This is a genomic window from Pantoea sp. A4, from assembly GCF_000295955.2.
Classification (GTDB): Bacteria; Pseudomonadota; Gammaproteobacteria; order Enterobacterales; family Enterobacteriaceae; genus Pantoea; species Pantoea multigeneris.
This window is the reverse complement of record NZ_ALXE01000045.1, coordinates 1-113,858: the sequence shown is the minus strand read 5'-3', so window position 1 is coordinate 113,858 and position 113,858 is coordinate 1. Positions and strand designations below refer to the sequence as shown.

110 protein-coding genes, 3 tRNA genes, 1 other RNA gene and 1 other annotated feature are annotated in these 113,858 nt (G+C 53.3%); of the genes, 64 read left to right on the top strand and 50 right to left on the bottom strand.

The window, feature by feature from the left end:
- The first annotated feature begins 60 nt into the window (after window positions 1-60).
- The 15 genes from thrS (at window position 61) to B880_RS0118735 (ending at window position 13,230) form a co-directional block, all read left to right on the top strand.
- On the top strand, window positions 61-1,989 hold the full coding sequence (gene thrS, locus B880_RS0118800) for a threonine--tRNA ligase (RefSeq protein WP_017349002.1): 1,929 nt from the start codon (window positions 61-63) through the stop codon (window positions 1,987-1,989).
- 3 nt (window positions 1,990-1,992) lie between these two features.
- Entirely contained in the window at window positions 1,993-2,541 is a 549-nt protein-coding gene (gene infC, locus B880_RS0118795) for a translation initiation factor IF-3 (RefSeq protein WP_036646390.1), read from the top strand.
- Between the two features lie 99 nt (window positions 2,542-2,640).
- Entirely contained in the window at window positions 2,641-2,838 is a 198-nt protein-coding gene (gene rpmI, locus B880_RS0118790) for a 50S ribosomal protein L35 (RefSeq protein WP_017349000.1), read from the top strand.
- Between the two features lie 96 nt (window positions 2,839-2,934).
- Window positions 2,935-3,291, top strand: a complete 357-nt coding sequence (gene rplT, locus B880_RS0118785; protein WP_017348999.1) for a 50S ribosomal protein L20 — start codon at window positions 2,935-2,937, stop codon at window positions 3,289-3,291.
- Between the two features lie 116 nt (window positions 3,292-3,407).
- Window positions 3,408-3,531: a sequence feature (Phe leader region), on the top strand.
- Window positions 3,413-3,457, top strand: a complete 45-nt coding sequence (gene pheM, locus B880_RS26960; protein ID WP_181684249.1) for a pheST operon leader peptide PheM — start codon at window positions 3,413-3,415, stop codon at window positions 3,455-3,457. It overlaps the preceding feature by 45 nt.
- Window positions 3,532-3,601: 70 nt before the next feature.
- Window positions 3,602-4,585, top strand: coding sequence for a phenylalanine--tRNA ligase subunit alpha (gene pheS / locus B880_RS0118780; RefSeq protein ID WP_017348998.1), 984 nt, complete (start codon window positions 3,602-3,604; stop codon window positions 4,583-4,585).
- Window positions 4,586-4,599: 14 nt separating this feature from the next.
- Window positions 4,600-6,987, top strand: a complete 2,388-nt coding sequence (gene pheT / locus B880_RS0118775; RefSeq protein ID WP_017348997.1) for a phenylalanine--tRNA ligase subunit beta — start codon at window positions 4,600-4,602, stop codon at window positions 6,985-6,987.
- A gap of 4 nt (window positions 6,988-6,991) precedes the next feature.
- Complete coding sequence (gene ihfA, locus B880_RS0118770) at window positions 6,992-7,294, top strand: integration host factor subunit alpha (protein ID WP_003853259.1); 303 nt, start codon at window positions 6,992-6,994, stop codon at window positions 7,292-7,294.
- Between the two features lie 198 nt (window positions 7,295-7,492).
- Window positions 7,493-7,780: a DUF2502 domain-containing protein gene (locus B880_RS25240; RefSeq protein ID WP_017348996.1), complete on the top strand. Its 288-nt coding sequence runs from the start codon at window positions 7,493-7,495 to the stop codon at window positions 7,778-7,780.
- 97 nt (window positions 7,781-7,877) lie between these two features.
- The gene (gene btuC, locus B880_RS0118760; protein ID WP_017348995.1) at window positions 7,878-8,861 is read left to right on the top strand and encodes a vitamin B12 ABC transporter permease BtuC; all 984 of its coding nucleotides are present in this window, start codon (window positions 7,878-7,880) and stop codon (window positions 8,859-8,861) included.
- A 38-nt stretch (window positions 8,862-8,899) separates the two neighbouring features.
- Window positions 8,900-9,445 carry a glutathione peroxidase gene (locus tag B880_RS0118755; RefSeq protein ID WP_017348994.1) on the top strand — a complete coding sequence of 182 codons (546 nt, stop codon included), beginning with the start codon at window positions 8,900-8,902 and terminating at the stop codon, window positions 9,443-9,445.
- The gene (btuD, locus tag B880_RS0118750; RefSeq protein WP_017348993.1) at window positions 9,446-10,195 is read left to right on the top strand and encodes a vitamin B12 ABC transporter ATP-binding protein BtuD; all 750 of its coding nucleotides are present in this window, start codon (window positions 9,446-9,448) and stop codon (window positions 10,193-10,195) included.
- Window positions 10,196-10,272: 77 nt separating this feature from the next.
- Entirely contained in the window at window positions 10,273-10,731 is a 459-nt protein-coding gene (locus B880_RS0118745; RefSeq protein ID WP_017348992.1) for a C40 family peptidase, read from the top strand.
- A 248-nt stretch (window positions 10,732-10,979) separates the two neighbouring features.
- Entirely contained in the window at window positions 10,980-11,705 is a 726-nt protein-coding gene (locus B880_RS0118740) for an EAL domain-containing protein (RefSeq protein WP_017348991.1), read from the top strand.
- A 91-nt stretch (window positions 11,706-11,796) separates the two neighbouring features.
- Window positions 11,797-13,230 (top strand): protein adenylyltransferase SelO, encoded by a 1,434-nt coding sequence (locus tag B880_RS0118735; protein ID WP_017348990.1) that lies wholly within the window; start codon window positions 11,797-11,799, stop codon window positions 13,228-13,230.
- 9 nt (window positions 13,231-13,239) lie between these two features.
- Here the strand turns inward: B880_RS0118735 and B880_RS0118730 are convergent, their stop codons facing one another.
- Together B880_RS0118730 and ppsR are read right to left on the bottom strand one after the other, a co-directional pair.
- Window positions 13,240-14,286: a 3-deoxy-7-phosphoheptulonate synthase gene (locus tag B880_RS0118730; protein WP_017348989.1), complete on the bottom strand. Its 1,047-nt coding sequence runs from the start codon at window positions 14,284-14,286 to the stop codon at window positions 13,240-13,242.
- A 141-nt stretch (window positions 14,287-14,427) separates the two neighbouring features.
- Window positions 14,428-15,255, bottom strand: a complete 828-nt coding sequence (gene ppsR, locus B880_RS0118725; protein WP_017348988.1) for a posphoenolpyruvate synthetase regulatory kinase/phosphorylase PpsR — start codon at window positions 15,253-15,255, stop codon at window positions 14,428-14,430.
- Between the two features lie 427 nt (window positions 15,256-15,682).
- Between ppsR and ppsA the strand changes: the two genes are divergently transcribed.
- Window positions 15,683-18,058, top strand: coding sequence for a phosphoenolpyruvate synthase (gene ppsA, locus B880_RS0118720; protein ID WP_017348987.1), 2,376 nt, complete (start codon window positions 15,683-15,685; stop codon window positions 18,056-18,058).
- 207 nt (window positions 18,059-18,265) lie between these two features.
- Here the strand turns inward: ppsA and rprA are convergent.
- Both rprA and ydiK read right to left on the bottom strand, forming a co-directional pair.
- Window positions 18,266-18,372, bottom strand: an RNA gene (gene rprA, locus B880_RS26195) — antisense sRNA RprA.
- A 251-nt stretch (window positions 18,373-18,623) separates the two neighbouring features.
- Entirely contained in the window at window positions 18,624-19,727 is a 1,104-nt protein-coding gene (gene ydiK, locus B880_RS0118715) for an AI-2E family transporter YdiK (protein WP_017348986.1), read from the bottom strand.
- A 208-nt stretch (window positions 19,728-19,935) separates the two neighbouring features.
- Between ydiK and ydiJ the strand changes: the two genes are divergently transcribed.
- Window positions 19,936-22,989 (top strand): D-2-hydroxyglutarate dehydrogenase YdiJ, encoded by a 3,054-nt coding sequence (gene ydiJ / locus B880_RS0118710; RefSeq protein ID WP_017348985.1) that lies wholly within the window; start codon window positions 19,936-19,938, stop codon window positions 22,987-22,989.
- A 32-nt stretch (window positions 22,990-23,021) separates the two neighbouring features.
- On the opposite strand, the gene B880_RS0118705 is transcribed toward ydiJ, so the two are convergent.
- On the bottom strand, window positions 23,022-23,426 hold the full coding sequence (locus B880_RS0118705) for a hypothetical protein (RefSeq protein WP_017348984.1): 405 nt from the start codon (window positions 23,424-23,426) through the stop codon (window positions 23,022-23,024).
- Between the two features lie 390 nt (window positions 23,427-23,816).
- Here B880_RS0118705 and sufA point away from each other — a divergent pair, with 390 nt between their 5' ends.
- From sufA to B880_RS0118670, 7 genes are read left to right on the top strand one after another with little or no spacing between them, the layout of a single operon-like run.
- Window positions 23,817-24,191 (top strand): Fe-S cluster assembly scaffold SufA, encoded by a 375-nt coding sequence (sufA, locus tag B880_RS0118700; protein WP_017348983.1) that lies wholly within the window; start codon window positions 23,817-23,819, stop codon window positions 24,189-24,191.
- Window positions 24,192-24,198: 7 nt separating this feature from the next.
- A complete protein-coding gene (gene sufB, locus B880_RS0118695; RefSeq protein ID WP_026042769.1) occupies window positions 24,199-25,692 on the top strand; it encodes a Fe-S cluster assembly protein SufB in 1,494 nt (497 codons plus the stop codon).
- 42 nt (window positions 25,693-25,734) lie between these two features.
- The gene (gene sufC / locus B880_RS0118690; protein WP_017348981.1) at window positions 25,735-26,481 is read left to right on the top strand and encodes a Fe-S cluster assembly ATPase SufC; all 747 of its coding nucleotides are present in this window, start codon (window positions 25,735-25,737) and stop codon (window positions 26,479-26,481) included.
- A complete protein-coding gene (gene sufD / locus B880_RS0118685; protein WP_017348980.1) occupies window positions 26,456-27,736 on the top strand; it encodes a Fe-S cluster assembly protein SufD in 1,281 nt (426 codons plus the stop codon). Before sufC ends, sufD begins: the two co-directional genes overlap by 26 nt.
- Window positions 27,733-28,956: a cysteine desulfurase SufS gene (sufS, locus tag B880_RS0118680; protein ID WP_017348979.1), complete on the top strand. Its 1,224-nt coding sequence runs from the start codon at window positions 27,733-27,735 to the stop codon at window positions 28,954-28,956. The genes sufD and sufS overlap by 4 nt, the downstream gene beginning before the upstream one ends.
- Window positions 28,957-28,976: 20 nt before the next feature.
- On the top strand, window positions 28,977-29,393 hold the full coding sequence (gene sufE / locus B880_RS0118675; protein ID WP_017348978.1) for a cysteine desulfuration protein SufE: 417 nt from the start codon (window positions 28,977-28,979) through the stop codon (window positions 29,391-29,393).
- A gap of 55 nt (window positions 29,394-29,448) precedes the next feature.
- Window positions 29,449-30,372: a L,D-transpeptidase family protein gene (locus B880_RS0118670; RefSeq protein ID WP_017348977.1), complete on the top strand. Its 924-nt coding sequence runs from the start codon at window positions 29,449-29,451 to the stop codon at window positions 30,370-30,372.
- 79 nt (window positions 30,373-30,451) lie between these two features.
- On the opposite strand, the gene B880_RS0118665 is transcribed toward B880_RS0118670, so the two are convergent.
- From B880_RS0118665 to B880_RS0118640, 6 genes are all read right to left on the bottom strand, one after another.
- Window positions 30,452-30,688, bottom strand: coding sequence for a major outer membrane lipoprotein (locus B880_RS0118665; RefSeq protein WP_007374746.1), 237 nt, complete (start codon window positions 30,686-30,688; stop codon window positions 30,452-30,454).
- Between the two features lie 303 nt (window positions 30,689-30,991).
- Entirely contained in the window at window positions 30,992-32,404 is a 1,413-nt protein-coding gene (pykF, locus tag B880_RS0118660) for a pyruvate kinase PykF (protein WP_026042768.1), read from the bottom strand.
- A gap of 335 nt (window positions 32,405-32,739) precedes the next feature.
- Window positions 32,740-32,816 (bottom strand) — tRNA-Val (locus tag B880_RS0118655).
- A gap of 11 nt (window positions 32,817-32,827) precedes the next feature.
- Window positions 32,828-32,904 (bottom strand) — tRNA-Val (locus B880_RS0118650).
- A gap of 4 nt (window positions 32,905-32,908) precedes the next feature.
- A tRNA-Val gene (locus B880_RS0118645) sits at window positions 32,909-32,985 on the bottom strand.
- 153 nt (window positions 32,986-33,138) lie between these two features.
- On the bottom strand, window positions 33,139-34,512 hold the full coding sequence (locus B880_RS0118640) for an MATE family efflux transporter (RefSeq protein WP_017348975.1): 1,374 nt from the start codon (window positions 34,510-34,512) through the stop codon (window positions 33,139-33,141).
- A 187-nt stretch (window positions 34,513-34,699) separates the two neighbouring features.
- On the opposite strand from B880_RS0118640, the gene B880_RS0118635 reads away from it, so the two are divergent.
- Window positions 34,700-35,362 (top strand): riboflavin synthase, encoded by a 663-nt coding sequence (locus B880_RS0118635; RefSeq protein WP_017348974.1) that lies wholly within the window; start codon window positions 34,700-34,702, stop codon window positions 35,360-35,362.
- A gap of 40 nt (window positions 35,363-35,402) precedes the next feature.
- Here the strand turns inward: B880_RS0118635 and cfa are convergent, their stop codons facing one another.
- Window positions 35,403-36,551, bottom strand: coding sequence for a cyclopropane fatty acyl phospholipid synthase (cfa, locus tag B880_RS0118630; protein ID WP_017348973.1), 1,149 nt, complete (start codon window positions 36,549-36,551; stop codon window positions 35,403-35,405).
- 307 nt (window positions 36,552-36,858) lie between these two features.
- Window positions 36,859-38,061: a purine nucleoside transporter PunC gene (gene punC / locus B880_RS0118625; RefSeq protein WP_026042767.1), complete on the bottom strand. Its 1,203-nt coding sequence runs from the start codon at window positions 38,059-38,061 to the stop codon at window positions 36,859-36,861.
- 108 nt (window positions 38,062-38,169) lie between these two features.
- Between punC and punR the strand changes: the two genes are divergently transcribed.
- Window positions 38,170-39,084 carry a DNA-binding transcriptional activator PunR gene (gene punR, locus B880_RS0118620; RefSeq protein ID WP_017348971.1) on the top strand — a complete coding sequence of 305 codons (915 nt, stop codon included), beginning with the start codon at window positions 38,170-38,172 and terminating at the stop codon, window positions 39,082-39,084.
- Here punR and purR read toward each other — a convergent pair.
- Together purR and B880_RS0118610 are read right to left on the bottom strand one after the other, a co-directional pair.
- Window positions 39,081-40,106, bottom strand: coding sequence for an HTH-type transcriptional repressor PurR (gene purR / locus B880_RS0118615; protein WP_017348970.1), 1,026 nt, complete (start codon window positions 40,104-40,106; stop codon window positions 39,081-39,083). The two genes, punR and purR, sit on opposite strands and share 4 nt — an antisense overlap.
- Before the next feature lie 366 nt (window positions 40,107-40,472).
- Window positions 40,473-41,285: a C40 family peptidase gene (locus B880_RS0118610; protein WP_017348969.1), complete on the bottom strand. Its 813-nt coding sequence runs from the start codon at window positions 41,283-41,285 to the stop codon at window positions 40,473-40,475.
- Window positions 41,286-41,650: 365 nt separating this feature from the next.
- On the opposite strand from B880_RS0118610, the gene B880_RS0118605 reads away from it, so the two are divergent.
- Window positions 41,651-41,983, top strand: coding sequence for a Grx4 family monothiol glutaredoxin (locus B880_RS0118605; RefSeq protein ID WP_017348968.1), 333 nt, complete (start codon window positions 41,651-41,653; stop codon window positions 41,981-41,983).
- Between the two features lie 116 nt (window positions 41,984-42,099).
- On the opposite strand, the gene rnt is transcribed toward B880_RS0118605, so the two are convergent.
- The 4 genes from rnt to B880_RS0118585 form a co-directional block, all read right to left on the bottom strand.
- The gene (rnt, locus tag B880_RS0118600; RefSeq protein ID WP_017348967.1) at window positions 42,100-42,771 is read right to left on the bottom strand and encodes a ribonuclease T; all 672 of its coding nucleotides are present in this window, start codon (window positions 42,769-42,771) and stop codon (window positions 42,100-42,102) included.
- Window positions 42,772-42,877: 106 nt separating this feature from the next.
- Complete coding sequence (gene gloA / locus B880_RS0118595) at window positions 42,878-43,285, bottom strand: lactoylglutathione lyase (protein WP_017348966.1); 408 nt, start codon at window positions 43,283-43,285, stop codon at window positions 42,878-42,880.
- Window positions 43,286-43,377: 92 nt separating this feature from the next.
- Window positions 43,378-44,475 carry an alkene reductase gene (locus B880_RS0118590; RefSeq protein ID WP_017348965.1) on the bottom strand — a complete coding sequence of 366 codons (1,098 nt, stop codon included), beginning with the start codon at window positions 44,473-44,475 and terminating at the stop codon, window positions 43,378-43,380.
- 51 nt (window positions 44,476-44,526) lie between these two features.
- Entirely contained in the window at window positions 44,527-45,120 is a 594-nt protein-coding gene (locus B880_RS0118585) for a TetR/AcrR family transcriptional regulator (protein WP_017348964.1), read from the bottom strand.
- Between the two features lie 165 nt (window positions 45,121-45,285).
- On the opposite strand from B880_RS0118585, the gene B880_RS26190 reads away from it, so the two are divergent.
- The 3 genes from B880_RS26190 (at window position 45,286) to B880_RS0118575 (ending at window position 46,757) form a co-directional block, all read left to right on the top strand.
- On the top strand, window positions 45,286-45,525 hold the full coding sequence (locus B880_RS26190; RefSeq protein ID WP_071524418.1) for a DUF1289 domain-containing protein: 240 nt from the start codon (window positions 45,286-45,288) through the stop codon (window positions 45,523-45,525).
- A 118-nt stretch (window positions 45,526-45,643) separates the two neighbouring features.
- A complete protein-coding gene (gene sodC, locus B880_RS0118580) occupies window positions 45,644-46,165 on the top strand; it encodes a superoxide dismutase family protein (RefSeq protein WP_017348963.1) in 522 nt (173 codons plus the stop codon).
- Window positions 46,166-46,289: 124 nt separating this feature from the next.
- Window positions 46,290-46,757, top strand: coding sequence for a hypothetical protein (locus B880_RS0118575; RefSeq protein WP_017348962.1), 468 nt, complete (start codon window positions 46,290-46,292; stop codon window positions 46,755-46,757).
- Here the strand turns inward: B880_RS0118575 and B880_RS0118570 are convergent.
- Genes B880_RS0118570 through B880_RS0118560 form a run of 3 tightly spaced genes read right to left on the bottom strand, consistent with a single transcriptional unit; the run spans window position 46,751 to window position 49,863 of the window.
- Window positions 46,751-48,757: an FUSC family protein gene (locus B880_RS0118570; RefSeq protein ID WP_017348961.1), complete on the bottom strand. Its 2,007-nt coding sequence runs from the start codon at window positions 48,755-48,757 to the stop codon at window positions 46,751-46,753. The two genes, B880_RS0118575 and B880_RS0118570, sit on opposite strands and share 7 nt — an antisense overlap.
- Window positions 48,758-48,764: 7 nt before the next feature.
- Window positions 48,765-49,622 carry an efflux RND transporter periplasmic adaptor subunit gene (locus B880_RS0118565; protein ID WP_026042766.1) on the bottom strand — a complete coding sequence of 286 codons (858 nt, stop codon included), beginning with the start codon at window positions 49,620-49,622 and terminating at the stop codon, window positions 48,765-48,767.
- A 4-nt stretch (window positions 49,623-49,626) separates the two neighbouring features.
- Window positions 49,627-49,863 carry a DUF1656 domain-containing protein gene (locus B880_RS0118560; protein WP_017348959.1) on the bottom strand — a complete coding sequence of 79 codons (237 nt, stop codon included), beginning with the start codon at window positions 49,861-49,863 and terminating at the stop codon, window positions 49,627-49,629.
- 152 nt (window positions 49,864-50,015) lie between these two features.
- On the opposite strand from B880_RS0118560, the gene slyA reads away from it, so the two are divergent.
- A complete protein-coding gene (gene slyA / locus B880_RS0118555; RefSeq protein WP_017348958.1) occupies window positions 50,016-50,459 on the top strand; it encodes a transcriptional regulator SlyA in 444 nt (147 codons plus the stop codon).
- Window positions 50,460-50,512: 53 nt separating this feature from the next.
- On the opposite strand, the gene slyB is transcribed toward slyA, so the two are convergent.
- Complete coding sequence (gene slyB / locus B880_RS0118550; RefSeq protein WP_017348957.1) at window positions 50,513-50,980, bottom strand: outer membrane lipoprotein SlyB; 468 nt, start codon at window positions 50,978-50,980, stop codon at window positions 50,513-50,515.
- Window positions 50,981-51,254: 274 nt separating this feature from the next.
- Between slyB and anmK the strand changes: the two genes are divergently transcribed.
- The 5 genes from anmK to pdxY all read left to right on the top strand — a co-directional run bounded on the left by anmK (window position 51,255) and on the right by pdxY (window position 55,691).
- Entirely contained in the window at window positions 51,255-52,370 is a 1,116-nt protein-coding gene (gene anmK, locus B880_RS0118545; RefSeq protein ID WP_017348956.1) for an anhydro-N-acetylmuramic acid kinase, read from the top strand.
- A 15-nt stretch (window positions 52,371-52,385) separates the two neighbouring features.
- Window positions 52,386-52,709 (top strand): MliC family protein, encoded by a 324-nt coding sequence (locus tag B880_RS0118540; RefSeq protein WP_017348955.1) that lies wholly within the window; start codon window positions 52,386-52,388, stop codon window positions 52,707-52,709.
- Window positions 52,710-52,715: 6 nt separating this feature from the next.
- Window positions 52,716-53,372: a pyridoxamine 5'-phosphate oxidase gene (gene pdxH, locus B880_RS0118535; protein WP_017348954.1), complete on the top strand. Its 657-nt coding sequence runs from the start codon at window positions 52,716-52,718 to the stop codon at window positions 53,370-53,372.
- A 136-nt stretch (window positions 53,373-53,508) separates the two neighbouring features.
- Window positions 53,509-54,783 (top strand): tyrosine--tRNA ligase, encoded by a 1,275-nt coding sequence (gene tyrS, locus B880_RS0118530; RefSeq protein WP_017348953.1) that lies wholly within the window; start codon window positions 53,509-53,511, stop codon window positions 54,781-54,783.
- A gap of 47 nt (window positions 54,784-54,830) precedes the next feature.
- A complete protein-coding gene (pdxY, locus tag B880_RS0118525; protein WP_017348952.1) occupies window positions 54,831-55,691 on the top strand; it encodes a pyridoxal kinase PdxY in 861 nt (286 codons plus the stop codon).
- 29 nt (window positions 55,692-55,720) lie between these two features.
- Here pdxY and gstA read toward each other — a convergent pair whose 3' ends face one another.
- On the bottom strand, window positions 55,721-56,326 hold the full coding sequence (gene gstA, locus B880_RS0118520; RefSeq protein ID WP_017348951.1) for a glutathione transferase GstA: 606 nt from the start codon (window positions 56,324-56,326) through the stop codon (window positions 55,721-55,723).
- An 81-nt stretch (window positions 56,327-56,407) separates the two neighbouring features.
- A complete protein-coding gene (locus B880_RS0118515; RefSeq protein WP_017348950.1) occupies window positions 56,408-57,304 on the bottom strand; it encodes a LysR family transcriptional regulator in 897 nt (298 codons plus the stop codon).
- A 100-nt stretch (window positions 57,305-57,404) separates the two neighbouring features.
- Here B880_RS0118515 and B880_RS0118510 point away from each other — a divergent pair, with 100 nt between their 5' ends.
- The gene (locus B880_RS0118510; protein WP_017348949.1) at window positions 57,405-58,007 is read left to right on the top strand and encodes a glutathione S-transferase family protein; all 603 of its coding nucleotides are present in this window, start codon (window positions 57,405-57,407) and stop codon (window positions 58,005-58,007) included.
- Between the two features lie 4 nt (window positions 58,008-58,011).
- Complete coding sequence (locus B880_RS25235; RefSeq protein ID WP_017348948.1) at window positions 58,012-58,848, top strand: pyridoxamine 5'-phosphate oxidase family protein; 837 nt, start codon at window positions 58,012-58,014, stop codon at window positions 58,846-58,848.
- Window positions 58,849-58,902: 54 nt separating this feature from the next.
- On the opposite strand, the gene dtpA is transcribed toward B880_RS25235, so the two are convergent.
- The 3 genes from dtpA to B880_RS0118490 all read right to left on the bottom strand — a co-directional run bounded on the left by dtpA (window position 58,903) and on the right by B880_RS0118490 (window position 63,031).
- Window positions 58,903-60,384, bottom strand: a complete 1,482-nt coding sequence (gene dtpA, locus B880_RS0118500; protein ID WP_017348947.1) for a dipeptide/tripeptide permease DtpA — start codon at window positions 60,382-60,384, stop codon at window positions 58,903-58,905.
- Window positions 60,385-61,076: 692 nt separating this feature from the next.
- The gene (gene otnK, locus B880_RS0118495; protein WP_017348946.1) at window positions 61,077-62,369 is read right to left on the bottom strand and encodes a 3-oxo-tetronate kinase; all 1,293 of its coding nucleotides are present in this window, start codon (window positions 62,367-62,369) and stop codon (window positions 61,077-61,079) included.
- Window positions 62,363-63,031, bottom strand: a complete 669-nt coding sequence (locus B880_RS0118490; protein ID WP_017348945.1) for an aspartate/glutamate racemase family protein — start codon at window positions 63,029-63,031, stop codon at window positions 62,363-62,365. The genes otnK and B880_RS0118490 overlap by 7 nt, the downstream gene beginning before the upstream one ends.
- 195 nt (window positions 63,032-63,226) lie before the next feature.
- Here B880_RS0118490 and B880_RS0118485 point away from each other — a divergent pair, with 195 nt between their 5' ends.
- Window positions 63,227-64,480, top strand: coding sequence for an alpha-hydroxy acid oxidase (locus B880_RS0118485; protein WP_017348944.1), 1,254 nt, complete (start codon window positions 63,227-63,229; stop codon window positions 64,478-64,480).
- Window positions 64,477-65,169 (top strand): molybdate ABC transporter substrate-binding protein, encoded by a 693-nt coding sequence (locus B880_RS0118480; protein WP_017348943.1) that lies wholly within the window; start codon window positions 64,477-64,479, stop codon window positions 65,167-65,169. The genes B880_RS0118485 and B880_RS0118480 overlap by 4 nt, the downstream gene beginning before the upstream one ends.
- Before the next feature lie 892 nt (window positions 65,170-66,061).
- On the opposite strand, the gene B880_RS25230 is transcribed toward B880_RS0118480, so the two are convergent.
- Window positions 66,062-66,967 carry a hypothetical protein gene (locus B880_RS25230; RefSeq protein WP_017348942.1) on the bottom strand — a complete coding sequence of 302 codons (906 nt, stop codon included), beginning with the start codon at window positions 66,965-66,967 and terminating at the stop codon, window positions 66,062-66,064.
- 461 nt (window positions 66,968-67,428) lie between these two features.
- Entirely contained in the window at window positions 67,429-68,457 is a 1,029-nt protein-coding gene (locus B880_RS0118470) for a LacI family DNA-binding transcriptional regulator (protein WP_017348941.1), read from the bottom strand.
- A 268-nt stretch (window positions 68,458-68,725) separates the two neighbouring features.
- Here B880_RS0118470 and B880_RS0118465 point away from each other — a divergent pair, with 268 nt between their 5' ends.
- The 7 genes from B880_RS0118465 (at window position 68,726) to B880_RS0118435 (ending at window position 76,258) form a co-directional block, all read left to right on the top strand.
- A complete protein-coding gene (locus B880_RS0118465) occupies window positions 68,726-70,033 on the top strand; it encodes an MFS transporter (protein WP_017348940.1) in 1,308 nt (435 codons plus the stop codon).
- Between the two features lie 14 nt (window positions 70,034-70,047).
- Entirely contained in the window at window positions 70,048-70,686 is a 639-nt protein-coding gene (otnC, locus tag B880_RS0118460) for a 3-oxo-tetronate 4-phosphate decarboxylase (RefSeq protein ID WP_017348939.1), read from the top strand.
- A gap of 36 nt (window positions 70,687-70,722) precedes the next feature.
- Window positions 70,723-71,871 carry a lactonase family protein gene (locus tag B880_RS0118455; protein ID WP_017348938.1) on the top strand — a complete coding sequence of 383 codons (1,149 nt, stop codon included), beginning with the start codon at window positions 70,723-70,725 and terminating at the stop codon, window positions 71,869-71,871.
- A gap of 16 nt (window positions 71,872-71,887) precedes the next feature.
- Window positions 71,888-72,595, top strand: coding sequence for a hypothetical protein (locus tag B880_RS0118450; RefSeq protein ID WP_017348937.1), 708 nt, complete (start codon window positions 71,888-71,890; stop codon window positions 72,593-72,595).
- 105 nt (window positions 72,596-72,700) lie between these two features.
- Window positions 72,701-74,095, top strand: a complete 1,395-nt coding sequence (locus B880_RS0118445) for a c-type cytochrome (RefSeq protein ID WP_017348936.1) — start codon at window positions 72,701-72,703, stop codon at window positions 74,093-74,095.
- Window positions 74,082-74,621 (top strand): sugar dehydrogenase complex small subunit, encoded by a 540-nt coding sequence (locus tag B880_RS0118440; RefSeq protein WP_017348935.1) that lies wholly within the window; start codon window positions 74,082-74,084, stop codon window positions 74,619-74,621. Before B880_RS0118445 ends, B880_RS0118440 begins: the two co-directional genes overlap by 14 nt.
- The gene (locus tag B880_RS0118435) at window positions 74,618-76,258 is read left to right on the top strand and encodes a GMC family oxidoreductase (RefSeq protein WP_017348934.1); all 1,641 of its coding nucleotides are present in this window, start codon (window positions 74,618-74,620) and stop codon (window positions 76,256-76,258) included. The genes B880_RS0118440 and B880_RS0118435 overlap by 4 nt, the downstream gene beginning before the upstream one ends.
- A gap of 50 nt (window positions 76,259-76,308) precedes the next feature.
- Here the strand turns inward: B880_RS0118435 and B880_RS0118430 are convergent, their stop codons facing one another.
- The 7 genes from B880_RS0118430 to B880_RS0118400 form a co-directional block, all read right to left on the bottom strand.
- Complete coding sequence (locus B880_RS0118430) at window positions 76,309-77,583, bottom strand: Glu/Leu/Phe/Val family dehydrogenase (RefSeq protein WP_017348933.1); 1,275 nt, start codon at window positions 77,581-77,583, stop codon at window positions 76,309-76,311.
- A 138-nt stretch (window positions 77,584-77,721) separates the two neighbouring features.
- Window positions 77,722-78,843 carry a tyramine oxidase subunit B gene (locus B880_RS0118425; protein WP_017348932.1) on the bottom strand — a complete coding sequence of 374 codons (1,122 nt, stop codon included), beginning with the start codon at window positions 78,841-78,843 and terminating at the stop codon, window positions 77,722-77,724.
- A gap of 50 nt (window positions 78,844-78,893) precedes the next feature.
- Window positions 78,894-80,168, bottom strand: coding sequence for a phosphopyruvate hydratase (eno, locus tag B880_RS0118420; RefSeq protein ID WP_017348931.1), 1,275 nt, complete (start codon window positions 80,166-80,168; stop codon window positions 78,894-78,896).
- Between the two features lies 1 nt (window position 80,169).
- A complete protein-coding gene (locus tag B880_RS0118415) occupies window positions 80,170-81,579 on the bottom strand; it encodes a glycerate kinase type-2 family protein (protein ID WP_017348930.1) in 1,410 nt (469 codons plus the stop codon).
- Between the two features lie 233 nt (window positions 81,580-81,812).
- On the bottom strand, window positions 81,813-82,658 hold the full coding sequence (locus B880_RS0118410) for a sugar phosphate isomerase/epimerase family protein (protein ID WP_017348929.1): 846 nt from the start codon (window positions 82,656-82,658) through the stop codon (window positions 81,813-81,815).
- A gap of 2 nt (window positions 82,659-82,660) precedes the next feature.
- Window positions 82,661-84,388, bottom strand: coding sequence for a hydantoinase B/oxoprolinase family protein (locus B880_RS0118405; protein WP_017348928.1), 1,728 nt, complete (start codon window positions 84,386-84,388; stop codon window positions 82,661-82,663).
- Between the two features lie 21 nt (window positions 84,389-84,409).
- A complete protein-coding gene (locus B880_RS0118400; protein ID WP_017348927.1) occupies window positions 84,410-86,482 on the bottom strand; it encodes a hydantoinase/oxoprolinase family protein in 2,073 nt (690 codons plus the stop codon).
- 472 nt (window positions 86,483-86,954) lie between these two features.
- Between B880_RS0118400 and B880_RS0118395 the strand changes: the two genes are divergently transcribed.
- The 4 genes from B880_RS0118395 (at window position 86,955) to B880_RS0118380 (ending at window position 88,874) form a co-directional block, all read left to right on the top strand.
- A complete protein-coding gene (locus B880_RS0118395; protein ID WP_017348926.1) occupies window positions 86,955-87,644 on the top strand; it encodes a TetR/AcrR family transcriptional regulator in 690 nt (229 codons plus the stop codon).
- A gap of 214 nt (window positions 87,645-87,858) precedes the next feature.
- Window positions 87,859-88,104, top strand: a complete 246-nt coding sequence (gene ycgZ, locus B880_RS0118390; RefSeq protein WP_017348925.1) for a regulatory protein YcgZ — start codon at window positions 87,859-87,861, stop codon at window positions 88,102-88,104.
- A 149-nt stretch (window positions 88,105-88,253) separates the two neighbouring features.
- Window positions 88,254-88,550: a hypothetical protein gene (locus B880_RS25225; protein WP_017348924.1), complete on the top strand. Its 297-nt coding sequence runs from the start codon at window positions 88,254-88,256 to the stop codon at window positions 88,548-88,550.
- Window positions 88,551-88,610: 60 nt separating this feature from the next.
- Window positions 88,611-88,874: a biofilm development regulator YmgB/AriR family protein gene (locus B880_RS0118380; RefSeq protein WP_017348923.1), complete on the top strand. Its 264-nt coding sequence runs from the start codon at window positions 88,611-88,613 to the stop codon at window positions 88,872-88,874.
- A 223-nt stretch (window positions 88,875-89,097) separates the two neighbouring features.
- Here B880_RS0118380 and B880_RS0118375 read toward each other — a convergent pair whose 3' ends face one another.
- Entirely contained in the window at window positions 89,098-89,889 is a 792-nt protein-coding gene (locus B880_RS0118375) for an SDR family NAD(P)-dependent oxidoreductase (protein WP_017348922.1), read from the bottom strand.
- Between the two features lie 245 nt (window positions 89,890-90,134).
- Between B880_RS0118375 and B880_RS0118370 the strand changes: the two genes are divergently transcribed.
- A complete protein-coding gene (locus B880_RS0118370) occupies window positions 90,135-91,133 on the top strand; it encodes a 4-hydroxyproline epimerase (protein ID WP_017348921.1) in 999 nt (332 codons plus the stop codon).
- Window positions 91,134-91,270: 137 nt separating this feature from the next.
- Here B880_RS0118370 and B880_RS0118365 read toward each other — a convergent pair whose 3' ends face one another.
- Both B880_RS0118365 and B880_RS0118360 read right to left on the bottom strand, forming a co-directional pair.
- Window positions 91,271-92,101 (bottom strand): transporter substrate-binding domain-containing protein, encoded by an 831-nt coding sequence (locus B880_RS0118365; RefSeq protein ID WP_017348920.1) that lies wholly within the window; start codon window positions 92,099-92,101, stop codon window positions 91,271-91,273.
- A gap of 349 nt (window positions 92,102-92,450) precedes the next feature.
- Window positions 92,451-93,179: a GntR family transcriptional regulator gene (locus B880_RS0118360; protein ID WP_017348919.1), complete on the bottom strand. Its 729-nt coding sequence runs from the start codon at window positions 93,177-93,179 to the stop codon at window positions 92,451-92,453.
- A gap of 243 nt (window positions 93,180-93,422) precedes the next feature.
- Between B880_RS0118360 and B880_RS0118355 the strand changes: the two genes are divergently transcribed.
- Window positions 93,423-94,151, top strand: coding sequence for a GntR family transcriptional regulator (locus B880_RS0118355; protein ID WP_017348918.1), 729 nt, complete (start codon window positions 93,423-93,425; stop codon window positions 94,149-94,151).
- Window positions 94,152-94,199: 48 nt separating this feature from the next.
- Here the strand turns inward: B880_RS0118355 and B880_RS0118350 are convergent, their stop codons facing one another.
- On the bottom strand, window positions 94,200-94,457 hold the full coding sequence (locus tag B880_RS0118350) for a tautomerase family protein (protein ID WP_071524417.1): 258 nt from the start codon (window positions 94,455-94,457) through the stop codon (window positions 94,200-94,202).
- Between the two features lie 373 nt (window positions 94,458-94,830).
- Between B880_RS0118350 and B880_RS0118345 the strand changes: the two genes are divergently transcribed.
- The 7 genes from B880_RS0118345 (at window position 94,831) to B880_RS0118315 (ending at window position 101,229) form a co-directional block, all read left to right on the top strand.
- Complete coding sequence (locus tag B880_RS0118345) at window positions 94,831-95,592, top strand: transporter substrate-binding domain-containing protein (RefSeq protein WP_017348916.1); 762 nt, start codon at window positions 94,831-94,833, stop codon at window positions 95,590-95,592.
- Window positions 95,593-95,678: 86 nt separating this feature from the next.
- Window positions 95,679-96,506, top strand: a complete 828-nt coding sequence (locus B880_RS0118340; protein WP_017348915.1) for an amino acid ABC transporter ATP-binding protein — start codon at window positions 95,679-95,681, stop codon at window positions 96,504-96,506.
- 13 nt (window positions 96,507-96,519) lie between these two features.
- Entirely contained in the window at window positions 96,520-97,191 is a 672-nt protein-coding gene (locus B880_RS0118335) for an amino acid ABC transporter permease (RefSeq protein WP_017348914.1), read from the top strand.
- Between the two features lie 12 nt (window positions 97,192-97,203).
- Window positions 97,204-97,869 (top strand): amino acid ABC transporter permease, encoded by a 666-nt coding sequence (locus tag B880_RS0118330; RefSeq protein WP_017348913.1) that lies wholly within the window; start codon window positions 97,204-97,206, stop codon window positions 97,867-97,869.
- Between the two features lie 51 nt (window positions 97,870-97,920).
- Window positions 97,921-99,195 carry an NAD(P)/FAD-dependent oxidoreductase gene (locus B880_RS0118325; protein ID WP_017348912.1) on the top strand — a complete coding sequence of 425 codons (1,275 nt, stop codon included), beginning with the start codon at window positions 97,921-97,923 and terminating at the stop codon, window positions 99,193-99,195.
- 53 nt (window positions 99,196-99,248) lie between these two features.
- Window positions 99,249-100,271 carry a proline racemase family protein gene (locus B880_RS0118320; RefSeq protein WP_017348911.1) on the top strand — a complete coding sequence of 341 codons (1,023 nt, stop codon included), beginning with the start codon at window positions 99,249-99,251 and terminating at the stop codon, window positions 100,269-100,271.
- Window positions 100,272-100,356: 85 nt separating this feature from the next.
- The gene (locus tag B880_RS0118315; RefSeq protein WP_017348910.1) at window positions 100,357-101,229 is read left to right on the top strand and encodes a shikimate dehydrogenase family protein; all 873 of its coding nucleotides are present in this window, start codon (window positions 100,357-100,359) and stop codon (window positions 101,227-101,229) included.
- A gap of 38 nt (window positions 101,230-101,267) precedes the next feature.
- On the opposite strand, the gene nth is transcribed toward B880_RS0118315, so the two are convergent.
- From nth to ydgT, 9 genes are all read right to left on the bottom strand, one after another.
- On the bottom strand, window positions 101,268-101,903 hold the full coding sequence (gene nth / locus B880_RS0118310) for an endonuclease III (RefSeq protein WP_017348909.1): 636 nt from the start codon (window positions 101,901-101,903) through the stop codon (window positions 101,268-101,270).
- A 14-nt stretch (window positions 101,904-101,917) separates the two neighbouring features.
- The gene (locus tag B880_RS0118305) at window positions 101,918-102,622 is read right to left on the bottom strand and encodes an electron transport complex subunit E (RefSeq protein ID WP_017348908.1); all 705 of its coding nucleotides are present in this window, start codon (window positions 102,620-102,622) and stop codon (window positions 101,918-101,920) included.
- Window positions 102,615-103,247 (bottom strand): electron transport complex subunit RsxG, encoded by a 633-nt coding sequence (rsxG, locus tag B880_RS0118300; protein WP_017348907.1) that lies wholly within the window; start codon window positions 103,245-103,247, stop codon window positions 102,615-102,617. Before rsxG ends, B880_RS0118305 begins: the two co-directional genes overlap by 8 nt.
- Window positions 103,248-103,250: 3 nt before the next feature.
- Window positions 103,251-104,309, bottom strand: coding sequence for an electron transport complex subunit RsxD (gene rsxD / locus B880_RS0118295; RefSeq protein ID WP_017348906.1), 1,059 nt, complete (start codon window positions 104,307-104,309; stop codon window positions 103,251-103,253).
- Complete coding sequence (gene rsxC, locus B880_RS0118290) at window positions 104,310-106,622, bottom strand: electron transport complex subunit RsxC (RefSeq protein ID WP_017348905.1); 2,313 nt, start codon at window positions 106,620-106,622, stop codon at window positions 104,310-104,312.
- Entirely contained in the window at window positions 106,615-107,193 is a 579-nt protein-coding gene (gene rsxB / locus B880_RS0118285; protein WP_017348904.1) for an electron transport complex subunit RsxB, read from the bottom strand. The genes rsxC and rsxB overlap by 8 nt, the downstream gene beginning before the upstream one ends.
- Window positions 107,193-107,774, bottom strand: a complete 582-nt coding sequence (rsxA, locus tag B880_RS0118280) for an electron transport complex subunit RsxA (protein WP_017348903.1) — start codon at window positions 107,772-107,774, stop codon at window positions 107,193-107,195. The genes rsxB and rsxA overlap by 1 nt, the downstream gene beginning before the upstream one ends.
- Before the next feature lie 124 nt (window positions 107,775-107,898).
- Window positions 107,899-108,342, bottom strand: coding sequence for a DUF2569 domain-containing protein (locus tag B880_RS0118275; protein ID WP_017348902.1), 444 nt, complete (start codon window positions 108,340-108,342; stop codon window positions 107,899-107,901).
- A gap of 85 nt (window positions 108,343-108,427) precedes the next feature.
- Entirely contained in the window at window positions 108,428-108,643 is a 216-nt protein-coding gene (gene ydgT / locus B880_RS0118270) for a transcription modulator YdgT (protein ID WP_017348901.1), read from the bottom strand.
- A gap of 533 nt (window positions 108,644-109,176) precedes the next feature.
- Between ydgT and ytfQ the strand changes: the two genes are divergently transcribed.
- The 4 genes from ytfQ to yjfF are packed head-to-tail and all read left to right on the top strand — an operon-like array spanning window position 109,177 to window position 113,729.
- Window positions 109,177-110,133, top strand: coding sequence for a galactofuranose ABC transporter, galactofuranose-binding protein YtfQ (gene ytfQ, locus B880_RS0118265; protein ID WP_017348900.1), 957 nt, complete (start codon window positions 109,177-109,179; stop codon window positions 110,131-110,133).
- Between the two features lie 59 nt (window positions 110,134-110,192).
- The gene (gene ytfR, locus B880_RS0118260; RefSeq protein ID WP_036646398.1) at window positions 110,193-111,713 is read left to right on the top strand and encodes a galactofuranose ABC transporter, ATP-binding protein YtfR; all 1,521 of its coding nucleotides are present in this window, start codon (window positions 110,193-110,195) and stop codon (window positions 111,711-111,713) included.
- Entirely contained in the window at window positions 111,706-112,722 is a 1,017-nt protein-coding gene (gene ytfT, locus B880_RS0118255) for a galactofuranose ABC transporter, ATP-binding protein YtfT (protein WP_017348898.1), read from the top strand. Before ytfR ends, ytfT begins: the two co-directional genes overlap by 8 nt.
- Window positions 112,719-113,729 carry a galactofuranose ABC transporter, permease protein YjfF gene (gene yjfF, locus B880_RS0118250; RefSeq protein ID WP_017348897.1) on the top strand — a complete coding sequence of 337 codons (1,011 nt, stop codon included), beginning with the start codon at window positions 112,719-112,721 and terminating at the stop codon, window positions 113,727-113,729. Before ytfT ends, yjfF begins: the two co-directional genes overlap by 4 nt.
- Window positions 113,730-113,858: the final 129 nt, after the last annotated feature.

The following is a 113,858-nucleotide window of genomic DNA, read 5'->3' as shown; positions in this document are numbered from 1 at the left end:
TTATACTCAGTGTTGCATGTAGGCTTTCGTGTGGCTTACCACTGCAATTAAGGATATGAAATGCCTGTAATTACTCTTCCTGATGGCAGCCAGCGCAGCTTTGACCGTGCGGTTAGCGTTATGGACATTGCTCTGGACATCGGTCCTGGTCTGGCGAAGGCCTGTATCGCGGGTCGCGTTAATGGTGAACTGGTTGACGCGGTTGATCCCATCACTGAAGATGCCAACGTAGCGATTATCACCGCGAAAGACGAAGCGGGTCTGGAAATCATCCGTCACTCCTGCGCGCACCTGTTAGGTCATGCGATCAAGCAGTTGTGGCCGAACACTAAGATGGCGATTGGTCCGGTTATCGACAATGGCTTCTACTATGACGTTGACCTCGATCACACCCTGACCCAGGAAGATCTCGACCAACTGGAAAAGCGTATGCACCAGTTAGCTGAGACCAACTATGACGTCGTGAAAAAGAAAGTCAGCTGGCAGGAAGCGCGCGATGTGTTCGCAGCGCGTGGTGAGAACTATAAAACCACGATTCTGGACGAAAACATCAGCCATGATGACCGCCCTGGCTTGTATCACCATGAAGAATACATCGACATGTGCCGTGGTCCGCACGTGCCGAATATGCGCTTCTGCCACCATTTCAAACTGCAGAAGATTTCAGGCGCGTACTGGCGTGGCGATAGCAACAATAAAATGTTGCAGCGCGTTTACGGTACTGCCTGGGCAGATAAAAAGCAGCTGAGTGCTTACCTGCAACGTCTGGAAGAGGCTGCGAAGCGCGATCACCGTAAAATCGGTAAGCAGCTTGACCTCTACCACATGCAAGAAGAAGCACCGGGGATGGTTTTCTGGCATAATGACGGCTGGACCATCTTCCGCGAGCTGGAAGTGTTTGTTCGTACCAAGCTGAAAGAGTACGACTACCAGGAAGTAAAAGGTCCGTTTATGATGGACCGCGTGCTGTGGGAAAAAACCGGGCACTGGGAAAACTACAAAGAAGCGATGTTCACGACCTCTTCTGAGAACCGTGAATACTGCATCAAGCCAATGAACTGCCCAGGCCACGTTCAGATCTTTAACCAGGGTCTGAAATCCTACCGCGATCTGCCATTACGTATGGCGGAATTTGGTAGTTGTCACCGTAATGAGCCATCAGGTGCCTTGCATGGCTTGATGCGAGTACGTGGTTTCACCCAGGATGATGCCCACGTCTTCTGTACAGAAGAGCAGGTGCGTAGTGAAGTCAACAGCTGTATCCGCATGGTTTATGACATGTACAGCACCTTTGGCTTCGAAAAAATCGTGGTTAAGCTGTCTACTCGCCCAGAAAAACGTATCGGAACCGACGAAATGTGGGACCGTGCGGAGAAAGATCTGGAAGCAGCTTTGATAGAAAATGAAATTCCATTTGAATTTCAGTACGGAGAAGGTGCATTCTACGGGCCGAAAATTGAATTTACCCTGTATGATTGCCTCGACCGTGCCTGGCAGTGTGGGACAGTGCAGTTAGACTTCTCGCTGCCGAAGCGTCTTGACGCGACTTATGTCGGCGAAAACAACGATCGTCAGACCCCGGTGATGATTCACCGTGCGATTCTCGGTTCAATGGAGCGCTTTATTGGCATCCTGACCGAAGAGTTCGCCGGTTTCTTCCCAACCTGGCTGGCTCCGTTGCAGGCCGTGGTGATGAATATCACCGACGCGCAAGGTGAATATGTCGAAACTTTGACACGTAAATTGCAGAAAGCTGGCATTCGTGTGAAAGCGGACTTGAGAAACGAGAAGATTGGCTTTAAAATCCGCGAGCACACATTAAGACGTGTCCCCTATATGTTGGTCTGTGGTGATAAAGAGGTGGAAGCAGGCAAAGTTGCCGTTCGCACCCGCCGTGGAAAAGACCTTGGGACAATGGACATTGATGTGTTTGTTGAGAAGCTGCAACAAGAGATTCGCAGCCGAAATCTTCACCAACTGGAGGAATAAAGTATTAAAGGCGGAAAACGAGTACAACCGACGCGTCCTAATCGCATCAACGCTGAAATTCGTGCAACTGAAGTGCGCTTGAGTGGCATTGATGGCGAGCAAATTGGTATTGTCAGTCTACGTGAAGCTTTGGAAAAAGCTGAAGAGGCGGGCGTAGATTTAGTTGAAATCAGCCCGAACGCCGAACCGCCGGTTTGCCGCATCATGGACTACGGCAAGTTCCTCTACGAAAAAAGCAAATCTTCTAAGGAACAGAAGAAGAAGCAGAAAGTTATTCAGGTTAAGGAAATTAAATTCCGTCCTGGAACCGACGATGGCGACTACCAGGTAAAACTCCGCAGCCTGGTACGCTTTCTGGAAGAGGGCGATAAAGCTAAGATCACGCTGCGTTTCCGCGGTCGTGAGATGGCGCACCAGCAGATCGGTATGGAAGTGCTTAACCGCGTCCGTAAAGACCTGTGTGAAGATCAAGATCTGGCGATCGTCGAGTCCTTCCCTTCGAAGATTGAAGGCCGTCAGATGATCATGGTGCTCGCACCTAAGAAGAAGTAACAGGCCTACAAGTAACAGAACCGCAGCGCCTTCGGGTTAAGTGGTTCTGTTCGCCCGTTATTTCATTTTATTAACAATGCGAAGTGGATATTTGTAAAAATGCCAAAGATTAAAACTGTACGTGGTGCAGCTAAGCGCTTCAAAAAAACCGGTAAAGGTGGATTTAAGCACAAGCACGCCAACCTGCGTCACATTCTGACTAAAAAATCAACTAAGCGTAAACGTCACCTGCGTCCAAAAGGCATGGTGTCTAAAGGCGATCTGGGTCTGGTTATTGCCTGCCTGCCGTACGCATAAGTTAACTTTTTTATAAATCTGCCCTAAAACTTTGCGTACTGGCATTGCCGTAACAAAGCGTAAAGGCATCACAGAATCTGATACAGGAGAGCTCACATGGCTCGCGTAAAACGTGGTGTAATTGCTCGCGCACGTCACAAAAAAATCTTAAAACAAGCTAAAGGTTACTATGGTGCACGTTCACGTGTATACCGCGTTGCCTTCCAGGCTGTTATCAAAGCTGGTCAGTACGCTTACCGCGACCGTCGTCAACGTAAACGTCAGTTCCGTCAACTGTGGATTGCGCGTATCAACGCAGCAGCGCGTCAGAATGGCATCTCTTACAGCCGTTTCATCAATGGCCTGAAGAAAGCTGCTATTGAAATTGACCGTAAAATCCTGGCTGACATCGCTGTATTCGACAAAGTGACATTTACTGCACTTGTTGAAAAAGCAAAATCAGCTCTGGCGTAAGTCAGGTAAAAAAGGGAGCTTGCTCCCTTTTTTATTGCTGTAACTTCGCGTAAAGATTGACATTTTACCCGTGGCGCATTTCAATAGTGCACACTGTTCACCATCACAAGGTAATGCAAGCATGTATGCTGCTATTTTCCGTTTCTTTTTTTACTTTAGCACCTGACTTCGGGGGCTTTTGCGCAAAGAAAAGAAACGGAAAATCGCGCTAAAAGCCTCCCTCGTGGAGGCTTTTTTGTTTCCGGCGACAGCACATTGGACGTTAAGTCCCAACAAGAACTGACCAGACCGACTGTAAAAAGAGGAAAACATGTCCCAACTCGCAGAACTGGTGGCCCGTGCCACGGCCGCACTCGACGAGGCGACGGATATCGCCGCCCTTGACGCTGTACGCGTCGAATACCTGGGTAAGAAAGGGCATCTGACGCTGCAAATGACCACGCTGCGTGAACTGCCAGCGGAAGATCGTCCGGCAGCCGGTGCGGTGATCAACGACGCTAAGCAGCAGGTGCAGGCGCACCTTAACCAGCGCAAAGAAGCGCTGGAGTCCGCAGAGCTGAATGCACGTCTGGCTGCAGAGACCATTGATGTCTCACTGCCGGGCCGTCGGGTGGAAAACGGCGGATTGCATCCGGTTACGCGCACCATTGACCGCATCGAGACCTTCTTTGGCGAGTTGGGCTTTGAAGTGGTGACCGGTCCGGAAATTGAAGACGACTACCACAACTTTGATGCCCTGAACATTCCTGGCCATCACCCGGCGCGTGCCGATCACGACACCTTCTGGTTTGATGCAACGCGTCTGCTGCGTACTCAGACATCGGGCGTACAGATCCGCACCATGCAGAACCAGCAGCCACCTATTCGTATCATTGCGCCGGGCCGTGTGTATCGTAATGACTACGATCAGACCCACACCCCAATGTTCCACCAGATGGAAGGCCTGATTGTTGATAAAGACATCAGCTTCACCAACCTGAAAGGGACACTGCACGACTTCCTGCGCAACTTCTTTGAAGAAGATCTGCAGATCCGCTTCCGTCCTTCTTACTTCCCGTTCACCGAACCGTCCGCGGAAGTGGATGTGATGGGTAAAAACGGCAAGTGGCTGGAAGTGCTGGGCTGCGGCATGGTGCACCCTAATGTATTGCGCAATGTGGGTATCGATCCTGAAGTCTATTCTGGCTTTGCGTTTGGTATGGGCATGGAGCGTCTCACCATGCTGCGCTACGGCGTCAACGACTTGCGCGCTTTCTTCGAAAATGATTTACGTTTCCTCAAACAATTCAAATAAGGGCCGATTATCCAATGAAATTCAGTGAACTCTGGTTACGCGAATGGGTAAATCCAGCCCTGGACAGCGAAGCGCTGTCTGAACAAATTACGATGGCAGGCCTGGAAGTAGATGGCCTCGACCCGGTCGCGGGTGCTTTTCACGGTGTTGTGGTGGGTGAAGTGGTTGAGTGCGGCCAACATCCAAACGCGGATAAACTGCGCGTAACCAAAATCAACGTCGGTGGCGAGCGTCTGCTGGACATCGTGTGTGGTGCACCAAACTGTCGCCAGGGCCTGAAAGTGGCTGTAGCAACTGTGGGTGCTGTACTGCCGGGTGACTTCAAAATCAAAGCCGCCAAACTGCGTGGCGAGCCTTCTGAAGGGATGCTGTGCTCCTTCTCTGAGCTGGGTATTTCTGATGACCATGATGGCATCATCGAGCTGCCAGCAGACGCACCGATTGGCACCGATATTCGCAGCTACCTGCGTTTAGACGATAACACCATCGAAATCAGCGTCACGCCAAACCGCGCCGACTGCCTCGGTATTGCGGGCATTGCACGTGACGTAGCCGTACTGAATGGCCTGCCATTGACTGAACCGGCTATCGAAGCGGTACCCGCAACACTGACGGATACTTTGCCGATTCGTGTTGAAGCAAGCGCAGCCTGTCCGCGCTACCTTGGCCGTGTGGTTAAGGGCATCAACGTTAAAGCCGCCACGCCACTGTGGATGCGTGAAAAACTGCGTCGTTGCGGTATCCGCTCTATCGACCCGGTGGTAGATATCACCAACTATGTGTTGCTGGAGCTGGGCCAGCCGATGCACGCCTTTGACCTTGACCGCATTGAAGGTGGCATTGTGGTACGTCTGGCGGAAGAGGGCGAAGCGCTGACGCTGTTAGATGGCACAGAAGCAAAACTCAACCAGGACACCCTGGTGATTGCCGATGAGCAAAAAGCGTTAGCTATGGCCGGTATCTTTGGCGGTGAGCACTCAGGCGTCAACGAAGAGACACAAAACGTCCTGCTGGAGAGCGCATTCTTCGCGCCACTGGCGATTACTGGCCGTGCTCGTCGTCATGGCCTGCATACCGATGCTTCACACCGTTATGAGCGTGGTGTGGACCCGTCGCTGCAATACAAAGCCATTGAACGTGCAACCCAACTGCTGCTGGAAATCTGCGGTGGTCAGGCGGGTCCGGTTATCGATCAGACCGATGCTAAAGAACTGCCAGCGCGTGCCACCATCACTCTGCGTCGTGAGAAGCTGGACCGCCTGATTGGCCATGTAATCGCTGATGAGCAGGTCACGGATATTCTGACCCGTCTCGGCTGTGAAGTGACCGTGGGTGCGGGTGAGTGGCAGGCGGTAGCGCCAGGCTGGCGTTTCGATATGGCTATCGAAGAAGATCTGGTGGAAGAAGTGGCGCGTATTTATGGCTACAACAACATTCCAGATGTGCCGGTCAAGGCGAGCCTGATCATGACCGAACACCGTGAGGCTGCGCTGTCACTGAAACGTATCAAAACGCTGCTGGTGGATAAAGACTATCAGGAAGCGATTACCTACAGCTTTGTTGATCCAAAAGTACAGCAGTTGCTGCACCCTGGTGAAGAAGCTCTGATTCTGCCAAGCCCTATTTCAAGCGATATGTCAGCCATGCGTCTGTCGCTGTGGACCGGTTTGCTGGGCGCAGTGGTTTATAACCAAAACCGTCAACAGGGCCGCGTGCGTCTGTTTGAGAGCGGTTTACGCTTTGTGCCGGAACCTAAAGCGGATTTAGGCATTCAACAGGATCTTATGCTGGCGGGTGTCCTGAGTGGCCATCGTACTGAAGAACACTGGGACATGGCGCGCCAGGCCGTAGACTTCTATGATTTGAAAGGCGATTTAGAGTCGATCCTCGATCTGACGGGTAAATTAGAAGCGATTACTTTCCGTGCGGAAGCAAATCCAGCGCTACATCCAGGACAAAGCGCGGCAATTTATTTGCACGGCGAAAAAATCGGATTTATCGGGGTCATTCACCCAGACCTGGAACGCAAGCTGGATCTTAATGGTCGCACCTTAGTCTTTGAACTGCTGTGGAATAAGGTTGCAGACCGCGTCCTGCCTGCTGCGCAAGAGATTTCTCGCTTCCCGGCAAACCGTCGTGATATCGCTGTGGTCGTAGCTGAAAACGTCCCCGCAGCAGATATTATCGCGGAGTGTAAGAAAGTTGGCGCAAATCAGGTAGTTGGCGTAAACTTGTTTGACGTGTACCGTGGTAAGGGCGTGAACGAGGGTGAAAAGAGCCTCGCGATTAGCCTGACTTTGCAGGATACCAGTCGGACACTCGAAGAAGAGGAGATTGCTGCGACCGTTGCCAGATGCGTTGCGGCATTAAAAGAGCGATTCCAGGCAACCTTGAGGGATTGAACCTATGGCGCTTACAAAAGCTGAAATGTCTGAATACCTGTTTGAAAAGCTCGGGTTGAGTAAACGCGATGCGAAAGAGCTGGTTGAGCTGTTTTTTGAAGAAGTTCGTCGCGCGCTTGAGAACGGCGAACAGGTAAAATTGTCCGGGTTTGGTAATTTTGACCTGCGTGACAAGAATCAGCGGCCGGGAAGAAACCCGAAAACTGGGGAAGATATCCCGATCACTGCGCGTCGCGTGGTGACATTCCGACCTGGGCAGAAACTGAAAAGCCGTGTCGAAAATGCAACACCGAAAGAAACTGACTGATTTCAGTTGAATAGAAGGCCGCTTATGCGGCCTTTTTTTATGTCTAAAATTTATTGTATTCCGGCCTTTCACGATCTCTCCACAGTGTCAGTTTTCCGTAAGGCTCAGGAAAATAGCCCGCAAATCGTCAACCTCTGATAGTGACGAAGAACGGTGTTTGCTATAACCATTGCAACACAAAACAAGAGGTTAAAGCTGATGAAAAAGACAGCCCTATTTTTAAGCATTCTGTTAGGAATGCCGCTGCTGGCAAGTGCAAATCCGGGTCCTGCGGGTCACTTCCAGACCGGTGAACGTGATAAACACGGCAACTACTGGGATGGTTACCAGTGGCGTCAGCCAGCATGGTGGAAAAACCACCACGGCCGCAATGTGGGTCTGAAAGGCCCACACGGTTACTGGAACGGCAACGGCTGGCAGGCACAGCCTCCGGGCAAGCATGCGCCAGTAAAACCCCACGAAGATAAAGCCCCACCTCGCCACTAAGGTTTACTGCGGTGCCCCCTGGCACCGCAGATTGCTCCTTCCTTTTTCAGCCAATCGCACTACAATCAAACGTCTGTTTTCTCATCCGATCTTATCTATGGCTCTGCTGGAGCAATTTGCATATCAGGCCGCTCGAGGCCATCGTCGCAGGCTCTTCGCGCTAACGCTGTTGCTATTGCTGCTGTTTGCCATCAGTTTATGTGCAGGTGAAAGCTGGATTGGCCCTGAGCACTGGCTCTCTGCCGATGCCCGGCTCTTTGTCTGGCAACTCCGTCTGCCACGTAGCCTGGCGGTGGTGCTGGTCGGTGCGGCATTAGCCGTCAGCGGTGTGGTTATGCAGGCGCTTTTTACCAACCCTCTGGCGGAACCCGGCTTATTAGGTATTTCCAACGGCGCGGGTATCGGGCTGGTGCTGGCTGTGCTGCTTGGCAGCGGTGCGCTGTGGAGTCTGAGCCTGGCGGCGATTGCCGGGGCATTGGTCATGACGTTGATTTTGTTGCGTTTCGCTCATCAGCAGATGTCGACCAGCCGCTTATTACTGACCGGTGTTGCGTTAGGTATTATTTGCAGCGCGGCCATGACCTGGGCTGTCTATTTCAGCACCAGTCTCGATTTGCGTCAGTTGATGTACTGGATGATGGGGAGCTTTAGTGGCATTGACTGGCGCTACACTGGGTTAATGGCGGGATTACTCCCGGTTACCCTCGCACTGATAGCGACGGCACGGCCGCTCAATTTACTGGCCTTGGGCGAAACCAGTGCGCTTCAACTGGGGCTGTCGCTGCTACGCTGGCGCAATCTACTGGTACTGGCGATAGGCTGGCTGGTAGGCCTCAGCGTGGCCCTGGCGGGTGCCATTGGCTTTGTTGGCTTAGTTATCCCGCATCTGTTGCGCCTGAGCGGCATGAACGACCATCGGTATCTGCTGCCGGGGAGTGCCCTGGCGGGCGCTTGCGTCCTGCTGGCATCGGACATTCTGGCACGACTGGTATTAACCTCTGCGGAGCTACCCATCGGCGTGGTGACCGCCACCGTCGGTGCTCCGCTGTTTATCGCTTTATTGTTAAAAACGGCGCGTTGAAGCGCATCCTCACTGAATGAACCCAACGGGAAACTGACATGAGCATCTACCAAACCGAAGTGACTACCATTGAAGGCGAACACACCACACTGGGCCACTGGCAGGGCAAGGTCCTGTTGGTGGTTAACGTCGCCTCTAAATGTGGTCTCACGCCACAGTATGAACAACTGGAGAAGTTACAGCAGGAGTGGCAGTCCAGCGGCTTTAGCGTTTTAGGTTTCCCGTGCAACCAGTTCCTTGAGCAGGAACCAGGCAGCAACGAAGAGATTAAAACCTTCTGTAGCACCACCTATGGTGTCAGTTTCCCACTGCTGGCGAAAGGCGATGTTAATGGTGAGCATCGTCATCCGTTGTATCAACAGTTGATTGCTGCACAGCCAGAGGCTCAGACCCCGGCAGAGAGTGGTTTCCTGCAACGCAGGATTGATAAAGGGCAGGGACCAAAGCAGGTTGGCGATATCCTGTGGAATTTTGAAAAATTCCTGATTAATCGCCAGGGAGAGGTGATTCAGCGCTTCTCACCGGATATGACCCCGGACGATGCTGTTATCCGCAACAGCATTCAAGCCGAACTGGCAAAATAAATGCCGTTAGTCCTGCAAGATGCCCTGGTGCCAGGGCGTCTCTCTGCCACCTCCGCCTCCCTTTCTCGCGGTGTCCTGCTGCATTTATTGGGGCCTAACGGTGCCGGGAAAAGCACGTTGCTAGCGGCAATGGCCGGTCTTCAGCCGGTGCAGGGGGAGATCTGGCTGGAAGGGCGTCAGCTGAAACAGTGGTCAGGGGCAGAGCTGGCAAAAGTGCGCGCCTGGTTACCACAGCAGCAGCCGGCACCGAGCAGTATGCCGGTTTACCACTATTTGCAGCTGCACCAACAATCTTCCGGCGTGGCGCAATCCGCGCAGCTGGAAACGCTATTAAAACGGCTACATCTGCACGACAAGCTGTCTCGCAATATTACTCAGCTCTCTGGCGGAGAGTGGCAACGTGTGCGTCTGGCTGCGGTATTACTGCAGTGCGATCCGGTGTGTAATCCCGCAGGCAAGCTGTTGATTATGGATGAGCCGCTCACCGGGCTGGATATTGCGCAACAAAAAATGATGGACACTGTGGTCAAGGCGCTGTGTGAACAGGGTGTCACGGTGATTACCAGCGGTCATGACCTCAATCACAGCCTGCATCATGCTGATGAAGTCTGGCTGATGGGCGAGGGGAAAATTATTGCGCAGGGCACCCCGCAACAGGTGATGACACCGGCGCGGCTTTCACGGTTATATGGCCTTGCTTTTCGGCTGGTCGAATTTGAGCAACAGCCGTGGTTATTGAGCACAGTTTGAGAAAACTTGCCTGAGGGGATTATTTCCCGCTACATTATCTGCCGTTACCTGTAAACGCCGATAAAAGGATAAAAACCATGCGCACAGGGATTCTTTTACTGGTGTTATTTTTGGTTGGCTGTTCACATCATGCGCCTTCCCCCTCTGGTCGTTTGTCCGATTCCCGCGCCGTGGCGGTGCAACTTAATCAGCAACTTGGACGTTGGCACGGCACCCCATATCGTTACGGGGGTTTGAGCCATCGAGGAGTAGACTGTTCCGGGTTTGTCTATCTGACCTTCCGCGACAGGTTTGAGATGCAGCTACCCCGTTCCACGCGTGAACAGAGCGATTTTGGTACCCGTGTGCGTAAAGAGGATTTAGTGCCAGGGGATTTGGTGTTCTTTAAAACCGGCGAGGGGGAAAATGGTTTGCATGTCGGGATCTACGATCGTGATAACACCTTCATTCATGCCTCTACCCGTGTTGGCGTCACGCGATCGTCTTTGAATAATAGCTACTGGCGAAAAGTATTCTGGCAGGCAAGAAGATTATAATAGCCAGAAGAAATAGGGATGCGCTGCCGGTCTACATATGTCGTGACAGAAGGAGAGAAAAATAGGCCTTCGCACGGAGTGCAGTAATAACTCAAATAAAAACGCGACTATTTGGCTTAGGGAATAAAAACGTTGTTTAACCGAACTTTAACGGACAAGATGTTACTCTTCTCTGGGGTTTGTCGCAGTTGCGAGTCCGTTTTCTATGAGATAGGATCTAAGGGTTGCCACTATTACTGGCTGTAGAAATGAAAATTGAATCTTCTGCCGACATTCAGTCGGAATTTTGGTTTTATCCTGTTTATAACGCTGCTGGGGGGCTGGCTGCATTTGTGCTGCACAGCCAGTTAACACGAGCAGGTACAGAGGTGCTTTTATCTCAACTGGACGAGATGCACCGTATGTGGCTGCTACAAAGACAAATTAGCCTGATTGAGAGTAATGCCGGGTGTTTTACGGCGCACAATATTAACATCATTCTACCGTTGGATTACCCAATGGTGCAGTCGATGTTGATCAGCGAATTACTGGTTCGTCGAATAAAACAGCTGAGTTTTCTTTTGCTGGATATTGATGAGTCGTTTCCACAGTTGTCCCTGGGTAAAAATGATCCATTATTAGCGTCTTTGGCACAGCAATTCAGGCTGTCGCTCTCGCGCTTTGGTGCAGGGAAAACCACCGCTAATGCGGTTTATGATAATCTTTTTAGCTGCCTGAGACTGGATGAGAAGTTTATTCACGCTCTGGCGCGCCGAAGTTCATTCCAGGCATTTACTCAGAGTATCGTCGATAATTTCCGCAGCCACAGCGAGGGGGTAATTATTAGTGGTATCGATAACGAAGAGATGCTGGCAAACCTGAGTGGGATCAGTGGATCGTTAATTCAGGGGCGGGTTTTCCCGGCAATTGCTGCTCATGAAATACCCACCTGGTGTCCGGTGAATCCTGCTCCGGAGATCACGCAGCCTGTTTAATCACCACGGCTGTTTTGCTTATGGAATCAGGGGTAAACTGTAAGCAAAGCAGCCAAAGCATGTCGTGCACACGCAACATGCAGGAGTGATTATGTCCTTTATTACCAGCTGGTTCGATGAACTGGCAGACTGTTATTCTCCCGTAATGCCCACCCCTCTGGCGGGAGGGCGTCTGTTGTACCACAACGTTCCATTAGCCGAAGAACTCGAACTGGCACCCGCGTTGTTTGATGCCAGCCAGGGCGTATGGCATGGCGCACAGCTACTGCCAGGCATGCGCCCGTTGGCACAGGTCTACAGTGGCCATCAGTTTGGTGTCTGGGCCGGACAATTAGGCGATGGCCGAGGCCTGTTGTTGGGCGAACAACGTCTTTCCGATGGGCGTAAAGTTGACTGGCACCTCAAAGGTGCCGGTTTAACGCCATATTCTCGCATGGGGGATGGGCGCGCTGTGATCCGCTCCAGTGTGCGTGAATTCCTGGCTTCCGAGGCGTTACACCATTTGGGCATCCCCACCACCCGCGCGCTGGCGATCGCCATCAGTGATGAACCGGTGTACCGGGAAACCACCGAGCGCGGTGCGATGCTGATGCGTATCGCTGAGAGTCACTTGCGATTTGGCCACTTTGAGCACTTTTTCTACGCTAAACAACAAGATAAAGTCCAGCAGTTGGCTGATTACGCCATTCGTCACCACTGGCCGCAGTGGCAGGATGAAGAGGATCGCTACCTGCTGTGGTTCAGCGACATTGTGTTGCGTACTGCGCGGCTGATCGCCAGTTGGCAAAGCGTTGGCTTTGCACATGGCGTCATGAACACCGATAACATGTCTATTCTTGGGCTGACCCTCGACTATGGCCCGTTTGGCTTCATGGATGATTATCAGCCCGATTTCATCTGCAACCATAGCGATCATCAGGGGCGATATGCTTTTGATAATCAACCTGTTGTGGGGCTGTGGAACCTGAACCGGCTGGCACACAGTTTGTCAGGGCTGCTCACCACGGAACAGCTAAAGCAGGCGCTGGCGAGCTATGAGCCTGAACTTATGCGCGTCTGGGGCGAAAAGATGCGTGCGAAGCTGGGCTTACTGACGCCAGATGCCAATGACAACGCGATTTTGACCGAACTGTTAGGTTTGATGGCGCAAGAGCGCAGTGATTACACCCTGACCTTCCGACTGCTGAGCGATACCGAGCAGCACAGTACCCGCTCACCGTTGCGCGATGAATTTATTGATCGTGAAGCGTTTGATGCCTGGTATCAACGCTATCGTGTGCGTTTGCTTCAGGATGAAGCGACGGATGAGCAGAGACAACAGGTGATGCAGGCGGCGAATCCCGCACTGGTGCTGCGCAATTATCTGGCGCAACAGGCGATTGAAGGGGCGGAGCTTGGGGATACCACGGCGCTGGCGCGATTACATCAGGCGCTACAAACCCCCTATAGTCAGGAGACCGCCAGCGACTTGCGCCAGCGGCCTCCGGAGTGGGGGAAAACGCTGGAAGTGAGTTGTTCCAGCTAAACCCTGCGTTTACAGGCGATGCGTAACGGCTTCGGCCAGCATCGCCAGTACCTCTTCAGTATCTTCCCAGCCAAGGCAAGGGTCAGTAATCGACTGGCCGTAGGTCAGCGGTTGGCCTGCCACCACTTTCTGATTTCCCTCTTGCAGGAAACTCTCAATCATCACGCCGGCGACGTTAAGCGAACGGTCGCGCAGTTGCTGAGCGATATCCATTGCGACATCACGCTGACGACGATGTTGTTTTGCACAGTTGGCGTGGCTGAAATCAATCACTAACTGACCGGGCAGATGGTGCTGTTGCAGCGCTTGTGCCGCCGCCGTCACATCCACAGCACTGTAGTTCGGTTGTTTGCCACCGCGCAGAATGACATGCCCATGGGGATTGCCGCTGGTTTGGTAAATCGTCATCTGACCGGTCTTATCCGGCGAGAGGAACATATGGCTGACGCGTGCCGCGCGGATAGCATCCACCGCAATTTGCACGTTACCATCGGTGCCGTTTTTAAAGCCTACCGGACAAGAGAGGGCGGAAGCCATTTCACGATGGATCTGGCTCTCGGTGGTGCGTGCGCCAATGGCTCCCCAGCTGATCAGGTCAGCAATAAATTGCCCGGTCACCATATCGAGAAATTCGGTAGCGGTCGGCATACCCAGACGGTTGATATCAAGCAGCACCTTACGTGCCAGGGCAAGGCCGCGATTGATATCCAGGCTACCGTCAAGGTCGGGATCGGAAATCAGCCCCTTCCAGCCCACGACGGTGCGCGGCTTTTCGAAATAGGCGCGCATCACAATCTCCAGCCGATCCTGGTAGCGTTCACGCAAGGCCTGTAAACGAGCTGCATAGTCAACGGCGGCGTGAGGATCGTGGATTGAGCAGGGACCAACAATCACTAACAGGCGGCGATCTTCTCCGGTCAAAATGCGGCCAATACGCTGGCGCGCAGCCGTCACGCGGGCGGCAATGTCATCAGTAATCGGGTGGGCATCGGCCAGCTGGGCTGGCGTAATCAGGCTACCGATACGTGCGGTACGTAATTCATCTGTCTTTGTCATGGTGGATCCAGAATTGGGTCTTCGCACGGTGAAATACCGGGAAGTTATGCTGGTCACGATAAAGCAAATAGCAGCGAATTCAACCCACTGAATGTGCATCTTTCCGCTCGGCAAGCGGCAGCCTGGCTTTACAAATTGACTTTAGAACATACGGCGCGTCAAACCGGTGATATCGAGAATGCGCGTAGCAATCTCTTCAACAGAGTAATTGGTACTGTTGAGGTAACGAATTTTATGGGTGCGGAACAGCGCTTCGACTTCGCCAACCTCAAGGCGGCACTGGCGCATGGAGGCATAGCGCGTGTTGACCGCGCGCTCCTGGCGAATGGCAGAGAGCCGTTCCGGATCGATAGTCAGGCCAAACAGCTTGTGCTGGAAGGGGCGCAGGGCAGCAGGCAATTTGAGGTTATCCATATCATCCGCAATAAAGGGATAGTTAGCGGCACGAATACCAAACTGCATCGCCAGATAGAGGCTGGTAGGCGTTTTACCACAGCGTGAAACCCCCAGCAGAATCACCTGTGCGTCTTCCAACCCGCGCAGCGAAATGCCGTCATCATGGGCTAACGTATAGTCGATGGCCGCAATACGCGCATCATATTTGCCCAGGTTACTGGCCGTCAGCCCGTAAGCGCGATGGGCAACGGGAGAGGGGGGAACGCCGAGCTCTTGTTGTAATGGGGCCACCAGCGATTGCACGATATCCTGGCAAAATCCCTCACTTTGCAAAATGATCTCGCGGACTACAGGCGTCACAATCGAGAAAAACACCAGCGGACGAATCCCGCTTTTCTCATACAGGGTGTTGATCTGCGCTTTAACGGCCAGCGCGCGTTGCTCATTCTCCACAAACGGCAGCGTCACACTTTGTGTTCCCACGGGAAACTGTGACAAAACGGCATGGCCTAACACTTCAGCGGTGATGGCGGTGCCATCCGAGATATAAAACACGCTTCTTTCAGTTGTCATGATTGAACCTGCGAGTGCGAATTAATTTACATTACATTAACAGAGTCGATGCAAAGTGCTAATTGGAACAAAAAATCCAAAATAATAAAAAATGGATTTTATTTTTCTATTCCAGTTTAAAACAGACTTTAGCACCTCAATTATCCGCTGAATACAGGCAATAAATGAAATGCCCGTGGGATTTTTATTTTATTGCGCAAAAGTGAATCATCCTATCACTATGAATTTTCAGGGTTAGTTATTTTCCTGCTGTTTTACAGATAGCGATTTGCGCAACAGTGCTGCCTGACCGGTAGTTGTCTGAAAGTGTGTTTTCTTTCACGCTTTCACGATTCAACAATTAGTAAATAATCCGGAATTGTGCGAGTGTGGTGTCTGCGAATAGCAAAATGATCCATGTGACCATTCAAAGAAAAGGATAATTGCAATGTCCAACGTAGGCGAACAGTCGCTCGTGCTCTGGTACAACCAGCTGGGTATGCATGATGTTGATCAGGTAGGCGGTAAGAATGCTTCCCTCGGTGAAATGATTACTAATTTGTCGTCTCTCGGCGTTTCCGTGCCTAACGGCTATGCCACGACATCTTACGCGTTTAATCAATTCCTGGAGCAGAGCGGCCTGAATCAACGCATCTATCAGCTGTTAGACCAGACTGATATCGACGATGTTGACGCGCTGGCACAGGCAGGTAAACAGATCCGCCAGTGGGTGGTGGAAACACCGTTCCAGCCTGAACTGGAAGCCGCTATTCTGGCTGCTTATGAACAACTTTCAGCAGATGACCACGAAGCGTCATTTGCGGTGCGATCCTCTGCGACCGCAGAAGATATGCCGGATGCCTCGTTTGCCGGCCAGCAGGAAACATTCCTCAACGTGCAGGGCATCGAGGCCGTGATGGTGGCGGTGAAGCACGTGTATGCTTCGCTGTTTAACGACCGCGCGATCTCCTATCGCGTACACCAGGGTTACGATCACCGTGGCGTGGCGTTATCTGCTGGTATCCAGCGGATGGTCCGGTCTGACCTGGCGTCCTCTGGCGTGATGTTCACCATTGATACTGAATCTGGTTTTGATCAGGTGGTATTTATTACCTCGGCGTTTGGTCTCGGGGAAATGGTGGTACAGGGTGCGGTTAACCCTGACGAATTCTACGTGCATAAACCGACGTTGGCGGCGAAACGTCCCGCCATTGTGCGTCGCACCATGGGCTCGAAAAAAGTCCGCATGGTCTACGGGGATTCCAGAGAGCACGGTGAGCAGGTGCGCATTGAAGATGTACCGGAAGCTGACCGCGACCGCTTCTCGTTAACCGATGACGAAGTTCAGGCGCTGGCGCACCAGGCGGTACTGATTGAACAGCACTACAAACGACCAATGGACATTGAGTGGGCCAAAGATGGCCACACCGGCAAGCTGTTTATTGTGCAGGCACGTCCAGAAACGGTCCGCTCTAACGGTCAGGTGATGGAACGCTATACCCTGCAAGCGCGCGGTAAAGTGGTCACCGAAGGACGTGCGATCGGCCACCGTATTGGCGCGGGTCCGGTGAAAGTTATCCATGACATCAGTGAGATGAACCGGATTGAAAAAGGCGATGTGCTGGTGACCGACATGACCGACCCGGATTGGGAACCGATCATGAAGAAAGCCTCCGCCATTGTGACCAACCGAGGCGGACGTACCTGCCATGCCGCAATCATTGCGCGTGAGCTGGGCATTCCTGCGGTAGTTGGCTGTGGCGATGCCACTGACCGTATCCAGGAAGGCCATAAAGTGACGGTTTCCTGTGCGGAAGGTGACACGGGTTATGTCTACGACGATCTGCTGGATTTCGACATCACCAGTTCGCGCGTAGACAAAATGCCTGATCTGCCGCTGAAGATTATGATGAACGTGGGCAACCCGGACCGGGCGTTTGACTTTGCCTGCCTGCCAAATGAAGGTGTGGGTCTGGCGCGTCTGGAGTTCATCATCAACCGTATGATTGGCGTTCACCCGCGTGCGTTGCTGGAGTTTGATCAGCAAACGCCGGAGATCCAACAGCAGATCCGTCAGTTAATGAAAGGGTTTGATGATCCGGTTGAGTTCTACATTGCGCGTTTAACGGAAGGCATCGCGACGCTGGGTGCCGCTTTTGCCCCGAAACGTGTCATCGTGCGCCTCTCAGACTTTAAGTCGAATGAGTACGCTAACCTGGTGGGCGGTGAGCGTTACGAGCCGGAAGAAGAGAACCCGATGCTGGGCTTCCGTGGTGCTGGGCGCTATGTGGCGGATAACTTCCGTGATTGCTTTGCGCTGGAGTGTGAAGCAGTCAAGCGCGTCCGTAATGAGATGGGCTTAACCAACGTTGAGATCATGATCCCGTTTGTGCGCACCGTGGCGCAGGCAGAAGCGGTCGTGGCTGAGCTGGCTAAACAGGGGCTTAAGCGTGGCGAAAATGGCCTGAAAGTGATCATGATGTGCGAGATCCCTTCCAATGCGCTGTTGGCCGAACAGTTCCTTGAGCATTTTGACGGCTTCTCAATCGGCTCGAACGACATGACACAGCTGGCGCTGGGCCTTGACCGTGACTCCGGCGTGGTTTCTGCGCTGTTCGACGAGCGCAATGAGGCAGTGAAGGCGTTGCTGTCCATGGCGATTCGCGCGGCGAAAAAGCAGGGCAAATATGTGGGTATCTGTGGTCAGGGACCGTCGGACCATCAGGACTTCGCGGCCTGGTTAATGGAAGAGGGCATTGATAGCCTGTCTCTTAACCCAGATACCGTGGTGGAAACCTGGTTGAGTCTGGCCGAACTTGATTAAACCGTTCAGGTAATCTGTTCAATCGGGATGGCAATTTTGCCATCCCTTTTTTTATCCTCACATCCTGTTCCCGCTGCGCTGATGTTTCCCTTGCGCTAATGCGTTCTTTTTCGATGATTTTTGTACAAAAAACCGACAAAAGCGAGCTTTAGTCGCCCATCTGCCGGTTTTTATCCGTTTCATTGCACTTCTTTCTATTAATCACAGACAAAAAAAAGCCCATCACATTGGATGGGCAAAGACTACACACAGCAATTCTTTACTTCACTCAGGGGAAAGGGTGTTTATAAATCAACCAGTTGATTCAAAACTTAACCGTTATCTTATTCGCTTCGTTTGACGGCGTCATTAAGAATCCTCTTAATAGTTTAAACACAGTAATACTTAGCGAGCATGAGGCAAGCTTACCAGAGCTTATACTGTGAGAAAAGTAATGTTTTTTTACGGTGGGAGGCGGGGTGTATGGGTAAATGCTATTTTTAGTTTAAGTTGGCTAAACAAACGTCAGAAAAAAATGGGCGATAACATCAGGGCGCTAATGCACCCTGATAAGGCAAATGACGTGTTATTCGTCGTGGTCGTTAAGCGCTTCGATAACTTGTGAGGCATCCAGCGACGGTTCCGGGACTTCATGGATCCACACCGTCACCAGGCGATAGGAGACGGCCAGCACCACTGGACCAATGAACAGGCCAATCATGCCAAAGGCAACCAACCCGCCGATAACCCCAGAGAGAATAAGAATGATCGGTAAGTCTGCACCCATGCGAATCAACATCGGGCGCAGCACGTTATCCAGGGTGGCAACCACGCAACTCCAGATAATCAACACCGTACCCCAGGTGGTATCGCCACTGTAGTAGAGCCAGATGATGGCCGGAATCAGCACCAGCAGAGGGCCAATCTGCACCAGGCAACACATAAAAATCACGACAGTAAGCAGCGTGGCATAGGGGACGCCTGCAACGGCCAAACCAACACCCCCCAACACTGCCTGAACCAGTGCCGTAACCACTACGCCCAGTGCAACAGAACGAATGGCCTGACCGGCCAACAACACGGCCGCATCACCACGACGGCCGCCCATCCGACAGGCAAAATGGCGAATGCCATAGGCAACGCGCTCACCACGCCAGTAAAGCAGTACGCTGAACAGCAACATCACGGCAAGGTGAATAAAGAAGCGACCAAAGTGCCCCGCCTGAGAAACAAAGAAGCCGGTGGTCCGTCCGAGATAAGGTTGTACCTTTGCCATAATCGCAGCTCCACCACCGGCGACCAGCGTGTGATAGCTACGGTAGAGCTTATCGCCAAAGTAGGGGACTTCCTGCAACCAGTGCAGTTCCGGCAGTTCGACATGGCCTTTTGAGATCCAGGCGATCAGCGGTGCGCTGTTATCAATCAGACTGCTAACCAGCAGAGCAATCGGGAAAATGAACAGCAGTAACAGCAGGATGGTCATGGCAAAAACCGCCAGTGAGCGTCGACCCCACAGCAGCTTCTGTAATTTCAGCATCAATGGCCATGTGGCGATGACCACCATACAGGCCCAGGTAAAACCAAGAATGAAGGGCTGCACGACCCACAGGCAGGCAGCAATCATCACCAATATAAACATCAGGGTAAACAGGACTTGCGGTAAATCCGTACCACGTTGCAGGTTTTTCATAGAAACGTTGTGACCTCATAAACTCCTTTAGGGGTGGGTGACGAGCACCCACCTTAATCATGAGCGATCTGGGGAGATTTGAACACCAGGAAAAAGCGAGGAAATCCGTTGCCGCGAAAAAACAGCGGATAGCAAAAAAATGTGATAAAACGGGAGATTCCGTCAGAATGACAGAAGCAAACGATTACAACATCGCGGCCTAACAATAATGATCCCACAAATATCGCAAGCACCGGGTCTGCTCCAAACGGTGCTGACATTCCTTGAAACCTTAAAAGCGCAAGGATTCACCGGCGAGTACGCCACCAGCTACGCTGATCGTCTCTCCTTATCCACCGATAACAGTATCTATCAGTTACTCCCTGACGCAGCACTGTTCCCACGTTCCACGGCAGATATCGCTTTGATCGCCCGCGTGGCGGCAGAGCCGCGTTTTGCCAGCCTGGTGTTCGCACCACGCGGCGGCGGCACCGGCACCAATGGGCAGTCGCTTAATCAGGGGATTGTGGTGGATATGTCCCGGCATATGAACCGCATCCTGGAGATCAATCCCGACGAGGGTTGGGTACGTGTGGAAGCCGGGGTAGTGAAAGATCAGCTCAATGCTTATCTCAAACCCTACGGCTACTTCTTCTCTCCAGAATTATCGACCAGCAACCGCGCCACGCTGGGCGGCATGATCAATACCGATGCTTCCGGGCAAGGTTCTCTGGTATATGGAAAAACATCCGACCATGTGATCGGGTTACGCGCCGTGCTGTTGGGTGGCGACATTCTGGATACTCGCGCCATGCCAACCGAGTTAGCGGAAACCCTGGCAGAAAACGACAGCAGTGAAGGGCGTATTTATCGCGCGGTGCTGCAAAGCTGCCGCGATAAGCGTGAGTTAATTCTGGAGAAGTTCCCGAAACTCAATCGCTTCCTCACCGGTTACGATCTGCGTCATGTGTTCAGCGACGATCTGCAGACCTTTGATCTGACCCGCTTGCTGTGTGGTGCTGAAGGTACGCTGGCGTTTATCGCCGAAGCCCGTCTGGATATCACCCGTATTCCTAAAGTTCGTCGACTGATCAACATCAAGTATGACTCCTTTGATTCGGCACTGCGCAATGCTCCTTTTATGGTGGAAGCAGAGGCCCTTTCAGTAGAGACCGTGGATTCCCGCGTGTTAAACCTGGCGCGTGAAGACATCGTCTGGCACTCCGTGAACGAGCTGATTACCGATGTTCCCGGTAAAGATATGCAAGGCCTGAACATGGTCGAGTTCGCCGGAGATGATGGTGAGAAGATCGCGGGGCAGGTAGATGCCCTGTGTGAACGGCTCGATAGCCTGATGGCACAACAGCAGGCAGGTGTCATTGGCTATCAGCTGTGCAACAGCGTTGAAGGCATTGAACGTATCTACAACATGCGCAAGAAAGCGGTGGGGCTGTTAGGCAACGCCAAAGGGCGCGCCAAGCCAATCCCGTTTGTTGAAGATACTGCCGTCCCCCCCGAGCACCTTGCCGACTATATTGTCGAGTTCCGCGCGCTGCTGGATGGGCATGGACTGAGCTACGGTATGTTTGGCCACGTGGATGCCGGTGTTTTACACGTGCGTCCGGCGCTGGATATGTGCGATCCGCAGCAGGAGATGATGATGAAACAGATCTCCGATGAAGTGGTCGAGCTCACCGCACGCTACGGCGGCTTACTGTGGGGAGAACACGGTAAAGGCTTCCGCGCGCAGTACAGCCCGGCGTTCTTTGGCGAAACCCTGTTTAATGAACTGCGCCGCATCAAGGCAGTATTCGATCCCGATAACCGTCTCAATCCAGGCAAAATCTGTACGCCGCTCGGCAGCGAAGCCCCGATGATGCAGGTGGATGCGGTGAAGCGCGGTTACTACGATCGACAAATTCCGCTGACCGTCCGCACCGAATGGCGCGGGGCGATGGAGTGTAACGGCAATGGGCTGTGCTTCAATTTTGATGCGCGTAGCCCGATGTGCCCGTCGATGAAAATCACCCGCAACCGCATTCACTCGCCCAAAGGGCGTGCCACGCTAACGCGTGAATGGCTGCGTCTGCTGGCTGACCAGGGGGTAGACCCGAATCAGTTGGAGAAGGAACTGCCGGAAAATCGTTTATCTCTGCGTACCTTTATTAGCCGCACGCGTAACACCTGGTTTGCCAAGCGGGGCGAATATGACTTCTCCCACGAAGTGAAAGAGGCGATGTCAGGGTGCCTGGCCTGTAAAGCCTGCTCCACGCAGTGTCCGATAAAAATTGATGTACCCAGCTTCCGTTCGCGCTTCTTGCAGCTCTATCACACCCGCTATTTGCGCCCGGTAGGCGATCATCTGGTCGCTGCCGTCGAAGGTTATGCGCCGTTAATGGCAAAAGCGCCAAAAACCTTTAACTTCTTCCTCAAGCAACCGTTGGTGAAGTCGCTGAGTCAGCGTCATCTCGGGATGGTAGATTTACCGCTGCTCTCGACGCCTGCTTTGCAGCAGCAGTTGAGCGGACACCCGGCGATGAACATGACGCTGGAGCAGTTAGAAGCGCTGGATGTTACGCAGCGTGCTGAGTATGTGCTGGTGGTGCAGGATCCGTTTACCAGCTTCTATGAAGCGCAGCTGATCACGGACTTTATTGCCCTGATTGAAAAACTGGGTCTGCGTCCGGTGTTATTGCCCTTCTCACCCAATGGCAAAGCCCAGCACGTGAAAGGCTTCCTGCAACGTTTTGCTCGCACCGCCAGTAAAACCGCTGATTTCCTCAATCGTGTGGCAAAACTGGGTATGCCGATGGTGGGTGTCGATCCGGCGACCGTGCTCTGCTATCGCGATGAATATAATCAGACGTTGGGTGACAAACGGGGTGATTTTCATGTACAGCTGGTACACGAATGGCTGCAAACCGCCCTGGCGGAACGCAACATTCAGCCCACCAGCGGCGAAGCCTGGTATCTGTTTGCGCACTGTACGGAAGTGACCTCACTGCCTTCAACGCCCGATCAGTGGCGGGATATTTTCTCGCGCTTTGGCGTGAAGCTGGAAAACATCAACGTAGGTTGCTGTGGCATGGCGGGAACCTATGGTCACGAAAGTAAAAACCTGGAAAATTCGCGCGGGATTTATGCGCTGTCATGGCAGCAGCAGTTAGAAAAACTGCCGCGACAACGTTGTCTGGCCACCGGCTTCTCCTGTCGTAGCCAGGTTAAACGCATGGAAGGGAGTGGTATGCGTCATCCACTCCAGGCGTTGTTAACAATTTTGTAAAAAAATTGTGGCGACGAAAACACGTGGCTGGATTAGAATATCCAGCCCGCGTGGCGGACGAAATCGCTCTGTAGCTCGGTGGCTTTGTCCCATTCGCCGCTGAGCGCTAGCTGATGGCACAGGCGGGTGAGGGAGAGGCGAGCCAGTTGGTAAGCCTGAATGCGGAACAGTTGTTCACGATCGCTGTTACCCATCTCCTGCACCAACCGGTGGTGCAGTTTGCCTAATGCATGCAGGTAGCTTTGATCGTCGCCATTGAGTTGACAGATCTCCGCCATATCAAGGCAAGTGTCGTTAAACTGACGTAATTGCTGGATGGTACAGTCATCCCGGTTGAGTTTTGCCTGAGACATATAAAAATCGACGGTGAGATCGCGCACCGAAAATTGATATTCGTCGATTTTATGTTGAAGCCAGGCGGAGACGGAGAGCGACATACGGCAACCCTAGAGCGATAATGATAATAATTATCATATTCATTCCGCAGGGGATTGCAATTGCTCCCGAAGATTTTTTATTGATTTACTTAGCCTGTTAATAAAATCGGTAATAACAATTTCGCTACATGACAGAAAGGCGTAACCTATCAATCGTAGCGTTTTTAAAAAGTGATATTGTAATTTTTTGTGAAAAAAGAGTGAGTTACGTCAGGTTAGTGTGCTGAAAATCGTGAAGTTCATTCCGTCAGGGAGAGACTATGCTTAATAAAGCAGCGATAAAAAACAGCACAAGATGATTATCCCTGCAAATCAAGTGGTTGAAGTGAACCTCCAGATCACTACCATAGGGGGATAGCCTGAAAAGGTCCGGACTTATGAGGTATCAATATGGCATCTGTTAATGCAGCCACGTTTTCTCCTGACGATTTCGTCTGGAAAGGGCTGACGCTGACCGAATCCGCAGCGAAACAAATTCTCAATCTGGTGGCGCAGGATCCCGAAGTGAAAGGCTTACATCTGGGCGTTAAACAGTCCGGCTGTGCAGGCTTTGGCTATGTGATGGAACTGGCGAAAAACCCGGCTGATGACGATCTGCAGTTTACTTTTTTTGGCGCATCTTTGTATGTCCCGCTTCAGGCAATGCCCTTCGTGGATGGCACTGAAGTGGATTACGTCCGCGAAGGTTTGAACCAAATTTTTAAATTCAATAACCCGAAAGCTCAACATGCCTGTGGGTGTGGTGAGAGCTTTGGCGTAGAGTAAGTAAAATATGTCACGACACAGCGAAGCATCTGACGATGTACAAATGTGGGATGGAAAGCTCAACTACAAAGAGGGCTTCTTCACCAACCTGCAAACTGATGAGCTGGCGCACGGCATCAATGAAGATGTTGTTCGTGCCATTTCTGCTAAGCGTAATGAGCCGGAGTGGATGCTTGAATTCCGCCTCAAGGCCTACCATGCCTGGCTGGAAATGGAAGAGCCACACTGGCTTAAAGCGGAATATGAAAAGCTGGATTATCAAGATTACAGCTATTACTCCGCGCCTTCTTGCGGCAACTGCGATGATACCTGTGCTTCGGAATCAGGTGCAAAACAGTCTTCAGGCAGCACGCCTTCTGGCGACTTCCTGACGCAGGAAGTGGAAGACGCATTCAATCAGTTGGGTGTCCCGACGCGTGAAGGACGTGAAGTGGCGGTTGATGCCATCTTTGACTCCGTGTCAGTTTCAACCACCTATCGCGGCAAGCTGGCGGAGCAGGGCATTATCTTCTGCTCATTCGGTGAAGCGATCCACGAATACCCGGAACTGGTGCAGAAATACCTTGGCACCGTGGTTTCCTACAATGACAACTTCTTTGCGGCATTGAACTCCGCCGTGGCTTCAGACGGCACTTTCGTGTACATCCCGAAAGGCGTGCGTTGCCCAATGGAACTGTCTACCTATTTCCGTATCAATGCAGCCAAAACAGGCCAGTTCGAACGCACCATTCTGGTGGCGGACGAAGACAGCTACGTGAGCTACATCGAAGGCTGTTCCGCGCCGGTGCGTGATACCTACCAGCTGCATGCGGCAGTGGTTGAGGTCATCATTCACAAAAATGCGGAAGTGAAGTACTCCACCGTACAGAACTGGTTCCCAGGCGGGGAAGGTCAGGGCGGGATCCTGAACTTCGTGACCAAGCGTGCGTTGTGCGAAGGCGACCACAGTAAAATGTCCTGGACCCAGTCTGAAACCGGTTCAGCCATTACCTGGAAGTACCCAAGCTGCATCCTCAAAGGTGATTACTCGATTGGTGAGTTCTACTCTGTGGCGCTGACCAGCGGTCGCCAGCAGGCAGATACCGGCACCAAGATGATCCACATCGGCAAAAACACCCGTTCTACCATCATCTCCAAAGGGATTTCCGCCGGTAAAAGCGAGAATACCTACCGTGGTTTGGTGAAGATCATGCCGACAGCGACTAACGCGCGTAACTTCACGCAGTGTGACTCGATGTTGATTGGCCCTGATTGTGGTGCGCACACCTTCCCGTACGTGGAAACGCGCAACAACTCAGCGCAGCTCGAGCACGAGGCGACCACCTCGCGTATCGGCGAAGATCAGATGTTCTACTGTCTGCAACGCGGCATCAGCGAAGAAGATGCGATCTCAATGATCGTAAACGGCTTCTGCAAGGATGTATTCTCTGAGCTGCCACTGGAGTTCGCGGTGGAAGCACAAAAACTGTTAGCCATCAGCCTTGAGCACAGCGTGGGCTGATGCCATCACACGTGATGCCGGAAGCAATGTGAAGGAAAGAGTATGTTAAGCATTAAAAATTTGCAGGTCAGCGTTGAAGATAAAGCCATTCTGCGTGGCCTCGATCTTGAGATCAAACCAGGTGAAGTTCATGCCATCATGGGACCTAACGGTTCAGGGAAAAGTACCCTGTCAGCAACCTTAGCGGGCCGTGATGATTACGAAGTGACCGGCGGTTCCGTCACGTTCAAAGACAAAGATCTGCTGGAAATGGACCCGGAAGAGCGCGCAGGCGAAGGCATCTTCATGGCGTTCCAGTATCCGGTAGAAATTCCTGGCGTCAGCAACCAATTCTTCCTGCAAACTGCGGTTAACGCGGTACGTAAACACCGTGAGCAGGATGAGCTGGACCGCTTCGAGTTCCAGGACTTCATCGAAGATAAAATTCGCCTGCTGAAAATGCCAGAAGACCTGCTGACGCGCTCAGTTAACGTTGGCTTCTCCGGCGGTGAGAAAAAACGTAACGACATCCTGCAGATGGCAGCACTTGAGCCGGATCTGTGCATCCTGGATGAAACGGACTCCGGTCTGGATATCGATGCCCTGAAAACCGTTTCTGAAGGCGTTAACAGCCTGCGTGACGGTAAGCGTGCCTTTATCATTGTTACGCACTACCAGCGTATTCTGGACTACATCAAACCTGACCACGTACACGTGTTGTATCAGGGCAAGATCGTTAAGTCTGGTGACTTCTCGCTGGTGAAACAACTGGAGGAGCAAGGCTATGGCTGGCTTACCGACCAGGAGTGATAAAGCGCTGCAGCAGTGGCACCACCTGTTTGAATCCCGTGGCGACGCGCGTTCGCTGCAGGCTCAGCAGCACTGGCAGCAACTGATGCGCGAAGGCTTACCGACCCGTAAGCATGAAAACTGGAAATATACGTCACTGGATGCACTGCTGGAGCAGCAGTTCGTTCTGCCGCAGGCACAGGCAGCCTTGAGCGCCGCTCAGGTTGATGCGCTGGCGCTGCCGATCGATGCAGTGCGACTGGTGTTTGTTGACGGCCAGTTCCAGCCGGAACTGAGCAGCGCGGATACCGATCTGTTCACCATCCAGCACAGCCGTGCGGCTGAACGTCGTCCACTGCCTGCGCCCGTCCAGCCGGAGGTGTTTCTGCACCTGACGGAAAGCCTGGCGGAAGAGGTGACCACCATCAGCCTGGCGCGGGGTAAATCCGCTGCGCGTCCGCTGTATCTGGTTCACATCAGCCGTGGTCAGGCCGATGCGCTGAATACCGTGCATCACCGCCATCACCTGCAACTCGAAGAGAGTGCTGAAGCGGAAGTGATTGAGCACTATGTCAGCCTGACGGCTGAGACGCACTTTACCGGCGCACGCTTCACCTTCGAAGTGGCCGATAACGCGCGGCTTAACCACATCAAACTGGCCTTTGAAACCAGCGCCAGCTATCACTTTGCCCATAACGACATCGTGATTAGCCGTGATGCAAACGTCAGCTCCAGCAGCTTCCTGTTGGGTGCGGGCCTGAGCCGTCACAACACCAGCGTTCAGCTTAACGGCGAAAACACTGAGCTGGCATTAAACAGCCTGGTACTGCCTGTGGGGCAGGAAGTTGCGGATACCCGTAGCTACCTTGAACACAATAAAGGCTACTGTCTGAGCCGCCAGCTGCATAAGACCATCTCACGCGACAAAGGCCGTTCGATCTTTAATGGTCACATTAAAGTCGCACAGCATGCGCTGAAGACGGATGGACAGATGACTAACAACAACCTGTTGCTGGGTCGTCTGGCCGAAGTGGATACCAAGCCACAGCTTGAGATCTACGCGGATGATGTGAAATGTAGCCATGGTGCTACCATTGGTCGTATCGATGAAGAACAGCTGTTCTATCTGCGCTCACGCGGCATCGATCAGGATGCAGCACAACAGATGATTATTCACGCCTTCGCTGCGGAAGTGACCGAAGTGATTGAGAATGACATCGTGCGTAAAGCGGTCCTGGATCGTATTGCACAGCGCTTTCCTGGAGGCGACGCATGACATTTGATCTCGAACGTATCAGGGCTGATTTCCCGATCCTGAAGCGTGAGGTCAACGGGCAACCGCTGGCCTATCTGGACAGCGCCGCCAGTGCGCAACGTCCATTGGCGGTGATTGACGCCGAAAGTCATTTCTACAAGCACGGCTATGCGGCCGTGCACCGTGGTATCCACACCCTGAGCCAGATCGCCACAACGGACATGGAAAATGTCCGTTCTCAGGCTGCTCGCTTCCTCAATGCCGCGTCGGCGGAAGAGATTGTCTTCATCAAAGGGACAACGGAAGGGATTAACCTGGTGGCGAACAGTTGGGGTGGCAGCCAGCTGCAAGCGGGCGATAACCTGATTATCACCGCCATGGAGCATCACGCCAACATCGTGCCCTGGCAGATGGTCGCCCAGCGTACCGGTGCAGAGATCCGTGTGTTGCCGTTAACGGAAAATGGCGAACTGGCGGTGGAAAAGCTGGCCGATTTGATCGATGAGCGTACACGCCTGCTGGCTGTCGCCCATGTGTCAAACGTGCTGGGTACGGTTAACCCGGTTAAAGCGCTGGTGGCTCAGGCCAAAGCGGCGGGGCTGGTAACGCTGGTTGACGGTGCGCAGGCAGTGATGCACGAGAAAGTGGATGTACAGGATATCGGTTGCGACTTCTATGTCTTCTCGGGTCATAAGCTGTATGGGCCAACCGGTACCGGTATTCTCTACGGCCGCAAAGCGCTGTTAGATGAGATGCCACCGTGGGAAGGGGGCGGGTCGATGATCGACAACGTCCTGCTGCCAATGGGTACCACCTGGAACAAAGCGCCATGGCGTTTTGAAGCGGGTACGCCTAACACCGGTGGGATTATCGGTCTCGGTGCTGCGTTACACTACGTGGAAACGCTAGGCTTTGATGTGATTCATCAGCGGGAAACCAGCCTGATGAACTATGCACTGGAAAAGCTGGCTGACGTGCCGGATTTGACCATTTATGGTCCTGCGACACGCTATGGCGTTATCGCCTTTAATCTGGGCAAGCATCACGCCTTTGATGTGGGCAGCTTCCTCGATCAGTATGGTATTGCCATCCGTACCGGACACCACTGTGCCATGCCGCTGATGCGTCACTACAACGTACCCGCCATGTGCCGTGCCTCGTTCGCGATTTACAACAGTGAAGCGGAAGCCGACCGCCTGGCGGCTGGCCTGACACGTATTCACCGTCTGCTCGGTGGTTGAGCAGACAGCAGGAGTCAGTGATGGCAAATTTGCCAGATAAAGAAAAGCTGGTGCGTAACTTCAATCGTTGCGCTAACTGGGAAGAGAAGTACCTTTATATCATCGAGCTGGGGGCGAAATTGCCTGCTGCGGCAGACGATTTGCATCAGCCGGAGAACGTTATCTCTGGCTGCCAGAGTCAGGTGTGGATCAAAATGACCCCGCAAGCGGATGGCACTATTGCCCTTGCCGGTGATAGCGATGCCGCTATTGTAAAGGGCTTGATTGCGGTGGTCTTTAGCCTGTATCAGAATCTGACCGCGCGCGATATCGTCGCGCTGGACGTGCGTCACTGGTTCGGAGAGCTGGCATTGACTCAGCATCTTACCCCCTCGCGATCGCAAGGCCTGGAGGCGATGATACGTGCCATTCGCCAACATGCACAAACGCTAAGCTAAGCTACACTCAAAAGACGCCATCCGGCGTCTTTTTTTATCCCATCAGGATAATCCCATGAGAACAGTTTGCTTACTTTTTGGTGCACTGCTCGCCGCCGCGTCTCTGTCTGCACCGGTTAATGCCACAGAATACCGTCTCCCAGCCCCAGATAGCCGTTTAATCGGTGAGAACACCGTAATCACTGTCCCTAACGATAAAAAGCCGCTGGAGGCGATTGCTGCACGCTATCAGATTGGCTTACTGGGCATGCTGGAAGCGAATCCAGGCACCGACCCGTGGTTGCCGCGCGCGGGCAGTCAACTGACTGTGCCGTTGCAGATGCTCCTCCCGGATACGCCGCGCCAGGGTATTGTGATCAATCTTGCTGAGTTGCGACTCTATTACTATCCCCCGGATGAAAATCGGGTGATTGTGTATCCGATCGGTATCGGCCAGCTTGGGGCCGCGACCCCGGTAATGGTCACGCAAATCCGACAAAAAATTCCGAACCCGAGCTGGACCCCCACGGCCAATATCCGCAAGCGCTACGCGAAACAGGGGATTACGCTGCCGGGCACCGTGCCAGCCGGGCCAGAAAACCCCATGGGCTTGTTTGCACTCCGGCTGGCGCACGGCAGCGGGCAGTATCTGATCCATGGCACCAATGCGGACTTTGGTATCGGGATGCGTGTCAGCTCCGGCTGTATTCGCTTGCGGCCACAAGATATTGAAGCCTTATTCCATGCCGTTCCAGCCGGGACGCGGGTGCAAATCATCAATCAGCCCATCAAATATGCGGTAGAGCCTGATGGTAAGCGCTACATGGAGGTCCATCAGCCACTGTCACGTAATGAAAGTGATGATCCACAAACGGTGCCAATCGCGCTCAGTGCCGATTTAAGGGACTTTATTCACAGCAGTGGGACTGACAAGGCGCAGGCGGATGCAGCGATTACACGGCGTTCTGGGATGCCTGTGCTGGTGAGTGCAGGGGAGTAGAACAGGGATTACGAAGAGGCACCAAAACCAGGGCAAAAAAAATGGCACCACGAAGGTGCCATTTTTATTACCAGTACTCTTACTTACGGTAAGAGTGAGCCTGGTTGTCCAGACGCTGGTTAGCGCGAGCTGCGTCATCTTTAGCAGCCTGAACGTCAGAACGGATTGCGTTCACGTCGTTGCTCAGCTGGTCAACTTTAGCGTTCAGAGTCTGAACGTCTGAAGACAGCTGGTCGATTTTAGCGTTGCTTGAGCAGCCAGCCAGCAGAGTTGAACCCAGGATTACCGCGCCCAGTACCAGTTTAGTACGATTCATTCTTTATACCCTCTAGATTGAGTTAATCTCCATGTAGCGTTACAAGTATTACACAAAGCTTTTTGAGTTGAGAATAAATTTTTGCTAATAACCTGCTTAAACTTGATCGTTCGCTCAAAGAAGCAGCGTCGAACAGAAGATGATAAAAAAATTTAGCGAAAACAGAGAGTTTTAATCGGATTAACCTTAATTTTTCGACGAATTGAATAGTTATTTTCGATTGGAAATTTTGCCAGTTTGTATTAGCTGAGGAATAAAAAAACGCCCAGAGAGGGCGTTTTTTAAAATAGGATGAAAAATATCTTACAGACGATGTACAGAAGCGGTGTTAGTAGTACCGCTCGGAACTAATGCGCCCGAAACCATCACCACGATATCACCCTGCTGAGCGTAGCCACTTTCCAGTGCCGCTTCTTTACCAAGACGGTAGAAGTCATCGGTTGATTCAATTTTAGAGACCAGACGAGTTTCCACACCTTTGGTCAGAATCAGCTGACGCGCGGTGGTTGGATTGGTGGTCAATGCCAGGATAACGGCATCCGGGAAATACTTACGGATCGATTTCGCTGACTTACCGGCTTCGGTAGCAACAACAATCAGAGGTGCTTCCAGTTTTTCTGCCGTTTCTACCGCACCACGACATACCGCTTCAGTGATACGCAGTTTGTGGGTGTCATGTGGTGTGTCGATACGAGACTGCATCACGCGGTCTGTACGCTCACAGATGGTCGCCATGATGGTCACTGCTTCCAGTGGGTATTTACCTTTGGCACTCTCACCAGACAGCATCACGGCATCCGTACCATCGAGGATGGCGTTAGCTACGTCGCCTGCTTCTGCACGGGTAGGGCGCGGGTTTTTGATCATCGAGTCCAGCATCTGCGTTGCAGTGATAACCACTTTACGCGCCTTGTTGCACTTCTGGATCATCATCTTCTGCGCAAAGATAACTTCTTCAACCGGGATTTCAACGCCCAAGTCGCCACGTGCGACCATGATGCCGTCTGATGCTTCGAGGATTTCGTCGAAGTTGTTCAGGCCTTCCTGGTTTTCAATTTTAGAGATGATCTGAATCTTCTCTCCACCGTGCTGCTTCAGGTGTTCACGGATCTCTTCTACATCTGAACGCTTACGAATAAAGGAGGCTGCAACAAAATCTACACCCTGTTCGCAACCGAAAATCAGGTCACGCTTGTCTTTTTCCGCCAGCGCAGGCAGCTGAATCGAAACGCCTGGCAGGTTAACGCCTTTGTTCTCGCCCAGGTCACCGTTGTTCAGGACTTTACACACCACGGTATCGCTGTTGACTTCAGTCACTTCCATGCCAATCAGGCCGTCATCAACCAGCACGGTGTTGCCTACTTTCAGGTCCTGGGTCAGGCCTGCGTAAGTCACGGCTACGCGCTCGTTGTTGCCGATAACTGACTGGTCTGTGGTGAAGGTAAAGGTCTGACCGGCTTTCAGCGCAACGTCATTACCGCCTTCCAGCTTAATGGTGCGAATTTCTGGGCCTTTGGTGTCGAGTAATACCGCTGCAGTCTGGCCGGTTTTTGCGAGTACCGCTCGCAGGTTAGCGATGCGCTGACCGTGTTCGGCGTAGTCACCGTGGGAGAAGTTTAAACGCATGACGTTCATGCCTGCGTCCAATAGTTGGGACAGCACTGCTTCAGATTCAGTTTTCGGGCCGATAGTACAAACGATCTTAGTCTTTTTCATGACGAGTTATCTGTAGGTTGTGATGAATGATAAAGGTCGGGACGTGCTGCTGGTGCAACACGTGAGAATGCGATTGTTGTTTTTGTACAGAATAAAGAATAGAAGATGAGGTCAGCGCGTGCAGAGGAAGTTGTGCGCGAATAGGAAAACGCGATGGCGTTGTTGCGCAATAAAAAGACGTTAATTTGGCTGTCACGTTAGCGCTGAAACCTTTCAAGTGGGTCAACGGCGCTAGTATAGACGCTAAGTATGCGAAAACCAATTGGAAAACGGAAAAAGTCTTAAAATGCTTAGGGTTGGGATTTTATTGCGCAACAAGGGGAGTAATCAGGAGATGGTGCGCTCTAGTGGACTCGAACCACCGACCCCCACCATGTCAAGGTGGTGCTCTAACCAACTGAGCTAAGAGCGCATTTCAGAATTTGGTGCGTCCGAGTGGACTCGAACCACCGACCCCCACCATGTCAAGGTGGTGCTCTAACCAACTGAGCTACGGACGCACTTTGGTGCGCTCTAGTGGACTCGAACCACCGACCCCCACCATGTCAAGGTGGTGCTCTAACCAACTGAGCTAAGAGCGCAACGTGCTGTCTGGGTGACAGCGGGGACGAATATTATCGACAGTATGTCTGACTGGCAAGGAGAAAAATGCAATTTTCGTGACGACTGACTGACATCTGTGCGATGCGCCGTTTTTTTATCCGAAACGGGGCATTTCTGCCCCGGATCAAGGACTAACGTGCAGCGCGAGTCAGGATCATCTCGGCAGGCAAACGCTGTAAACGACGGATGCGCCAAATCATCATTACGGCGGCCGACGTCAGCCCGGCAATGAAGCCGCACCAGAAGCCCGCAGGTCCCATGCGTGGCACAATCACATCTGTCAGCGCCAGCAGGTAGCCTGTGGGCAGGCCCAGTACCCAGTAGGCAATAAAGGTAATAAAGAAGATGGATCGCGTATCTTTATACCCGCGCAGGATGCCGCTGCCGATCACCTGAATGGAATCCGAGAACTGGTAAATCGCGGCCAGCAACATCAACTGTGCTGCCAGCGTCACCACCAGCGGGTCCTGGCTATACAACAGGGCGATGTGGTGACGGAAAACCACCGTAAACAGCGCGGTGATTGCCGCCATACAGATGCCAACGCCTTGCGCGGTCCATGCGGCGACGCGCGCCTGCTCGGCAGAACCCTGACCAAGACGGAAGCCCACCCGGATAGTGGTTGCCACACCCAGCGACAGCGGCAAGACAAACATCAGTGAACTAAAGTTGAGTGCGATCTGGTGCCCAGCCACGCTGACAATCCCTAAAGGCGACACCAGTAAAGCCACAACCGCGAACAGCGTCACCTCGAAGAACAGCGCCAGCCCAATAGGCAGGCCTAAGGTAACAAAGCGCCACAGCACCGGCCACACGGGCGCAGACCAGCGTTCGGTCAGGCGAATATCCCGCATATGGGGGATGCGACGCACCCAGAAGCGCATCGCCACAAACATCACCCAGTACACCGTGGCGGTCGCTACACCACAGCCGGGGCCGCCCAACGCGGGCATGCCGAAATGGCCATAAATAAAGATCCAGTTGAGCGGGATATTCAGCATCAACCCGAGGAAGCCCATGATCATGCCTGGCTTGGTTTTCGACAGGCCTTCACACTGGTTACGCATCACCTGGAACAGGAGATAGCCGGGCGCACCGAACAGCAGAGCGTGCAAATAGGCTTCGGCTTTTTGCGCCAGCTGCTCGTCGATATTGTGCATGGAGCGCAGCAGAAAACCGGCATTCCACAGCACAATCATAATGATGATGGCGAGAAACAGCGCCAGCCAGTGCGCCTGACGGACCTGATGAGCAATACGCTCGCGGCGACCGGAGCCGTTAAGTTGCGCAACGGTGGGGGTGAGGGCGAGTAAAATGCCGTGGCCCAGTAAAATCGTCGGCAGCCAGAGGGAGGTGCCAACGGCCACCGCTGCCATATCGGTGGCACTGACGTCGCCAGCCATAATCGTATCGACAAAGCCCATCGCAGTCTGAGCAACCTGCGCCAAAATGACCGGAATAGCTAAAGCGAGCAACTGTCGTGCTTCTGTTAAATACTTCTGCACTTAAACACCTGTTGTTATGAGGAATATTGAAAAAAAGGGAAACCACAAGGAAAACGCGGCTTAGTGTAACTGGCAGCGGGAAGTTCGCCAATCTTTGCCGGCGTTTCGCTGTGGATGGCCTCTAATGCTAAGGTCGTGCTGCGCTAAGCTGTGATAAACTAACGCAAACTTCGCAGAGGCTATAGCTATGTTTACCGGTATTGTGCAGGGCACCGCAAAGATCGTATCAATCGAAGAAAAAGAGCTGTTTCGTACCCACGTGGCTGAATTGCCGGAGGAATTATTGCCAGGCCTGGCGCTAGGGGCTTCCGTTGCTCATAACGGTTGCTGCCTGACCGTCACCGCCATTGAAGGCAACCGGGTTAGCTTTGATTTAATCAAAGAGACGCTGCGCGTGACCAATCTCGGCGATATTCAAACCGGTGATGTGGTGAACATCGAACGTGCAGCCAAATTCAGTGATGAAATTGGCGGCCACTTGATGTCTGGGCACATTATGACCACGGCTGAAGTGTGCAAAATTATCCAGTCAGAAAATAACCGTGAAGTGTGGTTCAAGCCACTGGATGCTTCACAGATGAAATACATTTTGCATAAAGGCTTTGTGGGCATTGATGGTATCAGCCTGACCGTGGGCGATGTGACCAAAACCAAATTCTGTGTGCACCTGATCCCGGAAACCCTGGAGCGCACCACGCTGGGCAGCAAAAAGCTGGGCCATCGCGTGAATATCGAGATCGATCCCCATACGCAAGCTATTGTTGAAACCGTAGAACGCGTATTAGCACAGCGGGAAGCGGCGGCGCTGGCAGCAGCACAAGCGGCTCAGGACGAGCAAGAAGAAGAGTAATACTCTGAACTGCGGTGGCCAGGTGCCACCGCAGTGACTGCTATCGCGCGACGCGCAATCCACCTTCTACGCCACGGCTGAATACCACTTGCCACAGCTGAATATCCCTGGCACGGAAAGCACCGGCACAGGCATTCAGGTAGTAGGAGAACATGCGTTTAAAACGATCGCCATATTTCTCTTCCAGCTGTTCCCAACTTGCAATAAAGCGATCATACCAGGCCATCAGCGTAATATCATAATCGGCACCGAAGTTGTGCCAGTCTTCCATGATAAAGTGGGGTTCGCTGGCTTCCGCAATATGGCGTACGGATGGCAGGCATCCATTAGGGAAGATATATTTGTCGATCCACGGATCTACATTCATATCTGTCCTGACTGAGCCGATAGTATGCAGCAGGAAAATACCGTCGGGTTTCAAATTTTTATCAGCAACATCAAAGTAGGTGGCGTAGTTTTTAGGCCCTACGTGTTCAAACATACCGACGGAAACAATGCGATCAAATTGCTGATTCAGGTCGCGATAATCCTGCAACAAAATAGTGACGTCCAGACCTTCGCAACGTTGTTGCGCCAGCTTCTGCTGTTCCGCCGAAATGGTGACACCGTAAACGCTCACGCCGTAATGACGGGCAGCAAATTCTGCTAATCCACCCCAGCCACAGCCGATATCCAGCAGGCTCATGCCTGGCTGCAACTCCAGCTTACGGCAGATCATATCTAGCTTGGCGTGTTGCGCGTCTTCCAGCGTTTCTGCGCTATCCCAGTAACCGCAGGAATATTGCATAAAGTTATCGAGCATCAGTGTAAAGAGGTCATTACCTAAATCGTAATGCTCTTTTCCAACAATCCAGGCACGTTTTTTGGATTGCAGGTTAGTTAAGCGCGCAGCAGCGATGCGCAGGGTATCTTTAAAATGGCGCGGCAGTTGCTGATCCAGTTTATGTTTTAACACATGGTGAAAAAACATATCGAGGCGTTCGCACTCCCACCATCCGTCCATATAGCTTTCGCCAAGGCCTAGCGACCCTTCCTGTAATACCCGCTTGAAGAAATCAGGGTGTTTCACCTGAATATCCCAGGGACGCGTACCATTAATTTCAATATCTGCCTTGCTCAGTAATTCATGGGCAATACGAAACCAGTGGTTCTCTTCGAGGCTCACTTCTTCTATACACGATGAACTCATAGCATCTCCATCACACCTGTCCGGTCTTACCTGAGAAAAAGAATAGTCAATTTCTCGAAGCTTGTGAGAAAACTCACGGATTATTCCGTTCGCTTGAAATCCGGCGTTTTACAGAGGATTGATTCTGTGAAATGTCGTCTGAAACTCAGGGTACTGAAAAAAAAGCACAAGCCATCACGGCGACAGTGTCGCGCGCAAATGTGTCACTCATGTTATTTTTTTGTTAAGAACTTAATGACCCAAGCGAGTATATGCTCACCTGGGTCAATATTCAACGGATTAATGTTAGCGTGCTAATCAATCCGTATCAGCGGTTATCTTCGCAGGCAGGAGAGGAAGAAACAATGTCAGAACGTGCGTTTAGCGGGCGCTGCCAGAGGTAACCGAATGCGGCGATAACCACCGTGGCCGCCATCACCCAGGTGGTGGTACTCAGCGCCTGCACCAGCCCTGCGGAGACAATCAAGCTGGCGATAAAACAGAGCCCAAGTTGCAGCGCGTTCTGTAGAGCCGCCGCTTTGCCACTGGCTTGTGGGAAAGGCATGAGTGCGCGCGTCACCACCAGCGGATAAATGGCACCGTTTGCCATCGCCATACCGCAGAAAGGCAGCAACAGGGCGGTCAGGCTATCACCCATCCATTTTCCTGCTGCCAGCAGCAGCAGAATACTGATCCCGTAGAGGACCAGCAGGCGCGGCAGCAACAGATGATCCGGGAAGCGGTTCAGGAGGGCGCGACAGCCAAAACCACCAATCAAAAAGGCAACCGTCTGCGGTAAATAGCTCAAACCAATGGCGGCGGGACTTAAACCGAGATCGGCGAGAATAAACGGGGAGCCCGTCAGCCACGCAAAGAAACTTGCTGAACAGGCAGAATAGATAACGACATTTCCGCTGTAGGTGCGGTTAACCAGCAGCGCAAAAAATCCGGGCTGCTTTTCCGTTGCGTTGCGTGGTACCGGCTTAGTAGTAATGCGCAGGGTCGCCAACATGAGCACCAGGGCGATAACCGCCAGCACAGCGAAGATAGCCCGCCAGTTAAAGTGATCGAGCAACCACGCGCCCAGCAGCGGGGCCAGCGCAGGAGAGAGTGCCACCAGCGGCATAATCGTGGCGAACACCTTACCCGTTTGTGACTGGTCATAACGGTCCACCACCAGTGCCTGCCAGCTGATCGCTGCCGCACAAACGCCTACCGCCTGAACAAAACGCAGCACCAGCAGCATCTCGCCGCTCTGTACCCACAGCATACCGGCACAGCCCAGCGCAAACAGACCCAGTCCCGCTAACAGTACCGGACGACGGCCGAGGCGATCGGACAGCGGTCCCCATACCAACTGGGCGCAGGCGAATCCAGCCAGGAACAGGCTTAAGCTCGCGCTAATAAGACCCGGCGTGGTACTCAGGCTGGTTTGCATGGCAGAAAACGCGGGGAGGTACATATCCGTTGCCAGAAAGCCCAGCATACTGAGCACGGCGAGATAGAGCATAAATCCTTTTGACGACAACATAACAGGCTCATGGTTAATTCACACAGGCGGCAAGTGTAAAAGAGTGCAGCCGCGAGTGTGAAACGTTAATATTTGCAGGTTGCTGTGAAAATAATTGAAGGCAAGATTATGTGGTCAGAATATGCACTTGAAGTGGTGGATGCGGTCGCGCGCAATGGCAGTTTTAGTGCGGCGGCACAGGAATTACATCGTGTCCCCTCTGCTGTCAGCTATACGATCCGGCAGTTGGAAACCTGGCTGGCCGTACCGCTGTTCGAACGTCAGCACCGGGATGTTGTATTAACGCCAGCGGGTGCGCATTTTGTCACAGAAGGTCGCGAAGTCATCAAAAAAATGCAAGCCACTCGCCGCCAGTGTCAGCAGCTAGCCAATGGCTGGAGAGGGCGCTTTACGGTGGCCGTGGACAGCATCGTCAAACCCCAGCGCGTCAGACAAATGGTGCTGGATTTCTATCGTGCTTTTCCGGATATGGAACTTGCCGTGCAATATGAGGTGTTTAACGGTGTCTGGGATGCACTGGCTGATGGACGTGCTGATGCGGCCATCGGAGCCACTCAGGCGGTTCCTGTCGGAGGGCGGTTTGCCTGGCGCGATATGGGCGCACTCAACTGGCGCTGTGTGGTCGCAGCTGACCACCCGTTAACACAAGTTGCCGAGCCGGATGAAGACGCACTACGTGCGTGGCCGTCACTGGTGATTGAGGATACCTCACGTGCGCTGCCACGCCGTATGACCTGGACCCTGGATAACCAACGTCGGCTGGTGGCACCGGACTGGCAAACAGGCCTGGCCTGTACGCAAGCGGGATTGTGTGTGGCGATGACGCCGGGCCATCTGGCGCAGCCGCTGTTGCAGCAGGGGCAGTTACAGGAGCTGAAATTGCCGCAGGCGTTTCCGGACAGCCCCTGTTTTGTCACCTGGGCCGAGCAAAGTGCGTCACCGGCGTTGGCATGGTTGCTGGCGTATTTGGGTGACAGCCACACCCTGAATCAGGAGTGGCTGAGTGAAGCCTGTGCGGATTAACGGCGATAATCGCGGAACGGCCCATCGGCGACGGAGCGGCGTTCAATTAACGTCGGGTTCACTTCAATGGTCTGCGAGTCTTCACGTTTACTGGTGATGCGATCCAACAGCATATCCAGCGCTTTTTCACCCAACTCAGATTTTGGCTGATGTACGGTAGTGAGCGCTGGCGTGTAATAACGCGCGTTGCGCAAATTATCATAACCAATCACGGAGATATCCTGCGGCACGCGCAGCCCCAGCTCATCGGCGGCGCAAATTGCGCCCATTGCCATGGCATCGCCGCCGCAGAACACCGCCGTAGGACGCTGTTTTTGCGCCAGAATCTGCTGCATGGCGAGATAGCCCGATTCGGTTTCGAAATCCCCTTGCACAATCCACTCATCACGGATCGCCACGCCCGCTTCCTGGAGTGCCTTAACAAACCCGGCATGGCGACCACCCCCGGTGTTACGCGCCATCTGTCCAGGGATTGCGCCAATATCACGGTGGCCGCGCTCAATCAGATAGCGACCGACCATGTAACCGCCCTGGAAGGCGTTATCTAATACGGTATCGGTGAAATCGCCCTGACATTCGCCCCAGTCCATCACTACCATCGGGATATTACGGTTCTCTTCCAGCATCGTCAGGAGATCGTCCGGGTATTCCGAACACATCACCAGCAGGCCATCTACGCGCTTTTGCGCCATCATCGACAGATAGGCGCGCTGCTTGTTCAGGTCATTGTGTGCATTACCCAAAATAAGGGTATAACCCTTGTCAAAGCAGTGTTTTTCGACGGCATCAATAATTTCCGCGAAGTAAGGTGCTTCGCTGGAGGTCGCCAACAGACCCAACGTCTTGGTGTGATTCACTTTCAGGCTACGTGCGACCGCACTTGGGGAGTAATGCAGCGCTTTAATGGCTTCCCATACTGCATTGCGGGTCTCTTCAGCCACAAAGCGTGTTTTATTGATGACGTGCGAAACGGTGGTGGTTGAGACGCCCGCGCGTTTTGCCACATCCTTAATTGTTGCCATGTAAACCGGACTCCAATGCTTATCCTAATGTATTGATAAACATAATGTTAAACGTTTGCGTGCGCAGGGTGAAATTTGCGGATATCCAACTGCCTTTTGACCACTATTTTGCCGCCAGAGCGTGACCTGGCGTGGGTAGGGTGGGCGGTGAAAAAACGCTGTTGCGCAACGAAGAGGGGGATTCTAGCAAGACACAGCAAAGATGACGAGATTTTTACAAGCCGCCACACGAAGCGCTAAATCAGCCGAACGGAGTGACAGCAGGGCAACAAGGGGAATCAGTGATTGATACTTTGTCTGAATGCGCAATTATTACAGGCAAAAAAAAGCCTGAAGGTCAGCTTCAGGCTTTTTTTCTCACAACACTCAGCGAATGGTGGTTGGGGTCATCATGCGGCGAGCTCCGACATAATGGCTCTGCCAGTAATCATTACTGAGTGCGCTGATCTGAATATCTTTGCCGGTACGGGGTGACTGAATAAATTTACCGTTACCCAAGTACACGCCAACGTGATCGGCAGCACCGCGATGCGCAATGCGGAAGAAGACCAAATCCCCTTTCTGTAGCATGTCACGCTTAATAGGCGCTGCGTCGCGCAAATGGTACATCTCATTCGCGGTACGCGGGAATTTGTAATTCACCAGATCTTTATAGGCATACCAGACCAGGCCGCTGCAATCAAAACCGGTATACGGCGAAGTGCCGCCCCACTGGTAAGGTTTGCCCAACTGGCCCATCAGCTTGTTCATGGCCGTTTCACGGGCTTTCTGATAGCGCTGGCGGTGAGCATTGCTCATTTTAATCGTGGCCAGTTCAGTCGCTTTACCACGAGCACCACGCTTATGGCCGTAATATTTAACCCGTGCAGACTTAAGCTCGGCTTTCTTTTTTAATGGGGTGTGTTTTGTCAGGTGCGCGGCTTTTTTAACCGGTTCGTGATGCACTTTCTCAGGCGCGGCTTTTTTACTGCGCTTAAGTTTCAGCTTTTCCATGGTTGTGGTGCGGGTTTTCTTACCCGAACTTTTCACCGGGCGTCGCTTGCGGCGTTCATCTTCACGCGCACTTTTCTTCTCTGCATTATGCAAGCTGGCGTTAACCGGCTTATGCGGAGAAGCACATGCAACGTTCAAAAAAACTTGAGTAAAAGCCAGTATGAAAAGCGTAATCAGTAAACGCATAGTCCGGTTACAGGTTAAGCTGCCACGCGATATTGGCCGCGACAAAGTTAGACAAATCTGATCCTTGATCAGCACCGAAGTAATTCTAATCCAGTTTTTTTCGAAAAGGTAAGGTCTTTTTTTATTTAATTCTTACAGAGTGTGATTGTCGGAAAAACACGCAATCTCAGTAGGTTATAGCACCACAATTATGACAAAGAATGAATGAATTCCCCTAAAAAGGGTGTGGCGGATATCGACTCATGAAAAATTTGAATTAACACAGATGGCGATTTGCTTTAGGGAACGCAAAATCCGGTTTTCAGTCGCGCCTGGAAATCGCTACAATAAAGAAACACGAAGTAGGGAATTGAGAGAGACATTTTATGAGCACAATTGAAAAAATTCAGCAGCAGATCAGCGAAAACCCAATCCTGCTGTACATGAAAGGTTCGCCAAAACTGCCAAGCTGTGGTTTCTCCGCCCAGGCGGTTCAGGCGTTGTCTGCCTGTGGTGAGCGCTTCGCGTATGTTGATATTCTGCAGAACCCGGATATCCGTGCTGAGCTGCCACGTTATGCTAACTGGCCGACCTTCCCACAGCTGTGGGTAGACGGTGAGCTGGTTGGCGGCTGCGATATCATCGTAGAGATGTTTCAACGGGGCGAATTGCAGTCACTGATAAAAGAAACCGCAGAAAAGTTTAAAGAAGCTGAGTAATGCATCCAGGCTGACAATGCCGTAATGCTTGCCAGTTAAGATCATATTCAAGCAGGCTGCCATTTTCAGGAATGGCAGCCTTTTTTATGCGCCTGAATTTTGTGACGCTGTTATGATTACGCTTCTTCTGCGCTCTCAGCGTCTTCTTCAGCCGCTAAAGGCAGCGGCCAGCCGCCAAGGCGCTTCCAGCGATTGACCAGTTCACAGAACAGCAGGGCGGTTTGCTCGGTATCATAAAGCGCGGAGTGCGCCTGGGTACTGTCGAAATCAATCCCGGCGGTTTTACAGGCTTTCGCCAGCACGGTTTGCCCCAGCACCAGACCACTGAGTGCGGCGGTATCAAAAGTCGCAAACGGGTGGAAGGGATTGCGTTTCAGGCTGGCACGCTCAGCGGCGGCCGACATAAAACTCAAATCAAAATTCGCGTTGTGGGCAACCATAATGGCGCGATTACAGCCGTGATCTTTGATGCCTTTACGCACCATCTTAAAGATGGCATGCAGAGCATCATGTTCACTCACCGCACCGCGCAGCGGGTTATGCGGGTCGATACCGGTAAAGGCCAGCGCTTCCGGATTTAAAATCGCCCCTTCAAAGGGCTCGACGTGGAAATGCAGTGTTTGATCGCAATGTAACCAGCCATCTTCATCCATCTTTAACGTCGTGGCTGCTACTTCTAATAAAGCATCAGTCTGCGCATTGAACCCAGCAGTTTCGACATCAATAACCACAGGATAGAAGCCGCGAAAACGTTGATTTAAAGCATTTTGGGAAGTTGAAGCAGACATCGGGATCTCATTGCAGATTTAGGCAGCGGGCATTATGGCAAAAAACGGCTGACGGTGCAGCAGGTTAAGCGAGCAGTCTGCCGGAACGGCAGACTGAAGGGGGAGATTAGTGTCCCAGGCCGTGACCGGCGTGCTTGTTTTCGATCAGCTCAATTTTGTAGCCGTCTGGATCTTCAACAAAAGCAATCATCGTGGTGCCGCCTTTAACCGGGCCAGCTTCACGGGTCACTTTGCCGCCCTGTGAACGGATGCGCTCGCAGGTGGCTGCAACATCGTCAACACCCAGTGCGATGTGACCATAAGCGTTACCGAGATCGTAGCTCTCTACGCCCCAGTTATAGGTCAGTTCGATCACAGCACCTTCGCTCTCCTCGGTGTAACCGACGAATGCCAGGGTGTATTTGTATTCGGTGTTCTCGCTCTGACGCAGCAGGCGCATGCCTAACACTTCGGTGTAGAACTTAATCGCACGTTCCAGGTTGCCCACGCGTACCATGGTATGAAGTAAACGCATAATATCCTCTTAATAAATGACGTAAAGCCCGTATAACCATGATGGCAACGGGCGAAAAAGGCAAGCCGCAACCTGAGGTTACGGCTTACTGATTACAGCGTTGGGTAGTCGGTATAGCCTTCGGCACCGCCGCCGTAGAAGGTTTCCGGGCGCTGTGGATTTAATGGGGCATCCTGTTGCAGACGCGCCACCAGATCCGGGTTGGCGATGTAGTCACGGCCAAACGCTACCGCATCAATCAGACCACGCTGGATTAAATCTTCCGCTTTTTCCACGCTGTAGGCACCGGCACCGATGATGACGCCAGGATAGATGCTGCGCACTTTCTCGCGGAAAGCATCAGTATATGGCTCACCACCGGCCCAGTCTGGCTCGGAGAAGTGAATATAGGCAACGTTGCGTTTCGCGAGTTCAGCCACATACCACAGCGCCGCTTCCTCTTCATCTGGACCATTGGCCAGGTTCTGGAAACTGCCGATCGGTGAAATACGGATGCCGATGCGATCTGCCGACCAGTTAGCAATCGCTGCATCTACCACTTCCAGCGCAAAGCGACCGCGTTTTTCAATGCTGCCACCGTATTCATCGCTACGTTGGTTAGAGCCAGGTGCGAGGAACTGGTGAATCAAATAGCCGTGTGCGGAGTGCAGTTCCAGCAGGTCGAAGTCAGCTTCGCGCGCATTGGCCGCGGCCTGACCAAAATCAGCCACGATGTGCTGGATCTCTTCCACGCTCAGGGCACGTGGCGTCGAGGTGTCTTCACGGTAAACCGTGCCATCTTCCGCACGTAATGAGGTGCGTGTTCCGGCTGCCAGGGCAGAAGGTGCGACCGGGGCCAGACCTTCAGGCTGAATGCTGGAGTGAGAGATGCGCCCGGTGTGCCAGAGCTGAACGGCACTGTGGCCACCCGCCTGGTGAATTTCCTGGTTAATCGCTTTCCAGGCCGCGATCTGCGGCTGGCTGTGCAGCCCGGGCGCACCGGCATAGCCTTTAGCCTGGAAAGAAATCTGGGTTGCTTCGGTGATGATCAGGCCAGCCGTTGCACGCTGGCGATAGTATTCGCCCATCAGAGGGGTAGGAATATCGCCCGGCTCAATGCTGCGTAAACGCGTCAGAGGGGCCATGAAAATGCGGTTGGGTACGGTAATGGCGCCTACTTTCAGCGGCTGAAACAAAATCTCTTTAGCCATGATGATCTCCTCAAGTAGACCAGTCGTCTACAAATGGTGTTTTTAAAAAAATCAGGGTTGATCAAGCCATTGCCCGAATGTCTTTAAGGCCAGACTGAGCGGCTGTGGATCGCGTGAAATCTTACTTTGCAAGCTGGCACCAGACCAAAACACATACAGCATCTGTGCCATCTCTTCAGCCGACAGGTGCCAATTGGCTCCCTGCAACTGTGCCTGCTTTAAGGTGCGGGCATAGACCCGCATCACACCTTCAGCACCACGTTGAAGCGCATCGCGCATGGGCTCTGACAGGTCGCAAACTTCCGCCGACAGTTTTACACCCAGACAGCCAACAATATGGCCTTGCTGGCGAAACAGGGTTTCTGCGGTGGCGAAATGGTTCAGTATCCGCTGTGCGGCGGGAACCTCGTCACCGCTGAGCTGCTGCTCAATTTGCGCAATATACTGCACGAAATACCGTTCCAGCAAAGCGACGCCAAACGCCTCTTTGGAGCGGAAATAGTAATAGAACGATCCCTTCGGTACCTGAGCGATGCTGAGTAACTCATTCAGCCCCATGCCGGTAAAACCGCGCTGTAGACAGAGTGCTTCCCCCGTCGCGAGCAGGTGTTCACAGGTTTCATTACGTTGTTGTGCAGTATTCATGGCAGAGAGACTAATAGACTGACTGGTCGGTTTCAACCTGCTTTCTGGAGAGTGGCACAAACTGCTCATGAGCGAGCGGACCTGCTGCGCATTTTTGCGGTTTCAACTTGCACAATAAATGCGCAATCGCTTCAATGGTATTAGCGTGTGTGAGTGGGAGGCAATGTGACAGAACAACTGGAGTTTTTCCCGATAGACAGCCCGTGTCGGGGCATTTGCCAGAGTGATAGCCGTGGCTATTGCCTTGGATGCTTGCGGAGTCGTGAAGAGCGTTTTAACTGGCGCAACCTGAATGATGTCCAGAAACAGGATGTCCTGCGCCTGTGCCGACAGCGCCGTCTCCGGGCGGCTAAAAAACAGAAGTCGGATGCTGCGAATGACCCGCCGCAGCCCACTTTGTTCTGACTCAAAGCACAGGAAAAGGCTCGGAAGCGCCGAGTTGTGCTTTTCGACAGGCGAAACTGGAAAGTAAGCAGTAGGCTTTGAGAGCAAACTCTGGCAAAAACTTTAAAAGGAATAAAGTATGAAAAGAACAGCTATTGCGCTCTGTGCACTGCTTACCGCCACTTCGGTCCTCGCGGCCAGCGAAACCGTCACGTTGCATGAAGCCACCACGGAAGGGGCCGGTAAAGCAGTCGGTACGGTCACCATTAGCGAAACGCCTTACGGGCTGCAATTTACGCCGCATCTGAACGGACTGACTCCCGGCATTCATGGTTTTCATGTCCATGCTAAAGGGAGCTGTGAGCCTGCAACCGTCGATGGCAAAGTGGTGCCAGCCGGTGCGGCGGGCGGGCACTTTGATCCCAAAAATACCGGTAAACACCTTGGACCCTGGAATGCTGAAGGTCACCTTGGCGACCTGCCTGCTATTTATGTTGCAGATACTGGCGAAGCCAGTTATCCCGTGGTCGCTCCGCGTCTAAAATCCCTGACGGAAATCAAAGGCAAAGCGCTGATGGTCCACGTCGGTGGCGATAACCACTCTGACCATCCACTGCCGTTAGGCGGTGGCGGGGCGCGTTTTGCCTGCGGCGTGATCTGAGGCATATTAACTGGGCGGGGTTGTTCTCCGCCCAACAAGGTCTGTTTAACTTCGGTTATTCGCTATTCGACGGTTTTGCACTTATGCTTCTGATTCATGGGTGAATAAGTAGGGAAGCAGAAGGATGAAAACCGCAAGTCTGGTGGTTATGTGCCTGTTGCTGTCGGCTTGTAATAAGACAAATGAGACGCAGCTGATGACGGAAACCGGACGTCAGTTGCAGCGTGCCATTGATACCAGCCCGGCCAGAGCGCAGTGTGAAGCCATCGCCAAAGGCCGCGAGTGGATCAGTCTCAATGTCCGTCGGCATCTGGAAAAACAGGGATGCGCAGAGGTTTTCCGCAGCTCAACAGAAACCAACTTTACCCAGGCCAATATCTTCCACACCAGCATGACCATGGTGTGTGGCAGTATTAGCGGTGGGTCATTCACCGGCGAGACACTTTCGCGTCGCTTTATTTACTCACCTGAAGAGAACGCGCTGGTGATTGAACCGACAAGCAGCGCCGATAAAACCCGCTTTGAAAAACTGAAAACCGTGGCGCAGTTGCAGGCAGATTTCGAGCGTCAGTATCAGCAATATTGTCACTGATTTTGTGGTACGGCTTGTTTGAGCTGGCCTAGCGAACAGCGCAGTCGCCACAGCATTCCCGCCAGTTCACTCGCTTCACTCTCCGGCAGCGGCAGCAGTGCGTCGATCATGCTCTGCAGCCGATTCAGGATCTCATCCAGCGCACTGTGTCTTACACCACGTGAACTCATAATCTGTTGTAGATCGTGCAAGCTGCCGTCACGTATGCCACGCAGCGAGTCGGAAGTGCAGTGCCACTGACGCAAATGCCACACGATGTGCGAACAGTTTAGTAGCACCACTCCCCAGCGAAGTAGCCAGATGCGCGCCTGCTCGTCACGGCTGTTGCTGAGCTGGCTGATGTGGTGGTAAATCTGCGATTCAAAATGACTTTCACTTTGCTGTGGATGGCGACGTAGCTGATCCAGAAAGGCGCGGCGCAGGGCCTGAATATGTCGCCGACTGCGGCGCGCGTCTGAACTGGGGCGCAACACCTGAAATGCCAGCCAGGCCAGTATCACCCCACAAACTTTGGCAATATTGCCGTTGAGGAAATCCTGCAAGTCCCACTCAGGCGGATTGGTCACTGCGATAAACGATCCCATAAAAACGATAAATTGCCCCCACATCGCTGCCCGCTGTTTCTGCTGCAACTTAAATAACTGCAGTGTCAGCAGTAAGGGGAACAGCAGGGCGACAAACGGCCATAAGGTGCTGATTTGCACCATCACGCCGAATTTCATGACAAAGCTGAACAGGCTCAGCCAGAGCAGCGTTTTCAACAAGAGTGTCACGCTGCCGCTGGGTGAAGGCGAAGAGGAGTAAAGCACGCAGGCGATGGCGGTTAGCGTCAGCGCAGACGCGCCAGATGACCATTGCGTGTTAAGCCAAAAGGCACAACCCAGTACAATCACGCTAAAGGTGCGCAATGCGCTCCATAACGCCTCAGCGCTGTCGGTTTCACGAGCCAGCGCCGGCACTTTCGGCGGCTGTAACTGGCTATCGGCGTCAGCGCGTTCTAACAGACGAATCCACCGGCTGACGTTCAGGTACATCCAGCAGTAGTAGCGCAAGCGTTGAACGAAAGCGCGCTGACGGTAGTCACCGCTCGCGGCGGGTGTGAGACGGCGTAGAATCAGCGCCAGGCGGTATTTATCCGCTTCCGGGCGTTTCAGCTCCTCCAGCAGCGCGTCAATCCCGGTAAACAGGGATTCCGGGGCATCGTGCCAGTTGAGCAGCATACGGCGCAGGCTCGACAACACGCTGGTCAAACGCAATTGCTGGTGCAGGACATAATTGAGGACATCGTTTTGACGGCGAAAACGATAATGGCTCCAGAAGGCCTGGATGCGCAGCAGATTCATGGTGAGAATCTGACTGATCACCGTCTCATGCGCTGTGCGGATAGTCTCGGTCTCGGCGCGGGACAACAGCAGTTCAGCATGTTGCAACAGACGCTGGTGCATCTGATGCAGCGAATTCATCAATGCATCGCCATCGGAGGTGCTGGGCAGCAGTAACATCATCACGCCACCGCATAAAATCCCGGAAATGACCTCACACACGCGGGCCTGGGCAATCGTCCACAGGTCGCTGATATCGGTCAGATTAACACTGCTAAACACAATGATGGCAGCGGTGTAGCCCGCCAGTGAAAAGGCATACGCCACATTATTTTGATAGTGGCTGGCAGTCCAGGTACAGCAGGCGAGCCACGCGGCGATGGCAAACGTAAACAGCCAGGGCTCATTCAGCGTGTGTCCGGCAATTAACAAGGCCGCGCCGGCCCCGAGCAGGCTTCCCACGATGCGCCCAAGGCTTTTACTGATGACGCCGCCCACCGTGGGGAAACTCACCACTGCGGCTGACGTCATTGCCCAGTAGGGCTGATCGAGGTCTAACCCATAAGCAATGCACAGCGCCAGACACATGGCAATGGCGTTGCGCAACGCATAACGCCATTGTGGCCGTGTCGCTTTGATCCACGGAAGATTGTTCCATGCCAGCCACTGAAGATTCATCGGCAACTCAGGGCTGAATGCTGATGGTACAGGTGGTGCCTGCTACCAGCGGCACTCCCGCAGGCAGATGGTCGAGGCGGATACGCACCGGAATACGCTGCGCCAGTCGGACCCAGGGCACGTTGGGTTTGATATCAGGCACCAGTTTGCTGTCCGTGGCGATGCTTTGATCGTAGATACCACGACCTATACTCTCCACCGTGCCTTCCAGCTGTTGTCCGTTGCTGTACAACACGATGCTGGCTTTGGCTCCGGGCTGAATGTGACGCAGCTTGGTCTCTTCAAAATACCCCATCACATACCACGAATGGCTATCCACCAGGGCGAACAGCGGTGTGCCCTGTTGCGCATAATTGCCCACGCGCAAGGTCAGGTTAGTCACCCAGCCATCACTGGGGGCGGTGAGTGTGGTTTGCTGTAAATTCCAGTTCGCCTGTGCCAGCGTCGCCTGGGCTGCCTTCACGGTGGCGGTCATGGCTGCGGCGTTTAAACGCACGCTGTCCAGATCTTCCGACGAAATAATATTTTTCGGCAACACGCTGCGCCTTTTTGCTTCATTCAGCGCTTTGGCCTGATCCGCCTCAGCTTTACTGAGCTGGGCCTCGGCGTTATCCACGGCGATCTGCCAGGGAACCGGGTCTAGCTTAAGCAGCAGGTCGCCTTTATGCACAAACTGATTATCACTCACCACTATTTGTGTGATGCGACCGGATACCTGCGGCGTAATATCCACTAACTCTGCGCGCACTTTCCCATCGCGCGTCCAGGGGGACTGCATGTAGTAGTTCCACATCCACCAGCCAGCGAGGAGGGCACAGGCAAACACAATCAAGGTCGAAAAATATTTAAGCGCACTGAATTTCATCATCTTACCCATGAATCAACAGCCAGAGCGAGGCTGCAACGCAAAGCACAAACAGAGACAGTTCCAGTAAGGTCGGGTGCCAGATATCACCGGAATAGAGCCGATCGCGAATAAAGGGATGGATAAGTAACCAGATGAAGAAACCCAGTAACACGGCTTTAAACATTGGAGGAAAGAACAGTGATGCGCCAAACACCAGGTCTGTCAGGGGATGGGTATGATTGAAAAAAGTGAATACCACGGGCCTTTATCCTGCTCCAGTGCGGGACTTCCGGACATTTGCGGGTATAATCCGCGCCTTCCGGCTCCCTGAAAGTGTAATTTTCCTGAAAATGCGTAGAGATAGTGTAGAATCTGGCTAAATAGCTAGCAAGCTAATTATAAGGAGATGAAATGGATACGACCCTTGGCACAGACATATCGCGTCTGGTGCGCATCTGGCGTGCGTTAATCGATCAACGTCTCAGACCGTTGCAACTTACGCAGACCCATTGGGTGACACTGCACAACATACACCAGTTACCCCCTGAACAATCACAGATACAGCTCGCAAAAGCGATCGGCATCGAGCAGCCTTCACTGGTGCGTACGCTGGATCAGTTAGAAGATAAAGGGCTGATCACCCGCACCACTTGCTCTAACGACAGGCGAGCGAAACGGGTGAAGTTAACCCATTCGGCTGAGCCGATTATTGAACAGGTTGAAAACGTGATTGATGCCACGCGCGATGACATCCTCGAAGGGATCAGTCGTGAAGAGATCAATCAGATGGTAACGTTAATGGCACGCCTTGAGCGTAACATTGTCAAACTGCATCAGCAGGACAACGACCTGTAAACATAAAAAACGCCTGCACAGCGGCAGGCGTTTATATCGCAAGCAAGATGAGCTTAGCGTGGAGAGACGGTAACCTGACTGCCGTTGGAGGCGATAGCTACGCGCTGACCCACGGAGTAACGGGTCGCGGCCTGCTTCTGCACCACCATAATGGTGTTGCCGTCATCTTTGCGAATCTCCAGCTCGACGCCACTGCTTTTATTCATCGCGCCTTCAACACCCTGGCCCGCTACGCCACCCAGCACAGCACCGCCAGCGGTAGCCAGACTACGGCCCGCACCACCACCGATGGTGTTACCGAGGAAACCGCCTAACACGGCCCCACCAATTGCGCCGACCACGTTGCTATCGTCGCCGCCCTGGATCTTAACCGCACGAACAGACACTAAGGTGCCGTATGTCACGCTTTGCACCTGCTTCGCTTCACTGGCGCTGTAAGTGTCACCAGAAAGTGAATCATTATTAACACAGCCAGCCAGCGTCAACCCCGTCAGTGCAACGGCCACAAAACGCTTAATCATCAGAAACTCCTTTATTCACGGTAACGCCAAATTGAATGCTAACTCTCTGCAAGAGTATAAAACATAAATCTGGTTATTGATGCTTAGTGGGTGGAAAGCCCATTAAGCGAAAGATAGACCTGTTGGGGTCAACAATAATTCAATCAACTGAGAAAAAAAGCGAGAGGAGGATGGGAAAAACCGCGCAAAAAGGTAATTAGTCATAGAATTAGCCCGGTGAATTTGCCAGGCTACAGCAGTCTATGGCGCTTCCTGCTGGGAAATAAGGATCGTAATGAAAACAGGCCGATATATTGGTGTGATGTCTGGCACCAGCCTTGATGGCGTTGATGTGGTATTGGCAGCCATCGACCAACACGTGGTTGCGCAACAAGCCAGCTACTGCCATCCCATTCCGCTGGCGCTACGCCAGGAAATACTGAATATCAATCAGGGGCAGAGCCTGACATTGTCACAGCTGGGCCAGCTAGATACGCGCTTAGGCCAGCTGTTTGCCACGGCGGTACTCACATTGCTCCAGCGTGAGGGGCTGGATGCCTCAGACATCACGGCGATCGGCTGCCACGGTCAGACCGTTTGGCATGAGCCGGGCGGAGCCGCACCGAATACCTTACAGATTGGCGATAACAACCAGATTGTTGCGGCGACGGGCATTACCGTCGTGGGGGATTTCCGCCGCCGCGACATGGCTTTAGGCGGGCAAGGTGCGCCTTTAGTGCCGGCTTTTCATCAGGCCTTGCTGATGCACCCGACGGAACGGCGTATGGTGTTAAATATCGGTGGCATTGCTAACCTTTCGCTGCTGTTACCCGGCCAGCCGGTACGCGGGTTTGATACCGGACCGGGCAATATGCTGATTGATAGCTGGATCTGGCGTAACAAGGGCAAACCGTTTGATCAAGAGGGACAATGGGCGCAGTCGGGGCGCGTGATTGCACCGCTGCTGAACCTGATGATGCAAGATCCCTGGTTTGCGCTAGCGCCGCCAAAAAGTACCGGTCGCGAGTACTTCAACGCGGCCTGGGTTGATGGGCAGCTACGCCACTTCCCCGGCATCGCAGCGGAAGATGTGCAGGCGACCTTAACCGAGTTGACGGCCTGCACGATCACCGAACAGATTCTGTTACATGATGGCTGCGATCGCCTGCTGGTCTGCGGGGGAGGCAGCCGAAATCCGCTGTTAATGGCGCGGCTGGCAGCCCATTTGCCGGGGACTGAAGTCACCAACACCGACAGTGCCGGGATCAGTGGCGATGATATGGAAGCGTTGGCCTTCGCCTGGTTAGCCAGCCAGACGATGTCCGGTCTGCCGGGTAACTTACCCACAGTGACCGGCGCGCGCGAGGCCAGCATTCTGGGCGCTATTTATCCGGCTAACCCTGCGGTATAACGTGGAGAGCGTGCAATGCAACCTCGATTTTTAGCGGGACTGGCTTTACTCCTCGCAGGCTGTAGCCTGACAGGGCAACCCACTTCGTCTGCCCAGGTGCTGCACTATCAGTGCGGCACGATGCCGCTGACGGTCACCCTGGATAACCCGCAACAGGTGCGGTTTATTCTGGATGGTAAAGCATTAACGCTACAGCAAACGGTGTCGGCTTCCGGCGCTCGCTATAGCGACGGCCAGTATGTGTTCTGGTCCAAAGGCAACAGCGCGTTTATTGAGCGCAACGACAAAATCATCGTGAATGACTGCCAGCAAACTGACAGCGGACAGCAACAGGGATAAGCAACAATGAGTGACAGTGATAACCTGCAACAGATTGCCCATCTGCGGCGCGAATATACCCGTGGCGGATTGCGTCGCAAAGACCTGCCTGAAAATCCACTGGATCTGTTTGAAAAGTGGCTGAAGCAGGCGTGTGAAGCGCAATTACCCGATCCTACCGCAATGACGGTCGCCACGGTGGATGCGCAGGGCCAACCTTATCAGCGCATCGTTCTGCTCAAACATTTTGATGCACAGGGCATGGTGTTTTACACCAACCTCGGCAGCCGCAAGGCGCAGCAGCTGGAACAGAACCCACGCATTTCGTTGCATTTCCCGTGGCATTTCCTTGAGCGTCAGGTCATGGTGCTGGGCGAAGTGGAAAAACTCAGCCCACTGGAAGTGTTGAAATACTTCCACAGCCGTCCTCACGATAGCCAAATCGGTGCCTGGGTTTCAAAACAGTCGAGCAAAATCTCTGCCCGTGGCGTACTGGAAGCGAAGTTTCTCGAGTTGAAGCAAAAATTCCAGCAGGGCGAAGTTCCTTTGCCGAGTTTTTGGGGCGGATATCGGGTGAAATTTACCACCCTGGAATTCTGGCAGGGGGGCGAACATCGGCTGCACGACCGTTTCCTTTATCAACGCGAAGGGGATAGCTGGAAAATCGACCGCCTCGCGCCCTGAATCACGCTTTAGCCCCTTTCAGCGCTGGCGCAGAACGCGCCAGCGCTTTATGCTATATGCCAATTTTTTTCCTTCCGCAACTCAGCGGAAAGCTGTGTACCAGCATAGGTGCAGTCTGATCAATTTGGAGTCAGTGATGACCAGCAGTAACCTGATACAACAATTGCAAGAACGGGGCCTTATCGCCCAGGTGACGGACGAGGAAGCGTTAGCAGAGCGGCTGGCGCAAGGGCCAATCGCCCTCTATTGCGGCTTTGACCCCACTGCGGATAGCTTGCATTTGGGCCATCTGGTGCCGCTGCTCTGCCTGAAACGTTTTCAGGATGCCGGACACAAGCCGGTCGCGCTGGTCGGTGGTGCTACCGGCCTGATTGGCGATCCTAGCTTTAAAGCAGCAGAGCGTAAGCTTAACACCGCGGACACCGTGGGTGAGTGGGTAGAGAAAATTCGTAAGCAGGTTGCCCCGTTCCTGAATTTTGACTGCGGTGACAACAGTGCGATTGCAGCCAATAACTATGACTGGTTTGGTGGCATGAATGTGCTGACCTTCCTGCGTGATATTGGTAAGCACTTCTCCGTCAACCAGATGATAAACCGTGAAGCGGTGAAACAGCGTCTGAACCGTGACGACCAGGGGATCTCTTACACTGAATTCTCTTACAACCTGTTGCAGGGCTATGACTTTGCAGAGCTGAATGCTCGCCATGGTGTTGCACTCCAGATTGGCGGTTCCGATCAGTGGGGGAACATCACTTCAGGTATTGATCTGACGCGTCGTCTGCATCAAAACCAGGTGTTTGGTCTGACAGTGCCACTGATCACCAAATCTGACGGCACCAAATTCGGTAAAACCGAAGGTGGCGCAGTCTGGCTGGATGCGAAGAAAACCAGTCCATACAAGTTCTACCAGTTCTGGATCAACACCGCCGATGCCGATGTGTATCGTTTCCTGAAATTCTTCACCTTCCTCAGCCTGGACGAGATCAATGCGCTGGAAGAAGAAGATAAAAACAGCGGCAAAGCACCTCGTGCTCAGTATGTACTGGCCGAAACGGTCACGCGTCTGGTACACGGTGAAGCCGGTCTGGCAGCCGCACAGCGTATTACCCAGAGTCTGTTCTCTGGTGCGCTAACAGACATGACCGAAGACGATTTCGAGCAGCTGGCGCAAGACGGCATGCCAACCATCACGCTGAATGCAGAAGACGATCTGCAACAGGCGCTGGTAAAAGCGGAACTGGTGCCTTCACGCGGTCAGGCGCGTACCATGATTGCTTCCAATGCTGTCACCATTAACGGTGAAAAGCAGTCCGAAGCTGAATATCGCTTTGCCGACAACGATAAGCTGTTTGGCCGCTTCACGCTGCTGCGTCGCGGTAAAAAACACTACTGCCTGGTAAACTGGCAGTAAGCAATCACAGGGCCGGATATTCCGGCCCTTTTTGATTCAGGGAAATCATGAAAAATATCTTAGCCATTCAGTCTCACGTGGTTTACGGCCATGCAGGCAACAGTGCTGCCGAGTTTCCTATGCGTCGCCTTGGGGCTAACGTCTGGCCACTGAATACCGTCCAGTTCTCTAATCATACTCAGTATGGTCACTGGACCGGCACCGTCATGCCTGCCACCCATCTGACTGATATCGTGAAGGGCATTGCCAGCGTCGACCGTCTGAAAACCTGTAGCGCGGTGTTGAGTGGCTATCTCGGCTCGGCCGAGCAGGGTGAACAGATCCTCGAAATTGTACGCATGACCAAAGCGGCCAACCCGGAGGCGTGGTATTTCTGCGATCCGGTGATGGGTCACCCGGAAAAGGGCTGTATCGTCGCGCCTGGCGTGGCAGAGTTCCATTGCAAGCAGGCCTTGCCAGCCAGCGATATCATTGCGCCGAATCTGCTTGAGCTGGAGATGCTGAGTGGTGTGACGGTGAGCAACGTGGAGGAAGCCATCGCTGCCGCACGTCAACTGGTTGCCCTTGGCCCTAAAGTCGTGCTGGTAAAACACCTTGCGCGTGCGGGACGTCGTAGCGACCAGTTTGAAATGTTGCTGGTAACGGCCACGGAAGCCTGGCATATCGGTCGTCCACTGGTGGACTTTGGCGTTCGTCAGCCGGTCGGTGTGGGGGATTTAACCAGCGGCCTGCTGTTGGTGAACCTGCTGCATGGCAAAGATTTGCAAACTTCGCTGGAACACGTCACCGCAGCGGTGTATGCCGTCATGTTGAAAACCCATCAAATGGGTGAATATGAGCTGCAACTGGTGGCTGCACAAGATGAGATTGCGCAACCTACCCAGTGGTTTACTGCGGAAAAGCTCTAATAGTTCAGGGCCGTTGCTGGCCCTGTAACTCAGATCAAGCCTTCAGCTTTCAGCGCTTCCTGCACGGCCGGACGCTGAGCCACGCGTGCATGCCATTCTGCCAGTTCAGCAAACGCACTCAGATCAACATCCACATGCTTCGCCCAATTAGTCACAACGAACAGGTAAGCATCTGCCACGCTGAAGTTATGGCCTAACAGATACTGTTTGCCTTTCAGTTGCTCGTTAACGTGCTGATATTTCTTGATGAGCTGCGCTCTAACAAGCTGTTTGTACTCTTCTGGCGTTGCGGGATTAAACAGTGGACTAAACGATTTATGCAGCTCGGCACTGACGTAATTGAGCCACTCAATAGCGTGGTAACGTGCCAGGCTATTAACCGGTGCTAACAGATTACGTTCCGGTTTTAAGTCCGCCAGATACTGTACGATGGCCACGCCTTCGGTCAGCAGTTCGCCACTGTCGAGTTGCAGAGTCGGCACCTGGCCCTTTGGATTGATTTGGTAGAAATCTTCGCCTGATTCGGTGAGGTGAGTTTTCAAATCAACATTAATCTGGCTGAAATCCAGGCCGCATTCGCGAATAACGATGTGAGGAGAAAGGGAACAAGCGCCGGGTTTGCAAAACAGTTTCATGACGTAACTCCAGTTGCGGATAAGTTGCAAGCAGCATAATCCGGCTGGATTAATTTACCAGTGATGTTGCGCATAAAAGCACTAATCGCGAATTAAATTGCTGTTAAAACAATCAACTAGTGGTAAGTTTTCCAGCGCAAAATCCCAGAAGTGGCGTACTTTAGCGGGCATAAAAGCCACCCGATGCGTCAGGAGCTGCACCGGTAAGCGGTCACTTTCAAACTGGGGTAACACCTGCACCAGTGTGCCGTGCTGTAAATCATCATGGGCCTGGTAGGAGAGCAGGCGGCCAATCCCCTGGTGGTGGCGCAGTAGCTGCAAGCGGCTCTCTACATCATTAATACGAAAGCGAGGCTGGATCCTCTGGCGTAACCCATCGGCAAAGCGCCACTCACCGCTGTTATCGGTGCCGCTAATCAGGCTGTGCTGACCTAAATCTGAAGGGTGATGAGGCGTACCGGCATCAGCCAGATACTGCGGGCTGGCGAGTAAAACCCGCTGCACCATCCCCACCTGGCGCGCCACCATGCGCGAATCCTGCAAATGACCAATGCGCACCGCAATATCCAGCTGGTTCTCAATCAGATCCTGATAGCTATCATGAAAAAGCAGTTCCACCTGAAGCTCGGGCCACTGCTGCAAAAACCGTTCAACCAGCGGAATAACGTGCAGGCGACCAAACTGTAGGGGGGCGGTGATGCGTAACAGGCCTTGCAGCCGTGTAAGCTGTACCTGGGCAATCGTCTGGTGATAATCCTGGAGTAGCTGGCGTGCCTGCTCGAATAGCTGCCAGCCCGCCTCGGTTGGGGCCAGTTTGCGTGTGGTTCTCTCTATCAGAGTCGCCCCCATCCGCTGCTCCAGCGCCGCCAGGGTTCGGGTAATCACCGGCGCAGAACGGTGTAACTGCCGTGCCGCAGCCGCCAGGCTACCCTGTTGCACCACGGTCACAAACACCTGAAGTTCATCAAAACGGTCCATGATCATTCCTGAATGAGAAAGAGTGAATTGCAGCAATGGCAAGATTGTTTCTTCTTCCGCAATAGTATGCTGGTTCTCAGCAAAATATAAGGAGCTGAAGATGATCCTCTATCACACCCCATTATCCGGGCATGGTCACCGGGTCTGCCTGTTACTCAATATGCTGGAGATTGCCTACGAGCGGCGTGCGGCGGATGCGGCTTTGCGTGCCGATCCCGCGTTTGCTGAGCTGAATCCGTGGCGTCAAATTCCGGTGCTGGTAGACGGCGACGTGGTGATTTACGACAGCAATGCCATTCTGGTGTACTTGGCGCGGCGCTATGCGCCGGGCAGTCACTGGTTACCGGATGATCCGCTGGCGGCAGCACAAGTGCAGCAGTGGTTAGGCCATGCCGCCGGTGAGATTCGTTACGGTGTCGCCTCTGCCAGGATCATCCGGCAGTTTGACCATCCCGAAATTTATGAATCTGCGGTGTTGATTGCCGGGCGTTTTCTGCCGCAGATGGAGCGCCATCTTGCTGCTCACACCTGGTTGGCTAACGGTGAACTGTCGATTGCGGATTTGGCCTGTTACGCCTACGTGGCCTGCGCACCGGAAGGTGGCGTCTCCTTGCAGGCATTTCCTGCCATTCAGCGCTGGTTGCGCCAGGTTGAAGCGTTGCCAGGTTTTGAAGGGTTACCGCCGTTACCGTTACCGGAGTAGCGCTATGTTCCACGAAGGTGAAGTTGCAGCCCAGGAGCGTGCGGGGTTTCTCTACGTACGCGGCATGATTTATCCGGCGATGACCATGCAGCATCAGCAGTTTTTTGCCGATTTACCGCTGCTGTTTATTACCCGTCTGGATGCCACCGGTGCCCCGCAGGCGGCGATGCTTACCCATCCTGCCGGGTTTATACACACCGATAACGCGGCGTATTTAGGGATTGATACCCGCGTGCTTGCGCATTGGCCCTTGTGGGCAGCGCTGCAACCGGGTGACCGCATTGGGTCACTAGGGCTGGATTTCGCCACCCGCAGGCGTAACCGCATTAACGGTACGGTAGTGGCCTGTGATGATGCGCAGGTGGTGATTGAAGTGGCCCAGAGTTTTGGTAACTGTCCCCAGTATATTCGTCGCTTTCACTGGCAGAGTTTGCCCGCAGAGCCAGTAACGGTGACGCCATTAACGCAGGTGCCTGCCGAAGTATTAGCCGAGTGCCAGACCTTTTTTATCGCCAGTGGCAATGGGGATCTGGGACTGGATATTTCCCATCGCGGCGGGCCAGCGGGTTTTCTCCGCCAGCAGGGGGAGCAGCTGGTTTTTGCTGATTTCCCCGGTAATCGCTACATGAACACCCTGGGTAATCTGCTGCTGGCTCCGCGCTGTGCTCTGTTGCTCACTGACTTTATCCGGGGAGAGGCGATACACATTCAGGGGGAAGCACAGGTCAACTGGTTAGAGGATGAACAGGGTCGTAGCCAGCGTGAGGTGGTAATTAAGCCGACGCGCATTGACCGGTTGTATGGCGGTGCGGCGTGGCAAGCCGTGCCTTTCGAGACGTAAAAAAAGCGGGTAGCCAGAGTGGCTTACCCGCTTTTTCATTCACACCGCTGGCAGTTACGCTTTGGTGTTATCTGCCTGCGTCATACGATTCAGCAGCGGAGCCGTAATCAGCATCAGTACCGCAATCACGGCGGTAGCAATGCCGATCTGCTGGAATACATGGCTGTAGATGCCCAGGGACTGAATCGGGTCGTTGACGTTTTCCGGTACCGCCATCAGATTCGCCACCTTACCAGCGATCACAGCGGCACAGGCAGTGGTCAGGAACCATGAACCCATAATGAAGCCCATCAGACGCTGTGGCACCAGCTGTGCAACCATCGCCAGGCCCAGGCCAGAGATCATCAGTTCACCCACAGCTTGCAGCGCGTAGCTGAATACCAGCCACCAGACCGAGACAATCCCGGCATCACTGGCAAACTTAGCGCCGAATGGCAGCACCAGGAATGCCGCTGAGCACAGCACCATACCAATGGCAAATTTGTGTGGCATCGGCAGGCGGTCACCCAGTTTGTTATAGGTTGCGGCCAGAATCGGGCTCGCCAGCATGATCCAGAATGGGTTCAGTGCCTGATACTGCTCAGGTTCGAAGGTGAAGCCCAGAATCGAATGCTCAACGTTACGGATCGCAAAGAAGTTCAGTGATGTTGGCATCTGCATGTAGAGCACAAAGAACACAATCGCTTCGAGCATCAGCAGGAAAGCCACAATCATGCGACGACGTGCCGCGCCTTTCAGCGCGAAAGCTTCACGGGCGAAGATAAAGATAATGCCAAGCGCGATGATCAGCAGTGCCATACGTGCAACCGGTTGGTGATGCAGCAACCAGGTCGCCACACTGACCAGCGCCACGATACCCACCAGGGTCATCAGCAGCTTGTTAACCTGCAATGGCGCGAAATCCGGTTTAGATCCAAAGTTTTTCACCAGGCGCTGACAGAACAGGAAGTTCAGCAGAGTGATCGCCAGACCCACGACCGAGAGCGAGAACGCCACACTCCAGCCATATTTCGCGGCCAGCCACGGTGTCAGCATCATCGAGAAGAGTGAACCGATGTTGATCGACATATAGAACATGGTGAAAGCACCATCGATACGCGGATCATTTTTCTCGTAGCAGGTGGAGAGCAGCGATGAAGGGTTGGCTTTAAATAAGCCGCTACCGACGGCAATCGTCGCCATACCGATGTAGACCGTTGATACGCTGTGCCCGGAGAAGGCCACCAGCGCATAGCCGATAGCCAGCACCATCACGCCAAGAATAATGACGCGTTTTGTCCCGAGCACTTTGTCGCCTAACCAGCCGCCGATCGCCACCAGGCCATACACCATGGCACTGAATGAGGAGAAGAGGGTGATCGAGTCAGCTTCAGACATGTGAAGCTGTTTGACCAGATAGACCGCCATGATGGCTTGCAGGCCGTAATAGCCAAAACGTTCCCAGAGTTCAATCGTGAAGATGAGATAGAACGCTTTAGGCTGTCGGAAGGCATTCAGGCTTGCTGGCTGCTCCGTGTGTTTGTTTGCTGTTGACACTAGTACCTCGGTGTTACCTGTTTCGTGACAGGAATTAAGCTTGCGTCGGGATAGGTTTCCTCGCGCAAGTTTGTTATGTGAAGGGGAATGCGGCGGTTAATTTGTCCGATTTATAACATCAGGGCAAGGTTTTTTTTCATGCTGAAACAATTATGACTTGCAGATTTTATAATATGTTATTTCTGTGTTTGCAGAGTTTTAGTTTGTTTGTTGTGATTTTATGCTGGCTTTTTACACGCCATTCGTTTGATGTTTGTCCATTGCATGGTATTTCCTGCTAAGTACGATATTTTTAGCTATCGTGTCTTATTTTATTGTTTTGGCGAGATTAAATTCTGCTTTTGTAGTAATGTGCGGTGTTTATATCTGTATGTGTGGGTTTTTTTAGTCTTGTGAGAGTTTTAACAACAGGAAAGTGATCGGCAACACAAATTACTGATTTTATTCAGGATGAAAAATAAGTAATCGTTTGCGTGCCTATGTTTGGTTGGTCGTGTACTGACAGTATCTTGCGGGTATTCTGAAATAGTGGATGTCAGGTCGCTAAGGCGCAAAAATGATGAGTTACTGCGAAACCCCGTTAAGGGGCAGCAAGGCTGGTTGTGCCCAATTTTTTCTGCGATTTGCGAAAAATTGGGTCACCTTGACGTTCACTTTGCACCCAGCCTTATCTGTCTCTTCTCTTAATAGCCTTAGCTGCCTACGGCAGCCGCTGATTCTCCGGCCAGCACAGCTAGCGCATGGGCGAAAAAGTCCTGACGGCCAAAGTTGCCGGATTTCAGTGCCAGCGCAACCGGTGTGTCACCGCCAGCCAGCAACGCCGGCACGCCGGGGTCAATTTCCTGGCCTACTTGTAAGCTGCTGGGTTGCAGCGCGCTAACCACCGCGCCGGAGGTCTCTCCGCCACCCACGACCAGGCGGCGAACGCCTTGCTGGACTAACAGCTGTGCCGTATCCCCAAACAAGCGATCGAGTTTGGCGGAAACCCGCTGTTGGCCATAGCGTTGCTGGATTTCGGCCACCACATCCGGCGTACCCGATGAGTAGACCAGAGGCAGATTTTCCTGATGGGCAAAAACAAACTCGGCGAGCTGTTGCGGCGTGACTTTATCTTCCATCACGGCATCGATATCCACTGCTTTAACTGCCCAGCGTTTCTGATGCTCGGCGATCTGGCCGCGCGTAGCACCGGAACAACTGCCGACTAAAATCGCCGCAGGCCCAGCCACGGGGGCAAGTTTTTGAGGGTTCCCGGCAGCCCGTCCGGCACGGATTTGATTATGCGCCAGTGCCAGGGCAATCGCTGAGCCGCCGCTGATCAACCTGTCATCGGCGACCGCAATCCCCAGTTGGATCAGGTCTTCATCATGCAGGGCATCTACCACAACGAACTGCGGCCCGGTCTCGGTTAACTGGGTCAGCTGATCGTTTATTACTGCACTGCCTTTATTAACCAGCTTCCACGGCAAATGCGCGACAGGGGTGGTGGACTGGCGCTGGAGTACGCGGCGGATATCAGCATCTTTCATCGGGGTAACCGGATGATGTTCCATACCCGACTGATTCAGCAGCTTGTCCCAGACAAACAAATGCCCCTGATACACCGTGCGCCCCATGGCCGGGAAAGCGGGGCAGACCACGACCCGTTTCGCCTCTAGCCGCTGGCGTAGGGCGTCCAGTACCGGGCCAATATTACCTTTATCGGTAGAGTCAAAGGTTGAGCAGTATTTAAAGACAATCTGCTGGCATCCCTGGGCCAGAAGCCACTCGCAGGCGGCGAGGGATTGCGTTACGGCTTCATCAGCAGGCAGGGAGCGTGATTTTAGTGCAATCACACCGGCCTCAACGTGGCGCTCTGCTGCGCTATCCGGTACGCCGGGATACTGCACTGTATGCAATCCACCTTCACCCGGTAGCCCGGAGGCGAGCGTCACGGCGATATCGCTGGCACCGGTAAAATCATCCGCTATCACGCCAATCAGCATTTTTGTGCTCCCGTCACCAGGGTTTTCATCTTTTCCACTGCCGCATGAGGGGCAGTGAGAATGGTATTAGTGACAGCGTCACGAACCTGTTCCGCCGCACGAGAGGTGGAGAAGTGTGCCAGCATAATGGCATCACACTCTGCCAGTTCATGAGCCTGTGCAGCGACAAGGCGGTTGTGAGTGTCACTGTCGCCTTTGCGCAGCAGGTCAATGGCATCGGGCACCAGCACGGTTTCCAGGGTAGCGTTTGAACCCACGGCATGGGCGTATTGCTCAAATTCTTCCGTCATGGTGGGCACAGAAGGGCCGAAGGTTGCCAGCATACCAATGCGTTTACCCTGTTTTAGCGCCGCTTCAAACATCGCTTCGTTGGGTTTTAACACCGGAATGGAGACCGCAGCGGCTAACTCATCAATGGCTGGCCCGAAAGCGGAGCAGGTAATCAGAATGCCGCTGGCATCCATCTCACTGGCGTATTTCCCCAGTGCTACGAAACGGTCGATCAAACGGCGTGAGAGCGTCTCTTCTTTCGCCCGATCCAGGGTTAAACCATCATCTAGCAAATTCACAACTTCCGCCTCCGGCCAGCTTTCGCGGAAGGCAGCCAGAATCGGTTCAATCGCCACAGGCGTGGCATGCAGCAGCACAATACGGGGTCTCATCATGTTCTCCGGTCATCAGCAGTGAGGTATCTATTAAACCCAGGTTCGGATTTTAGTTAAATGTAAGGGCTTACATTTGTTGCTGTAAAGTGAGATTGATCACATAAAATAATTACTGTTATGGCAGGATAATAAACATTAGCGAACTAAATATCGCCAAATTGTAAGCGATTACTTTAAATGGACTCCATCACTATGACTTCATCTGCTCACCCGACAACGCTGGATACCGGCACAACACCCACAGCGCTGGCACGTCCTGTCAGCAATGTACCTCGTAAATTTCGCGATCTACTGGCGTTGGATGACTTTGAGCGCCACGCCCGGCGTCGGCTGCCAGAGATGATTTATCAGTATGTTGCAGGTGGCGTGGAAACCGGACGGGGTATTGACGCCAACTTTGAGGCTTATCGGCAGTATACCTTTGTGCCGCGCATGTTCCGTGATGTGTCTGGACGCGATCAAAGCGTTGAATTATTTGGTCACCGCTGGTCGCACCCGTTTGGTGTAGCGCCATTGGGCGGGGCATCTTTTGTCAGTTATCGCGCGGATGTGCGGCTGGCAGAGGCCGCGAGAGCGATGAATGTGCCGATGATTCTGAGTGCATCTTCACTTATCCCACTGGAGACGGTGTATCAGGCCAACCCTAACGCCTGGTTCCAGGCCTATCTGGCGGGGGATCAGCCGCGCATTGACCGTTTGGTCGATCGCGTTGCGGCTGCAGGTTATAAGACGTTGGTGGTAACGGGAGATACGCCGCTGTTGGGCAACCGTGAACACAATATCCGCAGTGGTTTTAGTATGCCGATCAAGATGTCGCCGAAAGTGATTTGGCAAAGCGCTATGAGCCCGCGTTGGTTATTGGGCACGGTCGCGCAGACTTTTTGGCGGCACGGTGCGCCGCATTTCGAGAATACTGATGCAGAGCGTGGCCCGCCGATGATGTCGAGTAAAGTGCGTAATACCAATGCCCGTGATGAGCTGAGCTGGAAGCATGTTGAAGCGATTCGCAAGCGCTGGAAAGGCAATCTGGTGGTGAAGGGGCTGATGTCGCCGGATGATGCGTTTATTGCGCGGGATTTAGGGGCTGACGCGGTGATTTTGTCCAATCATGGCGGACGCCAGTTAGATCACACCGTACCGCCTTTGCATACCCTGGCGGAGATTGCTGCTCAAAAAGGGGCGATGAAGGTGATTATTGATAGCGGTATTCGACGCGGCACCGACGTGATGAAAGCCATGGCGCTGGGGGCGGATTTTGTGTTCCTCGGCAGGCCTTTTTTATACGGCGCGGTGGTGGGTGGGCAGGCGGGGGTTGAACATGCCATGCATATTTTGCGTGATGAGATCGATCGTGATTTAGCCTTGATTGGCGTGCGTCGCCCGGGTGATTTAGAGGCTTCGCTGTTGCGCCGAGCGCCGTTGTTCGCCAGGGAGGATCGCGCATGAGCCAGTTGACCATTCTGAGTGCTTTGACGCTGGGCGCGCCTTTTGCTCAGCTTGAACCTAAGTGGCGGGCGTTACATCCTGATATTGCGTTGGATTTTCACTGGCACCCCAGCACGGTGATTGCGCAGCAGGTCGCTGCCGGTGTTGCTGCTGATGCCATCGTCGCCACCATTGAGACTCAGGCTCAGCTGGAGAGCGAGGGGTTTTTACAGGCTGACAGTGTGACGGATTTAGTCGATTCACCCATTGGTTTTGCCGTGTTGCCGGGGGTGACTCCGCCGGATATCAGTACCCCGGAGGCCGTGAAGCAGACGTTGCTCGCAGCACGTTCGGTCGCCTGGTCGGCCGGTGGGGCCAGCGGTATTTATTTCGCTGAGTTGTTGAATCAGTTAGGGATTGATGCCGAAGTGCGTGCGCGTGGCACGATTATCCGTGCCGGTTACACCGCAGAGCAGTTGCACAACGGGGCCGCAGATATTGCTTTGCAGCAGATTAGCGAGTTGTTGATGGTGCCCAATATCCAGATCGTCGGGGCTTTACCCTCGCCGTTGCAGCAGCCGGTTTCACTCGCCGGTTCTGTGCTGCAAACCAGCGATAACGCCGTTGCTGCACAACAGTTTTTACACTGGCTGCAAACCCCAGAAGTGTTTGCAGTGTTTAGCCAGTATGGCCTGACTAAGCGCTATTGATTTTTAATGGATTCCGCATGTTGATAAGCCGCTGTGGATTCAGGCGGCAGGTCAGACAATGGGGGGTATGACTGCAAAGGAACCTGCATCCTGCGATCCGCTGGCACATCCATGTGCCAGAGGCATTTGCTGTCATACCCCCCATCATCTTCCCAATAGCAGCAGTGCGGCTGTCAGAAGCCCGTGCGGCTTTTTGCTTTAGGCACTGGTTTGCAGGCAATATTTTTCAGGCAAAACAACCGTATGGATTTCGGAGGGCAGGGTAATCGGAGCGAGCCACGTCGCAGCCCGATTGCCCTGACAGGCCGAAGAATCTCGATTTATCAGGCGGGTGTTTTGACCTTTCATCCCGCACGTTGATAAGCCGCTGTGAATGCAGGCGGCAGGTCAGACAATGGGGGGTATGACTGCAAAGAAATCCGCATCCTGCGATCCGCTGGCACATCCATGTGCCAGAGGCATTTACTGTCATACCCCCATCATCTTCCCACCGGCAGCTGTTCGGCTGTTAGCAGTCCGAGCTGTTGGTGAGTTTCGATACTATCACAGGCACGAATGCGCTATAACAGCGGGATGTTCATTCACTATAAAAGTAAGATAGATTCCAAAAAAAAACGTAAGATTTCTAAACATATGGATTTATTATATCATGAGTCAAGTGGAGGTTAATTTTATGGACAGGTAGGCTTTGACTTGCTTTTTAATTAACTTAGGGTGTGATTATTCTCATTGATATATTTTCGAACTGTGTCGCTCTTGGTTTTTATTAAAGACAATCGGCTTTAATATATGGTGTTCCTTTGTGGCTGTATATTTTTGAGGATCGAAGAGTTTATAACTTTGCAATTAAATGGCTAGGTCGTCGAGCGGGATAACTCTCCCCAATAATGCCTTATCGAGTCATGTAAGTAGGTCGTGGCGTAACTCTGGCATAGTTCACTCGGCCATTTTTTGTGTCGTGGTAATTTCGCACGCCATTTGTCGACCACATCTCCTTTATTTTGGCTCCAATTGATCCATAAAAGGCCTCCAGTTGGTAAATATTCCTAATAATAAACCAGTTACCACGGTCGCAAACTGCAAGTGGAAATTCACCGGGTCTGGCCACTGCTCCAATAAATCCTCCCTCTTGGTCAACGACACTTTTTTCATGTGAAAGCATATAAGAGGAGAAGTTAACCTGGGCTCCGTGACGAACCACATTGTGTTCAATATCATTAAAAGGACGCGCGGGGTCAACTCTTGAGACCTGAAGATTAATCCCATCAATAATTTCTTTTTCTTCTTTAGAGTTAACCATGACGGTTCTTGGCCGCCCTGCTCCTCGAAAAGTAATCATGTCGTGCGCATCGTAATCCCCAGTGTAAGGCATTGACTTCCATCCGCTCTGAGACTGTAAGAGATTTATGTTTTCTGGGTTTGTGATATCAAGGATACCATTCGATACAGCATGAGCAATGGCCGTTTTTTTGACATCACCGACATAAATCCCCCTCAAACCCGTGCTATCCCAGCGACCGACATAACCAATAAGATTATGCGCATTTACCCATTTTAACTTTTCGTAATACTCTTCTGGGTTTTTATATTTCGCTGCCAGCGAGGAGGGTTTAATGGTTTTTTCAAGTATGTCGTGCCCTTTTGCTTTAGCCCCATGACGGAGAGCATTGATGGTGAAAGCGCCAGCTTCACGGAAGCTGATACAGAAATTTCCTTTTCTGGCTGCAGCCGATATGGCAATCATATGCTCCTCCATAATAAAATTCTGAGCGATTTCTATTAATTCATTATTTTTCATAACAATACCCTCACTTTTGTTTTCTGCTGTTTTTCGATAAGACATTGATATTTGATGGGGAGAGTAAATTATCAGTTCACTACAAAATAACTTTAGCCCATTATGTGACCTCCGTGTGATTTTTTCGAAAACATAAGAGCCACTAATAACTGAGAAAAACAATCGATCCCATCGAGGGTGTTGAGTCCGGATTATGCAGTCTGATCCATTAGTCCTGACAAAGAATATGGCGAATGAAGAAGCCCTTACCGACGAACTCCCCTATCCTGAAGAATGATTGGTTTCCAGTAAAGGGAGAGTGGGGCGTTAGAAAACGAAAATAGATGTGTCGTTGTACCTGAGAGGCGATTACAACAGGATTCGGCCATATCAACATCACAGCGGGTGGTTACCCGCTGCAAAAGAAGGGCAAATGCAAAAAACTCTGCCAATGTCCTAAAAATTGACCTCAAACGTGCCGACTACTCTCGCGGCGCACTGCCCGTACTGCTACGTACAATCAGCTGCGTGGGGATCTCAATCCGATTGACGGTGCTGTTACCCTCTAACTGCGCCATCAACCACATGGCGGCTTCATAACCGATGCGCGTTAAATCAACCCGCATGGTGGTGAGTGGATAGTGCAAATGCTCGGCATACTCGTAATCATTGAAGCCTACGATGGAAATATCACCGGGAATACGTAAATAACGCTCGGTTGCGGCGCGCATAACACCAAACGCTAACAAATCATTACCGCAGATAATCGCCGTCGGGGGCTGCGGGCCATCTAACAGCGCAAACAACGCCTTACGGGCATCGTTCATGCTAAACGCGCTATCAAACAAATGACTATCCGGCAGGGTCAATCCGGCAGAGGCTAGCGCGCGGCGAGTCCCGTTAAGACGATCGGAAACACGATCGTTACTGGGCGGCGTGCCCACAATCACCGCAAAACGCTCATGACCCAAGGCCAAAAGATGCTGAGCAATACTCTCCGCCGCCTGCTCACTGTTGTAACCCACACACGGACGCTCATCGTCTAACGAAAACGTCTGCACACAGGGTATACCCAAGGCCGCAATACGCTCCCACAAACGGGGATGGTGCGTATTACCCACCAACATCAGACCATCAATACCATACTCGATCAGCTTATTAACCTCATTCAACTCGATCGCCGGATCAAAATTAGAGTTTGCCAACAACAGGGTATAACCCGCTTCGTGCATCACCCGCTGAAACTCACCCAATGCCCGTGAAAAAGTCTCCGTAGCCAGCGTTGGCACCACCGCGCCAATCGTCATACTGCGACGAGAAGCCAACGTACGTGCTGCACGGTTAATCACATAGCCTAACTCCTCACAGGCTCTCTCTACCGCTTCACGGCGCGTCTGACGTACCGTTGAACTGCCATTAAGCACACGAGAAACGGTGGCAGTAGAAACACCCGCCAGACGTGCTACATCTTCCAGAGACACCCTTCCTGGGCCGCTGACTTTCTCACTCATGGTTAGACTCCTGCAGAAGAGTGACCGGGTCCACAAATTTAATCAGTAAAACGCACTCATTCGTGAAAGCGCTTACTTTTGCCTTGACTGAATTTTGTAATCGCTTACTTTTTACATCATGTTATCAGTCTGGAGCTTAATGCTCACGAATTTTTAACAACAACGCGGGTGTTTAACGTCTACCCGGAAAAATGCCTCAGACCCTTGCGCCAAACAGAGGGGACTGACGACTTCGCTACCCTAACGATAAAGAATAAAGGATCTCATCATGCGCAGATATCCGCGAGTCCGCTGGTTAATGATCGCATTCTGCTTTTTAGCCATCGCCATCAACTACATCGATCGCATCAACCTCGCGATTGCGGCCCCGCACATCAAAAAAGACCTCGGGCTGGATGATACCAGCATGGGGCTGATTCTCGGTGCCTTTTTCTGGACCTATGCCCTGATGCAAATCCCGGCGGGCAGGATTATTGACCGTCTTGGCGCACGTGCCGGCCTGGCGATTGCCGTCGGCTGGTGGTCACTGTTTACGGTATTCACTGCTTTTGGCAAAGGCTTCACCTCCATATTTGCGGCACGCCTCGCATTAGGGATTGGCGAAGCCGGGGGCAACCCTGGCTGTGTCAAAGTGGTCTACAGCTGGTTTGCGAAAAAACAGCGCGCCACCGCGAGCGGCATCTTTGATGCGGGCCCACGCGCCGGTAGCGCATTAGCGCTGCCGCTGGTGGCATGGTTAATCAGCACCTGGGACTGGGAAACCTCGTTTGTCGTCACCGGCGCGCTGGGCCTGGTATGGGTCGTTATCTGGTTAATCTTCTACCGCGAACCAGAAACCATGAAAGGGCTGGATGAAACCGAACGCCAGAACCTGCTCGAAGACCGTGCGGTGCCAGTAGGACAGCAGGGTGGCAAAATCGACATGTGGTCGCTGTTCCGCCATCGTAACGTCTGGGGCATGATGATTGGCTTCTTCTGCATGAACTTTGCCACCTACTTCTTCGTCACCTGGTTCCCGACCTATCTGACCATTGCACACGGCTTCTCGCTCAAAGAGCTGGGGACGTTAGGCGCAATCCCGGCACTGATGGGCATTCCAGGTAGCCTGCTGGGCGGGTTGGTCTCGGATGCGCTCTACCGCAAAGGGTTTAGCCTTACCACCGCACGCAAAACCTGCCTGGTCACCGGTATGTTGCTCTCCAGCGTGATTGCCTTTGCTGCCTTCACCGACAGCATCGCGGTGATCCTCACCCTGTTCTCCATCACCTACGCCGGTCTGGCCTTCACGGCGGCCAACATCTGGACGCTCCCGGCCGATGTGGCTCCGGCGGGTAACTATGTCGCCACGTTGGGTGGGATCCAGAACTTTGCCGGGAACCTGGCGGGGATCGTCACGGCTTCATTCACTGGCGTCATGCTCAGCATCAGTCACGGATCGTTCGTTGTACCGCTGCTGGTTGCGGGGGGCATCTGCATCCTCGGTGCCCTGACCTTTATGTTTGTCCTCGGCAAGCTGGAACCGCTGCCGGTGGGAAACACGCCGTCACAACCTGAAATCGCCACCGCCAACAAATAACCCAGGAAACGCACATGCAAAACGAACAACAACTTCGCGAAGAAATTTGTCAGGTGGGCGCGGATCTGTTTAACCGGGGTTACACCACCGGTACGGCAGGGAACATCAGTGCGCGACTGGAAGATGGCTGGCTCATCACCCCAACCGATGCCTGCCTTGGGCACTTATCGCCGCAGCGTATCGCTAAAGTCTCGCGCGATGGCGAGTGGGTCTCCGGAGATAAGCCCTCGAAAACCCTGCTGCTGCATCGTCAGGTGTATGACAACAATCCAGAAGCGCGGGGTGTGGTGCACACCCACTCCACCCATCTTGTCCAGCTCACGCTGGAAGGGGTGTGGCAGCCAGACAGCATCCTGCCGCCGATCACCCCCTATCAGGTAATGAAAGTGGGACGTATTCCCCTGATCAACTATTGCCGCCCGGGTCATCCGCACGTGGCGCAGCAGGTCGCACTGCTGGCGAAAGAGGTGCGTGGCGTGATGCTGGAGCGCCTTGGCCCGGTAATCTGGGGCAACAGCATCTCAACCGCCAGCTTTGCCCTTGAAGAGCTGGAAGAGACCGCGCGCCTGTGGCTCAACAGCCACAGCAAACCGGCGGCACTCTCACCGGATGCGGTGCAGGAACTGTGTGAAACCTTCAAAACCCGGTGGTAAGCAACACCCTTTGTACCCCTATAAAAAGGATAAAAGATGAAAAAGATGGTTCTGGCTGCGGCGATAGGCCTGGCGGCACTCAGTGGCACGGCCAGCGCGGAGAGCCTGGTCTACATCTCCAATGCAGGCAGTGGCAGCGTCTCTGCATATCAGTTGGACAAAGCGCAGGCACAGTTAAAACTGATTGGCGAGTACCCGACCGGTGATAACACCATGCCAACGGTCGTCTCGCAGGATAAGAAAACCCTGTACGTCTCGGTGCGCAGCAAGCCGTATCACATCGGTAGCTGGCATATTAATGCCGACGGTTCGCTTAAACACATTGGCGATACCGCCGTGCCGGATGCGATGGCCTATGTCTCGCTGGATAAGACCGGACGTTTCTTACTCGCCTCTTCGTATGGCGGCGATCTGTTTGCGGTGTACCACATCGGCAGCGATGCGGTGCCGGAATCTGCGGCGGTGGATGTGATCCATACCGGGAAACGTGCGCACTCCATTCAGACCGATCCCACTAACCACTTCCTGTATGTACCGCTGCTGGGCGCTGATCAGGTCGCACAATTCCGCTTTGATGCCAACAGCGGCAAAGTGACGCCGAACGATCCGGCCTTTATTAACATCCAGCGTGAATCGCAAACCGGCCCGCGCCACTTTGCCTTCGCACCGCAGAAAGATGCTAACGGTGAGCAGAACCTTTATCTGTTAACTGAAATGGCGGGCAACATCACGCGATTAAGCGTTAATGCCAACGGCACCTTGACCGAGCATGAAACCATTGTCGGCCTGGACCCGGAAATCGCGAAAACCATGCAACGCGGTGAAGCGCGTCCGCTCACCGGTGACAACGATTTGCCGAAATCTGAAAAACCGCGTTTGTGGCAGGCAGACATTCATATCACGCCAGATGGCAAATTCCTCTACGCCACCGAACGCACCAGCAGCCACTTAAGCGCATTTAGCATTTCGCCACAGGATGGCCATTTAACCTTTATTGAAAGCGTGAAAACGGAAGAGCAACCGCGTGGCTTTGCCATTGATAACAGCGGCCGGTTCCTGATTGAAACCGGGCAGAAATCAGACAAGCTCTCGCTGTATGCGATTGACGATCGCAGTGGGAAATTAACCCTGAAACAGCGTATTCCTAGCGGAAAAAATGCCAACTGGGTCACTTTTGTCGAATAATTCTAGAGGAGTCAGCATGCCAGCATTAAAAAAACATTTACCTACCCTGTGTCTGAGCCTTGGTCTGGCGGCTACCGCCTGGCAGGCCACGGCGGCGGAAAAGGTCGTCGCGACCGATCTGGAACCCCTGCACCACGTTATCTTGCAGAATAAATACGTCACGGTGATGCGGGTCTTAATTCAGCCCGGCCAGAGTACGCAATATCACGAACAACATCTGGATTATGTGAATACCCATATTGATGGCAGCCCGGTGAAAATCGAATTCCCCGATAAGCCCGCTACGCTTTATGAGATGAAAAGTGGCAACGTAAAATTTGGCGCACATCAGGGAAAATCCGATGCCGATAAAGTGACGAATACCGGCACCACGGTAAATCATCAGGTCGCGTTTGAAATCAATATGACCGGCCCGCAGCACTTTGGCGGCGCGACACGCCCAGACGCCAGCGCAATTGTGCAGGTGCTGGATCAACCCACGGTAAAAGGCTGGAAAGTCACGTTAAAACCGGGAGAGAGCACCGGGGAATATACCCAGCATGGACCGGGCGTGCGCGTGTTCTTTAGTGAAGGTCGGGTATTACTGGCCGATCCTGCTCACCCGAATCACGTTAAAGAGATCTGGGTGCATAAAGGCGATGCCTTCTTAACGGAGCCGGGTAAGGTCGATATTACCGATGGCAGCAATGAGCCACTCATCTTTAACGATTATGAACTGCTGTGATTATTCTGCGCGCTAACGTTTAGCGCAGAAAAGGATTCGCCCCGTGTGTAAAAAATGCACACGGGGAAACAATAAAAAAACAACGTTCAATACTGGAAAAATATCATGCGTGTCAGACGTTACTGTCTGCCTTTTGCATTTAGCCTGCTGCTTCCCTGGGCGGCTTCAGCGACGGCTGAAACCAACACCGGAAACAGTGAGCTGATTGCTCAGGGCAAATACCTTGCGATTGCTGCGGACTGCGGTGCGTGCCACAACACACCGGGCGGTCCAGCCATGGGTGGGGGCTATGCCATTGCCTCTCCGTTGGGCAACATCATTGCCAGCAACATTACGCCGTCAAAAATAGCCGGCATCGGCGATTACAGCGAGGCTGATTTTGCACGTGCTGTGCGCCAGGGCATCAACAAACAGGGTCAGCATCTCTACCCGGCAATGCCGTACACCTCCTATGGCAAAATCACCGACGGCGATATCCACGCACTCTACGTTTACTTTATGCAGGGCGTAAAAGCGGACGACACGCCAGCGGCGGCTACGTCACTGCCGTTCCCGTTTAATCTGCGTGCCAGCATGGCGCTGTGGAACCTGCTGTTTGCCGATGATAAACCTTTCACTCCGCGTAAGGATGTCACGCCTGAGGTGAATCGCGGGGATTACCTGGTCAACGCGCTGGCCCACTGTGATACCTGCCACACCCCACGTAACAGCCTGATGGGCCAGGACAACAGCAAAGCGCTCTCCGGCGGCAGCCTGGGGAGCTGGTATGCGCCTAACATCACCGCTGATGCCACCTCGGGTATCGGTAACTGGTCCGATGCCGATCTGGCGCGCTACCTGCAAACCGGACATGTGCCGGGCAAAGCGCAGGCGGCGGGGCCAATGGCGGAGGCGGTTGAGCACAGCCTGCAATACCTCAGCAAAGAAGATATCAACGCGATGGTGGCTTACCTGCGACAGGTGCCTGCCGTCAGTCAGGGTGAACACACCGCGCGTGATAGCTGGGGGCAACCGTCCACTGATGAAGCGCGACTGCGCGGTGCACCTCAGGTGGATGCCGGTTGGAAAGTCTTTAGTGGCACCTGTGCCAATTGCCACCAGCCTGACGGTCAGGGGACCGCATTGTATCCTTCGCTGTTCCACAACAGCGCCACGGGTGCGCCTCAGGCGGACAACCTGATTGCCACCATTGTCTTTGGTGTTCACCGGACGGTGCAGGGCGAGCCTGTCGACATGCCTGCGTTTGGACCGAGTGGGTTCTATACCGATCGCCTCAGCGATCAGCAAATTGCGGACGTCAGCAACTATGTCCTGAAAAACTACGGTAACCCCGCCGTTAACGTCACAGCGCAACAGGTCGAGACGATTCGTAACGGCGGTGAAACCCCGCTACTGGCAAAACTGGCCCGGCCACAGGTGTGGGGCAGCGTATTGGTGGTGGTATTGGGTCTGATCTTTGTGGCGCTGCGCCGTAGGGGGAAAAAAGATGGCAACGCATAATCAACTTTCGCTCTCCCGCCGTCGTCTGTTGCAGGGCATGGGCATTCTCTCCCTTGGCGCGTTGTGTGATTCGCTGTTTCCACAGCGCCGCGCGATGGCGGCAGAACTGGAAGAGAGTGGTTTTATTACTGTCTCCAGCCTGCTCGTCAGCCAGCCGGTGAGTCCACTGCTGGCGCAACGCTATTATGATGCATTACAACGTCACAATAATCAGTTCGCTACTCAGCTAGCGACACTACAAAACTATCTTAAACAACATGCGTTTGCCCACGTGGATGACTTTATCGCGGCAACCGATAAAGCCAGTCCGCAGTTCCAGACTGCCAGCACCATTATTGCCGCCTGGTACACCGGGTTGGTGGGTGATGGTGCGAAGATGGAATTGATCGCCTATGCCGAAGCACTGATGTACCGCCCAACGCGCGGCATTTTAGTGATCCCAACTTACGGCGGTGGGCCGTTGTTCTGGTTAAACAACCCGGCTACGCACAACCAGACAACCTTGTCCTCAGGAGCACAGGCATGAGTGAGCAACAGTATGACGCTGATGTGATTATCATCGGTTCGGGCGTGATGGGCGGCGTGATTGCCACACAGCTGGCAAAAGCGGGAAAATCGGTGATCATTCTTGAGGCCGGACCACGGGTGACGCGGGCAGAAATTCTGGAACGCTACCGTAGCTCCCCGTTCAAAATGTCACTGACCAACATGAAATTACAGGGCGTGGGTTCCCCTTATCCCGATCTACCGCACGTGCCCTCCACCTACGGTGACTATTTACAGCAGAGCGGGCCGGTAAAATACCCGACCAAATACCTGCGCGTGGTGGGCGGCACCACCTGGCACTTTGGTTCGGCGCTGTGGCGCATGATCCCGAATGATTTCAAGTTGCAAAGCCTGTATGGACGCGGACGCGACTGGCCGTTTGGCTATGACGAGCTGGAACCCTGGTACGGCAAAGCGGAGCATGAACTGGGCGTGTCGGGCGTTGACGGGCAGGATGAGAGCGGGCAAGGGGGCAAGGCGTGGCCGCCGCGATCCACGCCGTTCCCGATGCCAGGCCTACCCACCAGCTATCTGTTTGAACGCCTGACGGAAAAGCTGTTAAAGGGCGGCTATAACCCGGTGCTGGAGCCGAATGGACGCGCCACGCGTCCTTATGGTCGTCGTCCGGTGTGCGCCGGGAATAACAACTGCAACCCGGTCTGCCCGATTGCCGCGAAATACGACGGATCGCAGCATATTGATGAAGCGGAGCGGTTAGGCGTCAAACTGCTGGATAACTCAGTGGTCTACCGTATTGAAGCGGACGACAGCGGGGCAATCAGCAGCATCTGGTATCGTAAACCGGATGGCAGTAATCATCAGCTCAAGGCGAAAACCTTTGTGCTGGCGGCCTACGGCATTGAATCACCGAAACTGCTGCTGATGTCCACGTCCGACAAATATCCAAACGGCATTGCCAATAGCTCGGATCAGGTAGGACGCAATCTGATGGGACACACCGGTATCAGCATGAATTTCATGATGAATGAAGATGTCTGGCCGGGGGAAGGCCCCACCGAACTGCTGGTGTATCTGAACAACCGTGACGGTGAGTTCCGCAAGCGCTTCCCCAGCTACAAGATCAAAGTGCGTAATACCGTGCCGACAGCGGATTACACCGCCTCGCTGATTGCCAAAGGGGTGCTGGGCACGGAACTGGATCGGCAGATCCGTTTGCTGTCTGCCCGCTCGTTAAACTTCGCCATTGATTTTGAAACGCTACCGCTGCCGGAAAACCGTGTAGTGCCAAGCAAAACCAAAACCGATGCGATTGGCATTCCGGTGCCGGACATTTACTACAGCGTGAACGATTACTGGGAAGCGGGCAAAGATGAGGGGGTGAAGGATTTCCACCAGTTTGCTGAGTTGCTCGGGGGCGAGATCCTGAAGATCGACACCAAATATCAGGATCGTCAGCACATTATGGGCACGACGATCATGGGAGACGATCCCCGCACCTCGGTGGTGAATGCGGATTGCCGCACCCACGACCATCCCAATCTGTTTATCGCGGGCACCAGCGTGATGCCGTCATCGTCCTGCATGAATCCGACCCTGACCGGTGCGGCGCTGAGTCTGCGGCTGGCGCACCATCTGCTGACGCAGGTGCTGGTCTGACACATACCCGCCTGGCCTCGTTGTCAGGCGGGCTGTTACAGCGGTAAAGATTAAGGATAGATGCCACGTTCCTTGCGGGCGATCAGGATGCGCTCACAGCCCACGGCGTAGGCGGCGGTACGCAGCGTTACATCTAACTGCCGGGCCTTGTGCCACACGGCTTCAAACGCCTGCGACATAATCAGATCCAGCCGTGAATTGATCTCATCTTCACCCCAGAAGTAGCTGGAGAAGTCCTGCACCCACTCAAAGTAGCTGACCGTTACGCCCCCGGCGTTGCACAATACATCCGGCACGATGGTGATACCGCGCTGATGCAAAATGTCATCGGCGGCGGGCAGCGTTGGGCCATTCGCCCCTTCCAGAATCAGTTTGCAGCGCAGCTGACGAGCACGATCTTCCGTGATTTGTCCCTCTAACGCGGCGGGGATCAGGATATCGAAATCTTTCAGCCAGAAGTCATCACTGGCGATAACGCTGGCACCGGGGAATCCGGCAATTTCGCCGTGCTTTTGCTGCCAGTGTTGTAACGCCGCAATATCGATGCCGTCGTTGTTCCACAGCGTGGTGCTGTGATCCTGCACCGCGACAATGTGGGCTCCGGCCTGCTGGAACAGTGAAACTGCCACGCTGCCCACATTGCCGAAGCCCTGGACTGCAACGCGGCTGTGCTCAATGGCTAAGCCGATGTTCTGTGCGGCCGCGCGGCCGGTGACAAACACACCGCGCCCGGTTGCTGTCACGCGGCCCAGAGAGCCGCCGAGGTGCACCGGCTTTCCGGTGACAACGCCGGTGCTGGTCGCGCCCGCATTCATCGACCAGGTGTCCATGATCCACGCCATCACTTGTGCATTAGTGCCAACATCCGGTGCGGGGATATCGCGCTGCGGTCCAATAATATTGCCGATCTCGCTGGTGTAACGCCGCGTCAGGCGCTCCAGTTCTTTGGTGGAAAGCTCACGGGGATCGACGCGAATCCCGCCTTTGGCCCCACCAAACGGCAGGTTAATCACTGCACACTTCACCGTCATCCAGGCGGAAAGGGCCATTACCTCTTCGAGATTAACATCCGGGTGATAGCGAATCCCGCCTTTGCCTGGCCCGCGTGACAGGTTGTGTTGCACGCGGAAACCTTCAAAGTGACGCACGGTGCCATCGTCCATCTCCAGCGGGATATCAACAATAAAGGCGCGCTTGGGATGGCGAAGCGTATCTGCCCAGCGGGAGAGTTCACCGATGTAGGGCAACACGCGTTCAACCTGGGCAAGATACGTGGCCCAGGGGGAGTTTTTATCTTCTGAAACGTAGGAGAGAGATTTGCTCATGATGTTATGTTCCACAGACAGAGAAAGAGGAAATCGCCTACCGGGCATGGGGTGAAGTCAAACAGGCTGTCAGCTCAGCAGGTCGAGTGGGCAATGTTCAGGCAGGTTGTGGGCTGCCGCTGCGGCAGCCCCCATTGATTACGCCTGGCTTGGCTTGTCCCACAGATTTAATTGCTGGCCGATGCCGCGTTCGCGTGCGGTCTGCATCAGCTCATAGCCCCAACTGATGTCAAACACAGACATGCCACAAGCGATGAAAATAACGCGCTCTTGTTTGTTCACACGGCCAGGTTTTGCATCGTTAACCACATCGCCCAGACCGGTGGATTCAGTCAGTGCAGGCAGTTTGCCCGCATCAATCAGACGGTAGAATGGACCGCCAATGACGCCGCTGTAGTAGGCTTCTTTATCGCCAGAGCCAATTGCATCTTCAACATAGGCTTCGTGCAGGGCGGTGTGGTCATAGACGATTTTGGCGCTGGTCAGGAACGACTCTTCGGTATTCACCGGGCCGGAAACCAGAATGGTGGCACCGGCTTTGATCCACTCATCCTTAAAGTGCAGAGGCTTGAGGCGCGAGGCTGCTACGGTGATCACGTCCGCATCACGGAAGCCAAATTCAGCTTCGTTTACGCCAACCGCTTCGATCTGGTAGGTTTCGCTGGCCCACTGCGCGAATTCATCGGCTTTTTCCTGGAACAGGTCGAAGCACACCACTTTGGTGACGGATTTCAACTGGGTCATGATGGCAACAAAGCAGGCTTTGTTGATTGGGCCACAGCCCACCACGGACACCGTTTTCGCATCTGCATTAGCCAGATGTTTCGCCGCGACGCCCGGTACGGCACCGGTACGTGCGGCGCTCAGCAGGTTGGCAGACATCAGTGCCAGTGGGGCACCGGTGTCTTTGTCATTCAACATCATGGTCAGAATCGAGCGCGGCAGGCCTTTTTCGGCATTCGCATGGTTAGAGCCATACCATTTATTGCCGCACACGTCGAAACGGCCACCTAAATAACCCGGCATTGCCGCGAAACGGCGATCCGGACCGGCAACCGGCATATTCGGGAAGGGAGTGGTTTTAGGGAAAACGATATTCATGCCGTGGCTGTTGTGATTAGCCCCGCCCATTAAATAGTCCCCTTTGCCTAATAAGCTAAAGGTTTCTTCGCAAACGTTAACACAACGTGCCGCGTCCAGAACGCCAGCTTCAATCATGTCCGGTTCTGACAGGTAAATAAAATCAATTTTTGGATACATGTTATTAACCTTAAAGTTAAGTTATCGGGTCTGCGTGAATAAATTCAGCGTCAGAAACGGACTAAAGGAGAAATATCGTATAAACGACAGTGTTCACTGGCGGCATTGGCGCGCATCAGGAAATTTAATTTTTCAATACGTTCACCCGAACGCGGCGCACCGTTTTTCTGCAACGGAACCTGCAGGCCAACGGAGAAATCCATTACCACATCATCGACTACGCCGCCGGAACGTCCTGAAGGGACGGCGATCAGGCCTTTGTCGGCCGCAAACTGGTACGCGTCCATCGCTTCACTGATGGTGCCCACCTGATTGGGCTTCAGGATAAAACCGTCAACGGCTTTTTCTTCGTAGGCTCGCTGCAGGAAGCTGAGTTTGGTCACGGTAAGGTCATCGCCCAGAATCAACGTACGTGGGATCTCACGCACCGCCTTCTGATAACCTTCCCAGTCATTCTCATCCAGCAGATCTTCAATAAAGACAAAATTGAATTTCTCGCTTAACGCGCGGGCATAGGCAATCAGCTGATCGCTGGTCACGCGCTCACCCTTTAGCAAATAGGTTTTGCTGTCGGCATCATAGAATTCGCTGGAAGCGCAATCGAGGGCAAAGGCAATACGCCCGGTATACCCGCACTGATCAATCGCTTCCTGCATCAGATACAGCACTACTTCAGGATCGTCCGAAGGAGCGGCATAGCCATATGAACTGGCCACCTGAGGTTTGCTGGAGAGGTAACGCGTCAGTACGTCATTCAGTTTCTGGAACACGGTGACCGCCATCTCAATCGCTTCATCGATGCTGTCGGTCACGTAAGGCACAATCAAAAACTCATTAAACGTCTGGCTGAACAGCTCGTAGCGGCCACCGTTGATCACATTAAAGCAGGGGACGGGAACCGTCTTAATCTCACCACCGGCAATGTAGTTATACAGTGGGATGCGGCGGGCATCAGCTGCCGCACGGAAGACCGCAATCGACACCGAGTAAATGGCGTTGCCACCGAGCTTTTGCTTATTTTCCGTGCCATCCAGCGCAATCATGGTGTCGTCAATGGCGCGCTGGTCGAAGATATTCATGCCGATCAGGGCGGGGGCAATAATCTGCTCCACATTTTGCACTGCTTTATGCACGCTCAGGCCGTTGTAGGTGCTTTTGTCACCATCACGCAGCACCCAGGCTTCATACATCCCCACCGAGGTCCCGGTTGGCGCAGCACCGCGTCCGATCGCACCACTTTCAGTGCGTACCACCACTTCCACCGCAGGGCGACATTTACAGTCGATAATCTGCTGGGCTTCAACCGCAATAATCTTATCGTTCACGTTATTTCCCTTCTTTCAGTGCAGGCACATAGACAATGTTCAGGTCGCACAGGTTTGTCCCGGTGTTGCCGGTAAACACGGTGGAACCAATCGCGTCCAGCGCTTCGAAGCAGCTGTGTTCACGCAGAGACTGATAGAGATTGATCCCTTTGGCCTGCGCGGCTTTCAGGCTCTCTGAGTCCGTAATCCCGCCAGCCACTTGTGCGGTGCCGTCGGTGCCTTCGCTGTCAATGGAGAGCAGGCACGCACCAGGGGTTTTGGCTGCGGCAATGGCAAAGCTCACCGCCATCTCCTGGCCGGGGCCGCCATGGCCTTTGATCAGTTTGCTATCAAGAATTTGGGTCGTGACTTCGCCTGAGCTGAGCAGCACGCAGGGTGCCTGAACCGGGTTGCCGTAGGTCTGAATTTCCCGTACCAGTGAGGCCATGAAGGTTCCCGCATCGCGGCTTTCACCCTCGAGGAAGGAGGTGAGAATCACCGCTGGCAGCCCCATCTCGGCACAGACTTCTTTGGCATAAATGCAGGAGTCCGGCAGGGTGTTAAGCAGGAAATAGGTGTTGTCCGGGAACGCTTTTGGCGTCTCCTGTTCCGGGCCGGCGTTGGTCAAATAGTCGACAATGCTTTTTGGCAGGCGATCGGCCAGATCGAAGTTAGCGATGGTGGCGCGTGCATCGTCCAGCGTGGTGGCATCCGGGCCGATTGGGGTGCTTTTGTAGGCGGTGTACGGTTCACCAATATCACCGGTAGCGGGTGTACCCACCGCATCGCTGATACCAATGCCGATTAATTCTGCGCCCACATCCTGAATACGCTTAGCTAACATGCCGCCGTTTAAAGCGGAAATATGGCGGCGAATGGCGTTAATTTCATAAATACCCGCACCCGACTTCAGTAATACATCGGTGGCGTCGATCTCATCCTGTAAAGTAATGCCGTCTACCGGGCAAGACATTAATGCGGAACTGCCGCCACTAATCACCACAATAAAAAGATCTTCCGGGCCAGACTGTTCAACCAGTTGAATAATCTCTTTCGATGCCTGATAACCCACTTCGTTGGGCAATGGATGGCCGCCAACAAAGACATCGGTTTTATTAAACCGGTCAGTTTCTTCGTGAATTTTTACAATCGCAATGCCGCGGGTCAGACGGTCACCTAATACATGGTCCACCGCCATCGCCATATGGTTACAGGCTTTACCTGCACCAAACAGGTAAATATTTTTCTTACGGCGTAAATCCCATGAACGGCTACCAATATGTAAAACATCACCGTCGAGATGCATGATGCTTTTAATACGATGGTAGCTATCGAGGCGCTGCAAGGTTTTATCAGCGATTTCGAGTACGGTTTCTCTGGAAGCAAAATTTCCGTTGGTAAGAATCTGGTCTGCATTACGGATTTTTTTCATCTTAATAGCCTGTCGGTTCAGTTAACGCGTGTGTTGATTGATGCCGAAAGCGCTTTTCCCGTCGATAACCTGATCGCGGCGCTCAATAGGGGATCACTCTAGGGTACACACTAACAATCTGTCAATCGATTGTCAGACAATTAACATCGTTAAATTTTTTTTACTTTTTAATCAGTAAGTTATTGATTCGCTAATTAGGTATTACCGCCAGCGATCGCTGGCGGTAAGGCACGTCAGGGGCGCGTTATGCGAGGCCCCACATAAGGGCCGCAGCGTTCAATCGCGATCCGAACGGTTTCATGGTGATCGCGTTCCCACCAGTCCAGCTCAGAAAATATCTCCAGTTCGAACGGACCGTCATAACCCATCTCATCCAGCCAGCCACGGATCTGGGTAAAATTCACCACGCCATCTCCCACCATGCCGCGATCGCGCAGGTTGCGCGTCGGCACCAGCCAGTCACAGTAATGGAAGGTGACAATGCGATCTTTCCCTGCACGTTTCAGCTGTTGCTCAAAGTTGGGGTCCCACCAGCAGTGGTAAACATCGGCGACCAAACCAGAGGCCTTATCCCCCAACTCATCAATCAGGTCGTTGGCGTGCGTAATCAGGTTTAGCGCACTGCGATCGCCACAGTACATGGGATGCAGAGGTTCCAGCCCGAGCTTGACCCCGGCCGCAGTCGCATAGGGGGCCAGCTCTTCCAGTGCATCGTGAATGCGGCGATGTTGGGCATACAAATCCTTATCATCGCCTACACCCCCCATCACCATAACCACGCAAGGCGCACCGATTGCAGCGGCCTGGTCGATAATGCGACGGTTTTCATCTAGCGCCTGGCGATACCCCGCCGCGTCAGTTTGATTGACCCATGCGCTGGTGCACAGCGATGCCACCCACATATCGGCGGCATGTAAATGCTTCACCGCCGCTTTGACACCATAATCATCAAGATATTGTCGCCACACGGCAATCCCGTGCACGCCCTGACTGGCATAACCCTCAATCGCTTCCGCCAGCGTCCATTTTGGCGTGGTGATTTGGTTAATCGCAAACCGGCTCAAATCAAACTGACTCATGCTTATGCTCCTGTGCTACGACGCTGGGAGGTTGCGGAGGTATCAATCGTGACGCCATCGGCGGCGAACACCACGCCGTGATGCGCGCTGGCAAACTCAGCAGAAATTTTGCCGTTGCTCAGATCATCGCGAATCAGCTCCAGTGAGCGTTTCAGCGGGTCGCCGTAGCCACCGCCGCCTGCCTGCTCGTGGCGAACCACCACGTTGCGGCCGATAGTGCGGGTGATCTTGGCGGGCAGCACGGTGTTTTCTCCTTCAGGATCGAGGATGTTCACGCAAGGCGCAGCTGGTTTACCGCCAAACAGTCCGTAGGGCGCGTGGGCATGGCGGTCAGCACGGATCTGCAATACTGCTTCTTCTGCCAGCAGGCGATACTGACGAATCAGGCCCAGGCCGCCACGGAACTCACCGGCACCACAGGAATCCGGACGCAGGCTGTACTCATCCATCATCATTGGGTAGCGTAATTCCAGGGTTTCCACCGGCAGGTTAGACATGTTCTGTGAGGGGTTAGTCACGCCTTCGACGCCATCTTTGTTCCAGCGTCCGCCCCAGGCACCGTTGATCATATCCACCAGCACGAACGGTTCACGGGTGGTTTTATCCCAGCCACCGAATGCCAGGACGGTGTTACCGCCTTCACCTGCCGCCATCACTTTCTTCGGTGCCAGCTGTGACAGTGCGCCCAGCACGGTATCCACCACGCGATAACCGGTGAGTGCGCGTGCTGCTACTGCTGCAGGCATTACCGGGTTAAGGATCGAGCCCTCTGGCGCGCTGATAGTGATACAGCGGTAGACACCGGCGTTGTTCGGCACTTCTTCATCCAGCGCACAGCGCACCGAGAGATAGGTCGCGGATTTCACGAAGGAGAGGGTGGAGTTGATCGCCCCTTTGACCTGCGGTGAAGAACCGGCGAAGTCGACAAACAGGTGATCGCCTTTTACCGTTAACTTGACGCGGATTGGAATGGCATCGGTAGTGAAACCATCACCATCAATGAAATCTTCAAAGTGGTAGTCGCCATCTGGCCAGGCTTTGATCGCCGCACGCGTCAGCTGCTCGCCGTAGTCGATCAGCGCATCGAAGTAACCGTCCAGCTCATCGGCACCATAGTTCTCAATCAGACGCAGCAACTCACGCTCACCGAGGTTACAGGTGGCGAACTGCGCTTCCAGGTCACCCACCACCAGCTCTGGCAGACGCACGTTTTTGGTGATGATGCGCATCAGGGTGTCGTTCAGAACCCCTTTGGTGTAGAGCTTCATCGGAGAAATACGCAGGCCTTCCTGGAAGATCTCTGTCGAATCCGCGGCGTTGGAGCCCGGAACCCGGCCACCCACATCACAGTGGTGCGCAATCACCACGGAATAGCCACGCAGGCTGTCCTGGTAGAAGATAGGGCGGATCATGAAGATATCCGGCAGGTGCATGCCGCCTTCATACGGGTCGTTGAAGATAATGACATCGCCCGGCGCTAAATCTTCGGAATAGTGGTTGATGATCACGTCCATCGCGTCCGGTACCGCACCTAGGTGCAGCGCAACGGTTTTCGCCTGGGAGAGAATGCGCCCCTGTTTGTCACACAGGGTCACGGAGTAATCCAGTACATCGCGCACAATCGGTGAACGTGCGGTACGCATGACGGCAAACGCCATGTCATCAACGATGGTATCCAGTGCGTTTTTAATAACGGCAAAGGTAATCGGATCGTGATTTTTCTGAGCCATGAGTCTTATCCTTACAAAGTCTTAAGCGAGAGTGGCGACGACGTTGCCGAAGGCATCGAGATCGGCCTGGGCGCGCGGTGGGATCACGATAGTGGTGTCCGGGCTTTGAATAATCAGCGGGCCCGCTACGCCACCCTGGAACGTGCTGCGCTCATAAATCGGGGTATCGAGCCACTGGTCATCACGCGAGAAGTAGATCTTGCGCGTTGCCGGTTGTGCATCGGAAGGCTCTGGGCGCTGTGCCACGAACTGCAGACGATTGCCGCTGTTACCGCTGGCGTTCAGACGAATGTTGACGATTTCAACGCTGTCTTCTGAGGCGTAGCCATAAATGCCTTTATAGGCGTCACGGAACGCCGCGCGCAGAGATTCGCGGTGTGCTTCAGTCACGTTTTCTGGCAGGGCAATTGGCAGTTCGAAGTCCTGGCCTTTAAAACGCAAATCCGCTTCAAAGTTGAAATCAACCTGGCCTTCCTGATAACCCTCTTCCGCCAGCAGGGAGACCGCTTCACTGCGCATTTCAGTGAGCAGTGTATTGACCTGTTCTACCGGCAACTGGTCGAGGAAACCGTTCAGTGGACGCAGGAAGTAACGTTCTACTTTGGCGGCCAACATCCCGGTTGCCGTGAAGACACCCGGTGATTTCGGGAAGATCACGCGGCGAATGCCCAGCGTACGCGCCAGGTCACAGGCGTGCACCGGGCCTGAGCCACCGAACGCCAACAGGGTGAAGTTACGTGGGTCGACACCGCGCTCAACGGTAACGGCTTTGATAGTGCGCGCCATATTGATATTCGCCACTTCACGAATACCGAATGCCGCATCCTCAATGCTGAGTTTGAGTGGATCGGCCAGGTCACGTTTGATCGCTGCGCGGGCCCCCTGAACATCCAGATCCATCGTGCCGCCCGCGAGGGAAGCAGGCAGGAAACCGAGCACCACGTTGGCATCCGTAACGGTAGGGGAGTTACCGCCAATGCCGTAGCACACCGGACCCGGATCGGCACCCGCAGACAGTGGGCCGACGTGCATCAGGCCACCTTCATCAATACGTGCAATCGAACCGGCACCGCTACCCACTTCGGCAACGTCAACGGTAGGGACACGCATCAGATACCCACCCGCTTTAATGAAGCGGCTTGGGGTAGAGATCCCCGCACGGAATTCGTACTCGTTCGCGCGTGCCAGCTCACCTTTATAAATCAGTGACGCTGAAGCGGTGGTGCCGCCCATGTCGAATACCACCAGGTCTTTTTCACCCATGGCTTCGCCAAGGCGACCGGCACCGACCACGCCCGCCGAACGGCCTGATGAAATAAAGAACACCGGTTTTTCTTGCGCCATTTCGGCACTGGACAGACCGCCATTGGAGTTACTGATTAACAGTGGCGCTGAGACGCCAATCTCTTTCAGACCACTCTCCAGACGGGCGAAGTAGGCACGTAATGACGGCAGCACGTAGGCGTTAACCGCAGTCGTGGAGGTGCGCTCGTATTCGCGAATTTCCGGCAACACGGAAACCGATGCGGTGACGTAGAGGTGTGGGAAATGTTTGTGCATCAACTCCAGCGCGCGCTGTTCGTTTTCCGGGTTGCGGTAAGAGTTCAGGAAGCAGATTGCCACTGACTCCACGCCTTCGCGGGTGAAGAACTCACCAATTTGAATGATCTCTTTTTCATCCAGCGGCTTGAGGATGCGGCCATCGGCGGTTGAACGCTCATCCACTTCCAGACGATAGCGGCGTGAAATGAGCGGAACCGCTTTTTCCCAGCTCAGGTCGAACATGGTTGGCGTACGCACACGGCCAATTTCCAGCACATCGCGGAAACCTTTGGTGGTGATCAGACCGGTTTTAGCGCCCACTTTCTGCAACAGGGTATTCGAACCCACGGTGGTCCCGTGCACCACTTCGGTGACTTTGCTGACATCAAGACCGGCCGTATCGGTGATGCGTTTAATCCCGGTCAGTACCGCCTGCTCAGGTTTAGCCGGGGTTGAGGGGACTTTGGTAAAGAAGGTTTCACCGTTGTCGCCAAACAGAACCAAATCTGTGAAGGTCCCGCCGATGTCCACGCCGATGCGTGCTGTATTCATTTGTTGCCTCCTGCGCCATAGCGCGAACTCGAAAAAAAGGTATGACTATCCCGTGCCACCTGCGGAGCAGGTCGCCATTTACTGATATGAAAGGTCGTGTTGTGTCAGATCGCACCAGGTTGAGGGCAACAACTCATCGCATTTTCCGCAGTGAGAGGCTTCGGGTGAAGGCGCTCTTATCCTGGTTATTGAACTGTTTGGTTTAAACTAAACGGTTTAATAACGACAAAGTTAGCTGGTTTAAATTCTGTCGTCAATGGGGTTTTTAAAGACATAAAAACATCATATAGATTATATAAATCAATGGTTTATATTGAATTCTGGTGTTTTGTGACGACTTTTTGTCGACAAAAATGTTTTTTCTGTGATGTAAAACATCTGGCGAGAAGGGCGCGGTTTATGCTTTTCTAACAGGACGGATGAGTAACAGAGTGGCGGGGGTTCCCGACACAGGCCACGACGAGAACAGTACATGCTGAAGCAAAAGTCTCCCGCAGCAGAGGTCGCGACCGACCCTGCCATAAAGAAAAAGCGCATTCGCGATCCACAGCGTACGCGCCAGCATATTATTGATGCTGCGCTGGATGAATTTACCGAACGGGGATTTGACGGCGCGCGTATGGATGCAATTGCGGAGCAATCGCAGACCAATAAAAGCCTGATTTATCGCTATTTTGACAGCAAAGAGGCGCTGTATATCGCAGGGCTAACGGACACTTATGAGAAGTTACGTGCCTCGCAGCATGATATTCATTTTGACGATCCCGATCCGGTGGAATCAATGCGTAAGCTGATTGAATCCACCTTTGACAGCTTTGCCAAAAATCCTCGTCTGGTACGCATTCTTACCCATGAAAATGTGCAGAATGCCCGTTTTCTGCGGCAGTCGATGAACATCAAGTTACTCTATACACCGCTGATGGATAAGCTGAACCATGTGATCAAAAAAGGGCAGGATGCCGGGATTTTTCGTCAGCACATTGAAATGAAAAACCTCTATATCTCGATCTCTTCGCTGGGGTATTTCTATTTTTCCAACATTCATACCCTTGGGGTGGTGCTGGATGAGGACCTGAGCAAGAAGAAAAACATCCAGAATCAGCGTCGTCAGGCGGTTGAGATGGTGATCGCCTGGCTGACAGCTCCCGCGCCTGAGCAATAGGGAGCAAATTTTGGCGTGAAGTATTCAACCTGTTTTTAGGGGATATCAATCCCCGGCTAAGCGACGTCTTGCCCCCCGTTTTGTCGCTAAACATCCGTTACCTCCGCACTTTTTGCTAAAAAATTGTTTTCGGAGATTGATTATAGTTGTACAGCTTTTTGGGTGTTGTACAACTTGCCGGGTCAGATGCCGGCCAACTACAAGGGGTAAACGTATGCGTCAAAATGAATATACTCAGAACCCTTCGGAAGCTATACAGCAATACTTTAGTCAGGCTTCACTGCCCTCCCAGCAGGAAATCTTGGGGCAAATTGTTGTCGAGATTCTGAAAGAAGGCCGCACACTAAACCGTAAATCCCTCTGCACCAAACTGCTTGGTCGTCTGGAACGGGCAGGCAATGCTGAGGAAGAGCACCAATATCATCAATTGATTGGGCTACTGTTTGATCGAGAAGGCTGAGCTTCAGCCTGATTCCACTGTTATACGGCATCATGTTTTCTGAACCTGCATCACTGTGTATGACGCGTGGATGATAAAAAATCACACATCAATCGCGATAAACAACTGGCGTACAGACGTCGTCAGGAAGGTCGTCATCAGAGACAGGTATGAGCAGAAGTCATCCACAGCAGAGAATAGATGAGATCATTGGGGAAGCGGCACTGGCGCTGCTTCAACAGGCAGGCCCGGTAACCCTTCGCGCACTTGTCGCCCAGTTACAGACCATGCATAAACTGGCTGAGGATTCGGCCAGGCGCAATGATGTCATGCTGGCTCTGCGGGAGGTGCGGATGAGTATTAAATCCGTAAGTCAGGAATTTCCTGAGGAGATGGGGGAAACAGAGGGGAAATCGAGTCATGCCTTTCTGAATACGCACTCTCTGGCTAACAGTCGCAAGCATTAAGCCCAAAAACACACAGCCTGAATGTTAACTAACCACTACCTTGAACTACGGGATACCGATATGCCGACTTCAGTCGATTTGTACTCAGCGTTACCCAATATTGAGCTGGCCGAGCATTTCCGTAACGCGAGTGTTGCACTTAATGAAGAGGCCGCTGTCCTGGATATCATCATTCGTAACGTCCTGGCAGTGGAAGGTCGTGTCAGTAATAAGTCAGTCATTATCAGTATCGTTAAGGCGCTAGAGTCGACCACAGATGTGGCTCAGGCGGACGTACTGCGTAGAACGCTTGAGATCGTCGTTGGCTATACGCCGGATGATTAACTGAGCACACGTATTTAGCGCTGCGAGCAAACGGTGACAACCCGCCTGCGGTGCCTGTCCCCCTTTTAAGGATGTTTTCAGCATCGCTCCCACAGGCAGTCATTCTCTGGAAGCGACATATTCGCGAATGGATCGGGCCAGGGCTTATTGCTGTTGGCGTTGTGACTTTATCACTGCGTATCTGATTAACCACAACGCGTGCCATCCATGGCACGCTTCGCATTTACGCCGGTTGTGCCGCCGCTGCGGCATACACCGATGACGCCAGCCAGCCGCAGTCGATAGGCAAGACCACACCGGTAATGGCAGCAGCCTGGGGTGAACAGAGGAAGTAGATCGCATCGGCGATTTCACTCGGTTCAACGAAGCGACGCAGTGCGGATTTCGCAATCACGGCTTCAGGGTTACGCTCACCACTTTCAATGCGCTGTTTCATCGCGGGCGTCAGCGTATATCCCGGCGCAACGGCATTCACTCGCACACCGGCAGGACCAAACTCAGAGGCCATGACCTCGGTTAAGGTTTTCAGTGCCGACTTACTCATGGCATAAGCGGGCTGTGGGTGTGCCTGGTAGGTGGTGAGTGAACACAGGTTAATGATCGACCCCGCCTGGTCGGCAATCATTCTCGCACCGAAAACCTGTCCCATCAGCAGCGTGCCGCGCAGGTTGATATTGATAATGCGGTCAAAATCCTCCAGCGCCATATTGGTGATACGCGTGGCATTTTGTAACACGCCGCCGGAGTTCACCAGGACGCTGACAGAACCAAATCGGCCATAGATCTCAGAGGCAAACGCGTCAACGTCATCTTTGTTGGCCACATCCAGTTTACGGAAGGTAGCCTGACCGCCATTGACATTGAGTTCTTCAGCAATCGCCAGGCCGCGCGCTTCGTTGATATCGGCAATAATGGTTTGCCAGCCCTCTGCCACAAACTTCCGCACTGTCGCTTCACCGATTCCGCTCGCGCCGCCCGTGACAACGGCGACTAATCCATTCTGTTTAATGGTCATCAATCCAATCTCCCGACTCTGAGTGAGTGCGCGTTATGTCCCGGTACTGACCGGCCACAACACGCGATATTTAGGGGATATCAGGCGCTGTTTTTATCGCCTACAAATCCCTTGCCAGTCCCTTAAGATTACATATAGTATTTGTTTTGTCGACATTTGGACGACATTAATAAATGACCTCGTTACGGTTTTACTACGTAGTGAGTTCGCTCTATATCAATAACTTATGACGTCGGAGTTTCAGCATGGCACGCTATAATTTTGAGTGTATTGAAGGGCATACTGCGGGTATGCCCGTGCGTTTAATCATCTCCGGCCAGCCTGAATTAGCAGGTGCAACCCAGAGCGACCGCAGGCGGGATTTCATTGAACGCTTTGACTGGATGCGGACCGGGATCATGTGTGAGCCGCGCGGTCATGAAATGATGTCCGGTGCCATGCTGGTCCCTTCAACCCGAGCCGATTGTGATACCGGCGTGCTGTACCTGGAGACCTCCGGCTGCATTCCGATGTGTGGCCACGCCACGGTGGGGCTCACCACCTTTGTGATCGAAAATGCCTTGATTACCCCGCAGACACCCGGCGTTCTGCGTCTTGACACGCCAGCCGGTGTGGTTGAAGCACACTATGTTTTCGATGGCACAAAAGTGACCGAAGTGCGCTTTGTTAACATTCCCTCTTTTGTTTTCGCGAAAGATGTTGAAATTGATCACCCCGATCTGGGGCTCATTCACTTCGATATCGCCTATGGCGGTAACTTCTACCCGATCGTCGAAAGCCAGGCGAACTACCGTGACTGCGCTGACTATTCGCCAGAAGAGTTGCGTCGTATGGCACAGGTGCTGGTGAAGCTCATTCCGCAGGTGATTGATGTGGTGCACCCGGAAGATCCCAATGTGCGTGGCGTGCATCACACCATGTGGGGCGGCGCGCCACAGGTTGGCGGAGACGCGCGTGGTGTGGTGATTGCGACGCCAAAAATTATTGACCGTTCCCCCTGCGGGACCGGGACATCAGCTCGCGTGGCACTGCGCGCTGCGCGTGGTTTGCAGGATATTGGTGATGTGTTTGTGCATGAGAGCATCATCGGCACCACGTTTAAGGGACGGGTGGAAGAGCATCTGACCCTGCGTAATGGCACCCCTGCTGTGCGTCCTAGCGTAGAAGGTGTCGCTTATGTCACCGGTCGCTCCAGCCACTTTATTGATGATGAACAGCCGTTCTATTCCGGTTTCCTTGCCTGATCGCCGCGCAACGCCCTGAACCCGCCCTGGTGTAGGCGGGTTTTTTTTTGGCATGCAGATTGTTAAAGCAGCAGAAAACGAGGCAGGGCGAAAAACAGATGGGCGCACCTGTAAATTCGTGCGCCCACGCTAAGGGGTTATTTCTGCGCTAATGCCAGATCTACACCTGCATCAGACATTTTTTTAACGTCACCGGAAGCCTGTTTCGCTTTGATGAACTGATCGAACTGGGCGAGATCGGCGGCCGGGATATCTTTCCGTACCCCAAAGTTAATGCTCTGTTTTGCCAGCAGTGGGTTTGGTGTGAATGCGGTTGCCCAGTCAGGATGGGCGCGCAACAGCAGGGTATTGCTCATGCTGTCATCCGCGAGAAAGTCGGCACGTTTTGACATCAGCGACAGGCGGGTTTCATCAAAGCCGGGCAGGCGCATAATTTTGGCCCGTTTAAGCACGCTGCTGATGGCTTTATCCTGCGCCGTGCCTGACATCACCGCAAAGGTATATTCCGGTTTATCGATATCCGCCAGGGAGGTAATTTTCTTCGGCAGCCGAGGGTTATTTTTGTTGTAAACAAAGTCGACGCTGTAATCCACCACAGGAGATGTAAACGAAATCGACTGGCGGCGTTCTGGTGTGTCATTGAGCGACAACGAAACGTCCCACTTACCTGACTGTAGCCCCGCGACAATGTTATCCCAGGAGGTATCAGCAAACTCAACTTTTACCTTCAGAACCTGCTCACCAAACTGGCGACACAGATCCGGGAAGAGACCGCTATAGTTGCCAGTTTTTGGATCGCGCATCACCCATGGCGCGGATGCCGCAGCACCACAACGCAGTACGCCCGCCTGGCGGACTTGCTGCCAGGTTGTGTTGCTTTCAGCGTGAGTAGGCAGGCTCAGCAGTGATGCACCCAACAGTGCTGCAGTGACGAACAGTTTGCGACTAAAACAAGTGACTTTATGCATGTATGTACCCTCAGAATTATAACACCCAGGTGGATAACATCAGTGATGAAAGTGTTGATCAAATTGCCATCACATTTGTCGACATAATGACTACAATGTCAATTGTGATAGTTTGATTTTGCGATAGGGTTTTCATATATTGCATTTAAAACAGCAGGTTAATTTTTCTTAGTTGTTGAATTTTATTGGTTTTGTCTTTTGGTGGCTTTGTGATTCGTGTCGACATTGAGTCGACTTGTTGGCGTGATGTAACGTTGTGCCCTGAAGGCCGTGGACGAAAAAGCAGCAGGGTATGAAAACCGGGGGTGTCAGGACAGCGATCGTGTCATCGCTGCCCTGGAGAAAGGAATCAGGGGTAGTTGATCTGTACGTCTGAGGTGAGGTTACGGTTGAGGAACTGCATGAAACGTCCACGGAACTGCGCGGCGTGTTGATGAGCATATTTCTCCGCCAACTCGACATCTCGTGCTTCAATCGCGTTGGTGATCAGGCTGTGGTCACTGCCAATCTGATCGGCAGTTTTATGTTCATCCAGGGTCTGGAACTGGAAGTGCAAGTGCAGCATACGGCGGCCTTCTTCCAGCAAACGACGATAAACATCGGTGAAATAGCTGTTGTGGGCGGCTTCCGCAATGGCCATGTGATAATCATAGTTCTTTTCGATCATCCCCTGGCTATTGCCATTTTTCACGCAGATTTTCAACGCTTTCTCATAGGCCACTTCCGCTTTGCGAATCGCGATAAGCTGCGCTTCCGTACGGTGCATGGCAGCCAGCCGGGTGATGACGCGCTGAACCAGATCCAGCGCATCCAGAAACTCCGGGATCTGGCTGAAATTCATCGGTGATACCACCGTGCTGCGATTAGGCAGCATGGTCACCAGACCATCGGCGGAGAGGCGGACCAGGGCTTCACGAATCGGCGAGCGGGATAATGTAAAACGTTCCGCCAGGCTCACTTCATCAATCGCCGATCCGGGTGCCAGTTTCATGGTTAAAATTTCATCACGCAGGACGCCATACACGCGAACGGCGCCGGTCTCTTTTTGGGTTGGGTTCTCTTTTTCTTTTTTGATCATGTCAACTTCCGTGAATAGTAAGGACTTCAGGCACCGGCTTCATCGCCCTAATATACAGCAATCTTTCCCTCTCGCACGGCCAGTGCGGGTTGTTACACCAAATTCTGGTTTTCTGATGTCGCTGAGATTCTGCGCTGTCTGCTTGCGTCATCTGTGATAACGTTAAAAAGACGACTATAGCAGCGTTTTTGTCGACATTTTGCATTTTTTGGCGACCTGACTGTGAACAGAATGGAAGAGCACATGACCAAATATGTGGGTGATACGAATAATCAAAGAGAAACCGGCGCGATGCGGGTGTATGCCATTTTGCGTGATGAAATTTTAACGATGCAGCTGGCACCAGGCAGTGCGGTTGATGAGATAAGCCTGGCAGAACGTTTTGCCCTGTCACGCTCACCGATTCGCGAGGCGTTGGTGCGCCTCTCGGCCGATGGGCTGGTGATGATTTCGCCTAACCGGACCACGTCTGTTGCTCCTATGGATTTTGGCCGCATCCCCGAATTTCTCGATGCCCTGGATTTACTGCAGCGTGTTGTCACGCGGTTGGCGGCCATTCACCGCACTGCTGATGAGATGGCTGCCATTCGCAAAGCCCAGAAAGCCTATGAAAAAGCCTGTGCTGCCTGCATCAAGTCGGGTAACAGCCAGTCGATGATTGAAAAAAACTACGAGTTTCACATGGTGATTGCCGCCGCTGGGCACAACGTCTATTTTGCCGATCTCTATCGGCGATTACTGGAAGAGGGGCGGCGGATGTTGCATTTGCACTTCCAGTTCCAGACGCTGGACGAGCATCTGACCGCCGAGGAGATCGCCAGCGATCACGTGGATATCGTTAATGCGATTGAACAGCAAGATGCGGAGATGGCAGAGAAATTTGCCCATTTACATGCGACGCAGTTTAAAGGGCGGTTTATGCAGTTCCTCGATCGTAACCTGACCGCCAATATTCCGGTTAACTACCCCTGATTGATTCGATGAGCCAAAAAGCCGGAGTTCCCGGCTCTTTTGGTGGAACTACACGACGTTGCTTTCGCTGCTGACCTTGTTTAACACACCACCCACCGCCCAGTGGGTGCGTTCTACTTCGCTCACAATGACCTGAATATCTGCCGCTGGGCATTTGGCTATTCTGGCGGTCTCTCTGGTCAGCGCTTCTACCAGCTCAATACGCTGTGCTTCTGTTCTGCCTGTCAGCATTTCAACCCGAATCATTGGCATATCACTCTTCCTGTCGTTGGTTAATGTGGGATTACTGCAATTGCAAGGCCACATTAAAACTAACCGTCGACATTTTGTCGACTATTAGTGATAAATAACAGTGATAATTTTTCAATGCATTGATTTTGTTGGGTATTATTAATTATCTGTAAAATCAGGGAAATTCTAATATATGAAAAACCTATCACACTTTTGAACTAATCCCGTTGACAGAATGTTGTCATTGTCGACAAATTATATGCAACGAAAGGCGGATTTCACAGCGTGTGAAAGCGCCGGACGTGAGGGACTTGCAGGCATCGTGTTTCTTTAGCAACACCAGCGTTTTATAAAATTAAAATCGAGGATGCAGAACATGTTTACTATTTTCAGGACCGTTAGCAAGACGATAAGTTGTAGCCTTTTTCTGAGCAGTTTGCTGGTCGCTATGCCTTCTCATGCGGATGATGCCAGCCGGTGGCAACAGGTAAAAGCCAGCGGCGTGCTGCGTTGTGGTGTTGCCGCTTCCCCGCCGTATGTGATGCGCGACCCAAAAACCGGTGATTACTCCGGTATTTTCCCGGAACTGTGTCGCCGCTTCGCGACTGACGTACTGAAAGTAAAACCTAAATTTGTCGATACCAACTGGGACAACATTGTCGCGGGTTTGCAATCTGAAAAATGGGATCTCTCCCTGTCCCTGAACGATACCCCTGAGCGTCGCAAAGCCATTGCCTTTTCCGCGCCCGCTGTCGATTACAGCATCACGTTTGCCTACAACAAAAAGAATCCCAAAATCGCCGCAGGCTCACACCAGTTGGCTGATATTGATAAACCGAATATCACCGTTATTGTGCTGTCAGGAACTGCTGCTGATAAAGCCGTGTCTGGCGAACTGAAGCAGGCCCGCATTATGCGTCTGCCTGGCTTCGATGAGACGCGCCTGGCCCTGATGTCAAAACGTGGTGATGTCCTGGCGGATGACAACATGTCCAACATGTTGCTGAAATCGGCGCATGAAGACTGGGTGAACATCCTGGTGCCAAATCCTCTGCTGGCGCCGCAGGGTATTGCCATTGGCGTGCGTAAAGATACGCCTGCGGCCGATGTTGATGAACTTAACCAGTTTATCCAGACGCAGCGTAGCAATGGTGAAGTCGATAAGCTCCTCAAACAATCGGTACAAGCCACGCTCGCACAAGCCCATTAATGCTTTTGGCCCGTAGGCTGTGGGTTTTTCTACGGGTTACTCACTGGAAACAGACCAACCGTGCGCCACGCGCTGGAGAGAGAGTCATGCATTCGTTAGCGACTAAAGAGGATTTGTCACTCGACAATTCACGTGAGACCGTCAGCCCGCTGGTCGCGGCTGGCAAGTTTGTGCAGTTCCGCGATGTTTACAAAGCCTACAGCGACAAATTAATCGTGATGGACGGATTAAATCTCGATATGCGGGCAGACGATCGTTTGGTGATTATCGGACCCAGCGGCAGCGGTAAAAGTACCTTATTGCGCGTCATGATGGGGCTGGAAGAGGTCGAAAGAGGCGAAATCCGTTTCGAAGGCGAGACCTACATTGCCGGGACCGGCCATAAACATCAGCGTATTGATAGCGAGATCCAGAAAAAAATTGGCATGGTGTTTCAGCACTACACGCTGTTCCCACATCTTTCGGTGTTAAGCAATTTGACGCTGGCACCCGTCAAGGTCAGAGGCATGTCACTGAAAGATGCCACTGAAAGTGCGCGTAAATATATGAGCCTGTTGGGTCTGGAGAGCAAGCTGAATGCGTACCCCAGTCAGCTTTCGGGCGGGCAGAAGCAGCGTGTTGCAATTGCTCGAGCCCTGATGCTGGAACCGCAGCTGATGCTGTTCGATGAGGTGACTTCCGCGCTGGATCCCGAAATGGTGGTCGAGGTGCAGAACGTGATGTTGAAACTGGCGGAACAGAAAATGGCCATGATCATTGTCACACACGACATGCATTTTGCCCGTGACATCGCCACGCGGGTGGTGTTCTGTGCCGGTGGCAAAGTGGTGGAAGAGGGGCCGCCGGATCAGATATTTAAATGTCCACAGCAGCCACGCACCCGCGAGTTCCTTAATAAAGTCCTTCATCTGTAGTGGGTACTGAAACATGGATTATCACTTTGATTTTAGTTTTCTGACGGGGCACATCGGTGAACTGTTAGGCGGATTAAAAGTCACCATTGAATTAGCCCTGGCTGCCAATGCAATGGGGATTGTGTTGGGCTTTGTGCTGTGTTTGATGGCAATGAGCCCGTGGAAAATCATTCGTTTTCCTACGCAGCTCTTTATTGAATTTTTCCGTTGTACTCCAGCGCTGCTGCAAATTATTTGGTTCTTCTACTGTATTCCGATGATGGTGGACTTCTTTATTGATCCCTTTGTCATGGGCGTATTAGCACTGGGACTCAACCTGAGTGCCTTCAATGCAGAAGCCTATCGTGCTGGCGTACAGGCAGTGCCGCGTGAACATCTCGATGCTTGTGTGGCGCTGGGGCTCAAGCCTTACCAACGTACCCTGTATGTGATTTTGCCACAGGCACTGCGCACCTCACTGCCGGTGTTACTGACCAATGGCATCGGGACTTTGCAGCAGAGTGCGCTGGTAGCGATTGTTGCCATCTCCGATCTGATGTATGTCGCGAAGAGTATTGCCACCGACTCCTACCGTCCGCTGGAGATCTACTCGTTGGTAGCGCTGCTCTACTTCTTTATGTCGGTGCCGTTTTCCAAACTGGTGCACATTATCGAGCGTCGTCAGGACGCAGCCACGCAGCGCTAAGGAGAAAAAGCCATGTCTCTTGATTTCACCACCGTTTTTTCTTACTGGCAAATTCTGCTGAAAGGGTTGGGGCTGACGCTGGCTTTCACGCTCAGCAGTGCACTGTTGGGTTCTGTTCTGGGCTTTATGATTTGTTTGCTGCGTGCTTCCGGCAAAAAGTGGATCACCTGGCCGCTGACGCTGTTTGTTGAATTCTTTCGTGGCACGCCGTTGCTGATTCAGCTGTTCTGGATCTTCTTCTGTTTGCCGGTGGTCTTTCGTCTGCAAATTCCACCGTATATTTCGGTGATTATTGCACTCACCGCCTACATGGCCGCAATAACCAGCGAAACATTCCGTGGTGCGCTGAAATCGATTGCCGGTGAGCAGCATGATGCCTGTATCGCACTGGGCCTGACTTCAGCGGTGAAAGTGATTTACGTGGTGATGCCACAAACGTTACTGCGTTCGATTCCGCCGCTGCTCTCCAACGTGGTGAGCTTATTTAAAGAGAGTGCGCTGATCTCGTCCGTCGGGATTGCCGATCTGATGTTTGTGGGACAGAACATTTCGAACAGTACCGCTCAGCCGGTCGAGTTTTTAACCGCAACCGGGATTATCTATTTCTGTGTGGCTTATCCACTCACGCGCCTGGTGGGGCTGGTGGAAGGCAAAATGCTCCGGCGCTTTGCTTATTAACAGCGGGCTTTTTGTGAGCGGGCAAGTTTATTTTTGGTGAGGGTTTGTCAGTTGAATACGATTTCCGGTAAGCCAACCGCAGCAGCGGGTGAACATGCAGTGATTGTCGGTGGTGGAATTGTGGGCGTGTGCTGTGCGCTTTATCTGCAACGCGAAGGGGTAGAAGTCACGTTGATCGATCCGGCAGATGCCGGAGAGAGCACGGCAAAATGGAGTTGCGGCCAACTCTCGGTGGGGGAAATTATTCCACTGTCTAAACCCGGTATTTTAACTAAAATCCCTGGCTGGATGTTGGATCAGACCGGACCGCTGGCACTTCGCCCGCAGGCATTACCGGGATTGATTCCCTGGTTTATGCGTTTTCTCGGTAATGCTCGCCATTCTCGTATCGAGAATATTGCGCAATCTATGGCGACGCTGACGCGCCATGTGTTTGATGACTATGCCCGGTTGCTGGATGAACCTGAATTACAGGCGCTGATCGTCAATCGCCCGGTGATGCAGGTGTTTGATTCACCTGCCGGAGTTGATAGTGAGCGTGAGCATAATGTGTTGCGCAAGCAGCTGGGTTTTGCCAGCCAGATTGTGAACGGCGATGAGATTGCCGCACTTGAGCCGACGCTGGCCGGTAAGTTTAATCACGGTATTGTGTTGCCACAGTGGCGTTTCGTTACCGATACCGAAGGGTTTATTGTCGCGTTGACGCAGCGCTTCCTCGCCAAAGGGGGCAAGCGTATTAAAGCCAGCGTGAGCCATTTTCAGCAAGCGGGCCAACGTGCTACTGCTGTGGTACTGAACAGCGGTGAAAACATCAGTGCGGATCACTTTGTGGTCTCTTCGGGGATTGGGGCGCGTCGCTTCTTTAATCAACTGGGGATTAACGTGCCGTTACAGCCGGTTGCGGGCTATCAGGCCGTGGTGAAAAATCCGGGTGTCTCTCTCAATCACTCGATTATTTATGGTGATGGTGGTTTCTGCTTCACCCCCATGACGCGAGGTTTGCAGATTGGTGGCACCATTGAGTTTGCCGGAAACAGTACGCAGCCGAATTTTAAACGCGCGGAATTGATTTTAGCCAAAGCGCGTAAAGTGTTGCCGCAGATGAATACGCAAGAGGTTGAGTTTGGCGTTGGCTATCGTCCGTTATTGCCGGATACCAAGCCCGTGATCGATCGTTCAGCCACGCTCAGTAATGTGTTATTAGCCATTGGGCACGGCCAACTCGGCCTGACTTTAGGTGCGGTGACCGGCCGCTTAATTGCGGATCTGGCGGTACAACGCAACAGCGACATTAATCTTGCTCCCTTTAGCGCCTACCGCTTTTAAGCTTCAGGCACGTGCAACTTTATCCAGAAACAGCGATTTATTGAGGTAATAACATGCGTTGGAACAGAACACTGCAGGTCGTGGGCGTACACTGCGAAGGTGAAATAGGGAAAGTGATCACCGGTGGGGTGATTAGCATCCCCGGTGAGACCATGCTCGACAAAATGAATTACATCAACGAAGTCGACGATAGCCTGCGTAAAATGGTCACAATGGAACCGCGTGGCTGCTTGCAGATGTCGGTTAACCTGCTGCTGCCACCCACCCGGCCAGAAGCCCACGCGGGCTTTATCGTTTTACAGTCAGATAAAGCCCACCCGATGTCAGGCAGTAACTCGATTTGTGTGGTGACCGCGCTGCTGGAACTGGGCATGGTGCCGATGCAGGAACCGGTCACCGAGGTGATTCTTGATACGCCTGCCGGTCTGGTCACCGCGCGTGCTACGTGCAGCAATGGCCGTTGCGTTGGCGTCTCTCTGGATATGGTGCCGTCATTTGTTGAAGCGCTGGATCTGGTGATTGAGACCGAAGAGTTTGGTCCGATCAAAGCGGATATCGCCTTCGGCGGCGTCTACTATGCGCTGGTGGACGTTGAACAGATTGGCCTGACTATCGAACCGGCGAATGCGCGCAAGCTGGCAGATTTTGGTGTAGCGATCCGCAATCAGGTGAATCGCCAGTTCAAGGTTAAACATCCGCTCTATCCGGGCATTGAAAGTGTGGCATACACCATGTTCCGCAACCGGGACAACCATCCGGTGTACCAAACCTGTACCACGCTACCGCCAGGCCGCGTTGACCGCTCGCCTTGCGGTACGGGTAGCTCGGCGAATCTGGCTTCGCTGGCGGCACGTGGCCTGGTAGGCACCGGCAGCAAATTGATCTCGAAATCAATTATTGGCAGCGAATTCAACATTGAGCTGCTGGGCACCACCACGGTTGCTGATAAACCGGCGGTATTACCGCGCGTGCAGGGGCGGGCGTGGATTTACAGCATCGAACAGATGGGCTGGGACCCGGAAGATCCGTTGGCAAAAGGCTTTATGCTGAGTGATACCTGGGGCGAAGCCTTCTAACTTCGCTCTCGTCCTTATTATTTCCTGTTAATTCAATCCGACGGTGGTCGGATTGAAGGGCTTCTTGCACGTTGAGGAAAGTAAAATGATTACTGGTAAAACACGCGTTTTTTATATGGTCGCCGATCCCATTGATCAGGTTCGTACCCCGGAAATATTTAATAAGGTGCTGCCGTTATGCGGCATTGATGCCGTAATGGTGCCCTTACAGGTCAGCCCGGATAATTTAGTCGAGACGGTACGCGAAATATTCAAGGCGGAAAATACGGCGGGGATGGTGTTATCTATTCCACATAAAACCGATGCGGCTGAATTAGTGGATTCTCGCTCTAAGATTGCGGCTACGGCGAATGCCGTCAATGCGATTCGTCGTAATGCGCAGGGGGAACTGGAAGGGGATCTGTTCGACGGCGTGGGTTTTGTAAAATCGCTGGAGCGCTATGACATGCCTTATCAAGGCAAACGTATTCTCCTGCTAGGGGCTGGTGGCGCAGGCAGTGCTATTGCCGTTGCATTGGCCGCGACACAACCTTCACACCTCGCTATTTTTGATCCAGAAACAGAGCGCGCTACCCGTCTGGCCAGTTCGATTACCGCCAGCTTCGGCGTGGATTGCATCGCGGCGAGTGATAACAATGCGGCCGGTTTTGATGTGATCATCAATGCTTCCCCGCTGGGGCTTGAGAAAAGTGACCCGCTGCCGGTGCCTACGCACAACGTCGACGCATCAGCCGTGGTGTGCGACATTCTGATGAAAAACCAGCCGACGCCGTTACTGCAAGCGGCGATCGCGAGCGGCAACCGGGTGTTACCGGGCTTTGATATGTTAATTCTGCAAACCCCGCTGTTCCTGGAGTTCTTTGGGTTGCAAACGGTGGCTGATTTCTTACGTCAGGATGATTCGGAAGTACGCCGCATGTTGTTCCCACAGGAACTCGGCTGGATGGTTGAGCATTGAGACCATCGCCTGCCGTTTTGCGGCAGGCGAGAGCAGGATTAAATATCGACCTTCTCGCGAAACTCGCACAGATCTTCAATCAGGCAGGAACCACAGCGCGGCTTACGGGCGACACAGGTGTAACGACCGTGCAGAATCAACCAGTGGTGGCAGTCGACTTTAAAATCCTTTGGCACCACTTTTAACAGCCGATCTTCAACTTGCTCCACGTTTTTTCCTGGGGCAAAGTTGGTCCGGTTACAGACGCGAAAAATGTGCGTATCGACGGCAATCGTTGGCCAGCCGAACGCGGTATTCAACACCACATTGGCGGTTTTACGGCCTACGCCCGGCAGTGCTTCCAGGGCTGCACGATCTTCTGGTACTTCACCGTTATGCTGCTCCAGCAGAATGCGGCAAGTCTTGATGACATTTTCCGCCTTGCTGTTAAACAGGCCGATGGTCTTGATGTACTCCTTTACCCCATCCACGCCGAGTGCCAGCATCGCGGCGGGGGTATTGGCCACCGGATAGAGCCTGGCGGTGGCTTTATTAACACTGACATCGGTGGCTTGTGCGGAAAGTAATACCGCAATCAAGAGTTCAAAAGAGGAGCTGAAATTCAGCTCCGTGGTCGGGTGAGGATTATTTTGTTGTAAGCGACTGAGGATCTCGACGCGTTTATTCTGATTCACATGGCTTCCTGCAATTAATGACCGTGGCTGTGGCCTTGAGGGGCACTGTACTCCACCACTGTCTCACCGCGTTTCAATGCACGCTGTTTGGTTTTTTGGTCAATCAGGTATTTGGCTGCCAGCAACATACCCAGGCCGATAAATGCGCCTGGTGGCAGCATGGCAAGGAGCATTGGGGAGTCAAAATGCACCACCTGGACTTTGAGGACTTTGGCCCACGGTCCCAGCAGTTGGTCAGCGCCGGCAAAAATGGTGCCGCTGCCGATAATTTCGCGAATGCAGCCCAGCGTGGTCATCGCGCAGGTTGCCCCCATACCGATGGCGAAGCCATCCAGCGCCGCCAGCGGAACGCTGCTTTTGGATGCGACCGCTTCCGCACGGCCCACCACAATACAGTTGGTCACGATCAGCGGGATAAAGATCCCTAACGATTCATACAATCCGTAGGCATAGGCGTTGATCAGCATCTGCACGCAACTCACCACCGAAGCGATAATCATCACGTAGATAGGAATACGGATATCTGCCGGTGCCCAGCGACGGGTCATTGAGATAAAACTGTTGGTCAACGTCAGAACCAACGTCGTCGCCAACCCGAGACCCAGGGCGTTGGTGGCGGTAGAGGTCACGGCCAGCAGCGGACACAAACCCAACAGCTGTACCAGGGAAGAGTTGTTCTTCCACAGCCCACCGATCAACAGTTCTTTAGCTTCACTCATTGCTGTCTCCACACTCGGTCAGGGACGCGAGTTTGTCTGGCAAGGTTTCAATATACAGTGCGGTGCGTTTGGTTGCATTCACCACCGCGCGAGGCGTAATGGTGGCACCGGTAAATTGATCAAATTCACCGCCATCCTTTTTCACCGCAAAATTCTTATCATCGCTACCGTGGACCACTTTACCGTTAAAACTCAGGATCCAGTTAGAGATACGCAGTTCGATTTTATCACCGAGGCCAGGTGTTTCATGGTGTTCAACCACGCGAACCCCCAGCACTTTACCGTGGAAATCGGCTCCCACCAGCATCTGAATATTACCAGAGTAGCCGTCAGGGGCTGTGGTCTCCAGTGCGGCTGCAACCGGCGTGTTGCCTTTGCGTGCAATATACAGATGGTGTGGATTGCTGTTTCCCAGCGCCGGATCGGCCACCACATAGCACTCTTGTTGAATGCGGTTGTCATACAGCTCGGTCGGCACCACCTGATCCAGCAGGTTTTTCTGTTGCAGTGCCGTTTGGTGTTCCACCGTCGGTTTAGTGACGTGATAGACCACCGCCGTTACCCCGGTAGTGGCTGCGGCAAAGATGGCCAGCGTCATGCCGTTTTTACGAATTGCGTCCAGCATGGCTTACTCCTTACGGTGGCCATACACCCGAGGTTGGGTGTAGTAATCAATTAACGGTACACAAATGTTAGCCAGCAGTACGGCGAAGGCCACACCGTCTGGATATCCACCAAAGCTGCGGATCAGCCATACCAGCAAGCCGATAAGCGCGCCATAAATCAGGCGACCACGGTTGGTGGTAGAGGCGGTGACGGGGTCGGTGGCAATGAAAAACGCACCCAACATCGTCGCGCCCGAAAACAGGTGGATCATCGGGGTATTCAGACTGGAAGGGGAGAACCACCATCCCAGGGTAGCGCAGAATGCTAACGCCGCCAGCATACTGACCGGGATCTGCCAGCGAATGGCATTTTTCCACAGCATGAACAGACCACCCAGCAGATAACCTACGTTAATCCACTGCCAGCCCAGGCCCGCCAGCACACCGGTATAGATCGGCTCAGCCAGCAGCTGTCCTGCGCTGTGGCCCGCTCGCAGGCCGGTTTTGAAATTATCCAGCGGGGTTGCCTGGCTGACGCCATCCGCACCCAGCGCCAGTTGCTGCATGGTGTCTCCAGCCAGCGTATGGCCGGTGAAGATCATGCTGAGGGAGTCGAGCAGGCCAGGACGGATTACCTGCAAGGCTTCCGGCGGCATCCAACTGGTCATCTGCACCGGGAATGAGATCAGCAGTACCACATAACCGACCATTGCCGGGTTAAACGGATTTTGTCCAAGGCCGCCATATAACTGCTTGGCAATGACAATCGCGAAGAAGGTGCCGATCACCACCAGCCACCACGGTGCTAACGGTGGCAGGCTGATACCAATCAGTACGGCGGTTAATAACGCTGAGTTATCCGCTAAGTTTGGCACTACCGGTGCGCGGCGCAGGCGCAGAATCGCCGCCTCGGCTATCCACGCGGTGAGCGTGGCAATCAGAACCTGTATGACGCTGCCGTAGCCAAAGAACCAGCACTGTGCCGCGAAGCCAGGCACAGCCGCCAGTACCACCAATAGCATGATGTTGCCCGTGCTGCGGCGATTGTGAGTGTAAGGGGAACTTGCAATACGAAAAGCCATTTAATCCTCAATCGTCGTCGACGGCTGCTGCGCTTTACGCGCTTTAGCTCGGGCAATCGCAGCGGCTACCGCTGCTTTTCGGGCATCTTCTGGCGCGGCAGGTGCAACCGCCGTCTCTTCCGTGACCGTATTCTGATTCTCTACTGCTGCGGGTTCCGCTTTCGCCGCCTCGGCTTTTTTGGCTTTAGCGCGGGCAATGGCGGCTTCTATCGCCGCTTTACGTGGGTCAACCGGTGCAGCTTCGGTGGCGGGTTCGGCAACCGGTGCGGGCTCAACAACTGGCGCAGGTTCAGCCCCGGCAGCAGCGGCTTTTTTCGCTTTAGCGCGGGCAATGGCGGCTTCTACTGCAGCTTTACGTGGGTCAGCCGGGGCAACTTCAGTGGCGGGTTCGGCAACCGGTGCGGGCTCAACAACTGGCGCAGGTTCAGCTCCGGCAGCAGCAGCTTTCTTCGCTTTAGCACGGGCAATGGCGGCTTCTACGGCGGTTTTACGTGGGTCGACTGGCGCGGCTTCGGCGGCTGGTACTGGTTCGGCAACCGGTGCAGGTTCAGCTCCGGCAGCGGCAGCTTTCTTCGCTTTAGCACGGGCTAACGCGGCTTCTACTGCGGCTTTACGTGGGTCGACCGGTGCGGCTTCAGCGGTTGGCTCAGCAACGGGTGCAGGTTCAGCTCCGGCAGCGGCGGCTTTTTTCGCTTTAGCACGGGCCAACGCAGCTTCTACTGCGGCTTTCCGCGGATCTTCCGCCTGCTGGGTTACAGGGGCCGTGGCGGCCTGGGTTTCAGCCGCAGCCGCTCGTGCTTCAGCAATCCGCGCGCTACGTTCAGCCGCAGCAGATTCACTGTTCTCCCCGGAGCGGGAAACACGCTGTTTCGTCTGTTCATGGCGGGCTTCACGGGCCAGTTTCTCTCGCTCAAGGCGCGCCTGACGCGCTTCAAAGCGGTTTTTGGCTTCAACGGTGCGCTGGGCTTCGAGATCAATGGCTCGCAGCTCGGCTTTCTCCTGACGATAATATTGCACCAGCGGAATATTGCTTGGGCAGACGTAGGCGCAGGCACCACACTCAATGCAGTCATCAATGTTGTGCGCACGGGCTTTATCGTGATCGGCCCCCTGGCTGTACCAGAACAACTGCTGTGGCAACAGATTCGCCGGGCAGGCGTCCGCACAGGCGCTACAACGGATGCAGGATTGCTCCTCATCGTTGTTGCCCATTTCACTGCTGGAAGGCGCAAGGATGCAGTTGGTGATCTTCACCATCGGCACATCCAGTGAGGGCAGGGTAAAGCCCATCAGCGGGCCGCCCATGATCACCATTTGCTGTTGCGCGGGAGTAAAACCGCCTTGTCGTAACAGATGGCTGACTGGCGATCCTAAACGTCCCCAGATATTGCGTGGCTGCGTGAGGGCTTCACCGGTCAAGGTAACGACACGCTCGGTGATGGGTTCGCCGTTGATAATGGCGCGTTTTACCGCCCAGGCCGTACCGACGTTCTGCATCAGCACACCGATATCCGTTGAGCGACCGCCATGCGGCACTTCGACACCGGTCAGAATTTTGGTTAACTGCTTGGCACCACCGGAAGGGTATTTGGTGGGGATAACGCGCAGTTCCAGATCGCGGCTTCCCGCCAACGCCTGCTTCAGCGCGGCAATCGCTTCGGGTTTATTGTCTTCAATGCCGATTAACACCCGGTCTGCTTGTAATACCCAAGCCAGAATGCGGCAGCCCTCCAGCACTTCGGCGGCACAGTCCTGCATCAGACGGTCATCAGCGGTGATATAAGGCTCGCATTCGGCCGCATTGATAATCAGCGTTTTTACACCACGCAGGCCGCCGCGCAGTTTGGTCCCGGTGGGGAAACCTGCCCCTCCTAACCCGGCAACGCCCGCTTCGTGAATGCGGCTAATGGTTTCGCTGCGCGGGTGCTCGCGGTAATCCGTAAACGGGGTCAGCTCGGTCCAGCGGTCTTCACCATCCGGCGTGATAAAAATACACAGCTCAGACAACCCGGAAGGGTGGGCGGTGATATGCGGGCCAATGGCGGTGACGGTCCCCGAGGTGGGGGCATGTACCGGCAGCATGCGCCCAGTACCAAAGGTTAAGGCCTGGCCGCGCAACACACGATCGCCTGGGGAGACGCAGATCTCCCCCTCGTTACCAATATGTTGTTTAAGGGGAATAATAAACCGATCGGGTAACGGCACCTGACTGAGCGGCGTGCCGTTAGACTGGGTTTTCATTTCTGGCGGATGGATACCGCCCTGGAAATCCCAGATTTTCTCTTTACGAAACAGATTGAAAATATTAAGCATGAGTCTCTACCGGGATCACCCGAACAGGAATAGTTTGCAGATCCCACTTCCAGTTGGCCGTAGTGGTAGCCACTGGGCGCATCTCAATGCAGTCGGTCGGACAGGGGGCAACGCAGAGGTCGCAGCCGGTGCAGGCATCGCTCAGGACCGTGTGTACGGCGCGGGTCGCACCGACAATCGCATCGACCGGACAAGCCTGGATGCATTTGGTACAGCCGATGCAGTTGGCTTCATCAATCCACGCCACGGTACGCACCGGCTCTTTCGCGGCTTCGCCACCATCAATAGGTTGTGGCTCAACGTTGAGCAACGTGGCCAGTTTGAGCATGGTTTGCTCACCGCCCGGTGCACATTTGTTGATCGCTTCACCGTTATTTCCCACTGCGTCTGCATACGGACGGCAGCCAGGATAGCCGCACTGCCCACACTGGCTCTGCGGTAATATGGCGTCGATCTGCTCAACAATCGGGTCTTCTTCGACTTCAAAGCGGCGTGAGGCATAACCTAACAGCCCACCAAACACCAGGCTAAGGGCACTCAAAACAACAATAGCTATCCAAATCGCGGTCATTAGAATTTCACCAGCCCGGTGAAGCCCATAAACGCGAGTGCCATTAATCCCGCAGTGACCAGCGCGATGGAGTTACCTTTAAACGGAGCCGGAACGTTGGCCAATACCAGACGCTCGCGAATACCGGCGAACAGCACCATGACCAGCGAAAAGCCCAGTGAGGCACTGAAGCCATACACCGCAGCCTGCATGAAATTGTGATTGAGGTTAACGCTCAGCAGCGGCACACCCAATACGGCACAGTTGGTGGTGATCAGCGGTAAGAAGATACCCAACAGGCGATAGAGTGACGGGCTGGTTTTACGCACCACCATTTCGGTGAACTGAACGGTAACCGCGATCACCAGGATATACGCCAGCGTGCGTAAATAGACGAGGTCCAGCGGCACCAGAATCAGATGGTTGACCAGCCAGGCACAGATAGAGGCCAGCGTAATAACAAAGGTCGTGGCGAGCCCCATACCAATCGCCGTCTCCAGCTTCTTGGAAACGCCCATGAAGGGGCACAGGCCGAGAAACTTCACCAGCACGAAGTTGTTCACCAGCACGGTACCTACAAACAGAAGTAAATAATTGGTCATTATTAAGCCTGGGAGTCGAAAAACACCTTATTATCAGGGATTACCAGACGTATCTCAACCTTCACCCCCCGAATGAGGGCGAAGGAGAGCACTCAGCATTAAATTCTTGACGAAACTCGCGCCATTACGGTTGGGTGAACGTGGCTTTCACCCGTTTTGATCGCTTGAAATACGCAGAAAAACCGGCTGCCGCCAGCAGGGAGAGAAGCAACGTTTGCAACGCGCGTTGATCCGAAATCGGGCTAAAAGCAAAGGTTTTAACCGCCAATACCAGCGTCAGCAGTAGCCAGATGATGTAATGACGCGGTAAGCGGCTGGAACGCTTGAAAAACAGCCAGCAGATGAACAAGCTATACGCCCAAATGGCCGCTGCCGTCAGCAAAGAAATCAACCAATAGCTCAGCGCACTGCCCCCCAGAGAAAACAGCTGGGTACGCCACTGATCGTCAGCCAGACGTGACAGATAGAGTGCCAACACCAGCGCGGTGGTTAGCAGGGTCATAATAAGCCATGCCAGCGGCAACAGTAACCAACCACCGATGCGGGGTGAGTGTGTGGAATCATTCATTACTACAGAACCTGTCTTAAGCGGAAAGACCGGTGATAATAGCATGTAATATAATTTGCCGCTTAATTAAGCCGCCGGGCTGCTGTTATAGCACGTAATGCCAGACCGTTTTAGGCACACGGCCCAGATCGTAAAGTTTGCCACCAGAGGCCAGTTCAGCGCGACGATGGTCAGCGGCACGATACATATTGATCAGTTCTTTATTATCGTCCAGAGAGTAGTGCAGATGATCATAAAGTTTTTCCAGACTTTCTGGGTTATTCACTTTACGAAATTTCATCAGGTAATCGAGAGCAGTCATGATTGCCATAATAGATAACTTAAGTAAGAGCGGACCAGTATATGAAGCTTGCTGTCAGAGTCTATAGGCGAGAAGTAAAAAAATGAAAAATCAGATGAAAGCAGCTAATTCTGAGAAAAACCAGGGGATTTTTACCGGTGCAGGTAAAAGGGTTCGGTTTTGTCGGTCGACAGACACCCATTTCCCTCCCCGATGACAACACAGGCAGCACAAATTTTAGGGTGTGCGTAACATCACAAATCAGCGCTTTACTCCCCTGCAGTGGGCGATGACGATATCAGTACCGGTCGTTGTAATCGCTTCCAAATAATTCTGCTTTAACCTGCTCACTTTATTACGATTATTTAACACTCTGCCCGGACGCCCCTAGCCAGTTTATCCATATTCTCCTGCAAAATCCCGGTCACCTTGAGGGGTGAACGTCTTTGATTTAATTAGTTTTGTGAGGTGTATCGCCATCAGTCTCCGCATTTTAGTCCAGGCTTGTGAAGCTGTTTACCCTGTACAGATAATCCCTTTAGAGGAAAAAAATTATGTGGAAACGTTTACTTCTCTCCACGCTGGTGAGTGCAGCTATGGTCGGCCCGGCACTGGCTGCGTCAATGACGGTGGGTTTCTCTCAGGTTGGCTCCGAATCGGGCTGGCGTGCAGCCGAAACCAGCGTGGCAAAAAGTGAAGCCGCGAAACGTGGTATTACGCTGAAAATTGCCGATGGCCAGCAGAAGCAGGAAAACCAGATTAAAGCGGTGCGCTCATTCATTGCACAGGGCGTGGATGCGATCTTTATTGCGCCAGTGGTGCAGACAGGCTGGGAACCGGTGTTGGAAGAGGCCAAAGATGCCAAAATTCCGGTGTTCCTGTTGGATCGCGCCATTGTGGTGAAAGACAAGTCCCTCTACCTGGCAGTCGTGACGGCGGATAACGTGCTGGAAGGGAAGTTAATTGGCGCCTGGCTGGTCAAAACGGTGGCAGATAAGCCGTGTAACGTGGTGGAACTGCAGGGAACAGTGGGGGCCAGCGTCGCCATCGATCGTAAAAAAGGGTTTGCCGAGGCGATTGCCAACCATCCTAATATCAAAGTCATTCGCTCTCAGTCCGGTGATTTTACCCGCAGTAAAGGTAAAGAGGTGATGGAGAGCTTTATCAAAGCAGAAAACAACGGCAAAAATATCTGTATGGTTTACGCCCACAATGATGACATGGCGATTGGGGCCATTCAGGCAATTAAAGAGGCGGGCCTGAAACCAGGGAAAGATATTCTGACCGGTTCAATTGATGGTGTGCCGGATATTTATAAAGCCATGCTGGCAGGTGAGGCTAATGCTAACGTTGAATTAACGCCAAATATGGCAGGTCCTGCGTTCGATGCGCTGGAGAAATTTAAAAAGGATGGCACCTTACCGCCGAAAATCATTCAAACCGAGTCACGCCTCTACTTACCTGCCGATGCGCAGGCTCAGCTCGATAAGAAAAAAGACATGGGTTATTGATACGCAGACAGCCGCCTCACCGGGCGGCTTTCTCGTTGGTCTGACGGGGAACTATGCAGATGCACGACTCAGCTTCGCCACCACTGCTCGCCATCAACGGCATCACCAAAGCCTTTCCCGGCGTTAAAGCGCTGGATAATGTCTCTTTTAGCTTGCGCAAAGGGGAAATTATGGCCTTGCTGGGGGAAAATGGCGCGGGAAAATCGACTTTAATCAAAGTATTGACCGGGGTCTACAGCCGTGACGGCGGTAGCATCAGCCTCGCCGGGCGGGACATCAGCCCGCGTAATACCGCGGAGGCGCAAGCTCTCGGCATTGGGACGGTTTACCAGGAAGTGAATCTGCTGCCGAATATGTCGGTGGCAGATAATCTGTTTATTGGGCGTGAACCGCGTCGACTGGGGATGATTGACCGAAAAAGCATGGCGCGGGCGGCGGAGGCGTTGCTGGGTGCTTACGGTTTTCAGCTGGATGTCACACGCCCTTTGGGCCATTTCTCGGTTGCAATGCAACAGATTATTGCCATTTGCCGCGCGGTGGATCTCTCTGCGCAGGTGTTGATTCTGGACGAACCCACCGCCAGTCTCGACGCCAGTGAAGTGGATATGCTGTTTAGCCTGATGCAGCAACTGCGTGACAGAGGCATGGGGCTGATTTTTGTCACCCACTTTCTCGATCAGGTGTATCGCATTACCGACCGCATCACGGTATTACGCAATGGGCAGTTTATTGCCACGCGGGATACTGCCTCACTGCCGCAAATCGAACTGGTTAAGTTGATGCTGGGGCATGAGCTGCTGGAAACGGCATTGCAGCGTCAGGGCAGTACCTTACGCAGTGAGACGCCGACGGTGAGTTTCAGGCAGTACGGAAAAAAAGGCACCATCGCGCCTTTCGATCTCGACGTTCGGCCTGGTGAAGTGGTGGGCCTGGCCGGGCTATTGGGCTCCGGGCGTACGGAAACAGCAGAAGTGCTGTTTGGCGTGAGGCGTGCAGACAGCGGCACGGCCACGGTGAAGGGTAAGGTGCAGCGCATTAACAATCCGGCCCAGGCGTCTCGCCTGGGGATGGGATTCTGCCCGGAAGATCGTAAGACGGATGGCATTATTGGTGCCGCCTCGGTGCGGGAAAATATCATTCTGGCACTGCAGGCCCAGCGCGGCTGGCTGCGACCGATTAAAAAACGTGAGCAACAGGCGCTGGCTGAGCGTTTCATTCAGCATTTAGGGATTCGTACGCCTCATGCCGAACAGCCGGTGGAGCTGCTTTCTGGCGGTAATCAGCAAAAGGTGTTGCTGTCGCGCTGGCTGGTGACTAAACCGCAATTCCTGATTCTGGATGAGCCCACGCGCGGTATCGATGTGGGGGCTCATGCAGAGATCATCCGTTTGATTGAGTCACTGTGCGCCGATGGGCTGGCGCTGTTGGTGATCTCCTCAGAGCTGGAAGAGCTGGTGGGTTACGCCGATCGCGTGGTGATCATGCGGGATTTACAGCAGGTCGCCGAAATTCCTCTGGAGCAGCTTTCGGTGGCTGCGATTGTTAACGCCATCGCGGAAGGGGGTAGTCAACATGCTTGAGTCTCATCTGCAACGGGAAAAGACGCCAAAGCGGCCGTTCCGTCTGCCACCCGGTCTGCCGCAGGTTGCCGCGTTGATTTTGGTTTTATTGATCGACAGTCTGGTGGCGAATAACTTTTTTGCCATTCACATTCAGGATGGGCGGCTGTTTGGGAGCCCGGTGGATATCCTGAATCGCGCGGCACCGGTTGCCTTGTTGTCGTTGGGTATGACGTTGGTGATTGCCACCGGGGGAATCGATCTTTCGGTGGGGGCGGTGATGGCGATTGCTGGTGCGACTGCGGCCACGTTGACCGTAGCAGGTCATGGCCTGCCGTTTGTGATTGCGGCAACGCTGGCTTCCGGTTTGCTGTGCGGTTTATGGAACGGGGTGTTGGTTGCACTGCTGCGTATTCAGCCGTTTGTCGCCACGTTGATCCTGATGGTGGCGGGTCGCGGCATCGCGCAGTTGATCACTCAGGGACAGATCGTGACGTTTGATAATGACGCGCTAGCCTGGTTTGGTAGCGGTTCCTTATGGTGGCTACCGGTGCCCGTGTGGATCACCCTGGTGGTGGCGTTAGCCATTTGGTTGCTGACGCGTAAGACGGCATTAGGCCTGTTTATTGAGGCCGTGGGGATTAATCTGCGTGCGGCGCGTAATGCGGGCGTGACCGGCTGGCTGGTGGTGATGTCAACGTATGTCATCAGTGGGTTGTGTGCTGCGGTCGCCGGGTTGATTGTTGCGGCGGATATTCGGGGTGCGGATGCCAATAACGCCGGGCTGTGGCTGGAGCTGGATGCGATTCTCGCGGTGGTGATCGGCGGTGCTTCATTACTGGGAGGGCGTTTTAGCCTGTTGCTGTCGCTGTTGGGGGCGTTAATTATCCAGTCGATGAATACCGGGATTTTGCTTTCTGGTTTTCCGCCGGAGCTGAATCAAGTGGTGAAAGCGACGGTGGTGATGGCGGTGTTGCTGATTCAGTCTCCCCGTTTTATTGCGCTGTTTAAACGCCGAGGTTCCCGATGATAAAACGTCATTTGCCGTTGATGATCACGCTGCTGGTGTTTGTGGCCGGTTATCTGTTTTGCCTGAGCCAGTTTCCGGGGTTCGCCTCCACGCGGGTGATCGCCAATATTCTGACTGATAACGCATTTCTTGGCATTATTGCCGTCGGTATGACTTTTGTGATCCTTTCCGGCGGTATCGATCTGTCGGTGGGGGCGGTGATTGCCTTTACCGGCGTGTTTCTGGCGCGCGCAATCGGTGATTTCCATCTGAATCCGTGGTTAGCCTTTAGTCTGATTCTGTTAGCGGGTGCCTGTTTTGGTGCACTGATGGGCTGGCTGATTGATGCGCTGAAGATTCCGGCTTTTATCATTACGCTCGCCGGGATGTTTTTCCTGCGTGGCTGTAGTTATCTGGTGTCTGAGAATTCCATTCCCATTGATCACCCCCTGTATGCGACGCTTTCCAGTCTGGCCTGGCGTATTCCCGGTGGTGGCCGATTAAGTTTGCTGGCGCTGGTGATGTTAGCCGTTGTCGCCGTGGGGATCGTGCTGGCGCATCGAACGCGTTTTGGCAATCAGGTGTATGCGATAGGTGGCAATCTGACATCGGCGCAGTTGATGGGGGTTTCTACCCGAGCCACCACGGTGAAGGTGTATATGCTGTCAACCACGCTGGCGACCCTGGCCGGAATTGTGTTCTCGGTGTATACCTCCGCAGGTTATGCCTTAGCCGGGCTCGGCGTTGAGTTAGATGCGATCGCTTCGGTGGTGATTGGCGGCACGCTGCTCGCAGGCGGTGTGGGTACAGTGTTGGGGACGTTGTTTGGCGTGCTGATTCAGGGGCTGATTCAGACCTGGATTAATTTCGACGGCACGCTGAGTTCCTGGTGGACCAAGATCGCCATCGGTATCCTGCTGTTTGCGTTTATTGCCCTCCAGCGGGTGCTGACAATTATGTGGGACCGCCAGCAGAATGCGCCGGTGAAGCGTGTGGTGCCTACGCAGGCACCGGATCAGGGAGGGTAATTTGGGTTTTGGATGGTGCGGTCTGTATCCGTGCGTTCCAGTCGCAGATGGCGGGGAGTGCCGTAAAGACGCCGTGAATCCCTCCCTGGAGGCTCTGCCGCCGCATCCATGCGGCGGAAGCTTTACTCT

What these genes read in the sequence shown, in the direction of transcription:
- B880_RS0118320 (WP_017348911.1), top strand. Translation starts at nt 99,249, where the DNA reads ATGCGTTGGAACAGAACACTGCAGGTCGTGGGCGTACACTGCGAAGGT.
- rpmI (WP_017349000.1), top strand. Translation starts at nt 2,641, where the DNA reads ATGCCAAAGATTAAAACTGTACGTGGTGCAGCTAAGCGCTTCAAAAAA.
- B880_RS0118315 (WP_017348910.1), top strand. Translation starts at nt 100,357, where the DNA reads ATGATTACTGGTAAAACACGCGTTTTTTATATGGTCGCCGATCCCATT.
- thrS (WP_017349002.1), top strand. Translation starts at nt 61, where the DNA reads ATGCCTGTAATTACTCTTCCTGATGGCAGCCAGCGCAGCTTTGACCGT.
- B880_RS0118360 (WP_017348919.1), bottom strand. Translation starts at nt 93,179, where the DNA reads ATGATCAAAAAAGAAAAAGAGAACCCAACCCAAAAAGAGACCGGCGCC.
- ydiJ (WP_017348985.1), top strand. Translation starts at nt 19,936, where the DNA reads ATGATCCCACAAATATCGCAAGCACCGGGTCTGCTCCAAACGGTGCTG.
- B880_RS0118565 (WP_026042766.1), bottom strand. Translation starts at nt 49,622, where the DNA reads ATGAAATTCAGTGCGCTTAAATATTTTTCGACCTTGATTGTGTTTGCC.
- B880_RS0118350 (WP_071524417.1), bottom strand. Translation starts at nt 94,457, where the DNA reads ATGTGGCCTTGCAATTGCAGTAATCCCACATTAACCAACGACAGGAAG.
- btuC (WP_017348995.1), top strand. Translation starts at nt 7,878, where the DNA reads ATGGCTCTGCTGGAGCAATTTGCATATCAGGCCGCTCGAGGCCATCGT.
- rsxG (WP_017348907.1), bottom strand. Translation starts at nt 103,247, where the DNA reads ATGCTGGACGCAATTCGTAAAAACGGCATGACGCTGGCCATCTTTGCC.
- pdxH (WP_017348954.1), top strand. Translation starts at nt 52,716, where the DNA reads ATGAGTGACAGTGATAACCTGCAACAGATTGCCCATCTGCGGCGCGAA.
- ppsR (WP_017348988.1), bottom strand. Translation starts at nt 15,255, where the DNA reads ATGACAACTGAAAGAAGCGTGTTTTATATCTCGGATGGCACCGCCATC.
- slyA (WP_017348958.1), top strand. Translation starts at nt 50,016, where the DNA reads ATGGATACGACCCTTGGCACAGACATATCGCGTCTGGTGCGCATCTGG.
- B880_RS0118355 (WP_017348918.1), top strand. Translation starts at nt 93,423, where the DNA reads ATGACCAAATATGTGGGTGATACGAATAATCAAAGAGAAACCGGCGCG.
- rsxC (WP_017348905.1), bottom strand. Translation starts at nt 106,622, where the DNA reads ATGCTTAATATTTTCAATCTGTTTCGTAAAGAGAAAATCTGGGATTTC.
- B880_RS0118485 (WP_017348944.1), top strand. Translation starts at nt 63,227, where the DNA reads ATGACTTCATCTGCTCACCCGACAACGCTGGATACCGGCACAACACCC.
- B880_RS0118510 (WP_017348949.1), top strand. Translation starts at nt 57,405, where the DNA reads ATGATCCTCTATCACACCCCATTATCCGGGCATGGTCACCGGGTCTGC.
- B880_RS0118435 (WP_017348934.1), top strand. Translation starts at nt 74,618, where the DNA reads ATGAGTGAGCAACAGTATGACGCTGATGTGATTATCATCGGTTCGGGC.
- ytfT (WP_017348898.1), top strand. Translation starts at nt 111,706, where the DNA reads ATGCTTGAGTCTCATCTGCAACGGGAAAAGACGCCAAAGCGGCCGTTC.
- rplT (WP_017348999.1), top strand. Translation starts at nt 2,935, where the DNA reads ATGGCTCGCGTAAAACGTGGTGTAATTGCTCGCGCACGTCACAAAAAA.
- B880_RS0118610 (WP_017348969.1), bottom strand. Translation starts at nt 41,285, where the DNA reads ATGCGTTTACTGATTACGCTTTTCATACTGGCTTTTACTCAAGTTTTT.
- B880_RS0118705 (WP_017348984.1), bottom strand. Translation starts at nt 23,426, where the DNA reads ATGTCGCTCTCCGTCTCCGCCTGGCTTCAACATAAAATCGACGAATAT.
- B880_RS0118430 (WP_017348933.1), bottom strand. Translation starts at nt 77,583, where the DNA reads ATGAGCAAATCTCTCTCCTACGTTTCAGAAGATAAAAACTCCCCCTGG.
- B880_RS0118590 (WP_017348965.1), bottom strand. Translation starts at nt 44,475, where the DNA reads ATGGCTAAAGAGATTTTGTTTCAGCCGCTGAAAGTAGGCGCCATTACC.
- punR (WP_017348971.1), top strand. Translation starts at nt 38,170, where the DNA reads ATGTGGTCAGAATATGCACTTGAAGTGGTGGATGCGGTCGCGCGCAAT.
- otnC (WP_017348939.1), top strand. Translation starts at nt 70,048, where the DNA reads ATGCAAAACGAACAACAACTTCGCGAAGAAATTTGTCAGGTGGGCGCG.
- B880_RS0118450 (WP_017348937.1), top strand. Translation starts at nt 71,888, where the DNA reads ATGCCAGCATTAAAAAAACATTTACCTACCCTGTGTCTGAGCCTTGGT.
- B880_RS0118665 (WP_007374746.1), bottom strand. Translation starts at nt 30,688, where the DNA reads ATGAATCGTACTAAACTGGTACTGGGCGCGGTAATCCTGGGTTCAACT.
- ihfA (WP_003853259.1), top strand. Translation starts at nt 6,992, where the DNA reads ATGGCGCTTACAAAAGCTGAAATGTCTGAATACCTGTTTGAAAAGCTC.
- ycgZ (WP_017348925.1), top strand. Translation starts at nt 87,859, where the DNA reads ATGCGTCAAAATGAATATACTCAGAACCCTTCGGAAGCTATACAGCAA.
- B880_RS0118440 (WP_017348935.1), top strand. Translation starts at nt 74,082, where the DNA reads ATGGCAACGCATAATCAACTTTCGCTCTCCCGCCGTCGTCTGTTGCAG.
- B880_RS0118275 (WP_017348902.1), bottom strand. Translation starts at nt 108,342, where the DNA reads ATGAATGATTCCACACACTCACCCCGCATCGGTGGTTGGTTACTGTTG.
- slyB (WP_017348957.1), bottom strand. Translation starts at nt 50,980, where the DNA reads ATGATTAAGCGTTTTGTGGCCGTTGCACTGACGGGGTTGACGCTGGCT.
- B880_RS0118305 (WP_017348908.1), bottom strand. Translation starts at nt 102,622, where the DNA reads ATGAGTGAAGCTAAAGAACTGTTGATCGGTGGGCTGTGGAAGAACAAC.
- B880_RS0118730 (WP_017348989.1), bottom strand. Translation starts at nt 14,286, where the DNA reads ATGACAAAGACAGATGAATTACGTACCGCACGTATCGGTAGCCTGATT.
- gstA (WP_017348951.1), bottom strand. Translation starts at nt 56,326, where the DNA reads ATGAAACTGTTTTGCAAACCCGGCGCTTGTTCCCTTTCTCCTCACATC.
- ytfQ (WP_017348900.1), top strand. Translation starts at nt 109,177, where the DNA reads ATGTGGAAACGTTTACTTCTCTCCACGCTGGTGAGTGCAGCTATGGTC.
- B880_RS25240 (WP_017348996.1), top strand. Translation starts at nt 7,493, where the DNA reads ATGAAAAAGACAGCCCTATTTTTAAGCATTCTGTTAGGAATGCCGCTG.
- sodC (WP_017348963.1), top strand. Translation starts at nt 45,644, where the DNA reads ATGAAAAGAACAGCTATTGCGCTCTGTGCACTGCTTACCGCCACTTCG.
- btuD (WP_017348993.1), top strand. Translation starts at nt 9,446, where the DNA reads ATGCCGTTAGTCCTGCAAGATGCCCTGGTGCCAGGGCGTCTCTCTGCC.
- gloA (WP_017348966.1), bottom strand. Translation starts at nt 43,285, where the DNA reads ATGCGTTTACTTCATACCATGGTACGCGTGGGCAACCTGGAACGTGCG.
- B880_RS25225 (WP_017348924.1), top strand. Translation starts at nt 88,254, where the DNA reads ATGAGCAGAAGTCATCCACAGCAGAGAATAGATGAGATCATTGGGGAA.
- B880_RS0118445 (WP_017348936.1), top strand. Translation starts at nt 72,701, where the DNA reads ATGCGTGTCAGACGTTACTGTCTGCCTTTTGCATTTAGCCTGCTGCTT.
- anmK (WP_017348956.1), top strand. Translation starts at nt 51,255, where the DNA reads ATGAAAACAGGCCGATATATTGGTGTGATGTCTGGCACCAGCCTTGAT.
- B880_RS0118735 (WP_017348990.1), top strand. Translation starts at nt 11,797, where the DNA reads ATGTCCTTTATTACCAGCTGGTTCGATGAACTGGCAGACTGTTATTCT.
- B880_RS0118335 (WP_017348914.1), top strand. Translation starts at nt 96,520, where the DNA reads ATGGATTATCACTTTGATTTTAGTTTTCTGACGGGGCACATCGGTGAA.
- B880_RS0118455 (WP_017348938.1), top strand. Translation starts at nt 70,723, where the DNA reads ATGAAAAAGATGGTTCTGGCTGCGGCGATAGGCCTGGCGGCACTCAGT.
- tyrS (WP_017348953.1), top strand. Translation starts at nt 53,509, where the DNA reads ATGACCAGCAGTAACCTGATACAACAATTGCAAGAACGGGGCCTTATC.
- B880_RS0118330 (WP_017348913.1), top strand. Translation starts at nt 97,204, where the DNA reads ATGTCTCTTGATTTCACCACCGTTTTTTCTTACTGGCAAATTCTGCTG.
- pdxY (WP_017348952.1), top strand. Translation starts at nt 54,831, where the DNA reads ATGAAAAATATCTTAGCCATTCAGTCTCACGTGGTTTACGGCCATGCA.
- B880_RS0118740 (WP_017348991.1), top strand. Translation starts at nt 10,980, where the DNA reads ATGAAAATTGAATCTTCTGCCGACATTCAGTCGGAATTTTGGTTTTAT.
- B880_RS0118670 (WP_017348977.1), top strand. Translation starts at nt 29,449, where the DNA reads ATGAGAACAGTTTGCTTACTTTTTGGTGCACTGCTCGCCGCCGCGTCT.
- B880_RS0118365 (WP_017348920.1), bottom strand. Translation starts at nt 92,101, where the DNA reads ATGCATAAAGTCACTTGTTTTAGTCGCAAACTGTTCGTCACTGCAGCA.
- sufS (WP_017348979.1), top strand. Translation starts at nt 27,733, where the DNA reads ATGACATTTGATCTCGAACGTATCAGGGCTGATTTCCCGATCCTGAAG.
- rsxB (WP_017348904.1), bottom strand. Translation starts at nt 107,193, where the DNA reads ATGACCGCGATTTGGATAGCTATTGTTGTTTTGAGTGCCCTTAGCCTG.
- sufB (WP_026042769.1), top strand. Translation starts at nt 24,199, where the DNA reads ATGTCACGACACAGCGAAGCATCTGACGATGTACAAATGTGGGATGGA.
- B880_RS0118585 (WP_017348964.1), bottom strand. Translation starts at nt 45,120, where the DNA reads ATGAATACTGCACAACAACGTAATGAAACCTGTGAACACCTGCTCGCG.
- sufD (WP_017348980.1), top strand. Translation starts at nt 26,456, where the DNA reads ATGGCTGGCTTACCGACCAGGAGTGATAAAGCGCTGCAGCAGTGGCAC.
- B880_RS0118575 (WP_017348962.1), top strand. Translation starts at nt 46,290, where the DNA reads ATGAAAACCGCAAGTCTGGTGGTTATGTGCCTGTTGCTGTCGGCTTGT.
- rsxA (WP_017348903.1), bottom strand. Translation starts at nt 107,774, where the DNA reads ATGACCAATTATTTACTTCTGTTTGTAGGTACCGTGCTGGTGAACAAC.
- punC (WP_026042767.1), bottom strand. Translation starts at nt 38,061, where the DNA reads ATGTTGTCGTCAAAAGGATTTATGCTCTATCTCGCCGTGCTCAGTATG.
- purR (WP_017348970.1), bottom strand. Translation starts at nt 40,106, where the DNA reads ATGGCAACAATTAAGGATGTGGCAAAACGCGCGGGCGTCTCAACCACC.
- sufA (WP_017348983.1), top strand. Translation starts at nt 23,817, where the DNA reads ATGGCATCTGTTAATGCAGCCACGTTTTCTCCTGACGATTTCGTCTGG.
- rsxD (WP_017348906.1), bottom strand. Translation starts at nt 104,309, where the DNA reads ATGGCTTTTCGTATTGCAAGTTCCCCTTACACTCACAATCGCCGCAGC.
- B880_RS0118745 (WP_017348992.1), top strand. Translation starts at nt 10,273, where the DNA reads ATGCGCACAGGGATTCTTTTACTGGTGTTATTTTTGGTTGGCTGTTCA.
- B880_RS0118465 (WP_017348940.1), top strand. Translation starts at nt 68,726, where the DNA reads ATGCGCAGATATCCGCGAGTCCGCTGGTTAATGATCGCATTCTGCTTT.
- pykF (WP_026042768.1), bottom strand. Translation starts at nt 32,404, where the DNA reads ATGAAAAAGACTAAGATCGTTTGTACTATCGGCCCGAAAACTGAATCT.
- rnt (WP_017348967.1), bottom strand. Translation starts at nt 42,771, where the DNA reads ATGTCTGCTTCAACTTCCCAAAATGCTTTAAATCAACGTTTTCGCGGC.
- sufC (WP_017348981.1), top strand. Translation starts at nt 25,735, where the DNA reads ATGTTAAGCATTAAAAATTTGCAGGTCAGCGTTGAAGATAAAGCCATT.
- pheT (WP_017348997.1), top strand. Translation starts at nt 4,600, where the DNA reads ATGAAATTCAGTGAACTCTGGTTACGCGAATGGGTAAATCCAGCCCTG.
- B880_RS0118375 (WP_017348922.1), bottom strand. Translation starts at nt 89,889, where the DNA reads ATGACCATTAAACAGAATGGATTAGTCGCCGTTGTCACGGGCGGCGCG.
- pheS (WP_017348998.1), top strand. Translation starts at nt 3,602, where the DNA reads ATGTCCCAACTCGCAGAACTGGTGGCCCGTGCCACGGCCGCACTCGAC.
- B880_RS25230 (WP_017348942.1), bottom strand. Translation starts at nt 66,967, where the DNA reads ATGAAAAATAATGAATTAATAGAAATCGCTCAGAATTTTATTATGGAG.
- yjfF (WP_017348897.1), top strand. Translation starts at nt 112,719, where the DNA reads ATGATAAAACGTCATTTGCCGTTGATGATCACGCTGCTGGTGTTTGTG.
- B880_RS0118570 (WP_017348961.1), bottom strand. Translation starts at nt 48,757, where the DNA reads ATGAATCTTCAGTGGCTGGCATGGAACAATCTTCCGTGGATCAAAGCG.
- B880_RS0118755 (WP_017348994.1), top strand. Translation starts at nt 8,900, where the DNA reads ATGAGCATCTACCAAACCGAAGTGACTACCATTGAAGGCGAACACACC.
- B880_RS0118400 (WP_017348927.1), bottom strand. Translation starts at nt 86,482, where the DNA reads ATGAATACAGCACGCATCGGCGTGGACATCGGCGGGACCTTCACAGAT.
- B880_RS25235 (WP_017348948.1), top strand. Translation starts at nt 58,012, where the DNA reads ATGTTCCACGAAGGTGAAGTTGCAGCCCAGGAGCGTGCGGGGTTTCTC.
- ydgT (WP_017348901.1), bottom strand. Translation starts at nt 108,643, where the DNA reads ATGACTGCTCTCGATTACCTGATGAAATTTCGTAAAGTGAATAACCCA.
- B880_RS0118395 (WP_017348926.1), top strand. Translation starts at nt 86,955, where the DNA reads ATGCTGAAGCAAAAGTCTCCCGCAGCAGAGGTCGCGACCGACCCTGCC.
- B880_RS0118470 (WP_017348941.1), bottom strand. Translation starts at nt 68,457, where the DNA reads ATGAGTGAGAAAGTCAGCGGCCCAGGAAGGGTGTCTCTGGAAGATGTA.
- B880_RS0118515 (WP_017348950.1), bottom strand. Translation starts at nt 57,304, where the DNA reads ATGGACCGTTTTGATGAACTTCAGGTGTTTGTGACCGTGGTGCAACAG.
- ppsA (WP_017348987.1), top strand. Translation starts at nt 15,683, where the DNA reads ATGTCCAACGTAGGCGAACAGTCGCTCGTGCTCTGGTACAACCAGCTG.
- B880_RS0118410 (WP_017348929.1), bottom strand. Translation starts at nt 82,658, where the DNA reads ATGAGTCAGTTTGATTTGAGCCGGTTTGCGATTAACCAAATCACCACG.
- sufE (WP_017348978.1), top strand. Translation starts at nt 28,977, where the DNA reads ATGGCAAATTTGCCAGATAAAGAAAAGCTGGTGCGTAACTTCAATCGT.
- B880_RS0118635 (WP_017348974.1), top strand. Translation starts at nt 34,700, where the DNA reads ATGTTTACCGGTATTGTGCAGGGCACCGCAAAGATCGTATCAATCGAA.
- B880_RS0118370 (WP_017348921.1), top strand. Translation starts at nt 90,135, where the DNA reads ATGGCACGCTATAATTTTGAGTGTATTGAAGGGCATACTGCGGGTATG.
- otnK (WP_017348946.1), bottom strand. Translation starts at nt 62,369, where the DNA reads ATGCTGATTGGCGTGATAGCGGATGATTTTACCGGTGCCAGCGATATC.
- B880_RS0118605 (WP_017348968.1), top strand. Translation starts at nt 41,651, where the DNA reads ATGAGCACAATTGAAAAAATTCAGCAGCAGATCAGCGAAAACCCAATC.
- B880_RS0118405 (WP_017348928.1), bottom strand. Translation starts at nt 84,388, where the DNA reads ATGGCTCAGAAAAATCACGATCCGATTACCTTTGCCGTTATTAAAAAC.
- B880_RS0118480 (WP_017348943.1), top strand. Translation starts at nt 64,477, where the DNA reads ATGAGCCAGTTGACCATTCTGAGTGCTTTGACGCTGGGCGCGCCTTTT.
- ytfR (WP_036646398.1), top strand. Translation starts at nt 110,193, where the DNA reads ATGCACGACTCAGCTTCGCCACCACTGCTCGCCATCAACGGCATCACC.
- B880_RS0118425 (WP_017348932.1), bottom strand. Translation starts at nt 78,843, where the DNA reads ATGTATCCAAAAATTGATTTTATTTACCTGTCAGAACCGGACATGATT.
- B880_RS0118345 (WP_017348916.1), top strand. Translation starts at nt 94,831, where the DNA reads ATGCCTTCTCATGCGGATGATGCCAGCCGGTGGCAACAGGTAAAAGCC.
- cfa (WP_017348973.1), bottom strand. Translation starts at nt 36,551, where the DNA reads ATGAGTTCATCGTGTATAGAAGAAGTGAGCCTCGAAGAGAACCACTGG.
- ydiK (WP_017348986.1), bottom strand. Translation starts at nt 19,727, where the DNA reads ATGAAAAACCTGCAACGTGGTACGGATTTACCGCAAGTCCTGTTTACC.
- B880_RS0118415 (WP_017348930.1), bottom strand. Translation starts at nt 81,579, where the DNA reads ATGAAAAAAATCCGTAATGCAGACCAGATTCTTACCAACGGAAATTTT.
- B880_RS0118540 (WP_017348955.1), top strand. Translation starts at nt 52,386, where the DNA reads ATGCAACCTCGATTTTTAGCGGGACTGGCTTTACTCCTCGCAGGCTGT.
- B880_RS0118490 (WP_017348945.1), bottom strand. Translation starts at nt 63,031, where the DNA reads ATGAGACCCCGTATTGTGCTGCTGCATGCCACGCCTGTGGCGATTGAA.
- B880_RS0118380 (WP_017348923.1), top strand. Translation starts at nt 88,611, where the DNA reads ATGCCGACTTCAGTCGATTTGTACTCAGCGTTACCCAATATTGAGCTG.
- B880_RS0118340 (WP_017348915.1), top strand. Translation starts at nt 95,679, where the DNA reads ATGCATTCGTTAGCGACTAAAGAGGATTTGTCACTCGACAATTCACGT.